Here is a 111,763-nt window from a genome sequence, read left to right on the forward strand (position 1 = left end):
CGGCGCCCCGATCGGTGAGCAGCCGGATCGTGTACTCCATCGAGCCGCCGGTGGCGAGCATCGGGTCGAGCACCATGACCGGCCGGTCGGCGAGCGACTCGGGCAGCGATTCGAGGTACGGCGTCGGCTTGAGGGTTTCCTCGTCGCGCGCGAGGCCGACGAAGCCCATCTGCGCGTCCGGGATCAGCTTGTGCGCCTGGTCGGCCATGCCGAGGCCGGCCCGCAGCACCGGGACGAGCAGTGGCGGCTTGGCCAGCTTGTAGCCCTCGGTGCGCGCGACCGGCGTGTGGATCCGCTCGGTCTTGACCGGCACGTCGCGCGTGGCTTCGTAGACCAGCATGACGGTCAGCTCGTGCAGCGCGGCCCGGAACGCGGCGCTGTCGGTGCGCGCGTCGCGCATCGTGGAGAGGCGGGCCTTCGCGAGGGGGTGATCGACGACGTGCACATCCATGCGGGTCAATCTAGTCGTTTCGCGAAGCTCTTCACCCAGCCGCGCTGCCAGGGCGTTTCGACGGCGCGTTCGTGGTAGTGCGTTCTGGTCCAGGCGACGGCTTCGCCGGCCGGGACGCCGGAGAGGATCGCGAGGCAGGCCATCACCGTGCCGGTCCGCCCGGCGCCGCCGTAGCAGGCGACTTCGGCGGTTTCGACCTTGGCTCGTTCGTGCAGGGCCTTGATCTTTTCGCGGGCGTCTTGGGGGTTCGTCGGCAGCAGGAAGTCGGGCCAGGTCACCCATTCGTGCGGCCAGGTGATGCCCCCGCCGTGCTTGCGCCGCAGTCGGCTGGTGCCCAGGTAGAGCCCGAAGTCCGGCTCGGGTTCGTCGGGTCGCGGGCGGGCGAGACCTCGCCCCCTGACGCGGGTGCCGTCCGGAAACTCGACCATAGGGGTCAGTGTCCTCCTGAAGGTGGACACGGTGGGTGGTTTTCGCCGCTAAGCTCCGCCGGGTGAGCGAACTGACGCCCGACCAGATGCGGGCTTCCGACGCGGACCGCGAACGCGTCGCCCAGGTGCTGCACAACGCCCTCTCGGAAGGGCGGATCACGGTCAACGAGCTGGAAGAACGCCTTTCGACGGTGTACGCGGCGAAGACGGTCGGCGAGCTCAAACCCGTGACAGAGGACCTGCCGTCGACGTCGGGGGCGATCGAGCCGGCGACCACGCGGGCCCTGGGCTTCCCGGACCAGCGCATCGGCGGCCACCCGGGCAGCCCGGTGTCGATCGGCGTGATGTCCGGCGCGGTCCGCAAGGGCAGCTGGGTCCTGCCCCCGCAGCACACGAGCTTCGCCTTCTGGGGCGGCGCGGAAATCGACCTCCGCCAGGCCCGTTTCGCGGACCGGCAGTGCACGATCACGGCGGTCGCGATCATGGGCGGCATCACGATCACGGTCCCGGACGACATCAACGTGGACGTGACGGGCATCGGCTTCATGGGCGGGTTCGTGCTGGAGGACAAGTCGGGAGCGCCACCCGCACCCCCGACGGCCCCGACGGTGAAGATCAACGGGCTGGGCTTCTGGGGCGGGGTCGTCGTCTACCGGAAGCCGGCGAAGCGGTCGGAACCGCCGCAGATCGAAGGGGCTTAGAGCAGCCCGGCGAGGTCGATGTTCACCGTGAAAGGGTCGGTCACGGTGAACGGCCCGTCCTCCACGGCGACTGAGGTGTAGACCTTGGTGACCGGGTCGAGCACATACCGGAAGACCCGGACCTTCTCCAGGTCGTCGGTGTTTTCGATCCGCCAGAAGTGCTGGATGCCGCCGGCCGCGTATTCGCCCGGCTTGTCGATCCGGTCGGCCGTCACCGAACCGGGTGACATGAGTTCCACCACGAGCACGCAGTGCTCAGCTCTCAACACGAATTCGTCGGGCAGCGACGAGTCGTAGACGACGATGTCCGGCCGCCGGTTCAGCAGGGGTACGTCTCGCAGCCGCAGGTCGACATCGGTGGAGACTTCGAGACCCGGACCGCACGCCGCCTCGAGCGTGTTCGCGAGCCGACGGGCGAAGATCTGGTGCGAACGGCGAGGAGCCGGGTTCACGACGATGGCTCCATCAACGATTTCGATGCGGCGGCAGACCTCTTCCGGCAACGCTTCGTAATCGTCTGCACTCAATCCGGATGCCGACAGTAACATCCAGTCGGGTAGAGCGGTCATGCTCCCACCCCCGATCATCACCGCCAGATCGCAATCAGTCCGCAACTAGCCTAACGGAGGCTAGCGCTAGTTCGCGCAACTAGACGGTAACCCGCCGCCTAGACTCAGGCGCATGACAGCCACGACCAGCACGTCAGCGGCGCCGGCCACCCCGGCACCGCTGGTGGACGCGGCTCGCGATGACGCGAGCCTGCGCCGCTTCCTGCTCGGGCTGCCCGGTGTCGACCAGGTCGGCGTCGAGCAGCGCGCGGCGGGCCTCGGCACGCGCAGCATCAAGAAGGACGCCAAGCGGTGGGCCATCGACACCGCCATCTCCATGGTCGACCTGACCACGCTGGAGGGCGCCGACACCCACGGCAAGGTCCGGGCGCTCGCCGCGAAGGCCGTCCGTCCCGATCCCGAACGCCAGGACACCCCGCGCGTCGCCGCCGTCTGCGTGTACCCGGACATGGTCGCCACCGCCGTCGAGGCGCTGAAGGGCAGCGGCGTCCACGTCGCGTCCGTCGCGACCGGCTTCCCCGCGGGCCGCACGAGCCGGGAGATCAAGCTGGCCGACACCAAGATCGCCGTCGACGCCGGCGCACACGAAGTCGACATGGTGATCGACCGCGGCGCCTTCCTCGAAGGCCGCTACATGGACGTCTTCGAAGAGATCCAGGCGATCAAGGCCGCCTGCGGCGACGCCCACCTCAAGGTCATCCTCGAGACCGGCGAGCTGGCGACCTACGACAACGTGCGGCGCGCGTCGTGGCTGGCGCTGCTGGCGGGCGGCGACTTCATCAAGACCTCCACCGGCAAGGTCTCCCCCGCCGCGACGCTGCCGGTCACCCACATCATGCTGCAGGCCGTCCACGACTGGCACGCGCAGACGGGCCAGCTGCGCGGCGTCAAGCCCGCCGGCGGCATCCGGACCACGAAGGACGCGATCAAGTACCTCGTCGCCGTGCACGAGGTCGCCGGCGAGCAGTGGCTGGTCCCGGACCTGTTCCGCTTCGGCGCGTCCAGCCTGCTCAACGACCTGCTGCTGCAGCGCCGCACCCAGGTGGACGGCCACTACAGCGGCCCCGACTACGTGACGGTGGACTGATGCCTGTTTTCGAGTACGCACCGGCGCCGGAGTCGCGCGCCATCGCGAACCTGAAGGACCGCTACAAGCCGTTCATCAACGGCGAGTTCGTCGACGGCTCGGGTGAGCCGCTCAAGACGATCAACCCGGCCACCGAAGAGGTGCTGGCCGAGGTCGGCACCGCGTCGAAGTCCGATGTGGACACCGCGGTCAAGGCGGCGCGCAAGGCTTTTTCGACCTGGTCCAGGATGCCGGGCACCGAGCGCGCCAAGTACCTGTTCCGCATCGCGCGGCTGATCCAGGAGCGCTCGCGCGAGCTGGCGGTGCTGGAGAGCCTCGACAACGGCAAGCCGATCAAGGAGTCGCGCGACTCCGACATCCCGACGGCCGCGGCGCACTTCTTCTACCACGCCGGCTGGGCCGACAAGCTGGACTACGCGGGCTACGGACCGAACCCGAAGCCGCTGGGCGTCGCGGGCCAGATCATCCCGTGGAACTTCCCGCTGCTGATGCTGGCCTGGAAGATCGCGCCGGCACTGGCCACCGGCAACACGGTGGTCCTCAAGCCGGCCGAGACGACGCCGTTGACCGCGCTGGTGTTCGCCGACATCTGCCGACAGGCGGAGCTGCCACCGGGCGTCGTCAACATCCTGCCGGGCGCGGGCGACATCGGTGCGTCCATCGTGGAGCACCCGGGCATCGACAAGATCGCCTTCACCGGTTCGACCGAGGTCGGCAAGGCGATCCAGCGCGAGGTCGCGGGCACGCCGAAGAAGCTGACGCTGGAGCTGGGCGGCAAGGCCGCGAACATCGTGTTCGAGGACGCGCCGCTCGACCAGGCCATCGAAGGCATCGTCAACGGCATCTTCTTCAACCAGGGCCACGTCTGCTGCGCGGGCTCGCGGCTGCTGGTGCAGGAATCCATCGCCGAAGAGGTGCTGGAGAAGCTGCGCTACCGCGTCTCGACGCTGCGCGTCGGCGACCCACTGGACAAGAACACCGACGTCGGCGCGATCAACTCGGCCGAGCAGCTGGCGAAGATCCGCGGGCTCGTCGAGTCCGGTGACGCCGAAGGCGCGCAGCGCTGGACCAGCCCGTGCCCGATGCCGGACCGCGGGTTCTTCTTCGCCCCCACGGTGTTCGCGAACGTCCACCAGTCGATGCGGATCGCGCGCGAGGAGATCTTCGGGCCGGTGCTGTCGGTGCTGACGTTCCGCACACCGGACGAGGCCGTCGCGAAGGCGAACAACACGCCGTACGGGCTTTCGGCCGGAATCTGGACCGAAAAGGGCTCCCGGATCCTGTGGATGGCGAACCAGCTGCGCGCGGGCGTGGTCTGGGCCAACACCTTCAACCGCTTCGACCCCACCGCCCCCTTCGGCGGCTACCAGGAATCCGGCTTCGGGCGCGAAGGCGGCCGCACCGGGCTGGAGGCGTACCTGAATGTCTGATCGGATTTCCGTCGCGAAGACGTACAAGCTTTACGTGGGCGGCAAGTTCCCGCGTTCGGAGTCCGGCCGGGTGTACCCGGTGACGGACGCGAAGGGCAAGTTCCTGGCGAACGCGGCGCACGCGTCCCGCAAGGACGTCCGCGACGCGGTGGTGGCGGCCCGCAAGGCGTTCGGAGGCTGGGCCGCGGCGACGGCGTACAACCGCGGCCAGGTGCTGTACCGGGTGGCCGAGGTGCTGGAGGGCCGCCGCGACCAGTTCATCGCGGAGGTTTCGGCCTCGGAGGGACTTGCGCCGAAGAAGGCCGAGTCCATTGTGGACGCGGCGATCGACCGCTGGGTCTGGTACGCGGGCTGGACGGACAAGATCGCGTCGGTCCTGGGCTCGGCCAACCCGGTGGCGGGGCCGTACTTCTCGTTCACGGTCCCGGAGCCGACGGGCGTGGTGGGCATCCTCGCGCCGCAGGGGTCGTCCCTGCTGGGCCTGGTCGAGGTCCTGGCCCCGGTCCTGGCGACGGGCTCGACGGCGGTGGTGGTGTCGAGCGCGGAGAGGCCGTTGCCGGCGATCACGCTGTCGGAGGTCCTGGCGACATCGGACGTACCGGGCGGAGTGGCGAACATCCTGACGGGGCGGGCATCGGAGCTGGGCCCGTGGCTGGCGTCGCACGGTGACGTGAACGCGCTGGACCCGACGGGAGCGTCTCCGGAGGATCGCGTGGGGTTGGCGCGCGAAGCGGCGAACACGGTGAAGCGGGTACTGACGGTGCCCTCGGCAGAGCCGGACTGGACGGAGGCACCGGACTTGACCCGCCTGCGGAGGTACCTGGAGGCGAAGACGGTCTGGCACCCGCTGGGCGTCTGAGTTCACGAGCGGAGGCCACTGCCCGGGTTCGGGTGGTGGCCTCCGTCGCGTTCTCGCTCACGCCGATCACTAGTACAGTCAGTGCCAGGTACGGAGCGTGACGCATCGGGGAGGATGCCAGTGCCGGACGAAGAAGAATGGGCGTTCGAGGCGGAAATCGACCTCTGGGACGACGGCGAAACCCTAGTAAAACCGCAGGAAGACGAACCGGAGCCGGGTGGGCCAACGGGCCGCGACCCGGATCGGGTCGTGACGGTCGTCGTCTCCGACGAGGCCGCGATCTTGCACGTCAAGCTCGCCGTGGACTGGAAGAGCAAGGTAGACCCCCGCGCACTGGACACGAGCGTGCTGACCGCCGCCAACGCGGCAACCATCGATGCCATGCTGCGGCAGACCCGGGACGTTCAGGAGAACCCGCCCTCACCACTCCGGTCGGCTGCGGACGAAGCTCCCCTCACTGCCCATGACGTTCTCCGGCTCGGCGATGCCGTCATGGCCGAAGTCGACGAGATCTCGGCTCGCCTGGCCGTCGCCGATCGCCCGGTCGCCGCGACGAGTTCCGGCGGACACGTCTCGGGGACCGCCCAAAGCGGACGCTACGTCAGCCTGGACATCGATCCGACCTGGGCCTCGATAGCGAGGAACGCCGAGATCGAGGCCGAGCTGACCGAGGTGCTGAAGTCGCTCCACCGCGATTCGGTGCCGGACGCCCCGGGCCGCCACGTCGGCAAGGCCACGGCCGAACTCCTGAGCCTGGTCCACGATCCCGACCGGTTGATCCGTCGCGTCCAGGTCCACGGTTCGCCGGCATCGAAGGAAGGAGCCGAAGACCGATGAGTGACATCGAAGTGGCTTTGGAGGCCTTGCAGTCGGACGCGGCTGCCTGGGACGAAGCGGCCGGCGGCCTGGGCGAGGCGGGGGCAGTGGTCGCGCCACTCGGCCTGACGCCGGCCGATGTCATGAGCTTCGCGGCAGGCCGGGGTTTCCACTACCAGTACGGGCAGACCCTCGCGAAGCTCGAGGACTCCCTTCGCCGGGGCGCTCTCAACTTCCACCGGATATCGGACAGCCTTCATCGCGGCGCCGCGATGTACCGGGTCTCCGAAGAGGAACACCAGCAGAAGCTGCGCCGGGCCGGCGGGCGCTGACGGCGCGAGGGGAACCAGAACGATGACCAACGACGTGATCGACCAAGCGCTCGCCGGGTACGACAAGTTCAGGCAGCTCGTGGAGGACCTGTTCCGGCGAGTCCGAGAGACGCTGGATTGGATCCCGGAGGCTCTGGCCGAGGTGGTCAAGCCGATCCGGGACGGTCTCGCCTTCATCGGGGACAAGGTCGCCGAATTCATGCGTGCCCACGAGAAGTTCGAGCGGGACAAAGGCGACCCCGACAAGCTGCGGGCCTACGCCGCCGAGTGGGGGGACAAGTTCACGCAGCGGCTCGACACGGCGGCCGGCGCGGTGGACCCGGCATCGTTGAAAACCACGGTGTACTGGAGTGGTCCCGCGGCCCAGACCTACCAGATCGCTCTTTCCGGACAGCTCAAGAAGATCGATGCCGCCAAGGAACTCGGCAGGCAGATGCGTGACTCGCTCACCAACCTCGCCAATGCCGTCGAGACGTTCTGGCTGACCTACAACTCGATCATCTGGGGTCTGGTCGGGGCGACCGCGGCTGCCATCGTCAGTGCGGCAACCGTCGTCGGGCTGCCTGCCGCGCTCGGCATCCTCAGTGCGGAGATCGCGGCCGGCATCCCCGCGATATTCGCGATCATCAATGTGATCGACACGACGGTGGACACCATCCAGAACGAGCTGGTGGCGATCCATGACAAAGCCGACGACCTCGGCGAAGGCTGGCAGCAGACCGACACGAGCACCATGTCGCACCCGGGCGATTGGCGGACGGCCGGATGATCGGGCCCGCGCAGGTGAACAGCCCGATCTGGGTCCCGCCGAAGCTGGCCCACCGGATCCGCCGCCTCGGCTCCGTGCTCGGGGCCGTCACCTTGGCCGCCGCGTTGCTGGTCGGTATCGGCATGCCGGTGATCGGTCCGGTGCTCCCCACCGCGACCGGACCGGTGACCATGCTCACCACCAGCGCCGGCGTTTTCCTCGGGCTGTTCCTGGCGGTCTCCGGGGTGACCATGACCATGGCCCGCGGCTGGGTCTCGCTCGGCCGCCACGCCGGCGGGACGGGCTTCCTGTTCGACGCCCGCCCGGCGGCGACCGGAGCGATCGTCCTGGTCGCCGGTGCCGTGGGCTCGATCCTCTCCGCGCTGTTCTTCTTGACGAGCTACACCGCGAACATCACCTGGACCGGCGGCCCGCACGCGACCAACGTGCACCCGGTGACGCCGCCGATCGCGCTGTTTCTCCTGCTGCCCGTGCTCGCCGTCGGCTTGACACTGGTCAACCTCGTGGTCGGCTGGCCGCTGTTCCGCCCGTCCCAGCGGACCATCCAGCGGTACGCGCGCTAGCTCATCGTCACCGAGAAGTCGGTCAGCGTGAACCTCGCCTTGCCTCCGCCCGTCGAGCAGAACTCGATCCCGTAGCCGATCTGGTTCACCGTCGGGTTGGGTGGGATCAGGCCCTTGCCGATCGCCCAGGCGATCATCGCCTTCAGGTCCAAGCTGCCCGAGTACTGCGTCGCCCGTGAAACGAACGCCACGTACCCGTCGTCGTCCGCCCAGACGTCGTACGTCGACCCTCCCGCCGTGTACGTCGCCAGCTTGTCGCCGGACGGCTGCTGCTTCAGGTTCTCCGTCCACACCATCAGCTCGCTGACGCCCTTGCCGTCGCCGACTCCGTTCAGCCACAGGTCGTACGCCACGTCGTAGATGCCCACGCCCGGGCCGCGGCCCGCGAACGTCGTCCTGATCACCGAATAGTCGTTGAACGGTTTCCCTTTTTGTTCGTTGATGTCCTTGTGCACATTCGGATAGGTTTTCACCGACGTCGAGTCGGGCTGACTGGAATCGACGTACCAGTTGTCGTACGCGCACGCGCGCAGCGTTTCCGGGCCCGCTTCGTCCTGATTCCACATGTTGTTGTGGACGTAGTAACCGCCGTCCGACCAGCCGCCGTCGGCGTCGGACGTCGTGAACTCGGGACTGCGGCAGCCGCGCACCGGTGTCGTCGACGGCGGTGTCGGAGTCGGTACCACCACAGGGGAAGACGGCGTCGGCGACACCGGGGTGGCCGACGTGGCCGGCACGCTGGGGGCCGTCGTCGAAGGCGGGACCACCACCGCGGGCGCCGCCGCGCCGCCGACCGGGCCGTCACCGCAGCCGGCGACCGCCAAGAAGGGAATCGTCAACACCACGGCCAGCATTGTTCGTCGCATTTTCCCGCCCGCAACCAGAATTCGGCAGAACGAGGCGGAACCTTAACACGGAAACCGAAGAATCAGCTGTGGTCGTCCGTGGGCTCCAGATCGGCCGAAGTGATCGGGCGGCCCGGCAGCTCGGTGCCCGGGAACGCGCTGAGCCCGTCGATCATGATCCCGACGCAGCGCCGCGCCGCCATCTCGGCGACCTCCGGCGCCTTCGCCCGCACCTGCCGCAGCAGCGTCGCGAAGAGGATGGCGATGTCCCCGGCACCGACGTCCGGGCGCAGCTTGCCCTCGGCCTGGGCGCCGCGGACGAAGTCGTCGACCACCTCGAGGATCTCGTCACGCAGGCGCCGGACCTCCGGGTCGCCCTTGAGGATCACCAGCGCCCGGTGCGACACCATCGCCAGCTGGATGCTCAGCTGCAGCTCCACCGACTGCCGCAGCAGCCGCTCGAGCGCACGCCACGGCGACGTCTCCTCCGCGGCGATCGTGCGCGCGTCGATCAGCACCCGCTCGAAGTTGTCCATCGCGACCGCGCGGACCAGCGCGTCCCGGTCCGGGAACCGGCGGTACAGCGTGCCGACGCCGACGCCGGCCGCGCGGGCGATCTCCTCCATCGGCACCTCGGGACCGGAAACGGCGAAGATGGTCTTCGCGGCGGCCAGGATCTGGTCACGGTTGCGCCGCGCGTCCGCCCGCAGGGTCGTCTCGGGGTCTGCCGTCATGCCGTTCGCCTCTCGCTGGATCGCGCGGGCTGATTCTCGCATGGTCAGGCGGCCACACACTCGAACTCGAGTGAGTCACCCGTTAGCTAGTGGACGACTTCCCTCCACTTGAGTACCTTGGGTTCTAGAACCGGAATGTAATCCTCCGCATACGTTACGTCCGTTTTAGGGGGTCCCATGACCGAAGTTGCCGAACCTGCCACGCGGGGCGAGGTGTTCCCGCTGGAGCGGAGCTGCCCGTTCGCGCCGCCGCCGGCCTACGAAAAGCTCCGCGAAGCGGGCCCGGTCCAGCGCGTCGGCCTGCCCGACGGCTCGGACGCCTGGGCCATCACCCGCCTGGAGGAAGTCCGGGAGATGCTGACCGATCCGCGGTTCAGCTCCAACCGGTTCAACCCGGGCTTCCCGATACTGACGAAGAGCGGGCGCCCGCAGCGCCGCCGGTTCACCGCATCGCTGATCAACATGGACCCGCCGGAGCACGGTGCCGCCCGCCGCGAGGTCGTCGGCGAGTTCACGGTCAAGCGCATGAAAGCCCTGCAGCCGCGGATCCAGCAGATCGTCGACGAGCACATCGACGCGATCCTGGCCGGCCCGAAGCCCGCCGACCTGGTCTCGGCGCTCTCGCTGCCGGTGCCGTCGCTGGTCATCTGCGAGCAGCTCGGCGTCCCGTACGCCGACCACGACTTCTTCCAGTCGCGCAGCTCCACCCTGCTGAACCGCGAGGTGACGCAGGAGGCGCGCATCCAGGCCGTCGAAGAGATGCAGGACTACCTCGACAAGCTGGTCGCCACCAAGGAGGCCGACCCGACCGACGACCTGCTCGGCCGCCAGATCCTCAAGCAGCGCGAGGAGCACGGCGACGTCGACCACGACTCGCTGGTCTCGCTGGCGTTCCTGCTGCTCCTCGCCGGGCACGAGACGACGGCGAACATGATCTCGCTCGGCACCGTCGCGCTGCTGGAGAACCCGGACCAGCTCGAGATCATCAAGAACGACCCGGGCAAGACGCTCGACGCCGTCGAGGAGCTGCTGCGGTACTTCACGATCGCGGAGTTCGCGACCTCGCGCGTCGCCACCGAGGACGTCGAGATCGGCGGTCAGCTGATCCGCGCGGGCGAGGGTGTCCTGGGCCTGAGCTACTCCGGCAACCGCGACGAGACCGCGTTCGAAGACGCCGACAAGCTCGATCTCGAACGTGGTGCGCGCCACCACGTCGCCTTCGGCTTCGGGCCGCACCAGTGTCTCGGCCAGAACCTGGCCCGGATGGAGCTGCAGATCGTCTTCGACACGCTCTTCCGCCGCATTCCGGAGCTGAAGCTGGCCGCGCCGGTCGACCAGCTGCCGTTCAAGCACGACGCGCAGATCTTCGGCCTCTACTGCCTGCCCGTGACCTGGTGAGGGGGACGCCATGACCACCGTCGAGAAGCACGAGTTCCCGATGACCCGCACGTGCCCGTTCGCGCCGCCGCCGGCGTACGAGGAGATCCGCGAAGAGGATCCGGTTTCGAAGGTGGGACTGCCCGACGGCGGCTGGGCCTGGGTCGTCACCCGGCACGAAGACGTCCGGACGGTCCTGAACGACCGCCGCTTCAGCGCCGACCGTCAGCACCCCGACTTCCCGCAGCTGGTCAAGGGCGGGTTCCGGCGGAAGGGCGACGAGCGCACCATGATCACCATGGACGCGCCGGAGCACGGGCCGGCCCGCAAGGCCGTGCTCGGCGAGTTCACCGTGCGCCGGATGGAGGCGCTGCGGCCGCGGATCCAGGAGATCGTGGACGGGCAGATCGACGCGCTGCTGGCCGGGCCGAAGCCGGGTGACCTGGTCGAGGCGCTGTCGCTGCCGGTGCCGTCGCTGGTGATCTGCGAGATGCTCGGCGTGCCCTACGCCGACCACGGCTTCTTCCAGGAGCACACCGCCAAGCTGATCAAGCGCGCGACGCCGCCGAAGGAGCGACGGGCGGCCTTCGACACCATCCGCGGCTACATGGAAGACCTCATCGCGAAGAAAGAGGAGAACCCGTCGGACGACCTGCTCGGGCGGCAGATCGTCAAGCTCCGCGAGGACGGTACCTACCGGCGGGCGTCGCTGGCCGCGACCGGGTTCCTGCTGCTGGTGGCCGGGCACGAGACGACGGCGAACATGATCTCGCTGTCCACCGTGGCGTTCCTGCAGAACCCGGAGCAGCTCGCGGCGATCAAGGCCGACCCGGGCAAGACGCTCGACGCGGTCGAGGAGATGCTGCGCTACTGGACGATCGTCGACGCGGCGACGGCGCGCCTGTGCGTCGAGGACGTCGAGGTCGGCGGACAGCTCATCAAGGCCGGGGAAGGCGTGCTGGCGCTGGGCTACGCGGCGAACCGCGACCCGCGGGCGTTCGAGAACGCCGACGAGCTCGACATCGAGCGCGGCGCGCGGCACCACGTCGCGTTCGGCTTCGGCCCGCACCAGTGCCTCGGCCAGAACCTGGCCCGGATGGAGCTGCAGATCGTCTTCGACACGCTCTTCCGGCGCATCCCGACGCTGGCGCTGGGCGCGGACGTCGACGACCTGCCGTTCAAGGACGACGCGAACATCTACGGCCTGTACCGGCTGCCGGTGACCTGGTAGAGATCGAAGAGCTGCGTATCCCACCACAGGCAGAGAGAAGAACCATGAAGATCATCGCGGACACCGGCAAGTGCGTCGGCGCCGGGCAGTGCGTGCTGACCGAGCCCGAGCTCTTCGACCAGAGTGAGGACGACGGCACGGTCATCGTCCTGAACGAGGCGCCCGAGGGCGAACTGGTCGAGAAGGCCCGCGAAGCGGTGCACGTCTGCCCCAGCCAGGCCCTCTCCCTGCAGGAGTGAGGGAACGGCCACCTCGCGGGCAAGGGGTTTCCCGCGAGGTGGCCGTGGCCTGTTCTTCAGGAGAGGCGGAGCGTCGTCTCCGGGTGGAAGGCGTGGGTCTCGCCTTCGCCGCGCAGGCCCACCCGGACGTTGTCGCCCATCCGGGGCGGCGTGCGGCCGTCGACCCGGACGACGAACCGGTCGTCGCCCACCTTGCCGTGCAGGTACGCGTCCGCGCCCAGTTCCTCGACCAGCTCCACCACCAGCTCGAAGCCGCCCTCCGACACCAGCTCCAGCGACTCCGGACGCACGCCGAAGACCACCTCGCGCAGGTCGCCCGCGGCCGCCAGCACCGACCGGGGCAGCGGCAGGGTGACGTCGCCCAGCTTGACGCCGCCTTCGGTCAGCGGCAGGGTCGCCAGGTTCATCGCCGGCGACCCGATGAAGCCCGCCACGAACGAGTTCTTCGGGTTCTCGTACAGCTCCCGCGGCGACGCGCACTGCTGCAGCACGCCGTCCTTGAGGACCGCCACCCGGTCGCCCATCGTCATCGCCTCGACCTGGTCGTGCGTGACGTAGATGGTCGTCGTGCCCAGGCGCTGCTGCAGCTTCGCGATGTTCGCGCGGGTCTCCACGCGCAGCTTCGCGTCCAAGTTGGACAGTGGCTCGTCCATCAGGAACACGCTGGGCTCGCGCACGATCGCCCGGCCCATCGCGACGCGCTGCCGCTGCCCGCCGGACAACGCCTTCGGCTTGCGGTCCAGGAACTTCGAAAGGTCGAGCATCTTCGCGGCCTCGGCCACCTTCGCGTCGATGTCCGCTTTGGACAGTCCACGCAGCTTCAGCGCGAAGCCCATGTTGTCGGCGACCGTCATGTGCGGGTACAGCGCGTAGGACTGGAACACCATCGCGATGTCCCGGTCCTTCGGCGGCAGGTGCGTGACGTCGCGGTCGCCGATGTGGATGGCGCCCTCGTCGATGTCCTCGAGCCCGGCGAGCATCCGCAACGCCGTCGACTTGCCCGAGCCCGACGGCCCGACCAGGACGAGGAACTCACCGTCCGGCACCGCGAGGTCGAGCTGGTCGACGGCCCGCACCGCGTGCGCGCCCGGGTAGATCCGCGACGCCGATTCGTAACTGACTCCGGCCATGGCTACTTCACCGCTCCCATCGACAGCCCGCGGACGAGGTGGTTCTGCGCGATCCAGCCGACGATCATCACCGGCAGCGAGGCCAGCAGCGCGGCGGCGGAAAGCTGGGCCCAGTACAGGCCCTCACTGGTGATGAACCCGACGAGGAACACCGGCACGGTGCCGGCCCGTGCCGCCGTCAGGTTGACCGCGTAGAAGAACTCGGTCCAGGAGAAGATGACGCAGATCAGCGCGGTCGCCGCGATCCCGGGCGCGACCACCGGCATGATGATCTTGCGCAGCAGCGTCGGCAGGTTGGCGCCGTCGATGCGGCCGGCCTCGATCATCTCGTGCGGCACCTCGAGGAAGAACGACCGCATCATCCAGATCGCCAGCGGCAGGTTCATCGACGTGTACAGGATGACCAGCGCCCACACCGTGTCCAGCAGCTCGGTGTTCTGGGAGATGATGTACAGCGGGATGATCGCCGCCACGATCGGCAGCATCTTCGTCGAGAGGAAGAAGCCGAGCGCGTTCGACGTCTTCTTCACCGGCGCCAGCGACAGCGCGTACGCGGCCGGGATGCCGAGCAGCAGCACCAGCAGCGTCGAAAGCACCGTCACGAACGCGGAGTTCGACAGGTAGGGCAGGAACCCGCCCTTCAGCACGTTCGCGATCTGGTCGAACGTCGGGCTGAAGAACAGCTTCGGCGGGTCGGTGTAGGCGTCGGCCTCCTGCTTGAACGCCGTGAGGATCATCCACAGCAACGGGAAGACGAACAGGATCGCGATGATCCAGGTGACGGCGGTGAGCACGCCGGGACCGGTCTTGCGCTTCGGCTTGCGCGCCGGAGGGGCGGTGGTGGCCGCTTCCGGGCGGGTGTCGAGGGTGGTCACTTGATGCCTCCGTCCACCGAGAAGGTCCGGAACATCAGGCGCAGCGCGAAGGTCGCGACGATCATCGTCAGGATCACGACGATCACGCCCATCGCCGACGACTGGCCGACGTCGAAGCCTTCGAACGCGCGCTGGTAGATGTAGTACGGCAGGTTGGTGCTGGCCGTGCCCGGCCCGCCCTGGGTCATCAGGAAGATCGCGTCGAAGCTGTTCACGATGTAGATCGCGCCCAGCAGCGTCGCCAGCTGCAGGAACCGGGACAGGTGCGGCAGCGTGATCGACGCGAACGTCCGCCACCGGCTGGCGCCGTCCACGGAGGCCGCTTCCAGGACCTCCTTGGACTGGCTCTGCAGGCCCGCGAGGATCAGCAGCATCATGAACGGCGTCCACTGCCACACGATCTGCGCCATCACCGAGGCCAGCGGGAACTCCGAAAGCCAGTCGACGTCGGTGCCGAAGACGAAGTGCAGCAGCCCGTAGGTCGGGTCGAACACCGTCGTCTTCCACAGCAGCGCACCGGCCGCCGGCAGGATCAGGAACGGCGTGATCAGCAGCGTCCGGACGACGCCGCGGCCGAAGAACTTCCGGTCGAGCAGGATCGCCAGGCCGAGGCCCAGCAGCAGCGCGACGAGCACGCACACCACGGTCAGCACCACCGTGTTGAGCAGCGCCACCAGGAACGTCGTGTCACTGAAGACGTCGATGTAGTTGTCGAGGCCGACGAAGTGCCGCGAACCCGGCCGGACCAGGTTCCACGACTGGAACGAGTAGAACACGGTGAGCAGGAACGGCAGCTGCGTCACCGCGATGACGAAGATCAGCGCGGGCAGCAGCGGCAGCCGCCGCTTCGCCGCGGTGCTCAGGCCTTTCTTCTCTTCGGCCTTCGCGTGCGTCTGGGACTGGGGGGTGTCTACGGAGAGCGTGGACATCACTGCACCGCCTTGTAGGAGTCGCCCACCGTCTGGGCGTAGTCCTGGGACTGCTTCAGGGCGTCGTCGACCGACTCGCGGCCGGCGATCGCCGCCGACAGCTGCTGGCTCACCCGGGTGCCCAGGTCCTGGAACTCGGGGATGCCGACGAACTGGATGCCGGGGTAGGGCACCGGGTTCGCCATGGCCTTCTGCTGGTTCGCGTCCGCGATGCCGTCGAGCGTCGGCTTCGCGTAGGCCTGCGCGGCCTTGGCGTAGTCGGGGATGTCGTACGTCGACTGACGCACGCCCGGCGGGACGCGGTTCCAGCCGTAGGTCGCCCCGACCTTCTGCACGTACGCCTTGTCGGTCATCCAGGCCATGAACTTCCAGGCCGCGTCCTTGTCCTTGGCGACCTTCGGGATGCCGAGCGCCCAGGTGTAGAGCCAGCCGCTGGCCTGCGTCTTGACGACCGGCGCCGGCGCGTACCCGGACTTGCCGACGATCTTGCTGCTCGACGGGTCCTCGTTGGTGCCCGCCATGACCGTCGCGTCGTACCACATCGCCGCGTTGCCCTGCGTGTAGCGCGTGCCGCACTCGGAGAACCCGGCGCTGGAGGCACCGACCTCGCCGTGGTCACGGATCAGGTTGACGTAGAAGTTCGCGGCTTCCTTGAACTCCGGCGACGTCAGCTTGGCGTTCCAGTCCTTGTCGAACCACTGGGCGCCGAAGGTGTTGGCCACGGTCGTGAACGGCGCGAGGCTCTCGCCCCAGCCGGGCTTGCCGCGCAGGCAGATGCCCGCGACGCCGTTGGCCTTGTCGTCGAGCTTCGCGGCGTAGTCGGCGATCTGCTGCCAGGTCGGCTTGGCCGGCATGGTGATCCCGGCCTTGTCGAAGAGGTCCTTGCGGTAGGCCAGGAACGACGACTCGCCGTAGAACGGCACCGCGTACATCTGGTTCTGGTACGACAGCGACTGCTTGATGCTGGGGATGAAGTCGCCTTCGTCGTAGCCCGGGGTGGCCGCCATGTGCGGTTCGAGGTTCTCGAGCCAGCCGTTGGCCGCCCACTGCGGGGCCTCGTAGTTGCTGATCATGACGACGTCGAACTCGCCGCCCTCGGTGGCGGTCGACGCGGTGATCTTGGCGCGGGCCTGGTTTTCCGGCAGCGAGACGAACTTGAGATTGATCCCCGTCGCCTTCTCGAACTCCGGGGCGAGGGAGATCGCGTCCTTCATCTGCGGGTTGGACACGATCGCGATGACGAGGGTCGAGCCGCCGGTGCCGACCGAGCCGGCGCCGGCACAGCCGGTGACCAGCAAGGACGTCGCGGCGAAGAGGGTGAGGAGCTTACGCACGGCCGCCTCCCGGGAGTACCTGGACCTTGAGGCCCGAGCCGCTGCGCATCTTGGCCAGCGCCTCGGGGTACTGCTCCAGCGGAAGCCGGTCCGTGAGCAGCGAGTCGGTGTCGATCGCACCGGACGCGACGAGGTCGAGCGCGGTGCCGAAGCTGTGCAGCACGGCCATCGAGCCGACGATGGTGATCTCGTCGTTGTAGATGCGGAACGGCGACAGCGCGACGCGGGCTTCCGCCGGTGCGACGCCGAAGACGAGCAGCCGGCCACCGCGCCGGATCGAGTCGAACGCGGCTTCGATGGCGGGCGCGGCCCCGGTGGCGTCCACGGCGACGTCGAACTTCTCGCCGTTGAGGTCGCTGACGTCCTTCGCGGTGGCGACGGCGCCGAGGCTCTTTGCCCGTGGCAAGCGGGCTTCGTTGCGGTCGACGACCGTGACCTGGGCGCCGGAGCGCTGCAGCAGCTGCTGCATGATCAGGCCCATGGTGCCGGCGCCGACCACGAGGAAGCGCTCTCCGGCTTCGACGCCGACGCGGCGCACGCCGTGCACCGCGCAGGAGACGGGCTCGACCAGCGCGCCCTGTTCCCAGGTCATCGAGTCGGGCATGCGGTAGCAGGTGGACGACGGGACGGCGACGTACTCCGCGAAGGCGCCGTTGACGGTGTCGCCGGTGGCGCCCCAGTTCGCGCAGAGGTTGCCGTGGCCGGCGCGGCACGGGCCGCAGTAGCCGCAGAACAGCGACGGATCGACGGCGACGCGGTCGCCGACCTTCCACTCGCCCGGCACGTCCGCGCCGAGCTCGACGATCTCCCCGGCGAACTCGTGCCCGGGGACGATGGGATACGGCGTGGGCGGGAAGTGCCCGTCGGCGATGTGCAGGTCAGTCCCGCAGATCCCGCACGCTCCGACCCTGACGACGACCTGACGTTCCCCGGGTTTCGGATCGGGCACCTCGCCGACCCTGATCTCACCGGGCCGGTCGACGATGGCGGCACGCATGCCTTGCCCCTTTCTCGCGCTCATATGAGCGGCGTTGACCTATGGCGTCGAGAACATGTGAAGGCATTACAGGACTGACCTCGGTGTTACGTCAACCTTTCGGGCAGATTTCGGGCTATAGTGCTCAGATGAGCGCTTCTCGCAAGGGCGCCTCGCTCTCGGAAGCGATGCTGCTCGCCACCGTCGCCCGGCGCTTCTACGTGCAGGGACGGTCCAAGCTGGAGATCGCCGACGAGTTCGGCGTCAGCCGGTTCAAGGTGGCGCGCATGCTCGACACGGCCAGGGACTCCGGGCTGGTCAGGGTGGAGTTCTCGCTGCCGGCGCCGGTGGACCTGGCGCTGTCGGACGAGGTGCGTTCGGCCTACGGCCTGCAGCAGGCACTCGTGCTCGAACGCTCAACCGAGCGCGAGCCGCGAGAGGTCGTCCGGGCCAAGATCGGGACACTGGCCGCGCGGCTGCTGGAGGAGATCGTCCGGCCCAGCGACGTCGTCGGGCTGTCGTGGGCGCGGTCGGTGAACGCGATGACCGAGGCGATCCGGGCGCTGCCGCGGTGCCCGATCGTCCAGCTGTGCGGGGTGCAGGCCGGGATGGACATGCGCGGCCGCTCGGTGGAGACGGTCAGCCGCGTGACGTCGGTGTCCGGCGGCGACGCGTACCCGATCTTCGGGCCGCTGGTGCTGCCGGACCGGCGGACCACCGAGACGTTGCGGCGCCAGCCGGGCATCGCGGAGACGTTCGGGCAGTTCCGGAACCTGACCAAGGCGGTGGTCAGCATCGGCGCGTGGCAGCCGGGCGAGTCGACGGTGTACGACGCGCTGGACGAAGCCGAGCGCGCGGCCATCGCGGCCCGAGGAGCAACGGCGGAGGTCGCGGCGCGCCTGTTCGACGCTTCCGGCAACGCGTTGTCGACGGGCCTGGCCCACCACGTGCTGGCGATCAGCCACGAAGAGCTGACGGCGGTGCCGGAGGTGATCGCGCTGGGCTACAGCCGGCCGAAAGCGGCGGCGGTGGACGCGGTCCTGCGGTCCGGCATGGTCACCACCCTGATCACGGACGCGGCGGCCGCAGTCCCCCTCCTCGCCCTGGCCGCCAAAAACCCACCCCGCAAGTGATCGAAGGGTCGACACGCGTGATCCAGAGGTCGACACGCGTGATCAGGGAGCCGACACGCCACCCGGCCCCCGCGCCGCCGTGTCGACCCTTCAATCACGCGTGATGCCCCTCTAATCACGTGTGATGCCCCTCCAGACACGCGTGATGCCCGTCCGATCACGCGAGTTCCGGGTTCCGGCCCTACTCCCGCGGGAGTACCGGCCCCGTGGCGGCGTACTCCGGTGGGTGCAGAGCGCGGGTCGCGGGCTCCGGGGCGAAACCCGGGTCGCGCCCGATGTGCCGCCGTCACCGCTCGGCGAGCCTGGACGACGTGAAGACTTCCCCTCGCTGGCGCCAAGCCGTCGTCTGGCTGCACGTCGTTTCGTCCGTCGCCTGGATGAGCCAGGCCCTCGCGCTCGTCGTGCTGATGGCGTCGGGCGCGCCCACGATGGCCGACCGGCTCGACTCCGTCCTGCTCGCGCCGATGGCGAACGTCTCCGCGTTCACCGGCTTGCTGCTCGCCGGCGCCACCGCGTGGGGCTACTTCCGGCATTGGTGGGTGCTGACGAAGTTCGCCCTGACGTTCATCCAGCTCTACGCCGGAATCTTCCTGCTCTCCCCCGCGCTGCGCGACTCCGCGCACACCGGCACCGTCGCCTGGCCGCAGATCGCCGGGGCTTCTCTGATGGCGAGCGCGCTGTCGTTCCAGGCCTGGCTGTCGATCGCGAAGCCGGGGAAGAAGACGCCGTGGTCCCCCAAGGAGAAGCCGCCGACCGCGCCGACCTGGGTGTTCGTCGCCGGGATCGTCGCGCCCGCGGTCGACGCCGTCGCCGGGATCCTGCTCGGCTACCCGCTGCCCGCGTTGTCGCTGGTCACGCTGGCCGTGCTGCTCGGTCTTGAGCGGCGACGACGTCGTCGCCGTGCTCCGCGGCCCAGCGTCCGAAGCCCTCGATCGGCTCGAGCAACGTCGAACCCAACGGCGTGAGCGCGTACGCACCGGAACGCCGCTCGACGAGACCGTCGGATTCCAGGCGCCGCACGGTTTCCGTGAGCACCTTCGCGCTGATCCCGCCGATCTTGCGCCGGAGGTCGACGTGCCGACGCGGGCCGTGGCGCAAGGCCCAGAGCACCACCGGGTTCCACGTGTTGGCGACCAGGTCGAACGCGAGCCGCGTCCGGCAGTCGGCGAGAAAGTCCATGGTTACCTTTCGGTTCCTGCCGGGGTTCCTACCGTCGTGCTGGTACCAGCCAAGCACAAGGAGGACGCATGCGGATCGGGATCTTCGGCACGGGCGGGATGGCGGACGCGCTCGGCACGCACTGGGCGCGCGCCGGCCATGAGCTGCTGGTGAGCGGCCGCAGCCCCGACGCGCTGGCGAAGCAGTTGGGCGCGCGAAGCGGAACCTGGCGCGAAGTGGCGTCGCAGGCCGAAGTGCTGCTGCTCGCCCTACCCGCCGACGCGGTCTTCGAGGTCCTCGCCGAGGCGGGCTCGTTGACCGGCAAGGTCCTGGTGGACTGCACCAACCAGCCCGGCACGCCCGACGACCTCCCGCCCGGCACGCCGGTGGCCTCGCGGATCGCGGCCGCCGCCCCGGAAGCGCACGTGGTCAAGGCGTTCAACCTCGCCCACGTCGACGTCTGGCGGAACCCGCCGAGGACCCTCACGGTCCCCCTCTGCGGCGACGACCCGGCGGCCCTCGACGCGGTCCGCACGCTGGTCCGCGACGTCGGCTGCGCGCCGGTCGACGGTGGCGGCCTGGACCGCGCCGCGCTGCTGGAAGCGACGGCGGCGTTCGTCATCGGCCTGTGGTTCGCCGGCGAAGACGCGCAGGCGATCCTCGCGCCCGCCGGCTGAACGTCAGAGGCCGTACTCGATGGCGGTGGCGTCGGTCGCGTACTCGATCGCCGTCGCCGCCGTCGCGGCGGGCGCGACCACCAGGGCCAGCACTCCCGCGGCGAAGATCCCGGCCAGCACGCGCTTCAGGTTCCGCATGGTCCCTCCCAGGTTCGGCGAGCCTCCACGGTAACGCCGGGACAGCGCTACCCGGCGACGATTGCGCCGTTGAGCTCACCCGCTGCGTCCACGTCGCCGGACGCCAGGTCCGCCACCCGGGCGCGCAGCGGCGCCCCGCCGCGGGGAACCACCGTCACCGTGCCGTCGGCCAGGTCCGTCACCACGGTGCTCAACGTCATCAGCGGGTCGCCGCCGGCGGCGTCGCGGCGGACGTCGGTGGTCAGCGTCGAGACCAGCCACTTCGCGTCCGGCGCGAGCGGGGCCAGGTGCGCGCACACCTCGGCCCTCGCCAGGCTCTCCTCCGGCGCGACGTCCCAATGCGGCGAGAGCCGGCGGAAGTGGTTGGTGTGCCAGGAAAGCCCACTGCCCACAGTGGTCACGGCGGTCTCGTCCCCAGCCTTCTCGACCACCGTCACGGCGGGCGAGCCGACCTGGCCCATCGTGTACGCGAACCCGCCCGCCGACGCGTGGGAACGCAGTATGGACACCGCTTCCGCCACCGAAGTGGCGCGCTGGGCGGTGCGCGCGACGAAGTGCCGTCCGGCGCACGGCGGAGGCGTCGCCACGCTCACGCTGTCGATCCCCCACACCAGGCCGTGCGTGGTGAGCGTGACCGTGTTGGCCGGCAGGAAGCCCGGGTACCACCAGACGCACACGCCGCGCTCGCCGTCGATCAGCAGCGTCAGCAGGCGCCCGATCCCGTCGAACACCGGGGCGCCGTCCTCGTTGTGGCCGAGCAGCGACGGCGTGCCGGCCCACGCGAGGTCCGTGCACCCCGTGCCGTCGCCCGCGCCGAGGTCGCCGCGCAGGTTGGCCAGCAGCAGGTCGTCGAACGGCACCCCGGCGCCCTCGGCCAGCGCCGTCAGCTCGGCGTAGGCGTCCGGGTGCTCGACCTGCGACGCCGATTCGACGGCCCGGAACAGCACCGGCGACCGTCGCGAACGCGCGGTGACCGGCCAGTCCGGCAGTCCGTCGAGGACGGTCCGGATGTCCGCGGCGGCGTAGGCGCCCAGCTCCCGGAAAGCGGCTTCCCGGGGCCCGCTGACGATCGTCCAGCGCACGTCGCCGATCCGGTGCTCCCGCACTGTCGCCACCATGTGATCACGATGACTGAGCAGTCAGTGAATCGCAACGGCTAGTGGGCGCCCACTTCGGTCACGTGGACCACCGCCGACCCGGCTTCGTCGGACGCGGCCAGGTCGACCTCCGCGCTGATGCCCCAGTCGTGGTCGCCCGCCGGGTCGTCGAAGATCTGGCGCACCTTCCAGACGTCCGGCTCCTGCTCGATGATGATCAGTGCCGGGCCGCGCGCGTCCGGGCCGGTGCCGAGCGTCTCGTACTCCTCGAAGTAGCCCTCGATCGCGTCCTGCCACGCCTCGGCGTCCCAGCCGGACGCCGCGTCCAGCTCGCCCAGGACGTTCCACGCCCGCCGTCCGAACAGCTCGACCCGGCGGAACAGCTCGTTGCGCACCAGCACCCGGAACGCGCGTTCGTTGCGCGTGACCCCCGCCGGAACGGCCGGCTGCCGCACCTCCACCTGACCCTCTTCGCCCGGGTGGCGTAGCGCTTCCCACTCGTCGAGGAGGCTGGAGTCGACCTGCCGGACGAGCTCGCCGAGCCACTCGATGAGGTCCTGCAGCGGCTCGGTCTTCGCCTCGTCCGGCACGGTGTGGCGCAGCGCGTCGTAGACGTCCGCGAGGTAGCGCAGCACCAGGCCTTCCGACCGGGCGAGCTGGTAGAAGCCGATGTACTCGACGAAGTTCATCGCGCGCTCGTACATGTCGCGCACCACGGACTTCGGCGAAAGCTCGTAGTCGTCGACCCACGGGTGGCCCTGCCGGTAGCTGTGGAACGCGCCCTGCAGCAGCTCCTCCAGCGGCTTCGGGTACGAGACGTTCTCGAGCAGCTCCATCCGCTCGTCGTACTCGATGCCCTCGGCCTTCATGGCGTTCACTGCCTCGCCGCGCGCCTTGAACTGCTGCTGCGACAGCACGGGCCGCGGATTGTCCACAGTGGCTTCCACAGTGGACACGACGTCGAGCGGGTAGCTCGGCGACTCCAGGTCGAACAGGTCGATCGCGGCCAGCGCGAACGGCGAAAGCGGCTGGTTGAGCGCGAAGTCGAACTGCAGGTCGACGGTGAGCCGGATGATCCGGCCCTGCTCGTCCGGTTCGGGCAGCCGCTCGACGACGCCGGCGGCGAGCAGCGCGCGGTAGATCGCGATGGCGCGCAGGATGAGCTTGCGCTGCGACGCCCGGTCCTCGTGGTTGTCCTCCAGGAGGTGGCGCATCGAGGCGAACGCGTTGCCCGGCCGCGAGATCACGTTGAGCAGCATCGAGTGCGTCACCTTGAAGCTGGACGTCAGCGGCTCGGGTTCGGCCGCGATGAGCCGGTCGAACGTGCTCTCGGTCCAGTTGACGAAGCCCTCCGGCGCCTTCTTCCGGACGATCTTCTTTTTCTTCTTCGGGTCGTCGCCCGCCTTCTCGAGGGCCTTCGCGTTCTCGACGACGTGGTCGGGCGCCTGCACGACGACGTAGCCGTCGGTGTCGTAGCCCGCGCGCCCGGCCCGGCCGGCGATCTGGTGGAACTCCCGTGCCTTGAGGTGACGCTGCCGGACGCCGTCGTACTTCGTCAGCGCGGAGAAGACCACTGTCCTGATCGGTACGTTGATGCCGACGCCGAGGGTGTCCGTCCCGCAGATCACCTTGAGCAGCCCGGACTGGGCCAAGGTCTCGACCAATCGCCGGTACTTCGGCAGCATGCCGGCGTGGTGGACGCCGATGCCGTGGCGGACCAGCCGCGAGAGCGTCTTGCCGAAGCCGGCGGCGAACCGGAAGTCGCCGATCAGCTCGGCGATGGCTTCCTTCTCGGCCTTGGTCGTGACGTTGATGCTCATCAGCGTCTGCGCCCGCTCGATGGCCGCGGCCTGCGAGAAGTGCACGACGTAGACCGGCGCCTGGCCGCCGTTGAGCAGCTCGGACATGGTCTCGTGCAGCGGCGTCAGCGCGTACCGGAAGGTCAGCGGCACCGGGCGCTGCACCGACGTGACGACGGCCGTCGGCCTGCCGGTGCGGCGGGTGAGGTCCTTTTCGAAGAAGGACACGTCGCCCAGGGTCGCCGACATCAGGACGAACTGCGCCTTCGGCAGCTCCAGGATCGGTACCTGCCACGCCCAGCCGCGGTCGGGCTCGGAGTAGAAGTGGAACTCGTCGGCGACGACCTGCCCGACGGGCGCGTCGGCCCCGAACCGCAACGCGATGTTCGCCAGGATTTCGGCCGTGCAGCAGATGATCGGCGCGTCCGGGTTGACGCTGGAGTCGCCCGTCATCATCCCGACGTTGTCCGCGCCGAAGATCTCGATGAGCTGGAAGAACTTCTCCGACACGAGGGCTTTGATGGGCGCGGTGTAGTAGCTGCGGCGGCCCTGGGCGAGCGCGGTGAAGTGCGCGCCGACGGCGACGAGGCTCTTCCCGGAGCCGGTCGGCGTCGAGAGGATGACGTTCGATCCGGAGACGACCTCCATCACCGCCTCCTCCTGCGCCGGGTACAGCTCGATGCCCCGTTCGGCCGTCCAGGTCGTGAACGCTTCGAAGAGGGCGTCGGGGTCGGGATCCGCAGGCAGGAGGTCTGTGAGAGTCATCAGGCGTCCATCGTGCCATCCGCTCGTCGCAAAGTCGGCAGGGGCGATCGCATCGCGCGTGGTAAACCCGTAGGCTTCGCGGTACCGCGCACCGACCGGGGGATACTTTCGGTCTCGCGCGCACACGGGCGGTACTCCGGAGGGCTTAGGAATGGCACAGGACATCATCCCGATCGAACTCGGGCTGCCGCAGGGCGACGTCGTCACCCTGTGGGCCCCGCGCTGGCGGGAGGACGGCGAGGAGTGGGAAGCGTTCCTCGGCGACGAGGACGACCTGTACGCCTTCCCGGACGCCGCGCACCTGGCCGCCTTCGTCCGCACGTCCGAGCGCCACGACCTGCTCGACCACCCGGCGTGGGACGCCGTGCCGTCGCTGAACGTGCCGGAGCTGATCCCGGACGAGGACCACACCTACGACCTCGTCGGCGTGCCGGAGCTCGTCGCCGAGGAGCCGGACGTCTGGCACATCGCGGAGCTGGCCGAGATCGTCGGCATCGTGCGGTCGCTGGCCGACGTCTGCGACCTCGAAGAGGTGCACGAGATCCTCGACTCGACCGAGGGCTTCTCGTTGCTCGACCAGGGCACCCTCCCGTTCACCGGGAGCGTCGGCGTCCAGGTCTGGAACGACCTGTCCGAGACGGTGTCGCAGAAGTGGGACACCGTGCTCGACGCGATCGACGGCCTGGTGACCGCGCCGGACGTCGACGAGAAGGTCCTGGAGCAGACGGCCGAGGAGCTGGCGGCGTTCCACGAGGAGTCCGCGGAGGCCGAGGCCGGCGCCGAGGGCGAAGAGGATCTCGAGGCGATTTCCTCGGACGACGAGGACGACGAAGACGAGGAAGAGGGCCCGGTCGGCTTCTGGGCCGAGGTCGGCATCGACCCGATCAAGATCATCACGTCCGGCGCGGAGTACTACACGCTGCGCTGCTACCTCGACGACGCGCCGGTGTTCCTCGGCAGCGAAGGCGAGATCGACGTGTTCACGTCCGAGAAGGCCCTGGCCCGTGCGCTGGCCGACGGCAAGGACCTGGCCGACACGGACCTCGCCGAAGTGTCCACGTGGGACGAGGTCCTGGCGAAGGCGACGGCGGGCGAGCTCGAGGTCGAGGTCGACACCGAGAACACGTACGTCCTGACGGGCCTGGACGCGGACATCGCGGAGGGCCCGGAGGCGATCGACCCGACGCAGCTGGAGCTGGCGGTCGAGCTGATCACGGACGCGGCGGACTGGGCGGGCGACGACTCGGCCGAGACGGCACTGGCGGGCAACGAAAGCCTGGGCTGGCTGGTGTCGTTCGTCCTGCGTCCCGACCCGACGCGCCTCGAGCCGTCGGCCCCGTTCGACGCCGAGCAGAGCGCTTGGCGAAAGCTCGTCGAGGGTTTCGAGAACCGCCTGACGGTGGCTTGATCTTTTGGCTCACGAAGGCCGCCTCCCGAGCTTGGGGAGGCGGCCTTCGTCGTGTCGACCTCCCAATCACGCGTGTCGTCCCTCCAAACACGCGTGTCGTCCGTCCAGGCACACGTGTCGTCCGTTCCGGCACGCGTGTCGTCCATCCAGGTCCGTGCCGGAGGGGTCGACTCGCGTGATCAGAAGGTCGACTCGCGTGATTGAAGGGACGACACGCGTACTCCGGCGGACGACACGCGTACTTGGGTGGACGACACGGTGTCAGTCCGGGGAGGTGTGCTCCGCTCGGGTCGGGACCACCAGCACCGCCAGTGCCGGGAAGACTGCCGCCACGCAGAATGCCAGTGCGTACCTGCTGTCGCCGATCACCAGGCCCAGCAGGGGCGGGGTCAGCGAGGCCGCGATGTTCTGGCCCGTGTTCTGCGTCCCCATCGCGCGGCCCGACCACGCCAGGCCTGCCAGCTCCGCCGAGGCCGTGAAGCCGAGGCCGTTGTCGGCCACCGTGATGATCCCCGCCAGTGCCAGCGCCAGCAGTACCAGCCAGGGCCACGAAACGTCCCCCAAAGCCACCAGCAGCATCACCAAGCAGCTCAGCACCGCCAGCTGACGCATCGGGCGCAGCCGGCTCCCCACCCGGTCCGACCACCAGCCCGACCCGAGCCTGCCCAACGCGCCCAGCACCTGGACCGCCGCGAGGAACCAGCCCGCGGACAGGGGGCTCCAGTGCTGCACCGCCACCAGGTACGCCGGCGCGAACGCCGACACCGCGAACTGCGGCACCACCAGCAGTGCGCTCGCGCCGTGGACCCGCCACAGCGTCGCGTGCCGGTACGGCGAGGGCGGCTTTTCGCCCGATGCCGGCCGCGGGGGCCGGGGCGGGTCCGTCACCAGCCACGCCACCAGCAGCGCGACCACGATCGCCAGCCCGGCCGGCAGCAGGACGGCGGCGCGGAACCCGAAGTGCTCCGCCAACGGCGGCAGCCCGAGCGCCGCGACGCCGACGCCGAGCGGCTGGGCCGTCTGGCGGATGCCCATCGCGACTCCGCGCTCGGACTTCGCGAACCAGCCCATGACCACGCGACCGCTCGCCGCGTTCACCGAAGCCGTACACGCTCCGGCGGCCAGGAACACACCAAAGAGAAGTCCGACCGGGTGAGTTCCCACCCCGGCGTACACCAGGAGTAACCCCGAGGCACCCAGTCCGAGCGCCATGATCAGACGCTCTCCGTAACGGTCCGCAGCCGCGCCCCACACGATCAGGGTGAACAGCAGACCGATGCTCGGCGCCGCGACGACCGTGCCGGCCTGGGCCAGCGTCAGCCCCTCGGCGTCCCGCATGACCGGGACCAGGAACGGGATGCCGTAGAGGAACGAACAGCTCGCGGTCTGCGCGGCGAGGCCGAGCGCGAGAACGAGCCACCGTCGCGAACTCGCCTGCAGCTGCTCGACCGAACCGTCCGCGACCTGCGCCATCTCGCTCACCGTCTCAAATTCTGAGAACTACTTCCTACATAGTGAACGATAGTTGTCGTACCTAAGGACCGCAACCGCCTTGCGGGCGGTCACGGTCCGGAGGCGGGGAGGTCAGCTCAGCGCGGCGTACCCGGGCTTGATGACGTCGTCGATCAGCGCGAGCCGGGCGTCGAAATCGATGAACGCGGATTTCATCGCGTTGATCGTGAACCACCGGAAGTCGTCGAGGTCATACCCGAAGGTCTCGTGCAGCGCGGCGAATTCGCTGGTCATCGTGCATCCGCTCATCAGCCGGTTGTCGGTGTTCACGGTCACCCGGAAGCGCAGCCGCTTGAGCAGGGCCAGCGGGTGCTCGGCGATCGAGCGCACGGTACCTGTTTGGACGTTCGACGTCGGGCAGATCTCCAGCGGGATCCTTCGGTCGCGGACATACGCGGCCAACCGTCCAAGGTGGACCGTCCCGTCCGCGTCGGTCTTGACGTCCTCGACGATCCGCACGCCGTGCCCGAGCCGCTCGGCCCCGCAGTGCTGAATCGCCTCCCAAATGGACGGAAGTCCGAACGCCTCGCCGGCGTGAATGGTGAAATGCGCATTGTTCTGGCGCAAATATTCGAAAGCGTCGAGATTGCGGGTCGGCGGGAATCCGTCTTCGGGTCCGGCGATGTCGAAGCCGACGACGCCGGCGTCGCGGTAGCGGACGGCCAGGTTCGCGATCTCGAGGGCCCGGGCGTGCTGGCGCATCGCGCAGAGCAACGTCCCGACGCGGATGCTGCCGCCGTTCGCGGCCACGCGCCGTGTGCCCTCCGTGAACCCCTCCTGGACCGCCTCGACCACCGCATCGAGTGACAGACCGCGTTCGACGAACAACTCCGGTGCGTAGCGCACCTCGGCGTAGACGACGCCGTCGGCGGCCAGGTCCTCCACCGCCTCCGCGGCGACCCTGACCAGGGATTCCTCCGTTTGCATCACTCCGCAGGTGTGCGCGAAGGTCTCGAGGTAGGACACGAGTGAGCCGGAATCGGCCGCACGGCGGAACCAGCTGCCCAGCTCGGCCGGATCGGTGGTGGGCAGACCGGCATAACCGGTGGCGTCGGCGAGCTCGGCGACGGTGGCCGGGCGGAGGCCGCCGTCGAGGTGGTCGTGCAGGAGGACCTTCGGCGCGCGGCGGAGTGTCTCGCTGGTCAGAACAGGGCTTTCGTCAGGCATCCCCCAACGGTAACCTCGTTGTCATTCCCCTACATGGCCGTAACTCTCAGGCTCGGGTCAACGCTCAGCGTTGACGATCATGCGACGAATCGGCCATCCGGGGGCAGCCTCCGTAATACGCGCTTCACGGGGGCCATACGCACAGCAATTTCGCAATCGTTAAGCTTCGTGGCACGTCCCTCCATTTCCCCGCCGACGAAGGACACACAGCAGTGACCACTGACAACCACATTGCCGCCCCGTCCTTCGACCGGATGCGCAACATGCTGGTGCGCGCGGCCGAAGTGCGTGAGAGCGAGCAGCAGCAGATCTTCGACGCGCTCGACGACATCTACGCCCGCCTCGCGCCGGTGGACTCGCTGGGCGCGGTCCGCAAGCGGCTGTCCGAGATGCCCGACCGCACCGAGGTCAGCGTCCTGGCCGAGCGCCTCGACGAGACGATGTCCCGGCTCGAGTCGCAGGACAACGCGATCGCCGCGCTGACCCGCGCCGTCGAGAGCATCGTCGACAAGCTGGCCAAGCCGTTCGCGCAGCTCGACGGCCGGCTCGACGGCATGGCGGCGCGCCTCGAGGGCGTCGGCGGCCGGATGGACGGACTCGAGGACAAGCTCCAGAACATCCACCGCCGGCTCGACGAGGTCGGTGGCCACCTCGACAAGCAGGACGCGAAGCTCGACTCGATCCCGCAGTCGGTGCACGGCCCGGTCCGGGAGCGGATCGAGCAGGCCGAGGCGTCGCTGCGCGACCGCGTCGACCACGCCGACCACGAGCTGCGGGGCAAGGTCGACGAGCTGAGCCGCACGACGCACGAGCGCATCGGCGAGCTGGACCGCGTCACCGGCGAGCGGATCGGCGCGAACACCGAGGCGCTCAAGGTCGCGCTGACCGAGACCGGCGAGATGATCGACGCGTCGGACCGCCTGGAGAAGCTCGGCAACCGGCTCGAGACGGTCACCACCCGCCTCGACGAGCTGGCCGGCCGCCTCGACAAGGTGGAGGACGGCTTCCTCTCCGGCATCGGCGACCTCGACGGCGCGCTCAAGGCCGGGCTGTCGAAGGTCGAGGGCACGCTGTCCAAGCAGCCGGACACCGACTCGGTCGACACGCTGGTCCGCAAGAGCAACGACGAGAGCGTCCGCCGCATCGGCGGCCAGCTCGACGAGGCGATGGCGACGTTCGCGGAGCTGATGCTCGGCGGCGGCCCCGCGGTGCAGCAGATCTCCCCGCCGCCCCCGGCGCCGCGCCAGCCGCGTCGCAGCTCGCGCAACGGCCGCGCGCCGAAGGCCGCGGACACGAAGACCAAGACGGGCGAAGGCGCGGAAGAAGCCGCGGAGTAACCCCAGCCCCATGAAGAGGCCCCCGCCGGGATCCGGCGGGGGCCTCTTCATGCTTCAGACGTCACTCAGTCGGGTGATCATCTTCGCGATGATCATCACACCGTGCCGCGGATCGTCTCCCGGACGATCGGGCCCGGCTCCGGCGCGGAGTCAGCGACTGTGAAGCCGCCTTCGAGCGCGGCCAAGGCCGCCGGGACCGCTTCCGGGGTGTCCGTGTGCAACTCCAGCAGCGGCTCACCCTCCGTGACGCGGGAGCCGGGCTTGGCCAGGCACAGGATGCCCGCCGCGGCCTGGACCGGATCTTCCTTGCGGGCCCGGCCCGCGCCCAGCCGCCATGCCGCGACGCCCACCGCGTAGGCGTCCAGCGAAGCCAGCACGCCCGACGCAGGCGCGGTGACCACGTGGACGTGCGACGGCGTCGGCAGCGGCGCCGAAGGGTCGCCGCCCTGGGCGGAGATCATCCGGCACCACGTCTCGTACGCCTCGCCGGAAGCCAGCACCGCGGCCGGATCCACGTCGAGACCGGCCAGCGCCAGCATCTCCCGCGCCAAGGCGAGCGTCAGCTCCACGACGTCCGCGGAGCCACCGCCCTGAAGCACGGAAACCGACTCCGCGACCTCCACCGCGTTCCCGACCGCCCGCCCCAGCGGGACGTTCATGTCGGTCAGCAGCGCCGTCGTCGGGACACCGTGGTCGACGCCGATCGAGGTCAACGTCGAAGCCAGCTCACGAGCCTGAGAAAGCGTCTTCATGAACGCGCCCGACCCGAACTTCACGTCCAGGACGAGCCCGGACGCGCCTTCGGCGATCTTCTTGCTCATGATCGAGCTGGCGATCAGCGGGATCGACTCCACTGTGGACGTAACGTCCCGCAGCGCGTAGAGCTTCTTGTCCGCCGGGGCCAGCCCTGACGTCGCCGCGCAGACCACCGCGCCGACGTCCTCCAGCTGCGCCTGAATTTCCGAAGTGGACAGTGACGCACGCCAGCCCGGGACGGACTCCAGCTTGTCGAGCGTCCCGCCGGTGTGCCCGAGCCCGCGCCCGGACAGCTGCGGCACCGCCGCACCGCACGCGGCCACCAACGGCGCCAGCGGCAACGTGATCTTGTCGCCGACGCCACCGGTCGAGTGCTTGTCGACCGTCGGCCGCGAGACGCTCAACGAGAGGCGCTCACCCGAGTTGATCATCGCGCCGGTCCAGCGAGAGATCTCGTCGGAATCCATGCCCCGCAAGAAGATCGCCATCGCGAGCGCCGACATCTGTTCCTCGGCGACGACACCGTGGGTGTACGCGTCGACGACCCAGTCGATCTGCTCGTCGGACAACCGGCCGCCGTCCCGCTTCGTGCGGATGACGTCGACCGCCGCGAACGCGCTCACGGCAGGTCGTCCGGGCCGAAGGCGTCCGGCAGCACGTCCGACATCGGCAGGATGCCGCTGGGGGTGTCGACCAGACACGAAGACCCGCCCAGCTCGAACAGGATCTGCCGGCAGCGCCCGCACGGCATCAGCAGGTCACCGGCACCGCTGCGGCACGCCACCGCGACGAGGCGACCGCCGCCGGACAGCCGCAGCTGCCCGGCCATCGTGCACTCCGCGCACAGCCCGAGGCCGTAGGACGCGTTCTCGACGTTGCACCCGGTGACCACGCGCCCGTCGTCGACGATCCCGGCGACGCCCACGTGCAGGCCCGAATAAGGCGCGTACGCGTGGGAAGCCGCTTCGATCGCCTGGGAACGCAGCGCATCCCAGTCCACAGTGGACGTCATCAGTCCTCACCTCGCCGGTACGGCTGCCCGTCGGCCTTCGGCGGCCGCAGCCGCTGCGAAGCCACCGCGAGCACGATCAGCGTCACGAAGTGCGCGGTGTACGGGATCAGGTCGGACGGCAGCGTGTCGTTGGACCAGTAGATCGCGTACAGCACGCCGGCGCCGACGACGCCGAGCCCCGCGGCGATCCACTGGCGGCGGAACAGCTGCACGACGACGATCACGGCGACCAGGATCACCGCGCCGTACAGCAGCGCGAGCACCGCTTCGCCGCCGCCGGCGAGCTGCAGGCCGTCCGCGTAGCCGAACAGCGCCGCGCCGCCGAGGAGGCCGCCCGGGCGCCAGTTGCCGAAGATCATCGCCGCGAGGCCGATGTACCCGCGGCCGTTGGTCTGGTTCTCCAGGTAGTCCGCGCCGCCGCGCAGCAGCACCAGCGAGGCGCCACCCATGCCGGCCAGCGCGCCGGAGATCAGCATCGCGATGTACTTGTGCCGGTAGACGTTGACGCCGAGGGACTCCGCGGCCACCGGGTTCTCGCCGCACGACCGCAGCCGCAGGCCGAACCGGGTCTTCCAGAGCACCCAGAAGCTCAGCGGCACCAGGAGGATCGCGATCATCGTCAGCGGCGCGACCTCGGTGACCAGGCCGCGCAGGATGCCGGCGACGTCGGAGATCCCGACGCGCTGCTCCTTTTCCAGGTCGCCGAGCCAGTCCGAGAGGCCGCTCGCCGAGTAGGTGTCGAACTTCGGCACCACCGGCGACTGCCGCGGGTTGCCGGAGATCGGCGCGAAGATCAGGTTCGCCAGGTACTTCGTGACACCCAGGCCGAGCAGGTTGATCGCGACGCCGGAGACGATGTGGTTGACGTTGAACGTCACCGTCGCGACCGCGTGCAGCAGGCCGCCGAGCGCGCCGAAGACGATCGCGGCCACCAGGCCGGCCCACACCCCGCCGTTGTACGAACCCCAAGCGGCGCCCCAGGTCCCGAGGATCATCATGCCCTCGAGACCGATGTTGACGACGCCCGCGCGTTCGGCCCAGAGGCCGCCCAGCGCGCAGAGCAGGATCGGCAGGGCGAGGCGCAGAGCCGTCGACGCCGTGTTCGACGACGTCAGGGCGGCGACGCCGGTCGAGTACGAAGCCGTCGAGACGACGGCGATGGCGATCACGGCCCAGATGACCCCGCGGAGCCAGCCGGGGATCCGGGACCGCTTGCGGTGCACGGGCATCGTGCCGGGGCTGCCCGCGTCGGGCCGGGAGACGTCGGTGACGGCCATCAGACCGCACCCCCTTCGGCGACCGAGGAACCCTTGCGGCCGTTGGCGGCGAGCGCCCGGCCGACTCTGCGTTGTTCGGCGGCCAGGTCGGCCCGGCGCACGACCTCGTACGCCACGACGACCGACAGCACGATGATGCCCTGCATGATCGTCGCGATCTCCTTGGACACGTTGATCTGCTCCAGCGACACCGCGGAGGTGTCGAGGAACGCCCACAGCAGCGCGCCGAGCGCGATGCCGCCGGGGTGGTTGCGGCCGAGCAGCGCGACGGCGATGCCGGTGAAGCCGTACATCTGGGTCGCGGTGATGCCGTAGCTGTAGTCGCGGCCGAGCAGCTCCGGCATCGCGACCAGGCCGGCGACGCCACCCGAGAGCAGCATCGCGATCAGCGTCATCTTCTTGGCGCTGACCCCGCCCGCGGCCGCGGCCGTGGTGGACTCGCCGGAGGCCTTGAGCTCGAAGCCGAACCGCGTGCGGTTGAGCATGAACCAGTAGGCCCCGCCGACGATCGCCGCGATGATCACGAACCCGAACAGCGTGCCGGAGCCGAGCGGGATGCCCGGGATCCGGCCGGGCGGCTCGATCACGCGGGTGCCGATGTTGTTGCCCCGCTGCACGCCGAACTGGTCGGCGTTGATGAGGAAGGCGATGATGCCGGCGACGATCGCGTTGAGCATGATCGTCGAGATGACCTCGCTGACCCCGCGGGTCACCTTGAGGATCGCCGGCACCGCCGCGTAGGCCATGCCCGCCACGACCGCGACCACCAGGATCGCGATGACGTGGATGACCGGCGGCAGCTTCATGGCGCCGCCGGCGATGGCGGCGACGACGGCGGCGAAGCGGTACTGGCCCTCGACACCGATGTTGAAGAGGTTCATCTGGAAGCCGATGGCCACCGCGAGCCCGGACAGGTAGTAGACGGTCGCCAGGTTCACCGTGTCGACCGCGGTGGAGCCCTTGAACATCTGGCCGATCATCGTGCCGTAGGCCTGCAGCGGGTCGGCCCCGGAGATGATCAGCGCGATCGCCGACAGCAGCACGGCGAAGACGATCGCCAGCAGCGGCGGTAGCAGTTTCGTGCGCCAGGAAGTCATTCTTCGTCACCCGCTGTGTCGTCTTCGGCGCCGGTCATCGCCGAACCCAGTTCCTGCGGCGTCACGGTGGCGGGGTCGGCCTCGCTCACGAGGCGCCCGCGCAGCATGACCCGGATCGTGTCGGACAGGCCGATCAGCTCGTCGAGGTCGGCGGAGATCAGCAGCACCGCGAGCCCGGCGGAGCGGGCCTGGCGGATGTTTTCCCAGATGAGCGCCTGCGCGCCGACGTCGACACCGCGAGTCGGGTGCGAGGCGATCAGCAGCACCGGGTTGCCGGAGAGCTCCCGCCCGACGATCAGCTTCTGCTGGTTGCCGCCCGAGAGCGCCGCGGCGGGGACGTCGATCCCCGGCGTGCGGACGTCGTACTCGCGCACGATCCGCTCGGTGTCGGCGCGGGCGCCGGCGATGTCGAGCAGCTGGCCCTTGGAGACCGGCTCGCGGGTCTGGTAACCGAGGATCCGGTTGACCCACAACGGTTGCGTGAGCAGCAGGCTGTGCCGGGTGCGGTCTTCGGCGATGTAGCCGATGCCGGCCTCGCGCCGGGTGAGCGTGCCCGCCCGGGTGAGGTCACGGGCCTTGCCGTCGGCGTCCACCAGCTCGATCTTCCCGCCGGACGGCTTGCGCATGCCCATGATGGTTTCGACGAGCTCGGTCTGGCCGTTGCCTTCGACGCCCGCGACGCCGAGCACCTCGCCCGCGCGCACGGTGAAGGTGACGTCGTCGAGCGCGTTGCGGTCGGAACCCTCGGCGCCCAGCGTCAGGCCGGTCAGCCGCAGGACCGCGCGGTCGGTGACGGTGGACTCGCGGGTCTCCGGGCTGGGCAGCTCCGAGCCGACCATCATCTCCGCGAGCTGGCGCGAGGTGATGGTCTTCGGGTCGGCCGTGCCGACGGTGGTGCCGCGCCGGATCACCGTGACGGTGTCGGCGATCGCGCGCACCTCGTCGAGCTTGTGCGAGATGAAGAGGAAGGTGTAGCCGTCGGCCTTCATCTCCCGGACGGTCGCGAACAGCGCGTCGACCTCCTGCGGCACGAGCACCGCGGTGGGCTCGTCCAGGATGATGATCTTCGCGCCGCGGTAGAGCACCTTGACGATCTCGACGCGCTGGCGGTCGGCGACGCCCAGCTCTTCGAGCAGCGTGTCCGGCTTGGCGTGCAGGCCGGTGCGCTCGGCGAGCTCGGCCAGCCGGGCGCGGGCGGCGCGGCCGATGCCGTGCAGGGCCTCGGCGCCGAGGAAGACGTTCTCGCCGACCGTGAGGTTGTCGGCCAGCATGAAGTGCTGGTGCACCATGCCGATGCCGGCGCGGATGGCGTCCTGCGGGTTGCGCAGCTTCACCTCGTCGCCGTTGATCGCGATCGTGCCCTCGTCCGGCGGCTGCATGCCGTAGAGGATTTTCATCAAGGTGGACTTGCCGGCGCCGTTCTCGCCACAGATGGCGTGCACCTCGCCCGTGACGACGGTGAGGTTGACGTCGGAGTTGGCCACCACACCCGGGAAGCGTTTGGTGATCCCGGTCAGCTGGACGGCGGGGGCGCCCCGGTCGGGGACGGCCTCGGCCGGGGCCTCGGCAGTGCTCATGGGCGGGAGAATTCCATATCTCTTAAACGCGTGAGGGGCCCGGAGGGATTTCCCTCCGAGCCCCGACGCGTAGTGAGCTACTTCTGCGGCTTGTCCGAAACGGTGATCGCGCCCGAGATGATCTGGGCCTTGTACCCGTCCAGGACGTCCTTGATGTCGTCGACCTTGCCACCGGAGGTGGCGTAGCCGACGCCGTCGACCTTGAGGTCGAACCGCTTCGGCAGGACGGTCAGGTCACCCTTGGCGACGGCCTGGATGTAGTCGAACACCGCGACGTCGACGCGCTTGAGCATGGACGTGATGATGACGTCCTTGTCAGCCGCGACGGTCTTCTGGTTGTACTGGTCGGAGTCGACCCCGATGGCCAGCGCGTTGCCCGCCTTGGCGGCGTCGAAGACGCCCTTACCGGAAGCACCGGCGGCGTGGTAGATGACGTCCGCGCCCTTGGCGATCTCGGCCGCGGCCTTGGCGTTGCCCTTCGGCGGGTCCTGGAACCCGGAGAAGTCACCGGCCGGCGTGAGGTACTCGTCCTCGATCTTGATCTTGGACGAAACCGTCTTCGCGCCCTGCAGGAAGCCGGCCTCGAACTTCTGGATCAGCGGGGTGTTGACACCGCCGACGAAGCCGATGTGGCAGCTCTTGCTCTTGTACGCGGCGGCGACGCCGGCCAGGAACGAGCCCTGCTCCTCGGCGAAGACCAGCGGCGTGACGTTCGGGAGCGTGATCGAGTCGTCGTCGACGATGGCGAACTTGGTGTTCGGGTACTTCGCGGCGACGGCCTTGACGGAGTCGGCGTAGGCGAAGCCGACCGCGACGATCGGGTTCAGGCCCTGCGAAGCCATCTGGTCGAGACGCTGCTGCTTGGCCGACTCGGCCTCGCTGGCGGACGCGGTGCTCTCGTTGACCGTCGTCACGCCGAGGTCGGACTTGGCCTTGTCGGTGCCCGCGGCGGCGGCGTCGTTGAACGACGCGTCACCCCGGCCGCCGACGTCGAAGGCCAGGCCGATCTTCAGCTGGCTGCCGTCGACCTTGCCGCCGGCGGCCGCGCTGCTCGAAGCGGCGGCGGGCGCGGCGGGCGGCTTCTGCGCGGTCACGCAGTCCGAACCGCCCGACGAAGGCGCGGCACTGTTGTTACTGCTGCCACCGCTCGAGTCCTTGGCGCACCCGGCCAGGGCGAGCACCCCGGCCATGGTCACTGCGGCCAGCGCGGTTCCACGCATGCGACGCAACGTGAGTCTCCCTCCCCGCTGATCCAGCGGATGGTCAAGAGCACGACCCGGCCCACTGCCGGGTCGACCGCCAGACCGTACCCAACGGACAGGAAAGCGCCATAGGAACGGCACGCTACGTAACACAAACGTTTACTCACGAGTCGCGCGCGCGACGACATGTATACCCAAAGTGATCATCGGGCGTACTGCGAGCCACTTTCGCCGGACTCGCGGGCGTCGGGACGGCCAAAATGCCGCCGGACGTCACCGATTGTGCCGGGTGCCGGTGATCCGCCGCCGGCACCGTCACTCTGTGAGATGACGGGGATTCAGGCGCAAGTGAGCCGAGCGGCGGCCCAATCGCTGCGGTCGTAGGAGTTGCCGTCGCCGCCGTCGGTGACCACCAGCCGCAGGTAGCGGGCGCCGTGGAGGTCCGCCGTCAGCGGGACCGCCGGGTCCTGCCACGTCCGGACGCCGGTCGCGGCGACCCGGGAGCCGTCCGCGTAGACCTCGAACGTCGCCGAGCCCTGCTTGTTCGTCGCCTCGCGTTCGTCGTCCACGCCGACGTCCGCGGTGAACGTCGTGCAGTGGCCGCCCAGGTAGAAGACGACCTCGCTGGGGGCGTGCGCGCCGAGGCCCTTCGGGTAGACGACGCCGTTGATCGTCAGGGGCTTGCCGTCACCGGCCGGGATGCTGCCGTTGGACATGTCCCGCTCGACCGGGCCGTAGCCGTTCTTCTCCGCCGCCCAGCGCAGGTCGCTCGCCCACGCCGGCCCGGTGGGTGGCGCCGCGGGCACCGTCAGCCGCTGGTCACCGGCCCAGCTCAGCGGGCCGAACCCGAGCGCGCGGTACGTGACGCCGCCGCCCAGCACCGCCGTGGTGCCTTCGGTTCCGGCCGGCGGGGTGACCCGCCAGCGTCCTGCGGCGGTGTCGCCGGTACCCAGCACGAACGCCCGTGGCCGGGCCACCTGCTCGACGCGCCAGCCGGCGGGCGCGGACAGCGTCACGCGCGGGTCGAACACCGGGACGCGGGCCTCGTCGGTCGCGGACACGGTGACTTCGAACGGCCGGCCTGCCGGAGTGATCTCCCCCGGCACGCCGGGCACCGGCGCGGCCAGCTCGACCCCGGTGCGCACGAGCGGCTCGTTCCGCAGCCAGGAGCCACCCGCGTGGACCCGGTAGACGACCGTCGCGTGCGGCGGGACGACCGCGGAGATCCGGCCCGCGGTCTGGAAGTCGCGGCGGGCCCAGAGGTCGCGGGCGGCGTACCCGGCGGCCTGGGGCAGCCCGGCGGCCGCGGCGGTGGTGCCGATCGTGGCGTTGGCGGAAGTCTCGTTGAAGAGCGCGACCGCGACGTCGCCGTTCGCGAGGGGCTTGGCGAAGACCCAGTGACCGTCCTGCTTGGACAGCAGGCGCGCCTGGACGCCGCGGCGGTCCTGGTCGAGGGCGATGACCTCGGCGTTGCGCAGCACGTCGAAGTTCTCCGGGGACACCTTGCGCAGGTCGGCGCCGATGAGCAGCGGAGCGGCCATCATGGCCCACAGCGAGAAGTGGGACCGGTACTCCTCGGTCGTCATGCCGCCGTTGCCGACCTCGAGCATGTCGGGATCGTTCCAGTGGCCCGGACCGGCGTAGGGCGCGAGCGGCGCGTTCGCCGCGAGGATCTGGACCATCTTGGCCCAGTTGTCCTTGATGTCGCCGGTGGTGCGCCACAGGTGCCCGACGCCCGCACCCCACTCCCACGGCTTGTTCTCGCCCCACTCGCAGAGCGAGTACACGATCGGGCGACCGGTCTTCGCCAGCGCGTCGCGCATCTTCGGGTACCGCTCGAGCGCGGGCCGTCCGGCGTTGTTGCAGTTGTCGTACTTGAGGTAGTCGACACCCCAGTCCGCGAACGTCTGCGCGTCGACGTCCTCGTGGTCGAGCGCGCCGGGCTGGGTCTTCGCGCAGGTCACCGTGCCCGCGCTGGTGTAGATGCCGAACTTGAGGCCCTTCGAGTGGACGTAGTCGGCCAGCGCTTTCATCCCGCTCGGGAAGCGCGCCTTGTTCGCCTGCATCCGGCCGTCGGCGTCGCGAACCGGCTCGGCCCAGCAGTCGTCGACGTTGACGTACTGGTAGCCGGCCGCCTTCAGGCCCTGGGCGACGAAGATGTCGGCGGTGTCGCGGATGATCCGCTCGTCGACGGCGCAGCCGGTGGTGTTCCAGTTGTTGAAGCCCATCGGCGGCGTCAGCGCCAGTCCGTCGGGCAGCGCCCGCGCGGGCGTGACCACCGCCACGGGAAGCAGAACCGCGACGGCGATCACCAAGCCGAGTCGTCGCACCAGAACGTCACCCCATCGTGAGAGATCCGATGTATCTGGCAGCGACAGTAGAAATGACCCGCCGGTTGGTCAACAACAAACCGGATGCACCAGCCTTTTGGTCTAGTGCATCAGATATCAGACTCCACAGACGTCAGATCTACAGTGACCAGAAGGCCGTGCACCTCTGCACGACCGAGTGCGCTGCGCCACACCGCCGGGTGGCGGCACGCGAGTACCGGTGTCTGGTCCATCACAGAGGGGAACCCGGAGGTGAGCCGGGTGCCGGGTGCGGGTCTAGCATCCGATTCATCCAGGCTCGATGACGTTGATCTCGGCACTGCCGCCGTCCCACGGCGACTGCGGACCTCACGACCACCGGGCACATAGTCAGACGTTGGAGGCCGTTCACCGATGTCCACCACGGCGAGCACTGCCACCTCGGCAGAGGCGAGCGATCGGGCGGGTGCCTCACGCCGGCAGGGGACCTTCTACCGGGGCGACCCCGGCATGTGGTCCTGGGTGCTGCACCGCATCACCGGCGTGCTCACATTCTTCTTCCTCTTCGTGCACGTGCTCGACACCGCGCTGGTGCGCGTGTCGCCGAACACCTACGACCAGGTCATCGAGACGTACAAGACCCCGATCGTCAACCTCCTCGAGGTCGGCCTGGTCGGCGCGGTCCTGTTCCACGCGCTCAACGGCATCCGCGTCATGCTGGTCGACTTCTGGTCGAAGGGCCCGAAGCTGCAGAAGGCCATGCTCTGGGTGATCGGCGTGGTCTGGGTCGTCGTGATGGTCCCCGGTGCGTTCTTCATGCTGAAGCGCACCGTCGAAACGCTCTTCGGGGGTAACTGACATGGCCGACCTCGCCCTCGCGAACCCCCGCGCGCCGAAGCGTCCCGCCGCCCGCCGGAGCAACTTCGAGCTCTACAGCTGGCTGTTCATGCGGATCTCCGGCCTCGCGCTGATCATCCTGGTGCTCGGCCACCTGCTGATCATGAACATCCTCGACGGCGGTGTGCACCGCATCAACTGGGGCTTCGTCGCCGGTCGCTGGGCCTCGCCGTTCTGGCAGTTCTGGGACCTGGCCATGCTCTGGCTGGCCGAGATCCACGGCGGCAACGGGCTGCGCACCATCATCGACGACTACGCGCGCAAGGACAGCACGCGGTTCTGGCTGAAGATCCTGCTCTACGTGTCCATGGCGCTGATCCTGGCCGTCGGCACGATGGTGATCTTCACCTTCGACCCGAACATGCCCGCGAACTGACTCCGGAGACTTCCTGCCATGCAGTTCCACAAGTACGACGTGGTGATCGTCGGCGCCGGCGGCGCCGGGATGCGCGCGGCCATCGAGTCCGGCCAGCGGGCCCGCACCGCGGTCCTCACCAAGCTCTACCCGACCCGGTCCCACACCGGCGCGGCCCAGGGCGGCATGTGCGCCGCGCTGGCGAACGTCGAAGAGGACAACTGGGAGTGGCACACCTTCGACACGATCAAGGGCGGCGACTACCTGGTCGACCAGGACGCCGCCGAGATCATGGCGAAGGAGGCCATCGACGCGGTCCTCGACCTCGAGAAGATGGGCCTGCCGTTCAACCGCACGCCCGAGGGCAAGATCGACCAGCGCCGCTTCGGCGGGCACACGCGTGACCACGGCAAGGCCGCGGTCCGCCGCGCCTGCTACGCCGCGGACCGCACCGGCCACATGATCCTCCAGACGCTGTACCAAAACTGCGTCAAGTACGGCACCGAGTTCTTCAACGAGTTCTACGTGCTCGACCTCGTCACCACCCCGGACGAGAACGGCAACCCGGTCGCCTCCGGCGTCGTCGCCTACGAGCTGGCCACCGGCGAGCTGCACGTCTTCCAGGCGAAGTCGATCGTGATGGCCACCGGCGGCGCGGGCAAGATCTTCAAGACGACGTCGAACGCGCACACCCTCACCGGTGACGGCCTCGGCATCATCTTCCGCAAGGGCCTGCCGCTGGAGGACATGGAGTTCTTCCAGTTCCACCCGACCGGCCTCGCGGGGCTGGGCATCCTGATCTCGGAAGCCGTCCGCGGCGAGGGCGGGATCCTGCGCAACGCGTCCGGCGAGCGGTTCATGGAGCGCTACGCCCCCACCATCAAGGACCTCGCCCCGCGCGACATCGTGGCGCGCTCGATGGTGCAGGAAGTGCTGCAGGGCCGGGGTTGCGGGCCGAACAAGGACTACGTCGTCCTGGACGTCACGCACATCCCCGAGGAGACGCTGAACGCGAAGCTCCCGGACATCATGGAGTTCTCCCGGACCTACCTGGGCGTCGACCCGGTCAAGGAGCCGGTGCCGGTGTTCCCGACCTGTCACTACGTGATGGGCGGCATCCCGACCAACATCCACGGCGAGGCGTTGCGGGACAACGAGAACGTCATCCCGGGTCTCTACGCGGCGGGCGAGGTCGCGTGCGTGTCCGTGCACGGCTCGAACCGCCTGGGCACGAACTCGCTGCTGGACATCAACGTGTTCGGCCGCCGCGCCGGCATCGCGGCCGCGGAGTACGCGCTGGCGCACGAGCACGTCGAGCTGCCGGCGGAGCCCACCAAGCTGGTGGAAGAGCAGCTGGCGGGCCTGCTGTCGGAGCACGGCGACGAGCGCGTCGCCGACATCCGCAAGGAAATGCAGCAGACGATGGACTCGCACGCGTCGGTGTACCGGACCGAGGACACGCTGAAGCAGGCGCTGACCGACGTCCAGGCGCTGAAGGCGCGTTACCAGCGGATCACCGTGGCGGACAAGGGCAAGCGGTACAACACCGACCTGCTCGAGGCCGTCGAGCTGGGCTTCCTGCTGGAGCTGGCCGAGGTGCTGGTCGTGGGCGCGATCGCCCGCAAGGAGTCCCGCGGCGGCCACGCGCGCGAGGACTACCCGACCCGCGACGACACGAACTTCATGCGCCACACCATGGCCTACAAGCAGGGCGCCGAGCTGACCTCGGACATCCGCCTGGACTACAAGCCCGTGACCTTCACCCGCTATGAGCCGATGGAGCGGAAGTACTGATGACTGCTATTGCTGAAGCTCCTTCGGCTTCTGCTTCCGATGAGCACACGCCGATCACGGTCACGCTGAAGATCCTCCGGTTCAACCCGGAGGTGGATTCGGAGCCGCACTGGGAGTCCTACGAGGTCCCGGCGCAGCGCACCGACCGCCTGCTCAACCTGCTGTTCTACGTCAAGGACTACATCGACGGCACGTTCTCGTTCCGCCGCTCGTGCGCCCACGGCGTGTGTGGTTCGGACGCGATGCAGATCAACGGCATCAACCGCCTGGCGTGCAAGGTCCTGATGAAGGACCTGCTGTCCCCGAACGGCAAGCCGACGACGATCACGATCGCCCCGATCAAGGGCCTGACGACGTTGAAGGACCTGTACGTCGACATGGACCCGTTCTTCGAGGCGTACCGGGCGATCAAGCCGTACCTGATCAACTACAGCCCCGAGCCCACCCGCGAGCGTCTCCAGTCCCAGGCGGACCGCGACCGGTTCGACGACACGACGAAGTGCATCCTGTGCGCCTGCTGCACGTCCTCGTGCCCGGTGTACTGGAACGACGGCTCGTACTTCGGCCCGGCGGCGATCGTGAACGCCCACCGGTTCATCTTCGACTCCCGTGACGAGGGAGCGGAGGAGCGCCTGGACATCCTCAACGATGGTGAGGGTGTGTGGCGTTGCCGGACGACGTTCAACTGCACGGACGCGTGTCCGCGCGGGATCCAGGTGACCAAGGCGATCCAGGAAGTGAAGCGCGCACTGTTGTTCAAGCGCGTCTGACGCTCTCCACAACATCGAAAGGCCCCCGCTCAAGCGAGCGGGGGCCTTTCGCAAACCGGCAGCCGGCAGCGAAGGCCGACCACGAGGTCACCAGACCTCCCCCGCCCCTCATCCCAGCCGCTCTTCAGCCGACGGTCGGGTTTGTCAAGGCACGCTTTCCCGCCTTGACAAACCCGAGCGGCGGCTGAGAATCCCACCGGAGGGGCGGGGGAGGTCGGACCCGCTTTGCCGCGGCAGGGTCAAGTCACGGCAGAGCTGAGCCTGGGTCAAAAGCAAAAGCATGTCCTCGCCGGACCGGCAGGCTCCGGGATGACCACCGTCTCGCTGCCATCTCACTTCTCTGAGGTGGGCCGCTGGGTGGTCATCCCGTCGCCTGATTGAGGCCTATCACTTTGAGCCGGGCCCGCAAGCTTGCGTTGCTGTCCTGCGTTGCGCTGTGGGTTGCGGGCCCGGCTCAAAGTGATTTCACGGCCTCAGGCGACGGGATGACCACGCAGCTCCTTTATCGGGTGTCGCTAGCGGACCGCGTCCAGGGCGTTGACCAGGCCGTGGCCGTAGTACGAGTTGTTCTTCGCCGGCCCTGTGCACTCCGTCTCCGCCGACGCGCACTTCACCGGGTCCGCCTCGCCCGTCAGGACCTTCGCCAGCAGCTGTGGCGGCAACCCTCGGAAACGAGACGCGATCAGCGCCGCAACCCCCGCCGCGTGTGGCGAGGCCATCGACGTGCCGCACTTCGAGCCGTACAGGCCGCCGAACACCGTTGTTGACAGCGGGCAGGACGGGCCCGCCTCCGGCGGGATCGGCGCGAAGTCCCCACCCGGAGCCGTGACATCGATCGACCCGTAGTTGCTGAACGACGACTTCGTCCCCGCATACCCCACCGAAGACACCGTCACCACGCCGTCGATCGCCTTCGGGAGGATTCCGCACGACGAGTCCACCGGGTGCGGGCGGTTCGGGTCCGTCGTCTGCGCCGTCGTGTCGAAGCCCGAGTTGCCCGCCGCCGACACGTTCAGGACTCCGTGGCGCGTCGAGTACTGGATCGCGCGCCGGACCGCCTCGTAGGCTGCCGCGTCGCCCGGCTCCTTCGAGCAGAAGAACATGCCCGGGTCGATGTAGTAGCTGTTGTTCGTCACCGGGAAGCCGTGCTCGGCCGCCCACACGAAACCGCACACCGCCGACTCCGGGAAGATGTAGCCGTCGTCGTTGACCACCTTCACCGAAGCCAGCTTTACCCCCGGTGCGATGCCCGTGAAGCCCGCTGCCGGGTCCTTGCCCGCGATCGTGCCCGCCACGTGCGTCCCGTGGTCGGACGTCGTCGGGGCCCAGGACGCCGGCGAAGTGTCCGCAGCCCCCGTGATGCAGCCCGCCGACTCCGAAGGCGAGACCGCTGCCTTGAGCGCGGGGTGCGTCGCGTCGATGCCCGAGTCCAGGACGCCGACCGTCACCGAACGGCTGCCCTGGTACTTCTTGTTCGCCTCGGGCGCGTGGATCGCCTTCATGTCCCACTGCTGCGCCGACAGGTCACCGGCCGCGGCAACAGAACGCGTGTCCTCCAGCGTCCGGACCGCGCCCAGCGAAGAGCGGGCCGCCCCAGCCGCAGAAGCCACGTCCTTCCCGCCCGAATACGCCCGGTAGACGCCGATCTTCTGCTGGAAGTCCGCGTTGCGCGAGCTGGCGATCGCGACGCCGATCTCGCCGTAGTACGCCACCTTCGTGCCGCACTTGGCCGCCAGCTCCTTGTCGACCGCCGAAGCGCGCGTGCCCGGCTGGTAGGTCACGACGTACGTGTACGGCGTGCTCGTCGTGTCGCAGGCGGCCGGCGCGGCCTCCGCGGCCGGGGCCGCCGCGAACAGGCCGCCCCCGACGGCCAGCACGAGCGGGGCCGCCATTCGGCGTAAACGGGACATTCCACCTCCAGAGTCAGTGGCGTCAACCTAAACCGGCCCCGGGGACCGCGCCACCGACCAAAGTCAGGAGGCGACCCGGGACGCGCGGAACGCGCGCCAGCCCAGCACGCCGATGATCGTCCCGAGCACGAACGACACGACCGTCAGCACCGCGTGCACCACGAAGTACGCGGTCGGCGAGCCGTCGGGGGTCCACGACTGGTCGCTGGCCCACAGGTTCTTGGCGAAGGTGATCCAGATGATCCACGACCACACGCCGAAGGCCAGCAGGAACAGCGAGGTGCCTCGGGAAATCCGCATGCCCCTGAGTATGCGACGCGCGCCTCGGCGCTAGATTGCGTGGGTGCACTCCGCTGTCTTCCGGTCGCTCAAGGTCTTCACGACGACGCTCGCCGCCGCCCTCCTGGCCCTGAGCACCCCGGTCCTCGCGGCCGCGGCGCCGCAGCAGGGCCAGTGCGCGAACCGCCAGGCTCCGCCGGCCCCCGTCGACACGTCGGAGCGGCCCGCCCCCGGCCAGCAGGTCCCGGCCGCGCTGGCCGTGCCCGCCGTCCCGGTCGGCGGCCCGCGGATGGCCGAGTGCGGCCTGGTCACCCCGGACGGCGCGCTCAACCCGCCGGACGGCAACACCGCGGCGTCGTGGGTGGTGCAGGACCTCGACACCGGCGCGATCGTCGCGGCGAAGGACCCGCACGCCCGGGAGCGGCCGGCGTCGCTGATCAAGACGCTGCTCGCGCTCGTCGTGGTCACCCAGCTGAACCCGCAGCAGGTGCTCGTCGCGACGAAGGAGGACGCCGAGCAGGAGTGCACCTGCGTCGGCCTCGTCGCCGGCGGCCAGTACACCGTCGACCAGCTGCTCCACGGCCTGCTGATGCACTCGGGCAACGACGTCGCGCACGCCTTCGCCACGGCGCTCGGCGGGGTCGACGCCGCGGTGACCAAGATGAACGCGCTGGCGGCCCGCATCGGCGCGCACGACACGCGCGCCGCGACGCCGTCGGGGCTCGACGGGCCGGGCATGTCGACCTCGGCCTACGACCTGAGCCTGATCTTCCACTACGCGATGAAGCAGCCGGAGTTCGCGAAGGTCGTCTCGACGAAGAACTTCGAGATCCCGGCGACCGGCGGCAAGCCGGCCATCCCGATCTACAACGACAACAAGCTGCTCGGCGTCTACCCCGGCTTCCTCGGCGGCAAGACCGGCTTCACCGACGACGCCCGCCACACCTACGTCGGCGCGGCGCAGCAGAAGGGCAAGCGGCTCGCGGTCGTCATGCTGCGCGCCGAGCAGAAGCCGACGAAGGTCGTCGACCAGGCGGCGAAGCTGCTCGACTACGGCTTCGCGCTGGAGGCCGACCGCGCGGTGCCGGTCGGCCGGATCGACTACCAGTCCCCGGTCGCCACGCCCGACGGCAGTGACCCGTCTTCGGTCGCCGACGGCGGCACCGGCAACAGCGGGACGTCTTCGGCCGCGTCCGCCGCCAAGGAGGACCCGTTCGGCGTCACCGGCTGGATCATCACGCTGGTGGTGTTCCTGATCATCGTCGGCGGGTTCGTCGTCGGGCGCCGGCGCAACAAGGCCGCCAACTAGCGGAACCCGGGGCCGGGTTCCGGGGTCACCTTGTCGGTGGTGACCGCGCCACCGCAGTGTCCACACGCGACATACGTCTCCGAAATCTCGCCGCAGTCCTTGTGCCGCAACAGGATCGGCGGGCCTTCCGGACCGGCCAGGTGCTTGTCGCCCCACTGCATCAGCGTGACGACGGCGCCGAAGAGGTCCCGCCCGGCCTGCGTGAGGTGGTATTCGGGACGATCCGGCACGTCTTCGACGCGCGTCAGCACGCCCGCCTCGACGAGCGTCTTGAGCCGGGCGGACAACGTCGGGCGCGGGATCGACAGGTTGCGCGCGAACTCGCCGTAGCGGCGCACGCCGAAGAACGCCTCGCGCAGGATGAGCAGGCTCCACCGCTCGCCGACCAGGTCGAGCGCCCGCCCGACCGAGTCCGCCGTGAAGCGGTGCGTCAGGTCGGTCACAGCGCCAGCACCAGCTTGCCGGTGTTCTCGCCGCGGAACAGCTTGAGCAGCGTCTCCGGGAACTTCGCGATCCCGCCTTCGACGACGTCTTCACGCGACTTCAGCTTGCCCTCGCCCAGCCAGCCGGCCAGCGCGGCGATCGCCTCCGGGTAGCGCTCGGCGTAGTCGGAGAAGACGAACCCGGTCATCGACGCGCGCCGCACCAGCAGCTGCATGTAGTTGGCCGGGCCGCGCGGGCCTTCGGTGCTGTTGTACTGGGAAACCGCGCCGCTGAGCACGATCCGGGCGCCGCGCGCGAGCCGGGCCAGCGCCGCCTCGAGGACGTCGCCGCCGACGTTGTCGAAGAAGACGTCGATGCCGTCGGGCGCGTGCTCCTTGAGGTCGGCGCGGACGTTCCCGGCGCGGTGGTCGACGGCGGCGTCGAAGCCGTACTCCTCGACCAGCATCCGGCACTTTCCGGGCCCGCCCGCGATGCCGACGACGCGGCAGCCGTGGATCTTGGCGAGCTGGCCCACCACGATCCCGACGGACCCGGCCGCGGCCGAGACGGCGACCGTCTGGCCCGGCTCGGGCCGGCCGACGTCGAACAGCCCGAAGTAAGCGGTGATCCCGCTGATCCCGAGCGCGCCGAGGAACGTCGGCGCCGGCGCGAGCGACGTGTCGACGATCGTGACGCCCTTGCCGTCCGAGACGGCGAAGTCCTGGACGCCGAAGGTCCCGAACACGCTCTGCCCGGCGCGGAAGCCCGGGTGGCGTGACTCGACGACCTCGGCGATCCCGGCCGCGCGCATGACTTCGCCGATGCCGACCGGCGGGACGTAGGACCGGCCGGCGTTCATCCACGTGCGCATCGCGGGGTCGAGCGACAGGTACCGGACCTTGACCAGGAACTCGCCGTCGCCGGGCGCCGGAACGGCTTCCTCGGTGTACTGCCAGTCGGTGTCCTTCGGCAGCCCGGCGGCCGGACGGGCGGCGAGGCGGTACTGGGCGTTGACGGGCACGGGACTCCTCAGAGCTGTTCGGTGCGGGCGGGGACGCCCAGCAGCAGCTTGCCGGACAGCTCGAAGCTGGCCGGGTTGACCTGGAAGTGGGCGGTCGCCGTGTGCGCGTCGCGGAAGCGGCGCTGCAACGGCGAAGTTTCGTAGATCGCCGCCCCGCCGCCCAGGTCGTACATGCTTTCGGCGACCTTCGCGGCGGTGCGCGTGACGTGGGTGGCGGCCAGGCGCAGGCCCAGCTTGAGCGCGTCCGGTACCGGTTCCGTGCCCTGCGCGGCCTGCCAGGCGTCGTCGATGCTGGTGTAGAAGAGCAGCCGCGCCGCACGCAGGGCGGCTTCGGCCTCCGCGACGGCGGCCTGGGTCTGCGACCGCTCGGCGAGCGACCGGCTGGAGCCGAGAGGTTTGCGCGTCGAGGCGAGGGCGACGAGGTCGTCGATCGCGCCGCGTGCGTTGCCCAGCGCGGCCGCCGCGACCGACAGCGCGAAGAAGCCGAAGAGCGGGAAGCGGTGCAGTGCAACGGCTTCCGCGGGTGGCCCGCCCATCACCGAGAAGACGCGGTGCTCGGGGACGAACAGCTCGTCGGCCACGCAGTCGTGGCTGCCGGTGCCGCGCAGGCCGTTCGTGTGCCAGGTGTCCAGCACTTCGATCTCGGCCTTGGGCAACGCGGCGACGTACAGCTCCTTTTCGTGCACGAACCCGGCGAACAACCAGTCGCAGTGCGGGATGCCGCTGCAGAACGGCCAGCGCCCGGAGACGGTGTAGCCACCGTCGGTCTTGCGGCCGGTGCCGCGCGGGGCCCAGACACCGGCGGCGACCGTCTTCGGGTCCCCGAAGACCTCTTCGGCACACTTCGCCGGGGCGTAGGCGGAGAGCAGGCTGCTCGTCACGGCGATCGAGACGCACCAGCCGGCCGAAGCGTCACCGCGCGCGACCGTCTCCGCGGTTTCGAGGCTGAGCGCGGGCGGCGCTTCCGGGCCGCCCAGGTAGCCGGGGACGCCGCTGCGCAGGAGCTGGGCGTCGGTCAGCTTGGCGACGAGCTCCGCGGGCAACGCGCGGCGCTGCTCGGTGACCGGCGCGAGCGTCTGGGCGAGGGCGGCACACTCGCGGGCGGCGTCCAGCATGAAACCTCCGGTTCAGATTTCTTACCGGTTCAGTTTCTTTACCGCGGGTCTCACTGTCAAGGCTTGCGGCGGCCACCCAGCCACGCGAGCAGGGCCCCGGCGCTGAACGCCCCCGCGACGGCGCCGAGCCCCGGCCCGCGCTGCACGGTGACGGCCTGTTCGAGCCGCACCGGCGGCGGGGGCTGGACGACCTCGCGCTGGTTCTCCTTCGCTGTCGCGGTCCACGCCGTGATAAGCAGGAGGAAGCGCGAGACGAGGTTCGCGAAGACGAGCAGCCCGATGACCGGCCCGAACAGCGCGGCCGACGGCGACTTCGTGACGCTGGCCAGGTAGATCGAGCCGACCTGCTGCAGGATGACGAACCCGACGGCGGCCACCACGGCACCCTTGACGGCACTGCGCAGCGCGACCTGTTCGCGCGGGAGCCGCGCGATCACCCAGAGGAAGACGAGGGTGTTGGCGATCAGCCCGAGCACGATCGTCGCCACGCGGAGCAGGTAGATCGCCCAGGTCTGGTCGGCGAGCCCGACGAGTTCGAGCAGGAACTGCCCGACCCCGCCTCCGACAGCGGTCAGCGCAAAGGAAACGATGAGCGCGACCCCGAGTCCGATCAGCGCGACGAGGTCCTTGAGCGTCTGCTTCACGACCGGCTGCGGCTGCTTTTCCTGGCCCCACTGCGCGGTGAGCGCGTCCCGGAGGTTCGACATCCAGCCGATGCCGGAGTAGAGGGCGATGAGCAGGCCGAAGATCCCGATCCCGCCCCCGGAGTCGAGCGCGCCCTTGACGATGCCGTTGACCAGCTCTTGGAGACCTTCCGGCACGGAGCCGTTGATGCCGTCGGTGATCTTCTTGATGATCGCCTGGTCGTGGTTGACGACCAGGCCGACCACGGCGAAGGCGACCATGAACAGCGGGAAGACGGACAGGACGCTGAAGTAGGTGATGGCGGCGGCGTAGTGGTTGCCGTACCGCTCGGTGAAGGCCTCGTTGGCCCGGATCAGGTGATCGAGCCACGGGTACTTCCGCCGCAGCCGCGGCAGGAGCTTTTCCTTCTCTTCGTTCGCCACTGTGAAACGCTAACCACGCCAGGTGACTCCCGCAACGCGAGCGGTCTCCGTGAGGGATGCGAGCGTTTCCGGGAGGGGCCTTCGCGGCCAGAGCTGACACCGTCCGGCTCGGCGACCGCGGCGCGGCCTCTGGTTGTCCACAGTCCTCGGCAGTTGTGGACAAGCCGCTGGTCCGGCACCGCGCAAGCCCGAATCGTCGGTGGGCGCCGATAGACTGGACGTGGGCACGCCCCCCAGGGAAGGGCGGGGGCCGCTTCAGGGTCGGCGGCGGCCCCAAGTCCACAAGAACCTGGGTCCCGCAACCTCGTGGCCCGCGGTCAGGGGTGGCCCGCGGTCAGGTGTAGCCCCCGGTCAGGTGTGACCCGCGGTCAGGTGCGTGCGCGCCGCCTGTTCTTCGCTTACGTGAGGGAGGCGAGCAGCGCCGGATAGGCGTCCTCTTCGCGCAGGACCACGGCCCGCGGGCGCGTCGCCGCGTACCGGGTCACTCGGTCGTACGCCGCCACCAGGTCTTTGTCCGTCAGTGGCTCCGCCGTCTCGATCTCCGGCGAACTGCGCCCGGCGAAGCGCCGCCGGGTCTCCGCGAGGCCGGGCAGAAGCACGATCTCGTGGAAGCTCGCGCCGGTCTCCGCGGCCAATTCTTCGAGCCGCTCGGCGAAGCCCGGCCGGGCCAGCAGCTGCGGCACCACGACGTCGTGACCCGCGGTCAGGTGCGTGCGCGCCGCCGCCAGCGCGATCTCCCGCGCCAGCAGGCCCGCCTCGCCCGGCGACGACCGCCACCCGCCGACCATCGCGCGGACGCGATCCACGTCCAGGGCGAGCGCCGGCGGGTGGGCGTCGGCGTAGTGCCGGGCGAGCGTCGATTTGCCGCTGCCCGGCGGGCCGTTCACCAGGATCAGCTTCACGCGTCAGCGGACGGGCGGCAGGAAACCGATCCGCTGGTACGTCTTGGCCAGCGTCTTCGACGCCACGTCGCGGGCGCGCTCCGCACCCGCCGCGAGGACCTTGTCCAGCTCCGCGACATCGTCCAAATAGGACTTGGCGCGCTCCTGGATCGGGGTCACCCACTCGACGAACACCTCGCCGACGTCCTTCTTCAGGTCGCCGTAGCCCTTGCCCTCGTACGCCGCTTCGAGGTCGGCGATCGACCGGTCGGTCAGGGCCGAGTAGATCGTCAGCAGGTTCGACACGCCCGCCTTGTTCTCGGTGTCGAACTTCACCTCGCGGCCCGTGTCGGTGACCGCCGAGCGGATCTTCTTGGCCGAGCGCTTCGGGTCCTCGAGCAGCTCCACGATCCCGTTGGCGCTGGAGGCCGACTTGCTCATCTTGGCCGTCGGGTCCTGGAGGTCGTAGATCTTCGCCGTGTCCTTGATGATGTACGGCTCGGGCACGACGAACGTCTTGCCCAGCCGGTTGTTGAAGCGCTGCGCGAGGTCGCGCGTCAGCTCCAGGTGCTGGCGCTGGTCCTCGCCGACCGGGACCGCGTCGGCCTGGTAGAGCAAGATGTCCGCGGCCTGCAGGATCGGGTACGTGAACAGGCCGACGCTGGAGCGGTCGGAGCCCTGCTTCGCGGACTTGTCCTTGAACTGCGTCATCCGGCCGGCCTCGCCGAACCCGGTCTGGCACTCCATGACCCAGCTCAGCTGGGCGTGCTCCGGGACGTGGCTCTGCACGAACAGGGCACTGCGCCGCGGGTCGATGCCGATCGCGAGCAGCTGGGCGGCCGAGACGCGGGTGCGCTGCCGCAGCACCTTCGGGTCCTGCTCGACGGTGATGGCGTGCAGGTCGACGACGCAGTAGAACGGCTCGTGGGTGTCCTGCAGCCGCACCCACTGGCGCAGCGCGCCGAGGTAGTTGCCGAGGTGGAACGAGTCGGCGGTGGGCTGGATCCCGGACAGGACCCGCGGGCGGCGGTCAGCTGCGACGGTCTGCTCTTCGGACACGTGAGGATTCTTCCAGGCCGGACCGCGCGGCGGGTGCCGAGGGGGCCCAAGCTGGGGATTCTTCCAACCTGCGACGCGCGCGAGGTATCGGCGGCAAGACGCGTGATCGGAGGGCCGACACGCGTGATCAGGCGGTCGACACGCGTGATTGGTGGGTCAACTCGCGTGATTGGGGAGTCGACACGCGTACCCGGGGGTCGACTCGCGTGCCCAAACGGACGACACGCGTACTTGAACGGACGACACGCGTACCTGGGCGGACGACACGGTGTGGCCCGCAGCTGGTCGGGCAGGTGCGCGCCGGTTTAGCCAGGCGGGTGGCTGGTTGGGGCAGGCACGGCGAGTTGGTCAGGCGGGCGCCGGGTCCGGGGGCAGGCGCGCCGGTTTGGCCAGGCGGGCGGCTGGTTGGGGCAGGCACGGCAAGTTGGTCAGGCGAGCGCCGGGTGGAGCAAGCGCGCCGGGGTTGGGCAGGCGCGGCGAGTTGGTCAGGCGGGCGCCGGGTGGAGCAAGCGCGCCGGGCTGGCCGGGCGCGGCGAGTTGGTCAGGCGGGCGCCGGGTGGAGCAAGCGCGGCGGGCTGGCCAGGCGCGGTGCGTGGGGTCAGGCGTGCGGGCGCTGGGTGAGGAACGGGCGGGTCGGCGTGGCGTCGGGCTCGCCGAGGACGGCTTCGGCCATCGCCGTGACCGGGCCGGGTGCTTCGGGGACGGCCGGAGCGGCCTCGGCGATGCGGGTCTTGCGGCGCTGGCGCAGCACACCCAGCGTCATGCCGACGATGCCGAGCGCGACCGCGACCAGCCCGACCGGGCCGAGCACGCCGAAGCTCTCCGCGTTGGTCTCCGCCTGCGCCGTCACGACGTCGGCGAACGCGTTCCCGCCGCCGGCCACGAGCAGCGCGACCGGGACGAGCGCGACCACGGCGACCGCGCGGGATCCGCGCAGGGTGGACCGCATCAGGCTTTGACCTGGGTTGCGCACCGGAGTGCCTCCCGCGAGTGACGAGCGAAACGCTCACCCATACGAGTGAGGCGCTGCATGCTGCTGGTCAAAAAACTACCGAGTGTGTCAAGACCCGGAGGCGCTGACCGGCTTGGCGGCCGAGACTAGCGCCCAACCGAAAACACGAGCCGGGCACCCCCAGGGTTCACGCCGCCACCCGAGTGGGCGTTGCGCAAGACGGAACGCTCCTACACAAAGTAGAGAATGACCGATCCTTGTCCGATCGCTCGTCACCCGTTCATCGCAATTCGGGCTCACCCTCTGCCGTTCGCCGCAGTCACACTGCTCCGATCGCGCACTCTTATTCGGAAAACTTTTAACACGATCGAGATTGGTCTATACCTCTTGGAGTAACCCATTCGGCTCGGTCGGACCGCGCACGACCGGCGTGATCAAGAGGAGTCCCGAATGTCGTTCACCCGGTTCCTGAAGCGCACCGGAGTGGCGGTGAGCGCGCTCGCCGCGGCGGCGACCGCCGTCGTACTCCCGGCCACCACCGCGTCCGCGGCCGCGGACGCCTCCTTTGTGGTCAGCGAGGCCCAGTTCGACCAGATCTTCCCGAGCCGCAACAGCTTCTACACCTACAGCGGCCTCACCGACGCGCTGTCGGCCTACCCCGGCTTCGCCAACACCGGCGACGACACGGTGAAGAAGCAGGAAGCCGCGGCGTTCCTCGCCAACGTCAACCACGAAACCGGCGGCCTCGTCTACGTCGTCGAGCAGAACACCGCGAACTACCCGCACTACTGCGACACCAGCCAGTCCTACGGCTGCCCCGCCGGCCAGGCCGCGTACTACGGCCGCGGCCCGATCCAGCTCAGCTGGAACTTCAACTACAAGGCCGCGGGCGACGCCCTGGGCATCGACCTGCTGAACAACCCTTACCAGGTCGAGCAGGACGCGGCCGTCGCGTGGAAGACCGGCCTCTGGTACTGGAACACGCAGACCGGCCCGGGCACGATGACGCCGCACGACGCGATGGTCAACCAGCGCGGCTTCGGTGAGACCATCCGCAGCATCAACGGCTCCATCGAGTGCAACGGCGGCAACCCCACCCAGGTGCAGAGCCGGATCGACAAGTACACCCAGATCACCGGGATCCTCGGGGTCCCGACGGGCGGCAACCTGTCCTGCTGATCCGGGCGCGGCGAGAAGGGCCTTCCCGGCAGTGCGCCGGGGAGGCCCTTTTTGCGGTCAGGCCTGGGGATCGAGGTGACCGAGGAGCTTGCGCAGGACGTCGTCGAGCAGGCTCAGGTCCTTTCCGGACAGTCCGGAAAGGAGCTCGGAGACGTTCGCGGTGTGCTCGGTCATCGCGGCGTCGACGGCGTCGAAACCCTGGTCCGTCAAGCGGATCCGGAAGCTGCGGCGGTCGTTCGGGTCCAGCGCGCGCTCGACGAACCCCGCCTTCTCCAGGCGATCGAGGCGGCTCGTCATGCCGGCGCGGGACATCATCAGCGTCGCGGACAGCTCGGACGGGATCAGCGTGTAGGGCGGCCCGGACCGGCGCAACGCGGCCAGGACATCGAACTCCCCGCGTTGCAGGCCGAACTTGCCGAACACGCGCTCCTGGGCCGGGCCCAGCACGAGCGCGAGCCTGCCCATCCGGCCGGCCACGCCGATGGCGGTCAGGTCCAGGTCGGGGCGCTCGCGGTGCCAGGCCGACACGACGGCGTCGACGGCGTCTTCGTCACTCACCCGGACCACTCTATTCGACGCCAGCACTATTCGTCGCCTGATAGTTTGACAGCGAACTATCAGGCGTGGAACCATCCTCGGCATGACGACATTGCTGGTACGCCACGACGAAGCCGAGCAGCTCGGCTCGACCCCCGACACGATGACCCTGCTCGCGGACGTCTCGCAGACCGGCGGGCACCTGAGCACGAACCGCGCGTCCCTGGGCCGCGGGCGCGACGGCGCGACGCCGCACTTCCACACCTCATCGGCCGAGATGTTCTTCATGCTGGACGGCGAGCTGGAGGTCCTGAACGGCGAAGACGTCGTGACGGTGCGGACCGGCGACATGCTGTTCGTGCCGCCGCACACGACGCACGCCTTCGGCGCGAGCGAGCGTTCGGGCGCGGACGTGCTGATCGTGTTCACGCCCGGCGTCGAGCGCTTCGAGTACTTCCGGATGATCGACCGGATCCGGCGCGGCGAGGCGTCGCCGGCGGAGATCCTGGCGTCGCAGGACCGGTTCGACAACCACTTCGTGGACAGCGCGACCTGGCGCGCGGCCCGCGCGGCCTAGATGTCGTAGGTGGCGGTGACCGGCGCGTGGTCGGACCAGCGCTGGTCGTAGGCGGCGGCGCGTTCGACGACGACGTCGACGACCTTCTCGGCGAGGCCCGGGGTCGCGAGCTGGCAGTCGATGCGCCAGCCGGAGTCGTTGTCGAAGGCCTGGCCGCGGTAGGACCACCAGGTGTAGGGGCCGGGGCCTTCGGGGTCGAGGCGGCGCTGGACGTCGGCGAAGCCGGCCTCGGAGTAGACGCGGCCGAGCCAGGCGCGTTCCTCGGGGAGGAAGCCGGAGTTCTTGCGGTTGCCGCGCCAGTTCTTGAGGTCGACGGTGTCGTAGGCGATGTTCCAGTCCCCCACGACGACGACCTCGCGCCCGGCCGCGGCGGCCTTGGCCCGGAGCTCGACGAGGTAGGGCAGGAACGCGGCCATGAAGCGTTCCTTTTCGTCCTGGCGCTCGGTGCCGACGTCCCCGCTGGGGAGGTAGAGGCTCGCGACGACGACGTTCGGCAGGTGGACTTCGAGGTAGCGGCCGCTGTCCTCGAACTCCGGTTCGCCGAAGCCGATGCGGACCTCTTCGGGCTCCACGCGGCTGTAGACGGCGACGCCGTTGCGCCCCTTGACGGCCGAGGGGGCGTGCACCGCGAACCAGCCTTCGGGGTCGACGACCTCGGCGGGAAGCTGCTCGGCCGTGGCGCGCACCTCCTGACAGCAGACGACGTCGGCCTTCGTGGCGGCGAGCCACTCGACGAAGCCCTTTTTGGCGGCGGCGCGGAGGCCGTTGACGTTCACGGTGGAGACGGTCAGCACGAACTGCACGCTACCGGCCGGGCCGCTCTGCCAGACTGCCGGGCATGGGTGAGCTGACGGTGCTCGGCAGCTGCGGCGCGTTTCCGGAGCCCGGGCGGGCGTGCGCGGGATTCCTGTTGTCGCACAACGGATTCCGCATCGTCCTCGACCTCGGGTACGGCGCGGCGTCGCGCCTGTTCGCGCACGGGCTGCCCGACGCCGTCGTGGTGACGCACGAGCACCCCGACCACTGCGCGGACGTGAGCGCGCTCGGGCGAGCCTGGTACTACACGGCGTCGGCGACCGGCCGGTTGCCGTTGCACTGCACACCCGGCACGATCCGGCGCTTGGCGGCGATGGAGCCGCGGCCGCACCCGACGGAGCTGTTCGAGGTGCACGACCTCGGCGCGCCGGCCGACATCGGGCCGTTCCGCCTGACGACGTATCCGCTGCCGCACCACGTGCCGAACTTCGGCGTGCGCTTGACGGCGCCCGGGTTGACGGTGGCGTACACCGGCGACACGGGACCATCGCCGACGTTGGCCGACCTCGGCCGCGACGCGGATCTGGTCATCTGCGACGCCACTCTCCGCACCCCACCGGCGGAGGGAGAGCCCCGGTTCTTGATGACCGCGACCGAGGCGGGCCAGTGGGCGGCCGCCGCCGGAGCGCGGCGGTTGATGCTGACCCACTTCTGGCCCGGAACTGATCGCGGGGCCGCTGCCGAGGAGGCGCGCGCGGAGTTCGGTGGCGAGGTGCTGGTCGCGGAAGAGGGCCTGACGGTCGCGCTCTGACGCCCGCCCGGCTCGCCCCGCCCTGCTCCGCCACTCGCCCCCCGGCTCCTCCGCTCAGCCCGCCCGGCTCAGCCCGCACGACTCGGCCCCGCCTCAGCTGACTCGGCCCGCTTCGCCCCCAGCTCGCCTCGACCCAGCCCTTACAGCTCCGCTCGGCTCGCCCCCACTCGGCTCGGCCCTTGCAGCTCCGCTTGGTTCGCCCTCCACCCAGCTCAACTCGCCCCCCTCGGGTCGGGTCGGGTCGGGTCCGGCTCGGCTCGGCTCGGCTCGGCTCGGCTCGGCTCGGCTCGGCTCGGCTCGGAAGAGTCTCACCCTCGCGCTCCGACCCCCGTCCGAGCGCGGTCCCCAGGCTCCACTCCCCCGGCCCCGCCAAGCCGCACCGACCGAGCACTGCCGAGCACCCAAGCCCGCGGAACTCCCCCTGGAGACCCCGCGGACAACCGCACTCAGCCCGTGCCGCATTCAGTTGTCGCCCGTCCTCGGGCGGTGTCGCACCTCCTCTCACCTGCGTATTCAGCCTGATCAAGTTCTACCAGCCACCACCGACAAAAAACGCGCCTTGACGCACCAAGCTATTAGCATTAGCTTTAAAGCTATGCCAAGTAGCCAAACCGATGTCCCCTAGAGCGGGCCTGACCACCGCGACCGTGGTCGACCTGGCCCTCAAGATCGTCGACGAATCCGGACCCGAGGCCCTCACCCTCGCCAAAGTCGCCGACCGCGCGAACGTCGCCGCGCCTTCTCTCTACAAGCACGTCAAAAACGTCGCCGACCTGCGACGGCTCATCGACCTCCGAGTCGTCCAGGAGATGGCCGAAGCGCTGAGGACCGCCGCCACCGGACGGGAAGGCGCAGCGGCCGTACGCGCCCTTGCCGACGCCTACCGCGCCTACCTGCGGCGCCACCCGCACCGCACCCACGCGCTCGCCACCGCTCCCGACGAAACCGATACCGAGCTCAGCCGGGCCACGCACGCCGTTGCCGAGGTCGTCTTCGCCGTGCTCCGGCCGTTCGGCTTCGGCCACGTCCAGGCCGTGCACGCCACCCGCTGCATCCGCGCCGCCGCGCACGGCTTTGCCGGGCTGGAAGCGTCCGGGGGCTTCGGGCGGCCCGAAGACGTCGACCAGAGCTTCGAAGTCCTCAAAACCATGCTCGTCCAAGGCCTCACGAACTACGCGGAGAAACCATGAGCTTCATCGTCGCTGTCCTCCTCTTCACCGTCGGGCTCGGCGTGCTCGACGCCCGCTTCCCCTGGACGGAGGCCCGCAGATGATCGCCGGGCACTTCGGGCTCGCGGCCGCCGTCAAGGCGGGCCGGCCGGCCATTCCCGTGTGGACGCTCATGCTCGCCACCGCCTGGCTCGACGTCGTCTTCGTGCCGCTCTACCTCAGCGGCATCGAGACGGTCGACGGCGCGGGCTACGGCGGCGGCCTCATCCACGCCGACTACACGCACTCGCTCGTCGGCGCCCTTGTGCTCGCCGCCCTCTTCGGCGCGGTCGCCGCACACTGGCTCGGCCGCGAAGCCGGGCTCATCCTCGGCGGCGTCGTCTTCTCGCACTGGCTGCTCGACCTCGTCGTGCACCGCCCCGACCTGCCGATCCTGCCCGGCAACGCCGGCGACCTGCCCACGTTCGGCTTCGGGCTCTGGCGGCTGCCCGCGGTCTCGGCCGTCGTCGAACTGCTGATGCTCGCGATCGGCATCGGCCTCTACTGGCGCGCCGCCGCCAAACGCGACCCGAAGCGCGCTCGCACGCTGGGCCTGTCCGCCGCGGCGTTCGGCGTCGCCACCTCGCGCTGGACCTGCTCGGCGTGTGACGGCTCAGCAGGCGGACCCGGCGACCGGCGCGGTGAACGCGGCGGCGACCCACTTGTCGTCGGCCACCTTCCGGAAGCCGTTCTGCACGCCGGGCAACGCGTCGAACGAGGCGTCACGCAGGTACTTGCCGACGATCTTGGCGTTGCCGTCGGCGGTCTCGCGGGCGTTGAGGACGTCCGCGGTCACCGTCACCTTGCAGCCGGTGGCCGAAGCTCCCGAGGCCTGCTTGTCCGTGTTCATCACGTAGACGACGATGACCAGGACGATGGCGCCCAAGATGATCAGAGTCTTCTTCGACATGCCTTCCTCCAACCGCGTGCCCCGTCCCCCGCCAAGGGTAGGCAATCCTTTACCCGGACCGACAGCGCCGGACGCAGCAACCACCCGGAGGCGCCAATCCGGATCACCCGCCGGTGACGCACCGTGCACGAAAAGAACCCCCGCCCCGGCAAACCGGGACGGGGGTTCTTCACGAGACGAACTCAGCCCTGGGCGATCTTCTTCGCCAGGTTGTCGTCCAGCGTCGCGAGGAACTCCTCGGTCGTCTGGAACGGCTGGTCCTTGCTGATGAGCAGCGCGAGGTCCTTCGTCATCTGGCCGGCCTCGACCGTCTCGACGACGACCTGCTCCAGCTTGTTGGCGAAGCCGATGAGCTCCTGGTTGCCGTCCAGCTTGCCGCGGTGCTCGAGACCCCGGGTCCACGCGTAGATCGACGCGATCGGGTTCGTCGAGGTCGGCTTGCCCTGCTGGTGCTGGCGGTAGTGCCGGGTGACCGTGCCGTGCGCGGCCTCGGCCTCGACGGTCCGGCCGTCCGGCGTGCGCAGCACCGACGTCATCAGGCCGAGCGAGCCGAAGCCCTGCGCGACCGTGTCGGCCGCAGCACCCGGCCGAGCTCCACCCCGGCCACCGCGACCGGCACCAGCCGGCGGCCCGCCACCTCGCGCACCACGTCCAGCTCGCTGATCACCGCCGGCCCGGCCCCCGCGATCACCGCGTTCCGCACCGCCGACGCCGATCCCAGCTCCAGCAACGGCGTCACCACTCCCGCGCCGGCGCGGCGCAACGCCGCCTCGACCGTCTCGCGGGTCCCCGACCCCGGCTCCCGCACCACCAGCGGCGTCGCCGCCAGCTCGAACGCCGTCAGCGGACGGCGACGGCGCGCCCACGGGTGCCCGGCCGGCACCACCACGACGAGCCGGTCCGTCGCGACCCGCCGCGTGGACAGCCCCGGCCACGGCCCCGGCGACTCGACGAACCCCAGGTCGACCCGGCCGGCCGTGACGAGGTCGGCGACGTGCTCGGAGTTCACCACCTCGAGCCCGACGTAGGTGTCCGGCTCGATCCGCTTCACCTCGCCGATCCACGCGGGCACGAAGTGCTCGGCCAGCGTCATGCTCGCCGCGACCCGCAGCTTCGCGCCGCGCTGGGTGCGCAGGGCCTCCGCCCCCGTGCGCAGTCCGTCCACTTCGGTCAGCACGCGGTGCGCCCAGCCCGCGATCACCCGGCCGTCCGGGGTCAGCGCCGAGCCACGCCGGGTTCGGTCCACCAGGGACAGTCCCACTTGTCTCTCCAAAGTGGACAACCGCTTGCTCGCCGACGGCTGGGCGATGCCGAGTGCCCCGGCGGCCTGCCCGATGCTGCCGAGATCGTCGACGAGCACCAGCAGGCGCAGCGAGTCCAGGTCCGGTCCGGTCATAGCTTCAGTCTATGACCTACGCGTGAACCAACGGCTACCCGAACTCCCGGAGGAAGGCGACGCTGGCACCATGACACTGACGGCGGCGAAGACGTCCGGCCTCGCGATCACCGGGCTCGGCGTCGCCGCGGCCTACGCGCTGAGCTCGGTCTGGCCGGTCGCGGGCGCGCTGACCGTCGCCGTCGTGCTGGGCATCGTCACCGGCAGCACCCCGGTCCTCACCGAGGAGCACCGCAAGTCCGTCGCCCGGATCACGAAACGCCTGCTGCGCGCCGGTGTCGTCCTGCTCGGCCTGCAGCTCGCGATCCCCACCGTGCTCGCACTCGGCCCCGACACGCTCGCCGCGGTCGTGCTTACGGTCACCGTCACCTTCCTCGGCACGCTCGCCCTCGGCCGCCTGGTCCGCGTGCCCCGGGGCCTCGCCGTGCTGGTCGCCACCGGCTTCTCCATCTGCGGTGCCTCGGCGATCGCGGCGATGGAGGGCGTGGTTGAACGCGACGACGAGGACGTCGCGACCGCCGTCGCGCTCGTCACCTGCTACGGCAGCATCGCCCTCGGCGTCGTCCCCCTGCTCGCCCACGTCCTCGGCCTGGACGCGACCAGGACCGGCACCTGGGCCGGGATCTCGGTGCACGAGGTCGCGCAGGTCGTCGCGGCGGCCGGGCCGGCGGGCGCCGCCGCGGTCGCCGTCGCCATCGTGGTCAAGCTGAGCCGGGTCGTCCTGCTGGCGCCGGTGGTCGCGATCGTCGGCGCCACCGAACGCACCCGCCGCGGCGGGCACGCGCCGCTCGTGCCGCTGTTCGTCCTCGGGTTCCTCGCGATGGTCGCCGTCCGCAGCACCGGGCTCGTCCCGGCGTTCGCGCTCGACGTCGCCAAGACCGCCTCGACACTCCTGCTCGCCGGTGCCCTGTTCGGCCTCGGCTGCGCCGTCCGGCTCGGTCCGCTGCTGCGCGGTGGCGGACGGGCCCTGCTCCTGGGCCTCCTGTCCACGCTTCTCGTGCTGGGGACGGGGTTCGGCGCCCTGGCCGCGTTCACCTGACGTTTCCCTCCCGGCAACGTGTAAGTCGTTATACGCCGGGTTGTACGGGTCTTGTACGGGCCGCGTCGACGCTGTCGCCGAGACGTAGGACGTAGAACGAATCCGTAGGGAGAAACCCGTGAAGATCACCCGGATCGCCAGAGGCCTGCTGGCCGGGCTGCTGGGGTGCGCCGCCGTCGCCGTCCCGGCGGCCGTCGGCACCGCGACCGCGCAAGCCGACGTCGCCAGCACCTTGGTGTTCACCAAGAACACCGAGGGCCACGACTGCTACCGCATCCCCACGATCGTCAAGGCGAACGACGGCGCGCTGCTCGCGTTCGCCGAGGGCCGCAACGGCGGCGCCAGCGCCTGCGACGACCTCGGCGCCATCGATCTCGTCATGAAGCGCTCCACCGACGGCGGCAAGACGTGGAGCGCGCTGCAGCCCGTCATCAAGGCCAACGGGGACACCAAGGGCAACCCGGCCCCGATCGTCATCCCGGGCAGCAACCGGGTCGTGCTGCTCTCGACCATGCAGTGCTACACGAACCCCGACTGCGGCCGCGTGCCGCGCGTGTCCCTCAGCGAGGACAACGGGAAGACGTGGGGCGCGCCGCGCGTGCTGACCACCGAGCTCGGCTTCGCCGCGGCGCCGGGCTGGCTGGCGACCGGGCCGTCGCACGGGATCGTGCTCACCCGCGGCGCGCACAAGGGACGGCTCGTCGCCGGCATGAGCTATTCGAACATCGGGGCGCTGGTCTACAGCGACGACAACGGCTCCACCTGGCACCTCGGGGCCACCGACAAGCCCACCGCGAGCACCATGAACCCGCAGGAGATCAGCGTCACCGAGCTGGCCGACGGCCGGGTCTACGCCGCCGCGCGCAACCAGGCGAACGACGGCGACAAGTGCCTGCTGGACGGCACGCACAACCGGGCGTACGCGATCAGCTCGGACGGCGGCGCGACCTTCAGCACCAAGTTCTCCTTCGCCACCGACCTCGTCGCCCCGACCGTGGAGGGGTCGACGGCCCGGATGAGCGCCACCGACACCGGCGGCAAGTACGACCGGATCGTCTTCGCCGCACCGTCCACTTGCGACCGTCGCAAGGAACTGCGGGTCCACTCCTCGTTCGACGAGGGCGCCAACTGGACCGGCACCGCCGGCAGCCTGCTCGTCTGGGGCCAGGACGCGGCCTACTCGGACATGGTGCAGCTGTCGCAGTCGTCGGTCGGCGTGCTGTTCGAAGCGGGCCCGGAGTCCCACGCCAACGACACGATCCGCTACGCCACGGTCACCGAAGCCGCCCTCGGCGCCCCGGCCTGCGGTGGCGGCTACAGCGTGATCGACCAGCAGCCGCTGGGCACGGCGGGCACGGCGTACCTGTCCTACAACGCCGCCAACGGCAAGAACTGCGTCAGCACGATGAAGAGCGCGTCGGCGGGCGCCGCCACGCAGACCTCCGCCTTCCTCGAGGTGCAAGGCTCCGCACGGGCCACGGACTCCGGCGCCTTCTCCTACTTCGCCGGTCCGGTCTCGGCCGCCGCGGCGGACAAGTGCGTCAAGTGGGGCGGTTCCGCCGGCGGGGTCGCCTACGAAAGCGGCTTCGAACACTGCAGCTGACCCGAGAGGGTGGGACCCGCCCCCTGGCCGGGTCCCACCCTCTCCCCCGTGCCGCCCGGCCCCCTCGACCGGGCGGCACGGAGGTTTCAGAAGCCGGTGCAGCTGGCGACCGCGGCAGGACCGGACGCGGTCGCCGTCTTCGTCTGCTTGCCGTCGACGACGACCTTGCACGTGATCGAGCCACCGTCGGGTCCGGTGGTCGCGGTGAACTGGGCGCCTTCGAGGAACCCCGTCGCCTCGACGGTCTTCGTCCACGGCACCGGCACCGACGGCTCGGTGTCGATCAGGATGGTGTGCTGGTCGAACGTGCTGTAGACGACGGTGGCCGACGGCGCGTCCCCGCTCACCTCGTAGACGACCGTGTGGTGCTGGGTGGCCTGGTCGTTCACGTCGCCGATGGCCTTGCCGATCACCACCACCCACAGGATGCTCACCACGAGCCCGAGGATCGAGACGATGACGCCGGCGATCGAGAGTCCCTTGTTGGTGGCCTTCCCGGCCCGCACCCGGGCGACGCCGACCGCCGACAGGATCAGGCCGAGCACCACGAGCGGCCAGGCGACGACCCCGACGAACGGGATCGGCGAGAACACCAGCCCGACGAGGCCGAGGACGAAACCCGCCGTGCCGACGCCGTTGCGCGGCGGAGCGGCCGGCGGGGCCGGGTACTGCTGGAGCGGGGTGTGGTCGGTCATCGGGGTTTCCTTTCGCCTGTGCTGACGGCGAGTGAGGTAACCAGCGTCGCGGCCGTCCGCGCGTCATCCGCGGGCCTCGATGCGCCTACGACGAAAGTCGTCATCGCGAACCCCGTGAACCGGCGGAACGGAGGAAGGGGACGCCCGTACTCTTCTGCCCATGGGACGGTCCGTGCTGGGGGTGGTGTGCACCGTGCTCGCGGTCGCCGCGAGCGTGGTGACCGGGATCGTGAACGTGTCGCTGGAGGTCAGCGTGGCCGGCAGCGACGACGTCCACCCGACGGTGGGTGCGCTCCTCGGCTGGTTCCTCGGGATCGGCGCGGCGATCATGCTCGTCTGGCGGCACCGCTGGCCGCTGGTCGTCACCGGGATCGCGATCGTGCCGCCGCTGCTGCTGCGCGCGGACTCGCTGGCCGCGCTGATCGCCCTCGCCGCGCTGGCGACGTACTTCACCGGCTGGTGGCGCTGGAGCGCGGCGACCCTCGTGTTCGCCGCGACCGGGCTCGCGGTGTGGCGCGACGTCGGCCGGGACGCGGAGCTGTCGCTGTCCGAGGCCTGGATCTCGACGGAGACGGCCGGCGCCATGCTGACCGGGATCATCCTCACCGCGGCCGTGTACACGGCGGTCCCGCTGACCCTCGGGATCGTCCGCCACAGCATGGCCGAGACGCGGCGGCGCGGCGCCGAGCAGGCGGCCCTGCGCGACCAGGTCGCGCGCCGCGAGGAGCAGGCGCGGATCGCCCGCGAGATGCACGACGTCCTGGGCCACCGGCTGTCGCTGCTCTCGCTGCAGGCGGGCGCGCTCGAGGTCACCAGCGGCACCGCCCCGGACACGGCGGAGGCGGCCAAGACCGTGCGGACCACCGCCCGGCAGTCGCTCGACGACCTGCGCCAGGTGATCGGCGTGCTGCGGGGTCCGGGCTTGGCCGACCGGCCCGCCGGCGGGCCCGCGGCGCCGCCCCAGCCGACCCTCGCCGACCTCCCGGACCTGGTCACCGGCGCCCGGCAGGCCGGGCTCGCCGTCAACCTCACCGTCCTGCTCGACCAGGCCGGCTCGGCGCCGGCCCCGCTCGGCACGGCCGCCTACCGGATCCTCCAGGAGGCGCTCACCAACGTCCTGCGGCACGCGCCGGGCGCGCCCGCGGAGGTGTCGGTGCGCGGCGCCCCGGGCGCCGGGCTGCTGATCGAGGTGGCCAACGCGCTGCCGCCGCAGCCGGTGCCCTCGCCCGGGTCCGGCACCGGGCTCACCGGCGTCAACGAGCGGATCTGGCTGCTCGGCGGCACCCTCGCCGCGGGTCCGGTGGACGAGCGGACGTTCGTGCTGCGGGCCTCGCTGCCGTGGGTGCCGACCGCGCCCTAGCATGGGCGGGTGAGCGTGCGCGTACTGCTCGTCGACGACGATCCGCTGGTCCGCACCGGACTGTCGATGATCCTCGGCAGCACCCCCGATCTGGAAGTCGTCGCGCAGGCGGGTGACGGCGACGAAGCCGTGCAGCAGGTCGCGCGGTACGCCCCGGACGTCGTGGTCATGGACATCCGGATGCGCCGGATGAACGGCCTCGCCGCGACGGCGGCGGTGCTCGCCCAACCGCGGGCGCCGAAGGTGCTGATCCTGACGACGTTCGACCTCGACGAGTACGTCTTCGAAGCGCTCGCGGCCGGTGCCAGCGGATTCCTGCTCAAGGAAGGCTCGCCGCAGGAGATCATCGAGGCCGTCCGGGTGGTCGCGAACGGCGACGCGATGCTGTCGCCACGCACGACGAAGCAGCTGATCGGCCAGTTCGTGGCCGCGCGCGCCAACCCGCGGCGGGCCCGCGCCCAGACGAAGCTGGACCTGCTCAGCAACCGCGAACGCGAGGTCGTGACGGCGGTCGCCCAGGGCAAGCCGAACGCCGACATCGCGGCGGAGCTGTTCTTGAGCGAAGCGACGGTCAAAACGCACATCACCCGGACGTTCGCCAAGCTCGACGTGAGCAACCGCGTGCAGTTGACGATCTTCGCCTACGAAGCGGGTCTCGTCACACCCTGACCGCGGCTGTTGCGCCCGGGGCCCCGCGAGCGATGTAACCGGTATGACCTGGCGCGAAGACGACGCACGGCACCGCGAGGTGCTGGCGGCGTTGCGCGCGTGGGCGCGGGAAATCGACGCTGTGCCCTACCCGCCCGGCCTGGACATCGACGCGCTGATGGCCCGCCATTTCGAGAGCCGGCGCGAAGAGCCGGTGATGGAGCTGGTGGTGACGACGACCGCCCCCGTCAGCGTCCTGGCCGTCGGCGGCGAGCTCGACCTGACCGGCAGCCGCCGGCTGCGCTCCCGGCTCACCGAGGAGATCGGCCTGGCGCCGCGGGCCCTCGTCCTCGACCTGACCGGCGCGGCCCACTGCTCCGCCCGAGGACTGGCGGTGCTGCTCGAAGCGACCGGGGACGCCCGCGCGGCCGGCGTCCCGTTCGCGATCGTCGGGTGCGTGCCGGTGGTGCGCCGGGCGATCGACGCGCTGGGACTGGGCGACGCGCTGCAGTTGCACGCCACGACGGCCGACGCGGTCGAGTGGCTCGATCTCCTGGACCGGCTCAAGACGCTCCGCTGACGACCTACTTCGAGCCCGCCGGTGCCGTCGCCACCGCCGACTCGCCGAACCGGATTCCCTTGGCCTCCTTGCCGATCGCGGTGAGGACGGCGACCGCGATCAGCCCGGGCACCACTGTCCACACGAGAGCGGAGCTGTACCCGTGCGACTCCGCGATCGCCTGCTGGATCGGCAGGTTCAGCGCCGCGAGCAGGTTGCCCAGCTGGTAGGTCACGCCCGGGTAGAAGCCGCGGATGGCGTCCGGCGACATCTCCGTCAGGTGCGCGGGGATGACGCCCCACGCGCCCTGCACCATGATCTGCATCAGGAACGAACCCAGCGCCAGCATCCCGGCGCCGTGGTCGAACGCGAAGATCGGGATCACCGGCAGGCCGAGCACCGCGGCCGTCACGATGGTCCGGCGGCGGCCCAGCCGTTCCGACAGGGTGCCGAACGTCAGGCCGCCGATGATCGCGCCGACGTTGTAGAGCACCGCGATCCACGTGCTCGTCGTCGCGCTGAGGCCGGCCCCGCCGTTGTCGTGGGCCTTGAGGAAGCTCGGGTAGACGTCCTGGGTGCCGTGGCTCATCCAGTTGAACGCCGTCATCAGCAGGATGAGGTAGCCGAACCGGCGGATCACCTTCGGGTTCAGCAGCACGTCCTTGACCGACGTCCGCGTCACCCGCAGCTTCTCCCGCGTGCTCTCCCAGACCTCCGACTCGCGGACCCGCGAGCGGATCAGCAGGGTGATCAGCGCCGGGAAGATGCTCAGCACGAAGATCCAGCGCCACTCGAGCTCGAGGGCCGAGTGGAACAGCAGGTAGGCGAGCGCGGCGAGCAGGTACCCGATCGAGTAGCCGACCTGCAGCAGGCCGGAGAAGAACCCGCGGCGCGCCACCGGGATCTTCTCCATCGCGAGCGCAGCGCCGAGACCCCACTCGCCGCCCATGCCGACGCCGTAGACGAACCGCAGGATCAGCAGGACGGTGAAGTTCGGGGCGAACGCGCACAGCAGGCCGGCCAGCGAATACAGGAGGACGTCGGCGATCAGCGGGATCCGCCGCCCGACCCGGTCGGCCCAGAGACCGAACAGCAGGGCCCCGACCGGGCGCATCACCAGGGTCGCCGTGGTGATGAACGCCAGCTGCGTCGCGGTCGCGCCGAACGACTTGTCCTTGGCGATGTCGGCGAGGACGAACACGACGAGGAAGTAGTCGAACGAGTCCATGCTCCAGCCGAGCAGCGCCGCGAGGAACGCGTTGCGCTGATCGGATGTAAGCGCTTTCTTCCCTGTCCCGGGTGCCGCCTGATCCGTCACGTTTGCCCCGTCCCGTCGGTTCTTCACCGGAAGAGCTCAGAGCTGGTCTAGCACCCACCGACGGGCGCGGGCAAGAGTCAGAGCGCGACGCGCGTGCGGACGCGGCGGCCGACGTCGCGGGCCCACGCCTTGATCCGGTCCCAGTCGCGGAAGTCGCCCGCGCGCTGCCCCGACGCCATCAGCCGCGGGATCAGGCCGCGCACGGTCGCCGGGTCGAGCCGGCCGCCGAAGGTGGCGGTGCGCTCCGCGTCGATGCTCGCGGCGAGCAGCGCCACGTTCGCCGGCAGGCTGACCTGCTGGCCGGCCGCGCCCGGGCCGCACGGTCCGCTGTGGAACAGCCACACCGGGCGCTCCGAGAGCGCCCGGGCGTTGCGTTCCAGCAACCGCACGGCTTCGGGCCGCCACCGGTGGTAGTACAGCGCACTGCCGACGACGACCGCGGCGTAGTGGCCGACGTGCGCGACGTCGGCGGCATCGCGCACGTCCACGCTCAGGCCGGCTTCGCCGAGCTCGGCGGCGATGACCTCGGCGATCTGCCGGGTTCCGCCGTGACGCCCGGCGTAGGCGACGAGGACTGCGGTCATGCGTCCCATTGTCGGCCTTGTCGCGCCGTGGTGCGGCACGGGCCGGGCACGATCCGCCATACGGGCGCTCTCACGTTGCTCTCCGTGGTCTCCGGCCCTCCCCGGGTGACTCAGTCCGGTGAGAGGAACGCCGGTCGCTCGTCGGGATCCGGCGGGTCGTAGTACCGGTGGAAGACCGGGGTCTGGCCGCCCGACAGCGGCGGGACGATCCAGCTCCAGTCGGCCGGGCACCGGCGGCCGGAACGTTCCTCGCGGTCGAGGTGGTTCAGGAACCGGCGCGACTCGGTGTGGTGGTCGGCCATCGTCACCTCGGCCGCGTCGAACGAGTGCTGCACGGCGAGCGTCAGCTCGACCAGTGCCCGGTCGCGCCACAGCGTCCGCTCGGACGCGGTGTCGAGGCCCATCAGCTCGGCGATGACCGGCAGCAGGTCGTAGCGCTGCTCGTCGGCCAGGTTCCGGGCGCCGATCTCGGAGCCGAGGTACCAGCCGTTGAACGGCGCGGCGGGATAGGTGACACCGCCGATCTCCAGGGGCATGTTGCTGATGGCCGGCACCGCGTGCCAGCGCAGCCCGAGCCCGGCGAACCAGCGGTGGTCGGGGTGGGTCAGCGGGACCTCCAGGACGGCGTCCGCGGGCAGCGTGAACAGCCGCGGGTCGCCGGGGGCCGCCTCGATCACCAGCGGGAGGACGTCGAACGAGCCTCTTCGCTCCGGTGGCCGCCACCCGAGTCCGCGCACCTGCTCGGTGAACTCCGCGTAGCGCGGGTCGCCGAGCACCGAACCGTCCTCGAGGCGGTACCCGGCGTACCGGATCAGCTGTTCGTTGTGGATGCGCGGCCCCGGCGCGGCGGGCGTGTCCGGGGCGAACACCGTGATGGTCGGCCGGATCCGCCCGCCGCGGGTGGCCTGGCGGAGGTGGGCGACGCATTCGCCGGCGATCGCGGCGGGGTCGGTCACCCGGCGCCGGTCGCGGATCCGCAGGCTGTGCCAGTACAACCGGCCGATGCAGCGGGCGGAGTTGCGCCACGCGACGCGCGCGCCGTAGGCCAGCTCGGCCGCGGTGTGCCGGTAGGTGCCCGTTTCGGCGATTTCCGCGCGGACCTCCGCCAACCGGGTCTCGAAGCGGTCGCCTTCTTCGGCGGCGCCTTCGGCGAACATCCGGTCCAGGAATTCCTCCGCTTCCGCAGAATTGACACTGCACCCATCGGAGATCTGCTCCTCCGAGACCCGCTGGTAGATCGGCAGCACCGGCGTCACCCGCTCGGGTGTAACCGTCACGCTGTCACCCCACTCTCCGAAATCGTGATCTGCATCCCGACGGAAAGGTTCACCGTTCCTCCGATGGTCGCCGGCAACGGGCCTGGCCGGAAGTCACTGCCACAGCAGCACCTCCGGCCAGGCCGGGGAGAGTACCCGACGTTCCCGCGAACGCAATCCACCGGACGTGAACGACGACCCGGCGCCTCCGCGATTTCCGCTCCCGCCAGCGGAAACGCCGCAAAAATAACTGTCACCAAGCGTTATCCGGACATGTCTCTGCGCATTCTTCGTCAATCGATCACAGTGGACGGTAAGCCTTTAGTGATCCTTTCTCGACGATTCCTGTTCGTCTTTTCGAGGGTATTCGGCGAACGGCCTACTCGGGCGGTGCTCCCCCGTGTATCGACGCGCCCGCGCGCGACGTAGAGTCGATTCGTGCGCAAGATCCCCGTGGTCCTCGTCGCCGGGTTCCTCGGCGCGGGCAAGACGACGTTGCTCAACCACCTGCTCGCCAACCGCGAGGGCGCCCGGGTCGGCGTCGTCGTCAACGACTTCGGCAGCGTGAACGTCGACGCGCTGGCCGTCGCCGGCCAGGTCGACACGATGGTCTCGCTCGGCAACGGCTGCCTGTGCTGCGCGGTCGACGCCGCCGGGCTCGACGCCATGCTGGGGCGGCTTTCCTCGGCCGAGGCGGGGATCGACGTCATCGTCGTCGAGGCCAGTGGCATCGCCGAGCCGCGCGACCTGATCCGGCTGATGATCGCCAGCGAGAACCCGGACATCCGCTACGGCGGGCTCGCGGAGGTCGTGGACGCCGCCGAGTTCGAGGCCGCGCGCGAGCGGCACCCCGAACTGGCCGACCACCTGCGGCTGGCCGACCTGGTGGTGCTGAACAAGGCCGACCGGGTGTCCGCCGGGGCGCTGGCCAAGGTCACCGCGACGGTCGAGGAGCTGGCGCCGGGCCGCCCGCTGCTGGTCACCTCGCACGGGCGCGTCGACCCGAAGCTGTTCTTCGACCCCGAGCCCCGTGGCGAGCGCCTCGGCCAGCTGTCGTTCGACGACCTGCGCGAGGACGACCACTCGGAACACCTGCACGCGCGCTACGAAACGGTGACGTTCACGGCCGGGACGCCGCTCGCGCCGAAGGCGTTCGTCGAGTTCCTCGAGCGACGGCCGGCCGGGCTCTACCGGATGAAGGGCCAGGCGGACTTCGCCGCCGGCGAACGCTTCCGGTTGCACACCGTGGGCGGCTTCGTGCAGCTCGAGCGGTCGGCGTGGCCGGACGGCGCGCCGCGGCGCACGGAGCTGGTGCTGATCGGCGCGGGTCTCGACACCGACGCGGTGCTGGCCGACCTGGACCGGTGCGTCGCCCCGGACCCGTCGGCGCTCGACGAGCGCGGGCTGATGTACATCACCCGGTACCTGCCGGACTGACCGCCCGCCACGCCGAGGATCGGCAAATGCGGGAGGGTTCCGCCGGGCGCGACGGAGACTGGCGGCCATGACGACCACCGCGGTGAGCGCACCACGCTGGTACCTGGTCGGCGTGCTGCCCGAAGAGGTGCCGCTGGCCCACGTGATGACCCGCTCCGGCGACCTCCGCTACCGCCGTTCGGCGTGCGGCGAGAAGGAGTCCCGCAGCTGGAAGCCGGTGGACCTGACGACGTCGGAGATCGCGCCCTGCCCGGCGTGCGTGCGGACGCTTCCGGCGCCGCCGGCGGGTGTCCGGCTCGCGCCGGCCGGCGACGATCTCGGTCAGCTGTCCCTGGACCTCGACGTCTGACCGCCTGCCTCGCGACGTTCTTCCGGGCGCAGCACCTTCTCGTAGCAAACCGACTCGGGATCGGCTTCGTGCGGCGGGAAGTTCGGCACCCGCCGGTACCCGGCCCGTTCGTACAGCCGCATCGCCGCCGGCTGCCGCACGCCCGTCTCCAGCCGCAGCCGCACTCCCCCGCCACTGCGGGCCAGCCGTTCGGACTCCGCGATCAGCGCGCTCGACACCCCGGTCCCCCGCGCGTCCGGGGCGACGAACATCCGTTTCAGCTCGTACAAGCCCGGCGAGATCGGCTCCACCGCGCAGCACCCGATCGCCCGTGCGCCGTCGCGGGCCAGCAGGTAGCGGCTCGCCGGGTCCAGCGGCCGCGGGCGCGCGTCCGGGGGCAGGTCGTAGACCACGACCAGCTCGGCCGTCATCGCCGTCATCAGCGCCAGCAGGAACCCGTCGTCGGCCGGGCATTCGGCGACGGTCGCCACCTCACGCCTTCTTCGCCCGGCTGGGCGCGACCCGGGGCGGCTCGTTCGGCATCTTCGGGTACACCGGCGGCCACGGCGCGTCCATCAGCCCGTTCTTCATGTCCGCTTCGGACATTTCCAGCAGCGGCGCGATCGACTGCGGCCGCTCCCCCGCCCCGGCCCACGGATCGCCGCGCTCGGCGACGCGCGCCGGCACCGTGGTCAACGTGAACGCGTCGGGCTCGACGCCGTCCAGCTCGTCCCACCCGATCGGCGTGGACACCTGGCCGCCGACCCGCGGCCGCACGCACCAGGTGCCGAACACGGTCTTGTGCGGCGCGTTCTGGTTGAAGTCGACGAACACGCGCGAGCCGCGTTCTTCCTTCCACCACTGCGCGGTGATCTTCTCCGGGTGCCGCCGCTCCAGGGCCCGCGCCAGCGCGACCGCCGCGGCTCGCACCTGGAAGCTGTCCCAGCGCGGCTCGAGCATCACGTACAGGTGCAACCCTCGCGAACCCGACGTCTTCAGGTGGCCTTCGATGCCGTGCTCGGCCAGGAAGTCCCTGGTCAGGAGGGCGGCCTCGCGCAGGTCGTCGAAGCCGATGCCGGGCGACGGGTCGAGGTCGACGCGCAGCTCGTCGGTGACCTCGGGCGTGTCGGCGAGGTACGGCCAGACGTGGAAGCCGAGGCAGCCCAGGTTCACCGCCCACAGGATGTGGGCCAGGTCCTTGGCGACCAGCGCGTCGCTCGTCGTGCCGTTCGGCGTCGAGACGACGGTGGTGGTCAGCCACGGCGGTGCGCCCTTCGGGACGCGCTTCTGGAACCAGTTCTTGCTGCCCGCACCGTCCGGGTAGCGCTCCAGCAGCAGCGGGCGGCCGCCGAGCCGGGCCAGCAGCGGCCCGGAGACCGCCCGGTAGTACTCGACGAGGTCCCGCTTCGTCTGGCCCCGCTCCGGGAAGTAGACCTTGTCCGGGCTGCTGATCTTGACCTCGACGCCGTCGACGTCGAGCAGCATCGCCTCGCTCATCTCGCCTCCCCGAACAGCTTCGCGAGCTCGGCGGGCGGCGCCTCGTCGAGCTGGGCGTACGTGCACGACTCCGGGGTGCGGTCGGGCCGGAACCGGACCAGCCGCCCGCCGTGGCGGAACCGGCCGCCCTGCAGGTGCTCGTAGCGGACCTCGGCCACCCACTCGGGGCGCAGCGCCTCCCAGGAGAGGTCCTTCTGCGGCGCCCAGCGGCTGTTCGCGCCCGGTTGCCTGCCGGGTTCGGGCTCGTATTCGGCCCACTTCCGCCACGGGTGGTTCTCCAGGGCGTTCTCGCGCAGCGGCGCCAGCTCCTCGACCAGCTCGGCCCGCCGCGCCTTGGTGAAGCTGCTGGCCACGCCGACGTGGTGCAGCACGCCTTCGTCGTCGAACAGGCCGAGCAGCAGCGAGCCGACGCCGGCGCCGTCCTTGTGCCAGCGGAACCCGGTGACGACGCAGTCGGCCGTGCGCTCGTGCTTGACCTTGAGCATCACGCGCTTGTCCTGCTCGTACGGCAGGTCGGCGGGCTTGGCCATGACGCCGTCGAAGCCCGCGCCCTCGAACCGGGTGAACCAGTCTTCGGCCTGCGCGGGGTCGTCGCTGAGCGGGGTCAGGTGGACGCGCTGCAGGCCTTCGACGTTACTGGCGAGGACGTTCTCCAGCTGCTTGCGCCGCTCGCGGAACGGCTCCCCGGTGAGGTCGGTGTCGCCCAGGGCGAGCAGGTCGAACGCGATGAAGCTGGCCGGGGTCTCCTCGGCCAGCTTGCGCACGCGCGAGGCCGCCGGGTGCAGCCGCAGCTGCAGCACCTCGAAGTCGAGCCCCTGGGGCGTGACCAGCACGATCTCGCCGTCCACCACGCAGCGGGGCGGCAGCGCGGCGGCCAGCAGCTCCACCAGCTCCGGGAAGTAGCGGGTCAGCGGGCGGTCGTTGCGGGAGCCGAGCTCGATCTCGTCGCCGTCGCGGAAGACGACGCAGCGGAAGCCGTCCCACTTGGGCTCGTAGAGCAGCCCCGGGTCACGAGGCACCTCGTGCACGGCTTTCGCGAGCATCGGCCGCACGGGCGGCATGACGGGCAAGTCCACCGCGTGAGCTTAAAACACCGGTACGACATTTCCAGGCGTGATACACACTGTCGGTGACCACCGAACGCCCTGAACCGCCCCTGGTCGGGGGCGAGCGCGAAATGCTGCGCACGTTCCTCGACTTCCACCGCGCCACCCTCGCCATGAAGTGCGACGGACTGTCCGACGAGGACCTCCGCCGGGCGTCGAGCCCGCCGTCCACGCTGACCTTGCTCGGCCTGGTCAAGCACATGGCCGAGGTCGAGCGCACCTGGTTCCGGCGGGTGATCAACGCCGAGGACATCCCGCTGCGGTGGTCGGCCGAGGGCGACTTCCAGGCCGCCTACGACGCGAGCACCTCGACGCGCGCGGAGGCGTTCGAAGCGTGGCAGGCCGAAGTGGAGCAATCCCGCAAGATCGAAGAGGCCGCCGAGTCCCTGGACGTCACGGGACACCAGGCGCGCTGGGGCGAGGACGTCTCGCTGCGGCTGGTGATGCTGCACATGATCCACGAGTACGCGCGGCACAACGGCCACGCCGACTTCCTGCGCGAAGCCATCGACGGCGTCACGGGGGCCTGATGGACGTGCTCGCCTGGCTGCGCGACTCCGACCCGGCCCTGCGCTGGCAGGTGGAGCGGGACCTGGCGGGCGAGCCGCCGTCCGTCTGGGAGGCGACGCGGGCCCGGGTCGCCACGGAGGGGTTCGGCGCGCGGTTGCTGGCACTGCAGGACCCCGACGGCCAGTGGGCGGGCGGCGCGTTCTTCCCGGCCGGCTTCCAGGGCGGCGAGGCCCAGCCCTGGACGGCGACGACGTGGACGTTGAACTCGTTGCGCGAGTGGGGACTGGACGCGTCGGCGCTGCGGGGAACGGCGGCAAAGCTGGCCGAGAACAGCCGGTGGGAGTACGAAGACCTGCCTTATTGGGACGGCGAGGTCGACTGCTGCATCAACGCCTGGACGCTGGCGAACGGCGTCTGGCTCGGCGCGGACGTCTCGGGAATCGCCGACTGGTTCGTCGCGCACCGGCTGCCGGACGGCGGCTGGAACTGCGAGTGGGTCGAGGGGTCGACGCGCTCGTCGGTCCACTCGACACTCAACACGCTGAAGGGCCTGCTCGCGTTCGAAACCGCAACGGGAGGCACAGCTGACACCCGCGCGGCGCGGCTGTCGGGCGAGGAGTACCTGCTGGAGCGCAGGCTGTTCCGGCGGCTTTCGACGGGCGAGCCGATCGCGCCGTGGGTGAGCGAGTTCTCGTACCCGATCCGGTGGTACTACGACGTGCTCAACGCGGCTTCGTACTTCCGCGACGCGAACCGGCCCGACCCGCGGCTGGCGGAGGCGATGGAGCTGATCCACGCGGCGCGGACACCGGACGGGACGTGGCTGCAGACCGAGCGCCACACCGGCCGGGTGTGGTTCGAGGTGGACGTCCCGCCGGGCGAGCCGTCGAAGTGGCTGACGCTGCTGGCGACCCGGGTCCTGAACTGGTGGGACGCGCGCTAGAGCTCCGCCAGCACCAGCCCGCTGCGCGGCTTCGGCGTGAAGTACGTCGCCTTCCGCGGCATCCGCCGCCCGGCCGCGTGCACCGCGAGCACATCCGCGTACCGCACCGGCGCGAGCAGGACCACCGCGTCCGCGTCCGCCGGCACCGGACGGCCCGCGGGCAACGGCAGCACGCACGGCCCGTCCGGATCCACCCCGAGCGCCTCGGCGAACAACACCCGTTCGACGATCTCGTGGTCGATCACCGGCTCCGGCCCGGCCCCCTTCGGGAGCGGGATCCGCAGCACCGCCGGGCCGGCGCGGACCACCACTTCGCCCGTGACCGGCACCGCGTGCTCCTCGTACCGGACGTCGAGGCCGGCCGCGCACCAGCGGGACACCAGGTCCTTCGGCCCGAGCCCGGTGCCCGTCAGGACCCGGTTGATCGCGCCGATCCGCAGCTGCGGGCCCGCCGTGACCAGGGCCAGCAGCGCACCGTGGCCGGCCGCCGACGCCGCGGCCACCCGGTGGTTGCCGTCGGCGACCAGCAGCTCGGCGGCGGCCACCGCGGCCAGCAGCCGGTTCTGCAGCGGGCCCGCCGGCACCACCCACAGCTCGTGCCGCCGCCCGGCCGCATCCGTTGTGGACAGATCGGGCAGGCCGAGGCCGGCGCAGGCCCGTTCGACCTGCTCGGTCAGCAGGTCGCCGCCGGACGCCGGGACGAGCATCGCCGCGCTGGTCGCGCAGCCCAGCCCGGCCAGCACGGCCGCGCGCTCGGCCACGACGTCGGCGTAGACGTCCTCGGTGTGCCGGACGCGCGCGGCGCCGTCGTCGGTCACCGCCGCCGGGTCGACCAGGCACAGCAGGCCCAGCGCCACGCCGTCCGGCCCCTCGATCCGGTAGGGCGCGACGATCTCGCGCACCGGCCGGTAGAACCGCTTGCGGAGCCGTTCGAGCACGGCCCGCGCGACCGGGACGGCGGCGGTCAGGTCGAGCCCGCGCGCGAGCGCCGCGGGCGTACGGGCCGGGTGCTGCACGGCCAGCAGGCTGTCCGCGGCGCCGGGCGCGGCCAGTGCCGCGACCACGCGGTCGGGTTCGGCGAACTCGTCGACGTCGGGGCCGGGCACCGCGTCGCGGACCACCCACCCCTGGCCGATCGGCCGGATCCAGTCGCTCATCCGACCCATCTTCCGGGATGCGCACTGTGACGGAAATTCGCTGGGGTGCGGCGTCCCCGGATGGAATGCTTAGGAGTGCAAAGTAGTTGACCCCGATCATGACCTCCCCGAGGAGCAGCCCGCCGATGACGAGCACCCCCGCCACCAGCGTGAAGGGGGTCGGTTTCCGGTCGGAGCGCGGCCCGGTGCTGATCGCGGTCATGTTGAGCACCGCCCTGGTCGCCCTGGACAGCACGATCATCGCGACCGCCGTGCCGTCCGTGGTGCGCGACCTCGGCGGGTTTTCGCAGTTCCCGTGGCTGTTCTCGGTCTACCTGCTCACCCAGGCGGTCACCGTCCCGCTCTACGGCAAGTTCGCCGACGTCCTCGGCCGCCGCCCGGTGATGTTCTTCGGCATCGCGGCGTTCCTGGTCGGCTCGGTCCTGTGCGGAGCCGCGTGGAGCATGCCGGTGCTGATCGCGGCGCGCGCGGTGCAGGGCATCGGCGCGGGCGCGATCCAGCCGATGTCGATGACGGTGATCGGCGACCTCTACACGGTGGAGGAACGCGCGCGGGTGCAGGGCTACGTCGCGAGCGTCTGGGGCATCGCGTCGGTGGTCGGCCCGACACTCGGCGGCGTGTTCGCGGAGTACCTGGACTGGCGGTGGATCTTCTTCATCAACCTGCCGCTGGGCGCGATCGCGGCGCTGATGCTGTGGCGCAACTTCGCCGAGCGGGTGGAGCGCAAGCCGCACAAGGTCGACTACACGGGCGCGGCGCTGCTGACGGTCAGCTGCTCGCTGGTGATCCTGGGCCTGCTCGAAGGCGGCGTCGCGTGGGCGTGGGGCTCGGTGCCGAGCGTGGCGATCTTCGTCACGGGCGCGGTGCTGCTCGTGGCGTTCGTGCTGGTGGAGAAGCGCGCGGCCGAGCCGGTGCTGCCGCTGTGGGTGTTCACCCGCCGGATCCTGGTGGGCGGCAACCTGCTGGCGGTGGTGGTCGGCGCGGTCCTGATGGGGCTGACGTCGTACCTGCCGACGTACGCCCAGGGCGTCCTCGGCGCGGGCGCGCTGGTCGCCGGGTTCGCGGTGGCCGCGTTGACGGTCGGCTGGCCGATCTCGGCGTCCCTGGCGGGCAAGATCTACCTGAAGATCGGCTTCCGCGACACCGCGCTGATCGGCACGGTCTTCGTGGTCGGCGGCGCGGTGCTGGTGGCGACGCTGGACGCGTCGTCGTCGATCTGGTCGGCGGCGCTGGCGGCATTCGTCCTGGGGCTGGGTCTCGGCCTGACGTCGAGCCCGACGCTGGTGGCGGTCCAGTCGGTGGTGGGCTGGGACCGCCGGGGCGTGGTGACGGCGACGAACCTGTTCAGCAGGTCGCTGGGCAGCGCGGTGGGAGCGGCGGTCTTCGGCGCGATCGCGAACGCGACGCTGGCTTCGCGGTTCGCCTCACCACCGGCGGAGGTGGCGGGCAAGCTCCCGCCTTCGGTGGACGCGACGAGCTTGGTCCTGGGCGGACATGCGGACTCCCCGGTAGCGACGTTCGTCCGGGGGGCTTTGGCGGAGGCCACGCACTACGTGTTCGTCGGGTTGCTGGTGGTGGCGGGGGTTTCCGTCGTGGCGCTGCTGCTCATGCCGCGGAAGGCGGAGCAGCTGGAGTTCTAGTTCTGCAGCGGCACCAGCTCGGCCTGGAACTTCTCGAGGAACCCGTCGAAATCCCCGTGCCCGGGCCGGATCACGAACTTCGACAGCCCCGCCTCGATGTACTGCTCCACCAGCCGCCGGGCCTCGGGCCAGCTCGTCGCCACGAGGTCCGTCAGCGGAACGCCGGGACTGCGCCGGGCCGCCATCTCGGCCAGACCCGAAGGCACGCCGCGATCCGCCACCACCAGGCTCAACCCGAAGTGGTCCTCCTCGATCTCCCGCCCCGCTTCGGCCGCGGCGGCCTGGATCGCGACCACGGCCTCACGAGCCTGCGACGGCGTGTGGAAACTCCCCAGCCACCCGTCGGCCAGCCGTCCCGTCCGACGCAAGGCCGCCGGGGCCGAGCCGCCGAGCCACACGTCCAGCCGCTTCGCCGGGCGCGGCCCCAGTGACACATCGGAAACCTCGAAGAACTCACCGGAGAACGACACTAAGTCCTCCTCCAGCAGCCGCCGCAGCAACACGAGCGACTCGTCGAACACCGCCGCCCGGCGACCGGCCGGCACCGGGAACAGGTCGTGCTCCGCGGCGCGCGCCGGGCGTAGGCCGAACACCGGCAGCACCCGCTTGGGCGCCAACCCGGCCAGCGTCAGCAGCTGCTTCGCCACCAGCACCGGGTGCCGCCCCGGGAGGATCGCGACGCCGGTGCCGACCTTGAGCTTCGACGTCCGGGCCAGCGCGTGCGTCATGCCGATCATCGGGTCGACCTCGGGCGAGTACACCAGCTCGGACAGCCACAGCGAGTCGACGCCGGCGCTCTCGAGCCGTTCCGCGAGCCCGGCGAACTCCGCCGGCCCGGTCCCCGCCGCCGGTGCGACACCCAGCCTGATCTTCAGCACGCTCTGCTCAACCCTGCTCGACGGCGGGACATTCCTCAGGCGGTCGCGGCGATGACCCTGGACAGCACGCCGTGGAGCGCCTCCAGCTCGGAGACCTCCATCCCCAGCGTCTCCACCACCTGGTACGGGATCTTCTCGGCCTCGGCCCGCAGCGCCCGCCCGGACTCCGTCAGCTCGACGATCAGCTGGCGCTCGTCGGACCGGCTCCGGGTGCGCGTGACGTAGCCGAGCGCCTCCAGCCGCTTGAGCAGCGGGGACAGCGTCGCCGGCTCGTGCCTCAGCGACGCGCCCAGGTCCTTCACCGACCGCGGCGACCGCTCCCACAGCGCCAGCATCACCAGGTACTGCGGGTGGGTCAGGCCGTACGGCTCCAGCAGCGGCCGGTAGATCGCGATCACGCTGCGCGAAGCCACCGACAGCGCGAAGCACACCTGCCGGTCGAGCTTCAGGGGGTCCTCACCCAGGTCGATCATGACGCAATCCTAACGTGGTCCACGAGACAGTTAGTACACTAACTATTAGTGTACACTGGACCTCATGGAACGACCTGGTGCACTCCGCTGGCTCGGTTACGCCGTCGGCGTCAAGCTGCCGGACCGCTACAAGGACTGGGCCCTGTACGACGCGACGTCGAAGCACTGGCGAGCCCGGTACGTGCTGCAGCGGTCGGTCGGCATCGTGCCGCTGTGCGCGGTGTGGCTGCTGCTGCCCGGCTCGATCTGGCTGCGCCTCTCCCTGGTGCTGATGGCGGCGCTCGTCGCGTACTTCTACTCCTGCGCGTACATGGAGGAGAGCATCGAGCACCGGCTCGGCCGGCAGGGCTTCCCGCACCACACGGGCCGCCACGTCCGCGCCGAAGCGGCCGAGGCGAAGAACGCCGAGGCGACGGCCCGCTACATCGCGCGCTACCGGACGTCGTCGGAGGGTTAGCTACAGTCGGGGGACGATGAGACGCAAGCTCAGGCCCCCGATCCCGCCCCGCCACGGGCTGGATCCCGCCCGGCTGAAACTGCCCGACGGCGAGTGGCCGACCCTGCTGGCGCACCTCGTCGAGCGCCTCCCGCGGGTGACGCCGGACCGGATCGAGCAGATGCTCCGCGAGGAGCGCATCCACGGCACCGACGGCCCGCTCGCCGTCGACGAGCCGTACGCGCCCGGCTCGTTCATCTGGTTCCACCGCGACCTGCCGGACGAGGTGCCGGTGCCGTTCGACATCCGCGTCGTGCACCGCGACGAGCACCTGCTGGTCGTCGACAAGCCGCACTTCCTGGCGACCATCCCGCGCGGGCAGCACATCCTCGAGACGGCGCTCGTGCGCCTGCGCCGCGACCTCGACCTGCCGCACCTGTCCCCGGCGCACCGCCTCGACCGGGTCACCGCCGGGCTGGTGATGTTCGTGATCACGCCGGAGCTGCGCGGCAAGTACCAGACGCTCTTCCGCGACCGTAAGGTCCACAAGGAGTACGAGGCGATCGCGCCGTACGACCCGGCGCTGGACCTGCCGCGGACCGTGCGCAGCCGGATCATCAAGGAGCGCGGGGTGCTGGCCGCGCAGGAGGTGCCGGGCGAGCCGAACGCGGAGACGTACGTCGAGCTGGCCGGCCACCACGACGGCCTGGGCCACTACCGGCTGGTGCCCTCCACCGGCCGGACGCACCAGCTGCGCGTGCACCTGAGCGGGCTCGGCATCCCGATCCTCGGCGACGACTTCTACCCCGAACTGCGCGAGAAACCCCTCGGCGACTTCACGAAACCCCTCCAGCTGCTGGCCCGCGTCCTCGCGTTCGACGACCCGCTCACCGGAACGCCCCGCCGGTTCACCAGCGGACTCCGGCTGGCGGCCCGCGACGGCCTCGACGCGTGGGCGGCGCCCCCGGCGTGACACTGACTCACCGGATGCGGCCGCGTCACCGGGATTGCGCGGAGAGCGCGCTGATGCCAGTCTGACCAGCACACTCTACGCATCGGACACGACATGGAATTGACACCCTGGGACGGCTCGAGAACCGGGTTGGATCAGGAGGAGATGCGTCGGCACAATCGCGGTACTTTTCTTCGCCTCGTGCACTTGAACGGCGGAATCTCGCGAGCTGAGCTCGCGAGACGGATGAACCTCAACCGAAGCACGATCAAGACGTTGACGGCGGAACTGAGCGCGGCGGGCCTGGTCCGGGAAGTGGCGCAGACGGACAATCGCCACCAGGGCCGCCCGTCGCCCATTGTGCGGCCGGAAACCCAGCGTTTCCACGTGGTGGCGTTCGACGTCGCCGTGGACCGGGTGGTCGCCGCCCGGATCGGCCTCGGCGGTGTCGTCCTGGACCGCAAGGTCGCGGCCCGGCGCCGGTCCGGAGTCGATCTCGACTACGTGGTCACGACGCTCGCGGAGCTCGGCCGCGAGTTGATCGACGCGGCGCCGTCGACGTCGACGTGCGTGGGGCTGGGGGCCTCGTACTGCGGAATGATCCGTCCCGGCGACGGGACCGTCCGTTTCGGCCCCGACCTCGGCTGGGTCGACCAGGCGTTCGGCGCTGAACTGGCACACCGGCTGGGGCTGGGACTGCGCGTGCCGGTGGGAAACGAGGCGCATCTCGGAGCGCTCGCGGAGCACCTTCGCGGAGCCGGGATGGGCGTGCAGAACCTGGTCTACCTGCACGGCGACGTCGGCGTCGGTGGCGGGATCATCGTCGGCGGCACGGTGCTGGACGGTGACGCGGGGTACGGCTGCGAGCTGGGCCACATGGTCGTCAACCCGCATGACGGGCGACTTTGTGGCTGCGGCTCCAGCGGGTGCCTGGAGGCGGAAGCCGGTGAACGGGCCTTGCTGGACGCCGCACGCCGACCGCCGGAGGTCTTCGGTCGTGACGCCGTGCGGGCGGTGGCCGCCGACGCCGCCGCGGGCGATGCCGACGCTCGCGACGCGCTCGATTACGTCGGGGATTGGCTGGGCATCGGCGTCGCCAATCTCATCAATCTCTTCAATCCGGCGGTGGTCGTCTTCGGTGGAATGTTGCGGGATGTGTACGCCGGTGTACTGCCGCGAGTGCGTAGCCGCGTCGCCCGCAATGTGCTGCCGGTGGCGAAGGAAAAAGTCCGCTTGAGCGTGTCGGCTCTCGGCGACGACGCCACCCTGATCGGCGCCGGCGAGCTCGGATTCGAGCGGCTGCTGCACGATCCCTTGAGCGAAATGCCGCGGGTTTCGCCGGCTGCTCGGTGATCCGCACGCGGCGCCATCCGGCGACTGGCGTTCCCGGACCCCGTGGCGGACACTTCGACGGTGGACAAGAAAGCCGTTCACGAGGAGATGGAGCGCACGCGCAAGAGCTTCCACGAGCTGCTCGACGCAGCGAGCAGGAGCGACCTGCGGCGCACCAGCGCGGGTACGCGGTGGAACAACCGCCAGCTGCTGTTCCACATGTTGCTCGGCTACCTGATCATTCGCGCGTTACTACGGCTGGTGCGAATTTTCGGCCGTTTACCCGAAGGAGCGAGCCGCGAGTACGCACGATTGCTCAACGCGGGCACCAGACCCTTCGACGTGGTCAACTTCGCCGGCTCGTGGCTCGGCGGGACGCTCATGCCGCGTTCCTGGATGGTGACGCTGTTCGACCGGACGATCGCGGCACTGCACCGTCGGCTGGACGGCGAGAGCGACATCGACCTCGCCCGTGGCATGCACTACCCGACCCGGTGGGACCCGTTCTTCCAGGACTACATGACCTTGGCCGACGTGTACCGGTTCCCGGCCCGGCACTTCGACTTCCACCACCGCCAGCTGACCATCCCCCTCGATTAGGCAGGACCGCCAGGCAACGACACACGCCCTCGAAAGTGCCGCATCCGCACAGCGGCAGACGCCATCCCACCGCATTCGCGGAGACACGCCGGCGAGCATCGATCAGCACCGATCGATTGCGACATTCGTTGCTATGCAACGCTTCCCTCACTCTCTAGTGTGGATCGACACGTGTCGATGGAGTCGCGCGCCGTGTCCGTTTCGTCTTCTGGGGGTAGGTCCTTATGGACGATTTCACCGGTCTGTCACGCAGAGGTTTCGTCCAAGGTGCCGTGATCAGTGGCGCCTCCCTGTTCGTCAACCCGTCGATCGCCGGTGCGGATCCCGCCACGGCCGAGATTCCCACCGCCGGCGGCCGCACGGGTGGGGAGCTCAGCTTCACCACCGACTCGGCCGCGCTGCAGCCGGACACTGTCGTCGCGACGGCCTGCCAATTCTGCAACTCGAACTGCCGCCTCCAGGTCGGCGTCCGGGCGGGGCGGGTCATCAGCGTCTCCGGCGACCCGGACGATCCGGTCCAGGCGGGCAACTTCTGCGTCAAGGCGTCGATGATGCCGGAAATCGCCTACAGCCCGCTGCGGCTGACCACTCCCCTGCGCCGCGTCTCCGGCGCCAAAGGCTCGAAGGACTCGAAGTTCGAGCCGGTCTCCTGGGACGACGCCCTTGACCTCATCGCCGACCGGCTGCTGCGGCTGCGTGACAGCGGGCAGGTGAAGTCGATCGCCAACCGCACCACCGGACGGCTCCCCCGCGGCACCGGCTCGCTGGTCGCGCGCCTGTTCGCGTTGCTGGGGAGCCCGAACAACACCGATGTCGGCCCCGTCTGCAACGACGCCGGCGGCAACGCCCTCGCCACGACGTTCGGGCTCGGCACCTTCACCAACGGCTACGGCGTCGACGGCGCCACCGGCCGGGAGGACCTCGGCTCCGCGAAGTACTTCCTGTTCTTGGGCACCAACCAGGCCGAGACCCACCCGGTCACCTTCGACTACCTGCTGAGAAGCAGAGCGAAAACAAGAGCGAAGCTCGTCGTCGTCGACCCGCGCCGGACACCGACCGGCGCGGCCGCCGACACCTGGGTCGCGCCGAAGCCGCACACCGACTTCGCGCTCGTGCTCGGCATGCTCCAGCACATCATCGCCAACGACCTCCACGACAAGGCTTTCGTGCGGCGCTGGGTGCTCGGATTCGCCGAACTCCGCGACCACGCCAAGGACTACACCCCGGACTGGGCCGCCCGCGTCACCGGCGTGCCGGCCGCGACGATCAGGCAGCTCGCCGAGGACTACGCCAAGGCCGAGCCCGCCGCGATCTTCTGCAACGCCGGCATCTCCCACCAGCTCGGCGCCTTCGACACCTACCGCGTCCTGACCTTCCTCGCCGCGGTCACCGGCAACATCGGCGTCCCGGGCGGCGGCTGCAACTTCATGCACAACACCTGGCCCGGCGACCTGCGACTGCCGGAGCTGACGGTCAGCACGCCGCCGCTGGACCAGGCCCTGCCGGTCGGGCCGGACTACTTCGCCGAGTCCATCCTCACCGGCCGCCCCTACCCGCTGAAAGCCGTCATCACCGAAGGCAACCCGCTCATCTCGTCAGCGAACACCAACAAGGTCCGTGAGGCGTTCAAGAAGCTGGACTTCTACGTCTACACCGGCCTGTTCATGGAGGAAGCCGCCTACTACGCCGACGTCATCCTGCCGGTCACCAGCGGCCTGGAACTGGACGGCGTCTACATGCGACGCGACGACCGCGCGATCCGCTGGCAGCACGCCGCGGTGCCGCGGGTCGGGCAGTCCAAGCCGGACTGGGAGATCTGGATCGACCTCGCTCACGCCTTCGCCCGTCGCGACCGCAGGAAGCCCGCGAGCTACTGGGCCGACGCCTTTCCCCAGAGCTGGAAGGACTACTCGAAGCTGTGGGCGGAGTTCGTGAAGCACACCCCGGCGATGGGCGGGATGACACAACAGCGGATGGACGCCCGCGCCGAGCCGCTGCGCTGGCCGTGCCCGACGACGTCGCACCCCGGCGTCAGCACGCTCTACCTCGTCCACCCGTCCTGGTACGAGGCGGCGGCCGCGCTCGGCGCGCCGGGCAAGCGGTTCCTCACCCCGAGCGGGAACGTCGAGATCTTCACCCCGGAGCTGGACCGGAAGCTCGCCGCGGCCGGCCACCGGGCGCTGCCGGTCTTCTACACCCACCCCGAAGTCACCGGCGCCAACCCGACGATCGCCTACGAGCCCGGCTTCGTCACCAACCCGATCAACCCACAGGCGGTGACGCACAAGGTGCGCCTCGGCGTCCCCGGCTCGGACGCGGTACACCGGGACTTCCCGCTGATGGGCATGACCGGCCGGCCGAGCGTCGTCCACTTCGCGAGCGTGACGCACTGGACGCCGACCGGCGAGCGGCTCAACGGAATCCGCCTGGTCCAGGTGCACCCCGACACCGCACGGCGATTCGGGATCGGCGACCGCGACACCGTGGTCGTGGAAAGCCCGCGGGGGAAGGTGACCGGCACGGCGCTCTTCTGGCCGGCGATCCGGCCGGACACGATCTTCGTCCCCAACACCTTCGGCCCCGCCCAGCGGGTCGGCGACCAGTTCGGCGACCCGCGCTACGAGGCCGCCAACGGGCTGGTCGACGACGCGTTCTACGACAACCTGTCCGGCCAGCAGGCTTACAAGTGCTTCGCCTGCCGGATCGGCAAAGCCTGAACACTCAGAGCTGCGAGGCGCGGCGCCGTTCGAGCAGGACGGTGTCGCGCCACCGGCCGTCGAGCTCACCGATGCGCTCCCGGATGCCGACAGTGCGGAACCCGGCGCCGTGGTGCAGGGCCACGCTGTTGCGGTTCTCCGGGAAGATCGACGTCTGCAGCGTCCACAGCTCGCCCTCATCGGCGGCGGTGACCAGCTGGTGCATGAGGGCCTTGCCGACGCCGCGGCCGCGGAACTTCTCCCCCACGTACACCGAGGTCTCGGCGACCCCGGCGTAGCAGTCGCGGCTGGACACCGCCGCCGCGGCGGCCCAGCCGGCGACCTGGCCGTCGACCTCGGCGACCCAGCGGTGGCCGCGCAGCCACTTGGCCTCGAGCTCGGCGCGCGGCGGGACCTCGGTTTCGAAGGTCGCGTCGCCGGTGGCGATGCCCTCGGCGTAGATGCGGCGCACGGCCGGCCAGTCCTTGACGCGCAGCGGCCGGACGGTGACGTCCCGGGCGAGGTCGCCGGGTTCGGTGGGCTTGGGGGCGAGCAGGCCCATGACGACGTCGGCCGCGTGCGGGAGACTCACCGCGCAGGAGGCGTTGACCGACACGAGCGTGGCGGTGCCGACCTTGCGCAGCCGCACGAAGCCGACGTCGGCGAGCTTGCGGACGTGGTGGGAGCAGTTGGACTGGCTGATCGCCATCTGCTCGGTGATCTCGCCGATGGTGACGGCCTTTCCGGCGGCCGCGACCGCGTGCAAGATCCGCACCCGCGTCGTGTCGGCGAGGCAGGCGAACCACTCGGCGTAGGTCGCGGCGTCCTCGACGGGTAGCAAGGCGGCGTCGGGCGCAGTCGTCGTCATGCCCCGATTGTGCCTCACCCGGGTGAGGGATCGACGGCCGTCGATGGTTCAGCTGCTGCGCAGTTCGACGAGCTCTTCGGCGACGGACAGGTCGGCGGCCACCTGGGCGTGGTCGTCGCCGACGGCGATGACGTGCCCGTAGCGGGCGAGATAAGCCCGCGGCGGGAGCGCGAGCCGGGTGCCGGGGCCGGCGGTGCCGAGGGCCTCGTGGACGGTGGGCCCGAACCGCTCGGGGTGCACCGCGGTGGCGGTGACCTCGCAGTCGTGGGCCGGGTAGAGGAAGCGGATCGCGGCGGTCCGGCGCAGCGGGCGTCGAGGGGCCGGTGCGCGGCCCACGGCGACGTGGCCGGCGGCGACGACCGGGTCGGCGCCGCCGGCGAGGATGCCGAGCCGCGGGATGAAGTCGCCGCCGAGGCGCGCGTTGATCTCGACCAGGCGCGGGCCGCGCGGGGTCAGCTTGAACTCGGTGTGGGTGGCGCCGTGGGTGAAGCCGATGCCCTTGTGGACCTGGTCGAGCTGGTCGAGCAGCGCGGCGTCGTCGAACAGCGGGTCGTCCGCGTCGACGACGTGGCCGGTCTCCTCGAAGAACGGCTCGAAGCCGGTCTGCTTGCAGGCGATCACCAGGGGATGGCAGACGCCCCGGTCGACGACGGCGTCGACGCTGATCTCCGGCCCGGTGAGCAGCTCCTCGACCAGCACGTCCGCCTCGTAGCGGGGCACGCCGGGCCAGGACGCTCCGGCGGCCGCGGTGAACGCCTCGGCGACCTGCTCGGCGGTGCCGGCGCGCAGGACGCCGAGGCTGCCGGCCAGACCACGGGCCTTGACCACCACCGGGTAGCCGATGTCCTCGGCCGCGGCGACGGCGTCCTCGGCGGAGGCGACCGGCCGCGACGCGGGCTGCGGCACCCCGGCCTCGGCCAGGACGGCGCGGGTCGCGGCCTTGTCCCGGCAGGCTTGAACGGCTTCGGGCGGGCTTCCCGGGAATCCGGCGTCCCGCGCGAACCGAGCGACGGCGGTGACCAGGGATTCGTCGTAGGTCAGCACGCCGTCCGGCCGGAAGCCGAGCCTGCTCGCGGCCTCGACGAGAGCGGCGGGATCGCGGGTGTCGACGACCGTGACGCCGTCGACGTGCTCGGTCTGCCAGGTCGGTTCGACCGAGTCGAGCAGCCACAGCCGGAAATGCGGCCGCAGCGCGGCCAGGATGTACTCGCGGTAGCGGCGATCTCCGCTGCCGACCAGCAACAGCGCCGGGTGCTCCGTCACGAGGTCCTTTCCAGCGGAACCGGATCGTTCCCGTCGCGGGTGGCCAGCAGGCCGAGAACGACGTTGGCGGCGGTGGGCAAGCCGACTTCGCAGCTGTGGTTGATCGCGTAGAGGATGCTGGTCCCGGCTCGGCGGCGGGTGACGAACCGGACCTGGGACAGGATCTTCAGGTGGTGCGAGACCGTGGGCTGCGAGATGCCGAGGTGGTCCACGATCGCGCCGACGGGAACCGGGTCTCTTTGCTGGGCCAGGAAGTGCACGATCATGACCCGGTTCGCGTCCGACAGCGCGTGGAACCAGCGGGCGTAGGACTCGGCGGTCTCCCGCTCCAGCTTGGGCTCGCTCACCCGCCCAGGCTAGCGAGCCAAGATGAACACCAGCGCCGCGACGACCCCCGCGACGGGCGGGGTGACCAGCCAGGCGATCAGGAAGTTCCGAACCGTCCCGCCGGAGATCCGGCTGAGGTTCGGGCCCGCGGACCCGGCGATCGCACCGGTCGACACGTGCGTGGTCGACATCGGCAGCCCGGCCCCGGCACCGACTCCGACGAGGGCGGCGGTGGTGAGGTTGGCCAGGAAGCCTTCGCGGTGGTTCATCTTGACCACGCCTTCGCCGAGCTTCTCCGCGACCCGCATGCCGCCCAGCAGCGATCCGGCGGCCATGGCGGCGGTCACCAGGATCATGATGTGCCACGGCTGCATGCCGGCCGGGACCAGGGCGAACGCGCCGATGGCGACGATCTTCGGGGTGTCGTTGAGGCCGCGGGCGAAGCCGGTGGCGCCGCTGGTGAACCAGTGCGCCGCGGTCATGATCCGAGCGGAGGTCTTTTCCGGCGTCACCACGGGCGCCGTCTGCACGGCGACGTCCCCGCTGCCGGAGGACGGGACCGGCGGGGTGACCGCGGACCGGCGCTTGGTCGCGGCGCCGGTCACGACGGCGAGGATCAGCGTGATGGCGTAGGCGACGACGATGCTGACCAGCAGCGGCGTGACGAGCTTGCTGCCGACGGCACTCCACGACACGCCACCGGTGCTCATCAGCAAGCCGGCGCCGACCATGCCGCCGATGAGGGCGTGGGTCGTCGAAACGGGCAGCCGCAGGATGGTGGCCAGGCCGACCCAGAACGCGGCTCCGGCGAGCACGGCGACGGCGAACGCGTCGGTCGTGGCGCCGGTGATGATGCCCTTGGAGAACAGGGCGGTCATCTTCGAGGCGAGGCCGAGCGAGAAGACGCACCCGATCAGCGTGGTGATCGTGCCCCAGATGATGGCCGTCTTGTACTTGGTCACTCCGGCCCCGGCCAGGGTCGCGACGCCCTTGGGGACGTCGTTGCTGCCGTTGACCGCCGCCAGCGCGACGACCAGGACGAACACGACTATCGCGGTGAAAGACATGCAGGTACTCCCCTCAGTGGTCGAAAACCTCGGTGTTCAGCAGCAGCCGCTGCCGGGCCCGCAGTCGTCGGCGCCCGGCTTGCGGGCGCGGATGATCGCGGAGTGCATGCCGTCGGCGGCGTCCTGGGTGAACACGACCTCGGCGCCGGTCAGCCCGGCCTCGGCGAGCAACGAGAGGTACTCGGCCTGGGACAGTGCGCCCGCGATGCACTGGCTGACGCCGCCGCGCTCGGCGCGGTCCGCGGGCGTGAGGTGGTCCTCGGCGACGACGTCGGTGATCCCGAGCCGGCCGCCGGGGGCGAGCACGCGCGCCATCTCGGCGAACACCGCGGGCTTGTCCAGGGACAGGTTGATCACGCAGTTGGAGATGATGACGTCGACGGTGGCGGCGGGGAGCGGGATCTGCTCGATGGTGCCCTTGAGCAGGATGACGTTGTCGACCTCGGCGTCTTCGATGTTCTGCCGGGCGACGGCGAGCATCTCCTCGAGGAAGTCCAGGCCGAAGACCTGCCCGTCCGGGCCGACGCGGCGGGCGGACAGGATGAGGTCCAGCCCGGCGCCGGAGCCGAGGTCCAGCACGGTCTCGCCGTCGCGCAGCTCGGCGACGGCGGTCGGGTTTCCGCAGCCGAGGCTGGCCAGCAGCGCGGCGTCGGAGGCTTCGTCGGCGCCGATGTCGCCGTAGGCGCCGGGCCCGAACCGCGTCGGGTCCGGCGCGCAGCAGCTCTTCGCTTCCGCGGCCTCGGCGGCCTTCCCGCGGTAGTAGTCCTGGATTTCGGCGGTGGTGGTGTCGGTCATGGTCGTCTCCCGGAGTCAGGCGCCCGTGGCGGCGAGCCGGTGGACCGGGGTGGGGTAGCCCGGCTTGAACGACACCGGCGCGGTGGCCGCGGAACGGGCACCGGTGGCGGCATTCGCCGTGGCCACGGCGTCGCGGACGGCGTCGTCGAGTTCGGCGGGCTCGCAGGCGACGCGGGCGTTGACGATCACCCGAGCCGTCGTGGCCGTCTTCTCGGCGGCCCGGTCGACCGTCGGCTCCGCGCCGGCGGCGGTCAGGCTGAGCTTGGCGAAGTCGCCGTCGGCGGCCTCGACGGTGAGCTTGGCGTGCCCGACGACGGCGCCGGCGCAGTGCGCCCAGCTGCCGAGGGCGGCGAGCATCTGCCGGCCCCAGGCGGTGAGGTCGAGCGGCGCTTCCGAGGTGAGCCGCACGTCCTGGTTCATCCAGGCCAGCTGGGCTTCGGCCGCGGCGTAGCGGTCGTAGTCGACCCGCAGGTCGACGGCGTGGTTGCCGGGCGGACCGTCCCACGCCTTCACCAAGTCGTCGACGCGGTCGCCCGATTTGGCGCTGTAGCCGACGACCGCCGCGTTCGGGTAGTCGGCGGCCAGCCGCGCCATCAGCTCGGTGGCGCGGTCCGGAGCGATGGTGTCGAGCTTGTTCACGGCGATGACGTCGGCCTCGGTCAGCTGCTGCCGGAACAGGTACGACAGGTCCGACTCCGGTTCACCGCGTTGCGCGGCGCGATCGAAAGCCAGGTACCGCAACGGGTCGATGACTGTCGTGAGTGGACTGACGACCATGCTGTCGCCGTAGTGGGCGCGCAGCGGACGGACGACGGTGGCCTGCAGGTCGGTGCACGAGCCGACGGCCTCCGCGATCACCGTGTCCACCGGCGTGTCGCCGGCGCCGTCGACGAGAGCGCGGATGGCGTCGACGAGGTCCTCGAAGCGGCAACAGAAGCAGCCGCCGGTGACTTCGGCGACGGAGTCGAGCTTGCTGCGCACCAAAGCGGTGTCGACGAGCTCGACGCCCTGGTCGTTGGTGATCACCGCGACGCGGCGGCCCTGCTCCTGCAGCGCCTGCGCGGTGGCGATCATCGTGGTGGTCTTGCCGGCCCCGAGGAACCCGGTCAGCGGCACGAAGGTGATCACGAGCTTGTCCTCCCAGTGGTGTCTCAGCCGTCCGAGCAGCAGGCGCCGGAGCCGCCGGAGACGACCGGCAGCGGAGTGCGGGTGGCGGCGGGCGCGTCCCCGAACGCGACCCGGCGGCTGGCACCGAAGGCGTCCAGCCACTTCGCGACCTGCGGGCGCAGCTCCGGATCGGACACGACCATGGCGGTGGTGACCGGCCGCGGTTCGCAGCCGCGCAGCGCTTTCGCCTGGTGCGCGCCCGCGCCGAACTCGACGGTGCGCAGTCCTTCGGCGTAGGCGTCGCGGACCGGGGCGTCGAGAACGAGGGCGAAGTAGATGCCGCTGCGTTCGCCGATGGCGGCGTAGTCGAAGCCCGCCCACTTCGGGAACAGCCGGTGGTGCTTGCGGATCACCACGCAGGTGGCGACCACAGCACCGTCCTTCGTGCCGAGGTAGGCCCGCACGTCCGCGCGGGCGTCCAGCAGGGCGGTCAGGACGTCGACGATGTGTGCGGGTTCCTCGCCGGCACCGTTCTTCTCCCGGTTGAGGCAGGTCAGCTCGGCGATGCGGGTGACGTAGGGGCGGATGGCCTCGCCGTCGACGCGGTCGACGTGCACCCCGGCCGCCTCGGCGCGGCGGACGTCGCTCTTGATCCGCTGGCGCTTCTTCAGCGGCAGCGCGGCCAGGTGGCCGTCCCAGGAGTCGGCGTCGAGACGCAGGTAGTCCTCGTAACCCCAGAAGGTGCTGTGCCCGCCGACCTGCTGCAGCGCGGCGACGAGCGCGTCGTTGCCGCTGCGGCCGGAGATCCACGGCGCGACGACGCACTTGATTCCCTGCTCGAACGCGGCGGGCACCAGCTCGGACACCAGCTGCGCCATCAGGCCGGGCGTCCAGAAGTTGTAAGCCACTTCGGTGCGGTAGCCCAGCGGGGAGCCGAGCAGCAGAGCGGGGAAGAACGGCTCGGTACCCAGCGCGTCGACCTCGTCGCTGATGCACGCGTCGGTCTGCGCGCCGCAGCAGACCTCCTCGCCCGTCGGCGCCTGCCACCCGAGGTAGGTGCGCGGCTCGTGGTCGACGACCGGCGGGACCGTCATCACGTACCCGGGCAGCAGCGCCAGCTCGCCCCGGGCCCGGGTCGCGATCGTGTGCCACGGCTGCAGGTCGGTCAGCGCCTTCTCACTCGCCCCGAGCCAGGTCGGGCCGAGGTAGGGGAAGACGTCGGTGAGGTCGGCCAGCTCACCTTCCCAGTCCAGGTCCGGCAGTCCCCGACCCGTGCTCACCACGATGCGCGGCGCTCCACCCATGGCTTCCTGCCCTCCCTATCGGTCTTCAGCACTTCACGCAGCAGCGGACCTTGCCGACGTCTTCGGCGTCGGCGCGGCGCTCGATCCACAGGTCCTCGACACGACGGTCCGGATGGGTCCACTCGACCCACAGGCCGCGGTCGACGGTGGCGATGTCCTCCATCCACGGCGAGGACAGCAGCGGCGAGCCCTTGAACAGCAGCAGGCGGGTCTGCAGGGCGGTGGGGTCGGTGACCTTCGCCAGCCCGGTGTCGACGAGGAAGTCCTCGAAGGTGAGCAGCTCGTCGTACTCCACCCACGGCGTGAACGGGATGAACGTCGGGTACAGCACGAACCCGATCCGCTCGGCCTCGGCGATCGCGGCGCGCATGTGGTCGACGTCGATGTGCTTGTCGAAGATCCGCAGGATCCGGTTCGACGGGAACTCCAGCGCCGAGGTGACCTTCACCAGCCCGAGCGACACGAGCTCGGCGAGTTCCTTCTGGTAGCTGAGGATGTGGTCGACGCGGGTGGTGAACTCGAAGGTGATCGGGCCGATCTCGTCGACGAGCTTGCGCACGACGCCGGGACCGATGGTCCGGGAGTTGAAGAACTCGGCGTCGATGAAGCAGAAGTGCCGGACGCCTTCTTCGGCCAGCTGCCGGCAGTCGGCCAAGACGGTGTCGGCGTTGTAGGCGGCGACTCCGCCGTCGTAGGCGCCGTAGACCGAGCAGTACGTGCACTTGTGGTGGCAGCCGCGCGTCGTTTCGACGTTGCCCATCAGCCCGTACGGTGAATGGTGCGCCGGGTAGTGCACCAGAGAGGGAAACAAATCACGAGCCGGGGCGGACACGGTGATGCGCCGGTGCGGCGGTTTCGGCCGCATCCCTTGTGTGGTCATCGATGCCGGCACGGTGGCGACCTCGCGCTCGCCTCGCGCCACCTCGGCGAGTTCGGTCGCCACGAGCTCCGGTTCTTCCATCACGATCGCGTCGACCGTTTCGAGGAACCGGCGGTGGTTCATCTGGGCGTACTGCCCGAACGCGACCAGCTTGGCTCCACCGAGGGATTCCCGCAGCCGGGCGGCGAGGTTCAGACCACGCTCGACGCCCTCGAACTGCTGCACCGACAGCAGGACCAGGTCGAACTCGCCGTCCGGCACGGCGTCCGGGTTCTTGTGGGCGTCCCACCCCACGACGTCGGCGTCCTGCGCCCGCATCGCGGCGCCCGCGCACGCGGAGGTCAGCGGCTGCAGCTCGGCTTCGAAGGCGGACGCGACCAGTACACGCGCAGCGGGCATGCTTCCCCCACAACTGAATCGGACAAAAAGGATTGGTTCCCCCAGCGGAACCGGCCCGGCGACGGGCCTCTCCTCGTATGCGGCATCACGATTGCATGCTTCAGCGATACATGTCAATGGATCGATAAACGCAGGTAGATCACGGTTTTCCGACTGATTATTCATCCTTTCGGACGTTGTGATCACGCTTCGGCAGCCTCCGCGGAGCGTGGTTCGCGGCAGCGGGCGAGGTATGGACCGCCGCTCCTTAATCGACTAGCATCGATGAAGGCTGGGGGAAGCTGCGCGTCCTCGGCACCGCGAAACCGGTCCCCGATGTCAAGGATGGTGGCATGGACAAGATCCTCGAGGTCCTGCGCTTGGCCTGGGAGAATTTGGTCGACCTGAGCATCTTCTTCTTCATCGCCCTGGCGATCGCCGCGACCGTCGACCTGCTCTACCTCGACATCGTCGCGCGCCGCTCGTTCCGCAAGCACGGCTTGCTGGGCGTCCTGTTCACCACGTGCCTGGGCGCGTTCAGCCCGTTCTGCTCCTTCACCGTCATCCCGCTGATCCGCAAGCTGTTGCGAGGTGGCGTGCCACTGTCGGCGGTGATGTCGTTCTGGATCGCCTCCCCCGCCATGGACCCGCCGATCTTCGCCTTGACCGCGAAGGAGATCGGCCTTCCGCTGGCGACCGCCCGCCTCCTCGGCGCCCTGGTGCTGGCGATCGGGGCCGGGGTCATCATCCTGCTGGTCGAGAAGCGCGGCGGGTTCAAGGACGTCCTGCGCCCGGAGAAGAAACCGGCGGTCGACGAACGCGAGCGGCACGCGGCGCCCGCTCAGGTGGCGGTGGCCGCCGGCGGCGGCTCGGCTGTTCTCACCGAGGAACCCACGCCGACCGGCGGCCCCGTCCCCGAAGACGACGATGACGACGGCGCCCCGTGGTGGCCGCAGGCCAAGGCGAGCCTCAAGTCGAAGCGGAACTGGCGCATCACCGGCCGGAACTTCCTGCGCGACACCGTGTCCCTCGGCAAGTGGCTGGTCTTCGCGTGCGTCTTCGAAGGCGTCATCCGCGTCTACGTCCCGAACGGGATCATCACCAGCATCCTCGGCGGCGACAAGGGCTGGCTGGCCATCCCGCTCGCCGCGGTCATCAGCATCCCGCTCTACCTCAACGGCGTCGGCGCGATCCCGATCGTCGGCGGCCTGCTCGCCAAGGGCATGGCCGAGGGCGCGGCGGTGACGTTCCTGCTCGCCGGGTCCGTGACCACCATCCCGGCGATGGTCGCGGTCCGCAGCGTGGTCAACAACAAGGTGTTCGCGCTCTACATCGCCTTCGGCATGCTCGGCAGCATCCTGCTCGGGTTCCTCGCGCAGCTGCTGTTGTGAACTCGTGCCGGGCGGGCGGCACCTCCCCCACCTGCCCGCCCGGTACGTCCACATCGGATCTCGTCGACGGGAAAGGACTCCTCGTGTCCGTGCCCGAGGTTCTGTTCGTCTGCGTGCACAACGCCGGTCGCTCGCAGATGGCCGCGGCCTTCCTGCGCCACCACGGCGGCGGGCGCCCAGCCGGGGAGATCCGGCCCGTCCGGGACGAGATCGAGCGGCGGGTTCAGGACTTGCTGTCCGAGCTGGCCGGCATCTCCGCGACGGCGGGCCGGGCCGCGAGCGACACCGGGACGGCGGCGACGGTGAGCGCTCCGAGCACGAGGAACGCGGTCGAGTAGCTGCCGGTGAGCGCGGCCAGCGCCGCACCGGCGTAGGGCGCGACCGCCGACATGGTCACCAGCGGCGCGGACAGCAGGCCGCTGAGCCGTCCGTACCCGGCGGTGCCCCACCGGTCGGCGACGGCGGTCGCCTGCAGCAGCGTGTACACCCCACGGGCCATTCCGGCGAGGACCGAGGCGCAGACCAGCGCCACCGTCGATGTCAGCGCGCCCAGCAAAGTGGTCGTCGCGGCGAGCACGACGATGACGACGGCGGTGCGGGCGCGGACCCCGGTGCGGTTCACCAGCGTCGCGAATCCCAGCCGGCCGGCCACCTGACCGGCGCCGCCCAGCCCGAGAGCGATCGCCGCCGTCCCCGTCGAGAGCCCTCGCTCGGCGAGCAGGGCGACGAGGTTGACGACGACGGCGTAGGTGCCGAGCGCGGTGAGGCTGAACGCGGCGACCAGCGCGACGAACGCCGCACTCCGCGCTTCGCTGCGCGGCTTCGACGGCTGCCCGGCGTCGGCGACGACCGGCGGCCACGAGCGGCGGAGCCCGAACCAGTGCCCCGGCACGGTCAAGACGGCGAGCACGACCGCGAGGACGAGGTAGGTGGTCCGCCAGCTCAGGTTCTCGGCCAGCAGCGCGGTCAGCGGGGCGAACACGGTGCTGGCGAACCCGGCGACCAGCGTCAGCGTCGTCAGGGCCCGGACGCGGCGAGGGCCGTACCAGCGGGTGAGTGCGGCGAACGCCGGCGGGTAGAACGTCGCGGCCATCGCCAGCCCGGCGCAGATCCAGCCGACGAAGAACCACGGCACCGTGCGCGCGGTGGCGATCACCACCACCGCTGCCACGCCGACGACGGACCCGGCGGTCATCAGCAGCCGCGGCCCTCGCCGATCGAGCACGCGTCCGACCGCGATGCCCGTCAGCGCGGACACGAGCAGGGCGACCGACAGCGCCGCGGTGAGCGCGGCCGGCGACCAGCCGGTGTCGCGGGCGATGGCGGGGACCAGCACGGGGAAGGCGTAGAAGAGCACGCCCCAGCTGGTGATCTCGGTGAGACACAGGACGGCCAGCACCGTCCCCGGCTTGCGCTCGGTCAACGGAGTTCGGCGAGCAGCTCCCGCACCCGCCGATCGATCTCGTCCCGGATGGGCCGGACGTCCTCGACGCCCTTGCCCGCGGGGTCGTCCAGCTGCCAGTCCAGGTACCGCTTGCCGGGGAAGACCGGGCAGGCGTCGCCGCAGCCCATCGTGATCACGACGTCGGCGGCCTCGACCGCGTCGGTCGTCAGCTTCTTCGGGACCTCGCGGGAGAGGTCGAGCCCGATCTCGGCCATCGCTTCGCGGACGGCGGGGTTGATGCTGTCGGCGGGCGCGGAGCCGGCCGAACGGACGTCGACCGCACCGTCGGTGTGGTGGGCGAGCAGCGCGGCGGCCATCTGGGAGCGGCCGGCGTTGTGCACGCAGACGAAGAGGACTTCCGGCTTGCGGGTCATCGAGGGCTCCTGACGTAGCGGCGCCGCAGCGCGAGGGAGACGTACACGAGGGCGACGAGCACCGGGACTTCGATCAGCGGGCCGACGACCCCGGCGAGTGCCTGCCCGCTCGCGGCCCCGAAGGTCGCGATGGCCACGGCGATGGCGAGTTCGAAGTTGTTGCCCGCGGCGGTGAACGCGAGCGTGGTGGTTCGCTCGTAGTTCAGTCCCACGGCTTTGCCGAGCGCGTAGGAACCGGCCCACATCAGTCCGAAGTAGACCAGCAGCGGAACCGCGATGCGCGCGACGTCCAGCGGACGGCTGGTGATCTGCTCGCCCTGCAAGGCGAAGAGGATCACGATGGTGAACAGCAGCCCGTACAGCGCGACGGGCCCGACCTTCGGCAGGAAGTTCTTCTCGTACCAATCGCGGCCCTTGGTGCGTTCGCCGACGCGGCGGCTCAGGTAGCCGGTGGCCAGCGGGATGCCGAGGAAGATCAGCACGCTTTTGGCGATTTGCCACCCGGAGACGGCGAGATCGGCCTGCGGGAGGCCGAGCCAGCCGGGCAGGACCGAGAGGTAGAACCAGCCCAGCAGCCCGAACGCGATGACTTGGAACACCGAGTTCAGCGCGACGAGCACGGCGGCGGCTTCGCGGTCGCCGCAGGCGAGGTCGTTCCAGATGATAACCATGGCGATGCAGCGGGCGAGGCCGACGATGATCAGGCCGGTCCGGTATTCGGGCAGATCCGGCAGCAGCAGCCAGGCCAGCGCGAACATCAGCGCCGGGCCGACGAGCCAGTTCAGCACCAGGGAGGGCCACAGCAGCCGCCGGTCGCGGGTGACCGTGCCGAGCCGGTCGTAGCGGACCTTCGCCAGGACGGGGTACATCATCACCAGCAGCCCGAGGGCGATCGGCAGCGAGATGCCGTCGACCTGCACCGCGGACAGCGCAGTGTTCAGGCCAGGCACCCAGCGCCCGGCCAGCAGCCCGGCGACCATCGCGGCCGCGATCCAGACCGGCAGCAATTTGTCCAAAGTGGACAAACGTGGCGGCGCCTCCGCGATCGCAGTCACGCGGTGACCGTTTCGCCCGTGGCGGTGAGCACGGCCGACAGCCGCGCGAGCACCTCGGGGTGCACGCGGTAGTAGATCCAGGTGCCACGGCGGTCGCCGGTGATCAGCCCGGACTCGCGCAGCACCTTGAGGTGGTGGGAGATGGTCGGGCCGGTGAGGTCGAAGGCGTCCGTCAGGTCGCAGACGCACGCCTCGCCACCGGCGTGGGACGCGATCAGCGAGAGCAACCGCAGCCGGACGGGGTCGGCCATCGCCTTGAACAGGTGCGACAGCTCGACCGCCTGGTCCTGCGTCAGCGGTTCCCGGGCCAGGGGCGCGCAGCAGGCGTCCATCGCGACGAGCGGCAGTTGCTTCGACATGCCTCTATATTGACAGATTCACATATAGACGGCAATCTAAGTTCGTCTACTTAGACAGATGTCTATCCAAGGAGGAGCGGAGATGTCACGGGTACAGCTGGCCCTGCGGGTCGGGGACTTGGCGGGATCGATCGACTTCTACTCGAAGCTGTTCGGGACGGAGCCGGCGAAGCTCCGGCCGGGCTACGCGAACTTCGCGATCGAGGAGCCCGCGCTGAAGCTGGTGCTCCTGGAGGGCGAGCCGGGCCAGGAGACGGCGATGGACCACCTCGGCGTCGAGGTCGAGTCGGCCGACCAGGTCAACGCGGCAACCCAGCGGCTGACCGGCGAAGGGCTCGAGACGCTGACCGAGGACGACACCACGTGCTGCTACGCGGTGCAGGACAAGGTGTGGGTCCACGGCCCGGGCAAGGAGCCGTGGGAGGTCTACACGGTGAAGGCCGACTCGACGACGTTCGGCACCGACAGCGCAGCGCTGGCCACCCCGGCGACATGCTGCACACCGGACGCCGAAACCGCCACCCCCGAGGGCTGCTGCAGCTGAAGCCCCGGAGCCGGTGCGCAATCGAGGGGCGCACCGGCTCCACGAGGACCAACCGCGCCTCGCTCACCGCACTGCACCAGTGTCCGGAGCGTCCACTGCCCCGCGTTCCAGGCCCATGGATTCCGCCGGTGGCACCAAGGGCCGGTCGCTGCCTGCCGCACGATCCACACGGCCCGGTCTGACCGTCGACCACGCCGACCGGCCCACCACGACCCACTCCCCGATCTCGATCGCTATGGGCCTCACCAGCAGTATGGCCGTCATCCACTCGACTATCCCCATCGCCGCCTCCTCAAGTTGTCGTTCGATCCTCCGTGGCCTCGCGGCCGGGTTGACGCTCGTGAACGAACGTTGACTGGCGTCGACTGGTTCGTACGCTGAGACCCGTGGGAGTACTGAGACGAGCGGTGACCCCGGCCGGTCCGATCACCGTCTTGTTCGACCGCCTGCACGAACTCCACCTCCGGGCCGGGGAACCCGGGCTGCGCCAGATCGCCCGCGACATCGGCATCGGTGTCCTCAGCCACGCCACCGTGCACAACGCCTTCACCGGCCCGCGCGTACCCAAATGGGGATATCTGGAGCTCATCGTCGAGACCCTGGGCGGGGACACCGCCCTGTTCCACACGCTATGGCTCGCAGCGCGGCAGGCCGAAAGAACCGGCCAGGCAGCCCCGGCGACCGGCCCGGCCATCTTCTCGCCGATACCGGATGGGGCTGCTTGGGCCTGCACGAACATCCTGACCGGGCACGACGGCGAGGTGACCGGGGTGGCGTTCAGCCCGAACGGCCGGCTGCTGGCAACGGTGAGTGCGGACATGTCCGTCCGGCTGTGGAGCACCCACGACGGAACGCCGCACGGCGAGCCGATGAACGGTCACCGCGGCCCGGTCTGGGGCGTCGCCTTCAGCCCGACCGGCCGGTGCCTAGCCACCGCCAGCGTGGACACCACCGTCCGCTTGTGGGACCCACACACGGCCACCGCCCTGGCGGTTCCGCCCCTCGAACACGACGGCTACGTGGTCGCCGTCGCGTTCAGCCTCCACGGCCGCGCGCTCGTCACCGGCGGCGGAGACACCCTCGTGCGGGTGTGGGACCTCATCGACGGGTTCTCCCTCCGTTCGGTCCTGACCGGTCACACCGACGCGATCAACGACCTGGCGGTCAGCCCCCGCGGCTGGATCGCCTCGTCGGACGCCAACGGCGAGGTGCGCCTGTGGCACGTGGGCGACCGAGAACCCGTCGACGTACACCTCGGCAGGCACCCCTCGTCGATGGCATGCGTAGCGTTCAGCCCCGACGGGCGCACACTGGCCGCCGGAGCCGACGACGGCACCGTCCACGTCTGGACCACCGCGACCAGGACACGCGTGCGGCAACCGTGGACGGCACACGACAGCCCCGTCTGGGGCCTCGCTTTCCTCGATCCGGACACCCTGATCACAGCCGGCCGCGACCACACCGCCCAGGTGTGGAACTGGGCGACCGGCGTCCCCGCGGGCGCACCGCTGCTGGGCCATGAGGACGCTTTGACCCAGGTAGCGGTAGACCAGGCGGGCACGGTGCTGGCGACAGCGAGCGACGACTGCACGGCCCGCCTCTGGCGACCCGACCCGACCCGCCGATGACCAGTTCCCCTCTCGCCGGTTCACGACTTCCCGCCCCGGTACGACCACTCACCCCGCATCGCAGCTCACTCCCCCGGTCGCCGACCGCGAGGCCAGCACGGAAGGACCGCGCCACCGAGCCGTTCGCCACCGCCGCCAATGGTCAGTTCCCCGGTTCCGCGCTGAACCGGTTGACGAGCTGAATCCGGGACTTGACCTCGAGCTTCCGGAAGACCCGGCTCAAGTGCGCCTCGACCGTCTTCTCCGTGACGTACAGCCGCTCCGCTATCTGGCGGTTGGTCAGCGCGTCGGCGGCCAACCGGGCCACCCGGCGCTCCGACGGCGTCAACGCGGGAAGGCCGGTGACGCGCAGACGCGGCGGCCGGCCGCCCTTCGTCGTGAGCCCGGCCGTCAACCGGGCCGCCAAGGCCTCCGCGCGGCACTCCAGAGCCAGCTCGGCCGCACGCCGGATCGTCGCGCGGGCGGTGCTCCGGTCGCCGTCGCGCAGGTGGAGTTCGCCGAGGTCGGCCAGCGCGTGGGCGAGCTCCAACCGTCCTTGCCCCGCCTCCAGCAGCTCGACCGCCTCCTCCAGGTGCCGCCGCGCCTCCGCGGCTTCGGCGAGCCCGGCCGCCGCGCGCAGGGCGACCGCGATGTGGCGGGGAACGGCGAACTCTCGCGCGAGGCGCAGCTGCTCGCCGATCAACGCCGACGCATCGGCGGGCCGGGCGGCCGCCGAATGGGCTTGGGCCGCCGACAGCCGCCACGGCACGTCCCACAGCTCGCCGGTCCCCCACCGCTCATAGGACTGCCGGCAGAGCTCGGCGTCGGCCAGCGCGCGGACGTGCTCCCCTTGGGCCAGCCGGAGCCGGATCCGCGCACCCAGCAGCCACAGGTGCGCCGACGAGTGCGGGGGCCGGTCGTCGCCGAGCACGCCGGTCCGGAGCACGGCCGCGGCGGCCGGCGCCTCCCCGTGCTCGAGGTGCAGGTCGACGGCAGTCGCCGCCAGCAACGGCAGGCCGATGTTCGGCGGCGGGGCTGCCGCCGTACCGAGTTCGACGTGTTCGGCCGCCTGCGCCAGATCGCCGCGGAGGAACGCGATCCGGGCCAGGTAGCCGCGGACGATGCCCATCGGCAGCAGCAGCCCGCGGTCCACCGCGGTGTCCAGCGCGCGCTGCATCCGCCGGTCGGCCTCGTCGAGCTGGTCGGTCACCAGCAGCGTGTGCACCGCCGCCCAAAGCCCGCACCGCTCGGGCGTCAGCACGTCGCCCGCCAGGGCGGACCGGGCCAAGGAGATCGCCTCGGCGGCCGGGCGACCGGCGAGCACGGCTTCCAGCGCCGCCTGGGAGTCGAGGACCGCCTGCGGCCGGCCCGGCCGACTGCCGAAGGAGTCCAGCCGGCGCACCAGCTCGGCCCGCCCGGCCAGGTCGGCGCGGGCCATCCCGATGAGCTCCGCCTCGACCTCCAGCACCAGCGCGGGATCGTCGGTGCCGGCCAGGTCGTCCAACGCCCGCACGAGCAGCGGAACCGCCTCCCTCGGCTCACCGCAGGCGTTGCGGAACCGGGCGAGGCTGTACGCGCACAAGGCTCGTTGCCTGCCGCTGTCCGCGAGCGCCAGCGCTTCCCGGAGGTGGACGTCGGCGTCGGCGAGCGCCAGGTGGTGCGCCCGGCAGTTGCCCAGCTGCCGGCTCACCTCCGCGCGCTGCGCCGGGGGCGGCGGCTCGGCGCGTGCCCGGTCGAGGAACACCGCCGCGTTCTCGGGCGCCCCGTGCCGGAAGGCCTGCTCGGCGGCGGCGGCCAGCAGCCCGACGCGCTCGGCCACGCCGGCCGGGGTGGTCCGCAGCAGGTGGGCGGCGACCCGGGTGACCGGCTTGCCCGCCCGGAGCAGTACTCGCGCCGCCCGTTCGTGCTCGAGCCCCAGCTCCTGGACGGGGATCAGCATGAGCGCGACGTCGCGCACGACCGCGTGGACGAAGGCCGGCGGGTCGGCCCGCTCGAAGATCCCTTCGAGGGTCAGCCGGTGCGCGGCGGCGGCCGCTTCCGGCACCGGCACCTCCGCCTGCCCGGCCACGTCGGCGAGAGCCACGTCGTCGCCCAGTATCGCTACCGCCTGGGCCACCGCGCGCACTTCCGGTCGTTGCCGGCGCAACCGGGCCGTCACGTACCACCGGATCGCGTCGGGGCCGGCCGCGGCGACGGCGGCGGCCCCCTCGGCGGTGGGCCGGACACCGTCGGTCGCCAGGACGCGCAGGAGCTCCCGGACGAACAGCGGGTTCCCGCCGGTGAGCTCGTGGCAGGCGGCGCAGAACCGCTCGTGCGCGTCCGGACCGAGCGCGCGACGGACCAGCTCCGCGACCGCACGAGCGCTCAGGTTCCCGGGCCGCAGCAGGGTGGGATCGTCCGTGGCCAGGAGGTCGTCGAGTGCCCCGTCCTCGCCGCGGTCGGCGGACCTCGCCGTGACCACGACCAGCGCGGCGCAGGAGTCGAGCCGCCGGGCCAGGAAACCCAAGAACCGCAAGGACGGCACGTCGGCCCAGTGCACGTCGTCCACCAGCAGGACCGGTGCGGCCCGCTCGGCCAGGCTCACCAGCAGCCAGTACAACCCGTTCAGCACTGCGTACAACGAGCCCGGCGCGTCCATCCGGGCTGCGGCGCCGAACAGGCCCTCGGCGCTCCCGGCCGCGCCGCCGAACAGCCGGGAGCGTTCGAGCCCACCGGCGGGGAGCACGGGTTCGAAGAGCTGGCGCACCACCCCGAACGCGAACTCCCGTTCGAGCTCCGCGGCGCGCGCGGACAGCACCGCACACCCCCGGTTCACCGCCAGCCGGCGAACGTGCTTCAGCAGCGCTGTTTTCCCCGTACCCGCGCCGCCCTCGAGGACGACCACGCCGCCCTGGGCGGCGCCGAGGCGGGCGAGTGCCCTCTCCAGGGCGCGCACTTCGGCGTCCCGCTCGACGAGCTCCGGCACCGGAGACCCACTCCGATCTGCGAGCGCCTGAAACCACGCGATTCGTGGCCAGGAAGGGTTTTCACCCTAGCAGCAGGGAGCGCTCGTCCGGACCGTCCAATCATCGACGCGGCCGCACCCGCCTGGCCAGTAGGTCGCCGAGCTGCCGCCCCGCCGCCACCGCCCTGTCCCACGCCACGGACGTGCCGGGGCGGTCCACCGGTCCGGCGCCGGGCCGCCCGAGGGCGACCCGGCCGATCACCGTCCCGTCGTCGCCGAACACGAAGTGCTCGCCGTACCCCGATCCGGACACCGGCAGCCCGAAGCGCCCGAGCGGCTTTCCTTCGGTGTACAGGAAACCGAGCAGGAACGCCGACGACGGCGGGGGTCCGAAATCGACGTCGGTGTCCGGTGTGAAGGACCAGCCCGGCCGCTTCCGCACGGCCGGCACCGTCACCCACCGGACCACGTCCTCGACGTCTCCGGCGTCCCCGCGGACGCGCAGCTCGACCTCGAGCACGGCCACCCGCGGGAGGTCACCGACCAGCTCGACGTCGTGCAGGCACACGGTGAACGGGCCGCCGGGATCCGCGTCCGCGCGCCGGCCCGTCGCGCAGTGCCGCCGCAACGTCCGGCCGTGCACGCGAATCAGGTCCGTCTCGAGCGCGGACGCGTGCGGATCCCACTCGCCGTCGCGCAGGTAGTAACCGGGCCCGGGGATCTCCGGGCGTCCGGTGCCGCCGGCCGCCTCGCCGATCCCGGACAGGTCGAGGTCCCCCAGGATGTCGAGCAGGTCCGCGTGCGGGTCGTCGACGTGCTCGCGGACGCTCTCGAGCGCGACGTCCATCGCGGCGACCACGGCGAGCGTGGATGCCGTGTCGTGGAAGGGATCCGCCGACTCCGCGTCGACGGCGACGAATGTCGTGGGCCCGCCGGCGTAGTAGCCGCCGTGACCGCGGTCGCCGGTGGCGACCACGAGGTCGTACACCACCTCGCCGTACTCGGCCGGGTCCGGCTCGTGCGCGGTCACCGTCCGCACGGTCACCGGTCCCGGCCCGTCCGGTCCGTACCCGTCGAGCCGGGCGCCCACGCCGAGGGAGCCGATGCCGTCGGCGATCATCGTCGGCACGGCGTCCGCGAGGTTCCACGGATCGACCGCACGCCGCAGCGGCCCCTCGGCCGAGCGAAAGGGGTGCCCCGCCGTCGCGAACACGGCCAGGCCGTTCACCGAGTACAACGGCCGGCCGAGCCGGCCGGGTCGTTCGGCGAGCACGACCGTGCCGGTACCGCCGCCGGACCGCACCTCGTCCCCGATCCGGACGTCCTCGATCGGCTTCACCGAGCCGTCGGCCATGAGCACGCCGGTGCCCGCGCCGAGGCAGCTGCTCGGCTGTGGCCGGTACCGGTTGAGCGGGCCCCACAGGCACAGGCTGCGCGAATAGCCGTTCGTCACCCCTTCGTGCTCGCGCACGGGAGGCATCGGCGGCTTGGACGCGTACGACGACGTCACCAGTTCGGGCAAGCCCGCGGTCAGGGTGCCCGCCGTCGCCGGAACGACGGCCGAGCCGGAAAGCGGCGCGTACCACGTGGTGTACCCGCCGTTCCACCAGCTCTGCTCGGCCACCTGGCCGGGCACGGTGAGCCCGGCGGTCCGCAGCGCCCGGATCTCGGCGTCGACGTCCGGGGAGCCCAGCGCCTTGAACAGGACCCACAGGTTGTAGAGGAACCACACGGCCGCGTTCGTGCTGTCGCCGCCGACGCCGAGGGCGCCGTTGAGGTTCGCGATGAGCGTGTCGCCGGCCAGTACGCCGCCGAGCTGCGCGCGGGCCTCGACGAGCTGCCCGGCGGCCGCCAGGGCCCGCAGCGCGGCCGCGGTCGGCTCGTACGCGGTCTGCAGAGCCGCCAGGTAGCTCGCGGTCAGCGCGGGGAGGAACTGGGTGTGCAGGGCCGCCAGGTCGGCGGTCAGCTTGCCCGTGTGCAGCGGGATCCCCGCGGCCTGCCGCGCCGCGTCGGTGAGCACGGCCAGTGCGTAGGTCTGCCACCAGCCCTGGTCCAGCACGGGCTTCTGCCGCCGCACCGCGGCGGTGACCGCCGTCGACGCGGGTGTCACCGCCCTCTTCGGGAAGAACGCGTCCGCGTAGCCGGAGAACGGGCCCTCGTAGGAGTACGTGATGTAGTAGCCCGAACCGCTGTCGGGCGGCTGCGCCGCGATCGGCGGGTTGGCCATGGCGGCCTGGAGCACGGCGCTCAGCGCGCCGCGGTGGGCCGACTCGACCCCCGGGTGGCCGTAGCAGGGCAGCGACTCGAGCAGCAGCCGCAGGCCCGGCAGCACTCCGGGGGCCGGCTGCGGTGCGGAACCGGTGACCAACCCGGCGAACCGGGCCTGCAGCTGCTGGAACGTCATCATCGCCTCCGCGGGTCAGCCGGCCGGGGTGAGCGCGGGGGCCGGCGGCGCGACGACGACGTCGAAGGACGCCGACGAGCCCCCGCAGGGATTGCTCGCCGTGATGCTGCTGCGGGTCCGCGACTTCTCGGCCGCCTCCTTGCCGTTGGGGGTGACGGCCCCGGTCTTGTCGTCGAACCGGAGGAACGCCGGCAGGGCGTCACCGCCGTGCCGGAACTTCACCGGCGTACTCGGCAGGACGGCGAACCCCGGGCTGAAGGTCTGCAGCGTGGATGGCGTGCTGCCCAGCGGGAAGCTCAGGTCGGCCATGGTCATGAAGTTCGGAGCCATCCCCGCCATGGAGAGGGTGAAAACGACTCCCGGCGTCGGGAGGGGGCCGAACGGCGGCGTGGTCAGCTCGATCACCACGAGCCGGTCGTCCCGGCGCGCCAGACACCGCAGTGCCTTCTCGGCCGAGGGGTCGAAGTGCCCGTCGCTGTCGAGCGGAGCGGGGCCCAGCATCAGCAGGAGCGAGGCGAGGAATTTCCCGTCCCCGGTCAGGCGGGAGTCCCACGGCCCGCTGGCCCAGGTCTGGCACACCACGACCGGCGACGACGAGTCCTGGACCGTTCCCCGGCCGGGCATCTTCGGCTGGAACGAGACCGTCCCGTCGTCCATGAGGCTGAGGTACCGCAGGACCGGTGGCTTCGCGGGATCGGGCCGCAGCACGGTGAAGAAGGTGCTCACCCCGAACGCGTCGGTGGTCACCTGCCACACGCAGTCGGGCAGCGACGTGCCGGCGCCGAACCGGATCGAGCCGTCCGGGTTCGCCTGCAGCACGTCGCCGTCCACGGCCAGCGTGCTCCCGACCATCAGCAGCGAGTTCCGGTCCGGGTTCCGGTACGGGACGGCGTAGTCGAGGCTGCGGTTCTTGCCGTCGACCCGGAAGCCCGCTGCCTTCGCGTAGTCGTTGACGAAGTCCTCGATCACGTCGGGTTGCTTCTTGAACAGCTCGTAGAGCATCAGGCCGACCCCGGCCAGCGCGGCGAGGACGGCCAGCGGGCCGGCGAAAGCGATCATCGTCGCCAGGACGCCCCCAGCGGCGATCGCCCCTTCGGCGACCAGCCAGCCGCCGACGATCGCGAACAGCATCAGCGACCCGCTGACGATGTTCAGGACGTCCGAAACGAGGGCGAGGCCGGTTTCCCCTTCGGCCAGGTGCACGATGCTCACGACGATCCCGGCCAGGATGAGCACGGGCCCGACCCGGGTCGCGACGAACTCGTCGAGGTTCGCGCCGAACACCCTCGACACGAGTGAGGCTTCCTCGGCCGTGGCGGTCGATTCGGTGACGAGAGCGGTGGTGAGTTCGCTGTCGCCGGCGACAGCCAGCTTGCCGACCGTGCCCTCGACGTCGCCGATCCAGCGCGCCGTCGAGTTCCCGATCTTGAGCAGGCCTTCCTCCAGCTGCTTGGTTTCCCCCGTCAGGACGATGTCCTTCAGCGCCGCGTACCGCTGGAGCTTCGTCATCCCGTTGACGTTGAAGATCGCATAGATGCGGACGCCCCGCTTGAGCACCGCCGAGACGATCTGCAGGCCCAGCTGGACGGTGTTGATGACGAGGGTGGCCCGCTGGACGCCGCTCAGCTTGTCCCAGCTCTTGAACGCGCTCAACAGGTTGAAGACGGCCAGGCCGGTGATCCCGCCGATCAGGACCGACCCGAAGACCTGTCCCACCGACGCCAGTTTCGGGAACCGGCCGGTGAACCACGAGAGCCACTCGTTGGCGATGTAGGGCAGCGCCAGTGCGTACTGCGCCGTGCTGGCGATCGCCAGGAGCGCGTCGATCGAATCGTGCAGCAGCCGTTCGGCGTCCTCCTGCTGCAGGATGGCGCCGATCGCCCTGGCGGCATCGGCGATCTGCGCGTCCTCGTGGCGCACGTTGCGGTCGACGAAGGCCTGCAGGTACTCCTTCACGAGGTCGAAACTCACGGCGTCGCCGAGGAACCCGAACATGCTCGGCAGGATGTTCGTGGCCAGGAAGGTGTTGATCGTGGACACGTAGCGCTGGGCGAAGAAGCCCGAAGGGTCCAGCGCGGTCAGCACCGCCACGTTCTGCTGGAAGAGCCGGGGCAGGCCGGTGCTGTCGCCGGATCCGGTGTTGACCGACATCTGCATCGAGATGTTGGCGAGGATGGCCGGTGCCGTGTTGTAGGTGTAGTAGGCGAAGGCCCAGTAGAGGTTGTTGGTCTTCGCGTACTGCCCGGCACCGCGGACGTCGGCGATGAGCTCGGCCCGGACGTCCCGGGTGTCGCCGGGGTCGGTCACGACGTTCGCCGTGATGTCGGCGATGTCGGCCGTCACCGACGCGTCGATCGTGGCCTGGTGGGCCCGGGCGTTCGTGATCTGGTCGGCCAGGTAGTCGGCGGTCATCGGGCAGTGCTCTTGCCACCGGGACTCGAACAGCTGCTGCCCGTGGGCGTGGTAGACGGGCGATGTCGCGATCTGGGTCTTCAGCCAGGTCATCGCCCGCGGGCCGTTCAAGTACTGGCAGTGCTCTTCCGACCCCGCCGACAAGCCGTAGGACAGCACGGCCGTCGAAAGCGACCGGTACCACCCGGCCGGGTCGCGCACCCCGGTGACCGCGGTCCCGGCGACCTTCGCGAGGTCGCCGGTGAGAGCCGGTTGCGGGACACCGGGGAACAGCCGGCCCCACAGGTCGTCCGGGACGAAGCTGTTCATGATGGTGCCGAGGTCTTCGGTCACCCCGGCCTGCACCACGTCGCCCCAGGCACCGTTCTCGTCCTTGCCGAACGGCGTCATCGCGAGCAGGCCGTAGATGTCGACCGTCTTCCCGGCCGTGGCGGTGGCCACCTCGACGGACCGCCGGTGCAGCTCGGGGTGCGCGTCGCGGAGCCGGGAAAACGCCGCCAGCGTGTCGTCGGTGCTCAGCCGGGTCGCGTCATCGGCGTTCAGGCTGCCGTCGGCGGGCAGGCCGGTGCGCAGCTGGTGGGCCGGGTCGAGGTCGTGCCAGACCAGCCGGTCGCCGACGACCGCGGCGCCGGGCACCTCCTCGCCGGCGATCACCAGGCGTCCGTCGAAGACGCCGAACGGTGTCGCCTCGGGTGTCGCCTGGTAGTACCCGGTGAGCGCCGGGGCGGTCCGCACCCCGCGGAAACCCACGAGCGTGCCTTTCGGCGCGACACCGTCGATTTCGAGCACACCGGTGATGCCGAGCGCCGCCGAGTCTTCGGCCGCTTCCAGCCACCAGGGGTACACGGTGTCCGGCCCGGTGGGCCTCTTCGACCCCTTGTCCGGGATCGGGGCGACCGAAGACTTGAAGCTCAGCAGCCACGCCGTCTTGCCATCACGCTCTCCTAATTGGACACTGGCCGTGAAGGCATCCGGTTCCCAGGCGACGGCGCCGGTTTCCTTGTCCTCGAACTCAAACGTGAACGAGGGCGGCTGGAGCGGACCGCCCGGCGTGACGGTGTAGGTCAGCAGCAGCCGGTTGCCGACCCAGCGGGCGCCTTCCCAGGCCGGCGACTTCGGGTCCCAGAGCAGCCCGACGACGGCACCGCCCGAGGTTTCGTAGGTGGCCCCGCAGCCGAGCGCGACGTCGCAGGCGAACTGCGCCCGGGCACCGGCGGTCACCGAGCAGAGGTCGTCTTCGGGACCGACGGTGCCGTGCGCACCGGAGCCGTCGTGGCTCAGCCGGAGGTGTCCGCCGCCGAAGGCACCCCGCCAGGTCAGCACGCGATCGTGCGCGTCGTAGTCCCAGGCGTCGCGCGGAATGGGCAGGCGGTCCAGGAAGAGCTGATCTTCACCCCCGGCCTCGACCATGGTGACCCGGCCGGGAACGGGCCGAGTCGAGTTCCCGAAGGTCTCCATGCGTTCGACGACGTAATCGTGGTGCGGCCGGCTTCGGACCGTGCTCGACGTCATTGCCCACTCCCCTTTTTGTACCGGATCGGCCGCAGGCGACTGTCCGCGTCCGAATGAAAGGCCGACCACCGGCGGCATCTCCTCACCGGCATCGACGACCGGCCCGACGTTATGGACGGGCAACTGGGGGCGCGTCAGGGAAACCCCTACAGAAACCCCCTCGTCTTCGAGGACGGCCGAGGTCGGTCGCGCGCGGACCGGTGTGATGATCGACGCGCCCGGCCGCGCGTTCTCGAGCCGCTGCGTTGAACCGCGCCGGTCAGTGCCCCGGCACGACGGTGGCGCGGCTTTTGTGCGCCTGCCTCACTTGGTCTGGGGCCAGTCCGCGAACGCCGCTCAGGTCAGCCGCGCTGCGCTCGACCCCAGAGCCGTCCTACACTCCGTCGCGTGAGGACCGAGAGCTCGACCCTAGGCGAAGGGCGAGCGTAAGGGTCAAGCCGAAGGCGGGGCGGCTGACCAAGGACCAGATCCGCGGACTAGTCGAGCGGCTCGGTGATGTCCGGGAGGTGCTGCCCGATACCGACCCCATTCGCAAAAGAGAGGTTTACCGCCAGCTCCAGCCGCAGGCTATCTACTACCCCGGTAAACGACCAGTCCGGATCGAGGCAAATCTCGGTTCGCATGTATGTGAGGTTGTGGCAGATGTCGGAGGGCGGACACCTCGCCGACGTCGAGGGACGAACAGAGGATTCGCCGGCGAGCCCTTCACATCGAGCTTGTACGACCGCAACCCGGGTAGAACGGTGTGATGGGTGAACTGTCGCTGGATTACCGGGCATTGAACCGATCGCTGAAGGTGCCGCCCGACCCCGCAGAAGTCGGCCGGGCGTTGCTGGAAGCCGCAGCGGCGCACTACGAAGACCGGTGGCCGGGCTGCGGGCTCGTCCAGTTCGAGCAGTCCGGAGCCACTTATCTGTTCGATCTCGCCGGTGCCGCACGAGAGGAGCGGACCGTGGCCGCGTGGGCTCTGACGCCGGCCACGATTGCCAAGCGCGATGTCTCGTACCAGCGCGGGTATCCGCTTCCGGCGGCGCCGGACGGGGCGCTGGTGGATCGCGGGCATCTCATCCCGCACCTGTCCGGCGGCGAGTTCGGCCCCAACATCTTCCGGCAGCATCGCGCCTTGAACCGCGGGTGGTCGGCCGAGGGCAAACGATTCCGGGCGCTGGAGCGGGAGGCGGCAAAACCCGGCACCTTCTACTGCGCTCACTTGCTTTACGACGACGACACCGCCTACCCGGTCGCCATCGAAAGCGGATTACTCCGCGGTCTCGCGCTGCACATGGAACGATTCCGCAATCGCTTCCCGCCGAGCTAGCGAACCAAGCGACTGCGTCTTCGCGTTGCCGAGCGCATTCCATTGTCAAACCGCTGGTCAGCCGATTCCGTAACGCCGTAGCTTGCGGTAGAGGGTCGCGCGGCCGATGCCGAGCAGCGCCGCCGTCTGGACGCGGTTGGCGTTCGCCGCGCGCAGTGCCTCCGAGATGGCCTGCCGCTCCGCCTTTTCCAGCTCCGTCAAGCGCGGGTGCGCCGGTGATGACCGCAACCGGCTCGGGAGGTGCCGTGCGCTGATGGTCGGTCCCGCGGCCTCCGCTCGCGCCGACGCGATCACCGCCTTCAACTCGGTGACGTTGCCCGGCCAGTCGTGTCGCTGCAACGCCGTTCGCGCGTCCTGTGTGAGGTGCGCGCCACCGCCGAACCGCCGGGCGAGCTCGGGAATGTCGGCTGTCCGCTCGCGCAGGGCGGGTACCCGGATCTCGACCGGTGACCATCCGGTGCGCAACACTTCCGCGCATCCCGGGCGGGTACCGGTGGTCAACGTCGCGATCACCCGCCCCGGATGCTCCACGGCGAGGAGGGAAGCGAGGCTGGGGCGCAGGCGTTCGACGTGACGCAGCAGCACCGCACCGACAGGTTGTGCGAGGGCCTCCCGCCAGCCGTCGTCGTCCGCCGCGTCGAAGACGACCGGGTCGCCGAGTACGGCGCGGGCCACTTCGGTCTTGCCCACGCCTGGTTCGCCGAGCAGCACCATCGGCCGGGTGCCGGCCCGTGCCACGGACCGCTCCAACGACCGCCAGGCCGGCGAACTACCGGACAGCCCCGCGTCCGCGAAGAGCGAAAGCCTGGTGCGCCGGCGCGCCGGACGCGGCCGGGGTGGTTCGACGACGACCAGGAGGCCCTCGCCGTCACCCGGCAACGCGGGGTGGAGGTGGACCTTCACCCCGTCGTCCAAGATCAGTTCGGTCGTCGGCAATGCGCCGTCCCGGGCCGCCTCGATCGCGTACGACTCCAACGTCTCGATGTCGCGGGGCCGCAGCAAGCCGGCGGCGGCGTCGCTGACGAGCCGGGTCCGGCCGTCCAGCACGGCGATTGGGTGCC

Annotated in this window: 108 protein-coding genes and 2 pseudogenes (1 of these 110 cut by a window edge); 45 read left to right on the forward strand and 65 right to left on the reverse strand. The window is 70.4% G+C overall.

Translation table 11 applies throughout. The features are described from left to right. Positions 1–451: uracil phosphoribosyltransferase (gene upp / locus ABZ342_RS21025; protein WP_360475441.1), on the reverse strand; the 451-nt coding region annotated here is incomplete at its 3' end. 5 nt (positions 452–456) lie between these two features. Next, the gene (locus tag ABZ342_RS21030) at positions 457–879 is read right to left on the reverse strand and encodes a protein-tyrosine phosphatase family protein (RefSeq protein ID WP_360475444.1); all 423 of its coding nucleotides are present in this window, start codon (positions 877–879) and stop codon (positions 457–459) included. An 86-nt stretch (positions 880–965) separates the two neighbouring features. Between ABZ342_RS21030 and ABZ342_RS21035 the strand changes: the two genes are divergently transcribed. After that, positions 966–1,580 (forward strand): DUF1707 domain-containing protein, encoded by a 615-nt coding sequence (locus ABZ342_RS21035; protein ID WP_360475757.1) that lies wholly within the window; start codon positions 966–968, stop codon positions 1,578–1,580. Here ABZ342_RS21035 and ABZ342_RS21040 read toward each other — a convergent pair. Beyond that, positions 1,577–2,149 (reverse strand): Uma2 family endonuclease, encoded by a 573-nt coding sequence (locus ABZ342_RS21040; RefSeq protein ID WP_360475447.1) that lies wholly within the window; start codon positions 2,147–2,149, stop codon positions 1,577–1,579. The two genes, ABZ342_RS21035 and ABZ342_RS21040, sit on opposite strands and share 4 nt — an antisense overlap. Before the next feature lie 112 nt (positions 2,150–2,261). On the opposite strand from ABZ342_RS21040, the gene deoC reads away from it, so the two are divergent. From deoC to ABZ342_RS21075, 7 genes are all read left to right on the forward strand, one after another. Next, complete coding sequence (gene deoC, locus ABZ342_RS21045; RefSeq protein WP_360475450.1) at positions 2,262–3,236, forward strand: deoxyribose-phosphate aldolase; 975 nt, start codon at positions 2,262–2,264, stop codon at positions 3,234–3,236. Further along, positions 3,236–4,666 carry an aldehyde dehydrogenase family protein gene (locus ABZ342_RS21050; RefSeq protein WP_360475453.1) on the forward strand — a complete coding sequence of 477 codons (1,431 nt, stop codon included), beginning with the start codon at positions 3,236–3,238 and terminating at the stop codon, positions 4,664–4,666. The genes deoC and ABZ342_RS21050 overlap by 1 nt, the downstream gene beginning before the upstream one ends. Next, entirely contained in the window at positions 4,659–5,525 is an 867-nt protein-coding gene (locus ABZ342_RS21055) for an aldehyde dehydrogenase family protein (protein WP_155549033.1), read from the forward strand. The genes ABZ342_RS21050 and ABZ342_RS21055 overlap by 8 nt, the downstream gene beginning before the upstream one ends. A 120-nt stretch (positions 5,526–5,645) precedes the next feature. Next, the gene (locus ABZ342_RS21060) at positions 5,646–6,362 is read left to right on the forward strand and encodes a hypothetical protein (protein WP_360475456.1); all 717 of its coding nucleotides are present in this window, start codon (positions 5,646–5,648) and stop codon (positions 6,360–6,362) included. After that, entirely contained in the window at positions 6,359–6,673 is a 315-nt protein-coding gene (locus tag ABZ342_RS21065; RefSeq protein WP_360475459.1) for a hypothetical protein, read from the forward strand. The genes ABZ342_RS21060 and ABZ342_RS21065 overlap by 4 nt, the downstream gene beginning before the upstream one ends. Positions 6,674–6,695: 22 nt before the next feature. Continuing rightward, positions 6,696–7,442: a hypothetical protein gene (locus ABZ342_RS21070; protein WP_360475462.1), complete on the forward strand. Its 747-nt coding sequence runs from the start codon at positions 6,696–6,698 to the stop codon at positions 7,440–7,442. Continuing rightward, positions 7,439–8,005 carry a hypothetical protein gene (locus ABZ342_RS21075; RefSeq protein WP_360475465.1) on the forward strand — a complete coding sequence of 189 codons (567 nt, stop codon included), beginning with the start codon at positions 7,439–7,441 and terminating at the stop codon, positions 8,003–8,005. Before ABZ342_RS21070 ends, ABZ342_RS21075 begins: the two co-directional genes overlap by 4 nt. Here the strand turns inward: ABZ342_RS21075 and ABZ342_RS21080 are convergent. Further along, the gene (locus ABZ342_RS21080; protein ID WP_360475468.1) at positions 8,002–8,847 is read right to left on the reverse strand and encodes a hypothetical protein; all 846 of its coding nucleotides are present in this window, start codon (positions 8,845–8,847) and stop codon (positions 8,002–8,004) included. The two genes, ABZ342_RS21075 and ABZ342_RS21080, sit on opposite strands and share 4 nt — an antisense overlap. Before the next feature lie 86 nt (positions 8,848–8,933). Beyond that, entirely contained in the window at positions 8,934–9,584 is a 651-nt protein-coding gene (locus ABZ342_RS21085; protein WP_360475471.1) for a helix-turn-helix domain-containing protein, read from the reverse strand. A 177-nt stretch (positions 9,585–9,761) separates the two neighbouring features. On the opposite strand from ABZ342_RS21085, the gene ABZ342_RS21090 reads away from it, so the two are divergent. The 3 genes from ABZ342_RS21090 to ABZ342_RS21100 are packed head-to-tail and all read left to right on the forward strand — an operon-like array spanning position 9,762 to position 12,431. Next, positions 9,762–10,982, forward strand: a complete 1,221-nt coding sequence (locus ABZ342_RS21090) for a cytochrome P450 (RefSeq protein WP_360475474.1) — start codon at positions 9,762–9,764, stop codon at positions 10,980–10,982. A gap of 10 nt (positions 10,983–10,992) precedes the next feature. After that, on the forward strand, positions 10,993–12,192 hold the full coding sequence (locus ABZ342_RS21095; RefSeq protein WP_360475477.1) for a cytochrome P450: 1,200 nt from the start codon (positions 10,993–10,995) through the stop codon (positions 12,190–12,192). A 44-nt stretch (positions 12,193–12,236) separates the two neighbouring features. After that, entirely contained in the window at positions 12,237–12,431 is a 195-nt protein-coding gene (locus tag ABZ342_RS21100) for a ferredoxin (protein ID WP_360475480.1), read from the forward strand. A 56-nt stretch (positions 12,432–12,487) separates the two neighbouring features. On the opposite strand, the gene ugpC is transcribed toward ABZ342_RS21100, so the two are convergent. The 5 genes from ugpC to ABZ342_RS21125 form a co-directional block, all read right to left on the reverse strand. Then, complete coding sequence (gene ugpC / locus ABZ342_RS21105) at positions 12,488–13,561, reverse strand: sn-glycerol-3-phosphate ABC transporter ATP-binding protein UgpC (RefSeq protein WP_360475483.1); 1,074 nt, start codon at positions 13,559–13,561, stop codon at positions 12,488–12,490. A gap of 2 nt (positions 13,562–13,563) precedes the next feature. Further along, positions 13,564–14,355, reverse strand: coding sequence for a carbohydrate ABC transporter permease (locus ABZ342_RS21110; RefSeq protein ID WP_155549486.1), 792 nt, complete (start codon positions 14,353–14,355; stop codon positions 13,564–13,566). Positions 14,356–14,432: 77 nt separating this feature from the next. Beyond that, positions 14,433–15,365 (reverse strand): sugar ABC transporter permease, encoded by a 933-nt coding sequence (locus tag ABZ342_RS21115; protein ID WP_155549025.1) that lies wholly within the window; start codon positions 15,363–15,365, stop codon positions 14,433–14,435. After that, the gene (locus ABZ342_RS21120) at positions 15,365–16,699 is read right to left on the reverse strand and encodes a sugar ABC transporter substrate-binding protein (protein ID WP_360475486.1); all 1,335 of its coding nucleotides are present in this window, start codon (positions 16,697–16,699) and stop codon (positions 15,365–15,367) included. The genes ABZ342_RS21115 and ABZ342_RS21120 overlap by 1 nt, the downstream gene beginning before the upstream one ends. Next, positions 16,692–17,696, reverse strand: a complete 1,005-nt coding sequence (locus tag ABZ342_RS21125; RefSeq protein ID WP_360475489.1) for a zinc-dependent alcohol dehydrogenase family protein — start codon at positions 17,694–17,696, stop codon at positions 16,692–16,694. Before ABZ342_RS21125 ends, ABZ342_RS21120 begins: the two co-directional genes overlap by 8 nt. Positions 17,697–17,824: 128 nt before the next feature. On the opposite strand from ABZ342_RS21125, the gene ABZ342_RS21130 reads away from it, so the two are divergent. Together ABZ342_RS21130 and ABZ342_RS21135 are read left to right on the forward strand one after the other, a co-directional pair. Further along, a complete protein-coding gene (locus ABZ342_RS21130) occupies positions 17,825–18,808 on the forward strand; it encodes a sugar-binding domain-containing protein (RefSeq protein ID WP_360475492.1) in 984 nt (327 codons plus the stop codon). A gap of 311 nt (positions 18,809–19,119) precedes the next feature. After that, positions 19,120–19,773 carry a hypothetical protein gene (locus ABZ342_RS21135; RefSeq protein ID WP_360475495.1) on the forward strand — a complete coding sequence of 218 codons (654 nt, stop codon included), beginning with the start codon at positions 19,120–19,122 and terminating at the stop codon, positions 19,771–19,773. Here ABZ342_RS21135 and ABZ342_RS21140 read toward each other — a convergent pair. Then, positions 19,661–19,987 carry a helix-turn-helix domain-containing protein gene (locus ABZ342_RS21140; protein WP_360475498.1) on the reverse strand — a complete coding sequence of 109 codons (327 nt, stop codon included), beginning with the start codon at positions 19,985–19,987 and terminating at the stop codon, positions 19,661–19,663. The genes ABZ342_RS21135 and ABZ342_RS21140 overlap by 113 nt on opposite strands. A 68-nt stretch (positions 19,988–20,055) precedes the next feature. Between ABZ342_RS21140 and ABZ342_RS21145 the strand changes: the two genes are divergently transcribed. Continuing rightward, positions 20,056–20,643, forward strand: a complete 588-nt coding sequence (locus ABZ342_RS21145; protein WP_360475500.1) for an NAD(P)-binding domain-containing protein — start codon at positions 20,056–20,058, stop codon at positions 20,641–20,643. Between the two features lie 3 nt (positions 20,644–20,646). Here ABZ342_RS21145 and ABZ342_RS21150 read toward each other — a convergent pair whose 3' ends face one another. From ABZ342_RS21150 to ABZ342_RS21160, 3 genes are read right to left on the reverse strand one after another with little or no spacing between them, the layout of a single operon-like run. Then, entirely contained in the window at positions 20,647–20,781 is a 135-nt protein-coding gene (locus tag ABZ342_RS21150; protein ID WP_360475503.1) for a hypothetical protein, read from the reverse strand. 47 nt (positions 20,782–20,828) lie between these two features. Continuing rightward, positions 20,829–21,899: a C45 family peptidase gene (locus ABZ342_RS21155; RefSeq protein ID WP_360475505.1), complete on the reverse strand. Its 1,071-nt coding sequence runs from the start codon at positions 21,897–21,899 to the stop codon at positions 20,829–20,831. Between the two features lie 38 nt (positions 21,900–21,937). Beyond that, complete coding sequence (locus ABZ342_RS21160) at positions 21,938–24,442, reverse strand: DEAD/DEAH box helicase (protein WP_155549018.1); 2,505 nt, start codon at positions 24,440–24,442, stop codon at positions 21,938–21,940. A 151-nt stretch (positions 24,443–24,593) separates the two neighbouring features. Here ABZ342_RS21160 and ABZ342_RS21165 point away from each other — a divergent pair, with 151 nt between their 5' ends. Beyond that, on the forward strand, positions 24,594–25,850 hold the full coding sequence (locus tag ABZ342_RS21165; protein ID WP_155549017.1) for a primosomal protein: 1,257 nt from the start codon (positions 24,594–24,596) through the stop codon (positions 25,848–25,850). A 261-nt stretch (positions 25,851–26,111) separates the two neighbouring features. On the opposite strand, the gene ABZ342_RS21170 is transcribed toward ABZ342_RS21165, so the two are convergent. Both ABZ342_RS21170 and ABZ342_RS21175 read right to left on the reverse strand, forming a co-directional pair. Further along, the gene (locus ABZ342_RS21170; RefSeq protein ID WP_360475761.1) at positions 26,112–27,323 is read right to left on the reverse strand and encodes an MFS transporter; all 1,212 of its coding nucleotides are present in this window, start codon (positions 27,321–27,323) and stop codon (positions 26,112–26,114) included. A 111-nt stretch (positions 27,324–27,434) separates the two neighbouring features. Further along, positions 27,435–28,529, reverse strand: coding sequence for an adenosine deaminase (locus ABZ342_RS21175; RefSeq protein ID WP_155549016.1), 1,095 nt, complete (start codon positions 28,527–28,529; stop codon positions 27,435–27,437). 212 nt (positions 28,530–28,741) lie between these two features. Between ABZ342_RS21175 and ABZ342_RS21180 the strand changes: the two genes are divergently transcribed. Continuing rightward, on the forward strand, positions 28,742–29,866 hold the full coding sequence (locus tag ABZ342_RS21180; RefSeq protein ID WP_155549015.1) for a PA containing protein: 1,125 nt from the start codon (positions 28,742–28,744) through the stop codon (positions 29,864–29,866). A gap of 95 nt (positions 29,867–29,961) precedes the next feature. On the opposite strand, the gene ABZ342_RS21185 is transcribed toward ABZ342_RS21180, so the two are convergent. From ABZ342_RS21185 to ABZ342_RS21215, 7 genes are all read right to left on the reverse strand, one after another. Further along, entirely contained in the window at positions 29,962–31,245 is a 1,284-nt protein-coding gene (locus ABZ342_RS21185) for a thymidine phosphorylase (RefSeq protein ID WP_360475510.1), read from the reverse strand. Further along, on the reverse strand, positions 31,242–31,634 hold the full coding sequence (locus ABZ342_RS21190) for a cytidine deaminase (RefSeq protein WP_091304561.1): 393 nt from the start codon (positions 31,632–31,634) through the stop codon (positions 31,242–31,244). The genes ABZ342_RS21185 and ABZ342_RS21190 overlap by 4 nt, the downstream gene beginning before the upstream one ends. Further along, positions 31,634–32,911, reverse strand: a complete 1,278-nt coding sequence (locus tag ABZ342_RS21195; RefSeq protein WP_155549013.1) for an ABC transporter permease — start codon at positions 32,909–32,911, stop codon at positions 31,634–31,636. Before ABZ342_RS21195 ends, ABZ342_RS21190 begins: the two co-directional genes overlap by 1 nt. Beyond that, positions 32,911–34,008 (reverse strand): ABC transporter permease, encoded by a 1,098-nt coding sequence (locus ABZ342_RS21200; RefSeq protein ID WP_360475514.1) that lies wholly within the window; start codon positions 34,006–34,008, stop codon positions 32,911–32,913. Before ABZ342_RS21200 ends, ABZ342_RS21195 begins: the two co-directional genes overlap by 1 nt. Further along, the gene (locus ABZ342_RS21205; protein WP_155549011.1) at positions 34,005–35,585 is read right to left on the reverse strand and encodes an ABC transporter ATP-binding protein; all 1,581 of its coding nucleotides are present in this window, start codon (positions 35,583–35,585) and stop codon (positions 34,005–34,007) included. The genes ABZ342_RS21200 and ABZ342_RS21205 overlap by 4 nt, the downstream gene beginning before the upstream one ends. Positions 35,586–35,662: 77 nt before the next feature. After that, positions 35,663–36,805, reverse strand: coding sequence for a BMP family ABC transporter substrate-binding protein (locus ABZ342_RS21210; RefSeq protein ID WP_360475517.1), 1,143 nt, complete (start codon positions 36,803–36,805; stop codon positions 35,663–35,665). 320 nt (positions 36,806–37,125) lie between these two features. Beyond that, positions 37,126–39,117, reverse strand: a complete 1,992-nt coding sequence (locus ABZ342_RS21215) for an NPCBM/NEW2 domain-containing protein (protein WP_360475520.1) — start codon at positions 39,115–39,117, stop codon at positions 37,126–37,128. 393 nt (positions 39,118–39,510) lie between these two features. On the opposite strand from ABZ342_RS21215, the gene sdhC reads away from it, so the two are divergent. Genes sdhC through ABZ342_RS21235 form a run of 4 tightly spaced genes read left to right on the forward strand, consistent with a single transcriptional unit; the run spans position 39,511 to position 42,912 of the window. Beyond that, entirely contained in the window at positions 39,511–39,954 is a 444-nt protein-coding gene (sdhC, locus tag ABZ342_RS21220; RefSeq protein ID WP_155549008.1) for a succinate dehydrogenase, cytochrome b556 subunit, read from the forward strand. Position 39,955: 1 nt separating this feature from the next. Beyond that, positions 39,956–40,369 (forward strand): succinate dehydrogenase hydrophobic membrane anchor subunit, encoded by a 414-nt coding sequence (locus ABZ342_RS21225; protein WP_155549007.1) that lies wholly within the window; start codon positions 39,956–39,958, stop codon positions 40,367–40,369. 18 nt (positions 40,370–40,387) lie between these two features. Beyond that, positions 40,388–42,142, forward strand: coding sequence for a succinate dehydrogenase flavoprotein subunit (sdhA, locus tag ABZ342_RS21230; RefSeq protein ID WP_360475524.1), 1,755 nt, complete (start codon positions 40,388–40,390; stop codon positions 42,140–42,142). Further along, entirely contained in the window at positions 42,142–42,912 is a 771-nt protein-coding gene (locus tag ABZ342_RS21235) for a succinate dehydrogenase iron-sulfur subunit (RefSeq protein ID WP_360475527.1), read from the forward strand. Before sdhA ends, ABZ342_RS21235 begins: the two co-directional genes overlap by 1 nt. Before the next feature lie 515 nt (positions 42,913–43,427). Here the strand turns inward: ABZ342_RS21235 and ABZ342_RS21240 are convergent. After that, complete coding sequence (locus ABZ342_RS21240; RefSeq protein WP_360475530.1) at positions 43,428–44,822, reverse strand: S8 family serine peptidase; 1,395 nt, start codon at positions 44,820–44,822, stop codon at positions 43,428–43,430. Between the two features lie 63 nt (positions 44,823–44,885). Further along, positions 44,886–45,122 carry an SCO4848 family membrane protein gene (locus ABZ342_RS21245; protein ID WP_155549003.1) on the reverse strand — a complete coding sequence of 79 codons (237 nt, stop codon included), beginning with the start codon at positions 45,120–45,122 and terminating at the stop codon, positions 44,886–44,888. A 43-nt stretch (positions 45,123–45,165) separates the two neighbouring features. On the opposite strand from ABZ342_RS21245, the gene ABZ342_RS21250 reads away from it, so the two are divergent. Beyond that, a complete protein-coding gene (locus tag ABZ342_RS21250; RefSeq protein WP_360475533.1) occupies positions 45,166–46,410 on the forward strand; it encodes a D-alanyl-D-alanine carboxypeptidase family protein in 1,245 nt (414 codons plus the stop codon). On the opposite strand, the gene ABZ342_RS21255 is transcribed toward ABZ342_RS21250, so the two are convergent. From ABZ342_RS21255 to ABZ342_RS21285, 7 genes are all read right to left on the reverse strand, one after another. Beyond that, positions 46,407–46,853, reverse strand: a complete 447-nt coding sequence (locus ABZ342_RS21255) for a helix-turn-helix domain-containing protein (RefSeq protein ID WP_155549001.1) — start codon at positions 46,851–46,853, stop codon at positions 46,407–46,409. The two genes, ABZ342_RS21250 and ABZ342_RS21255, sit on opposite strands and share 4 nt — an antisense overlap. After that, positions 46,850–47,854: an NADP-dependent oxidoreductase gene (locus ABZ342_RS21260; protein WP_155549000.1), complete on the reverse strand. Its 1,005-nt coding sequence runs from the start codon at positions 47,852–47,854 to the stop codon at positions 46,850–46,852. The genes ABZ342_RS21255 and ABZ342_RS21260 overlap by 4 nt, the downstream gene beginning before the upstream one ends. 8 nt (positions 47,855–47,862) lie before the next feature. Further along, positions 47,863–48,969: an acyl-CoA dehydrogenase family protein gene (locus ABZ342_RS21265; RefSeq protein WP_360475537.1), complete on the reverse strand. Its 1,107-nt coding sequence runs from the start codon at positions 48,967–48,969 to the stop codon at positions 47,863–47,865. 56 nt (positions 48,970–49,025) lie between these two features. After that, complete coding sequence (yhjD, locus tag ABZ342_RS21270; RefSeq protein ID WP_360475540.1) at positions 49,026–50,036, reverse strand: inner membrane protein YhjD; 1,011 nt, start codon at positions 50,034–50,036, stop codon at positions 49,026–49,028. Between the two features lie 398 nt (positions 50,037–50,434). Next, positions 50,435–50,938 (reverse strand): AAA family ATPase, encoded by a 504-nt coding sequence (locus ABZ342_RS21275; protein WP_360475543.1) that lies wholly within the window; start codon positions 50,936–50,938, stop codon positions 50,435–50,437. A 3-nt stretch (positions 50,939–50,941) separates the two neighbouring features. Beyond that, a complete protein-coding gene (trpS, locus tag ABZ342_RS21280; protein WP_360475546.1) occupies positions 50,942–51,976 on the reverse strand; it encodes a tryptophan--tRNA ligase in 1,035 nt (344 codons plus the stop codon). 598 nt (positions 51,977–52,574) lie between these two features. Further along, entirely contained in the window at positions 52,575–52,925 is a 351-nt protein-coding gene (locus tag ABZ342_RS21285) for a hypothetical protein (RefSeq protein WP_360475549.1), read from the reverse strand. A gap of 453 nt (positions 52,926–53,378) precedes the next feature. On the opposite strand from ABZ342_RS21285, the gene ABZ342_RS21290 reads away from it, so the two are divergent. After that, positions 53,379–54,107 carry a chitinase gene (locus ABZ342_RS21290; protein WP_360475552.1) on the forward strand — a complete coding sequence of 243 codons (729 nt, stop codon included), beginning with the start codon at positions 53,379–53,381 and terminating at the stop codon, positions 54,105–54,107. Positions 54,108–54,164: 57 nt separating this feature from the next. Here the strand turns inward: ABZ342_RS21290 and ABZ342_RS21295 are convergent, their stop codons facing one another. After that, positions 54,165–54,665 carry a MarR family transcriptional regulator gene (locus ABZ342_RS21295; protein ID WP_360475555.1) on the reverse strand — a complete coding sequence of 167 codons (501 nt, stop codon included), beginning with the start codon at positions 54,663–54,665 and terminating at the stop codon, positions 54,165–54,167. 82 nt (positions 54,666–54,747) lie between these two features. Here ABZ342_RS21295 and ABZ342_RS21300 point away from each other — a divergent pair, with 82 nt between their 5' ends. Further along, the gene (locus ABZ342_RS21300; protein ID WP_155548992.1) at positions 54,748–55,221 is read left to right on the forward strand and encodes a cupin domain-containing protein; all 474 of its coding nucleotides are present in this window, start codon (positions 54,748–54,750) and stop codon (positions 55,219–55,221) included. Here the strand turns inward: ABZ342_RS21300 and ABZ342_RS21305 are convergent. Continuing rightward, entirely contained in the window at positions 55,218–56,024 is an 807-nt protein-coding gene (locus ABZ342_RS21305; protein WP_360475560.1) for an exodeoxyribonuclease III, read from the reverse strand. The two genes, ABZ342_RS21300 and ABZ342_RS21305, sit on opposite strands and share 4 nt — an antisense overlap. 35 nt (positions 56,025–56,059) lie before the next feature. Here ABZ342_RS21305 and ABZ342_RS21310 point away from each other — a divergent pair, with 35 nt between their 5' ends. Next, positions 56,060–56,788, forward strand: a complete 729-nt coding sequence (locus ABZ342_RS21310) for an MBL fold metallo-hydrolase (protein ID WP_360475563.1) — start codon at positions 56,060–56,062, stop codon at positions 56,786–56,788. A gap of 614 nt (positions 56,789–57,402) precedes the next feature. Continuing rightward, on the forward strand, positions 57,403–57,978 hold the full coding sequence (locus ABZ342_RS21315) for a TetR/AcrR family transcriptional regulator (protein ID WP_360475566.1): 576 nt from the start codon (positions 57,403–57,405) through the stop codon (positions 57,976–57,978). Here the strand turns inward: ABZ342_RS21315 and ABZ342_RS21320 are convergent. The 4 genes and pseudogenes from ABZ342_RS21320 to ABZ342_RS21335 form a co-directional block, all read right to left on the reverse strand. Continuing rightward, positions 57,953–58,372 (reverse strand): hypothetical protein, encoded by a 420-nt coding sequence (locus tag ABZ342_RS21320; RefSeq protein ID WP_360475569.1) that lies wholly within the window; start codon positions 58,370–58,372, stop codon positions 57,953–57,955. The genes ABZ342_RS21315 and ABZ342_RS21320 overlap by 26 nt on opposite strands. Before the next feature lie 237 nt (positions 58,373–58,609). Beyond that, positions 58,610–58,906 carry an SH3 domain-containing protein gene (locus ABZ342_RS21325; protein ID WP_155548987.1) on the reverse strand — a complete coding sequence of 99 codons (297 nt, stop codon included), beginning with the start codon at positions 58,904–58,906 and terminating at the stop codon, positions 58,610–58,612. A 182-nt stretch (positions 58,907–59,088) separates the two neighbouring features. Then, positions 59,089–59,481, reverse strand: a pseudogene (locus tag ABZ342_RS21330) (isocitrate/isopropylmalate family dehydrogenase); the annotation flags it as partial. After that, positions 59,442–60,302 carry a LysR family transcriptional regulator gene (locus ABZ342_RS21335; protein ID WP_360475572.1) on the reverse strand — a complete coding sequence of 287 codons (861 nt, stop codon included), beginning with the start codon at positions 60,300–60,302 and terminating at the stop codon, positions 59,442–59,444. The pseudogene ABZ342_RS21330 and the gene ABZ342_RS21335, both read right to left, overlap by 40 nt. Before the next feature lie 70 nt (positions 60,303–60,372). Here ABZ342_RS21335 and ABZ342_RS21340 point away from each other — a divergent pair, with 70 nt between their 5' ends. Beyond that, positions 60,373–61,341: a putative sulfate exporter family transporter gene (locus tag ABZ342_RS21340; protein ID WP_360475575.1), complete on the forward strand. Its 969-nt coding sequence runs from the start codon at positions 60,373–60,375 to the stop codon at positions 61,339–61,341. Between the two features lie 118 nt (positions 61,342–61,459). Then, positions 61,460–62,944: a sialidase family protein gene (locus tag ABZ342_RS21345; RefSeq protein ID WP_360475578.1), complete on the forward strand. Its 1,485-nt coding sequence runs from the start codon at positions 61,460–61,462 to the stop codon at positions 62,942–62,944. A gap of 86 nt (positions 62,945–63,030) precedes the next feature. Here ABZ342_RS21345 and ABZ342_RS21350 read toward each other — a convergent pair whose 3' ends face one another. Continuing rightward, positions 63,031–63,639: an MmpS family transport accessory protein gene (locus ABZ342_RS21350; protein ID WP_360475581.1), complete on the reverse strand. Its 609-nt coding sequence runs from the start codon at positions 63,637–63,639 to the stop codon at positions 63,031–63,033. Between the two features lie 160 nt (positions 63,640–63,799). On the opposite strand from ABZ342_RS21350, the gene ABZ342_RS21355 reads away from it, so the two are divergent. From ABZ342_RS21355 to ABZ342_RS21365, 3 genes are read left to right on the forward strand one after another with little or no spacing between them, the layout of a single operon-like run. Beyond that, positions 63,800–64,999, forward strand: a complete 1,200-nt coding sequence (locus tag ABZ342_RS21355) for a histidine kinase (RefSeq protein WP_360475584.1) — start codon at positions 63,800–63,802, stop codon at positions 64,997–64,999. 9 nt (positions 65,000–65,008) lie between these two features. Beyond that, entirely contained in the window at positions 65,009–65,668 is a 660-nt protein-coding gene (locus ABZ342_RS21360) for a response regulator transcription factor (protein WP_360475587.1), read from the forward strand. 43 nt (positions 65,669–65,711) lie between these two features. Next, a complete protein-coding gene (locus ABZ342_RS21365) occupies positions 65,712–66,227 on the forward strand; it encodes an STAS domain-containing protein (RefSeq protein WP_360475590.1) in 516 nt (171 codons plus the stop codon). 4 nt (positions 66,228–66,231) lie between these two features. Here ABZ342_RS21365 and ABZ342_RS21370 read toward each other — a convergent pair whose 3' ends face one another. From ABZ342_RS21370 to ABZ342_RS21380, 3 genes are all read right to left on the reverse strand, one after another. Then, positions 66,232–67,524, reverse strand: a complete 1,293-nt coding sequence (locus ABZ342_RS21370) for an MFS transporter (RefSeq protein WP_360475593.1) — start codon at positions 67,522–67,524, stop codon at positions 66,232–66,234. A 77-nt stretch (positions 67,525–67,601) separates the two neighbouring features. Further along, positions 67,602–68,108 carry a flavodoxin domain-containing protein gene (locus ABZ342_RS21375; RefSeq protein ID WP_155543498.1) on the reverse strand — a complete coding sequence of 169 codons (507 nt, stop codon included), beginning with the start codon at positions 68,106–68,108 and terminating at the stop codon, positions 67,602–67,604. Between the two features lie 110 nt (positions 68,109–68,218). Beyond that, positions 68,219–69,364: a nitric oxide synthase oxygenase gene (locus ABZ342_RS21380; protein ID WP_360475764.1), complete on the reverse strand. Its 1,146-nt coding sequence runs from the start codon at positions 69,362–69,364 to the stop codon at positions 68,219–68,221. A 438-nt stretch (positions 69,365–69,802) separates the two neighbouring features. On the opposite strand from ABZ342_RS21380, the gene ABZ342_RS21385 reads away from it, so the two are divergent. Both ABZ342_RS21385 and ABZ342_RS21390 read left to right on the forward strand, forming a co-directional pair. Next, complete coding sequence (locus ABZ342_RS21385) at positions 69,803–70,801, forward strand: GTP-binding protein (RefSeq protein ID WP_360475596.1); 999 nt, start codon at positions 69,803–69,805, stop codon at positions 70,799–70,801. A gap of 67 nt (positions 70,802–70,868) precedes the next feature. Next, on the forward strand, positions 70,869–71,150 hold the full coding sequence (locus ABZ342_RS21390; protein ID WP_155543496.1) for a hypothetical protein: 282 nt from the start codon (positions 70,869–70,871) through the stop codon (positions 71,148–71,150). Here ABZ342_RS21390 and ABZ342_RS21395 read toward each other — a convergent pair. Genes ABZ342_RS21395 through ABZ342_RS21405 form a run of 3 tightly spaced genes read right to left on the reverse strand, consistent with a single transcriptional unit; the run spans position 71,123 to position 73,702 of the window. Continuing rightward, complete coding sequence (locus ABZ342_RS21395; protein WP_230862546.1) at positions 71,123–71,620, reverse strand: GNAT family N-acetyltransferase; 498 nt, start codon at positions 71,618–71,620, stop codon at positions 71,123–71,125. The two genes, ABZ342_RS21390 and ABZ342_RS21395, sit on opposite strands and share 28 nt — an antisense overlap. A 1-nt stretch (position 71,621) precedes the next feature. Continuing rightward, positions 71,622–72,626: a non-homologous end-joining DNA ligase gene (ligD, locus tag ABZ342_RS21400; protein ID WP_360475600.1), complete on the reverse strand. Its 1,005-nt coding sequence runs from the start codon at positions 72,624–72,626 to the stop codon at positions 71,622–71,624. Further along, positions 72,623–73,702: an ATP-dependent DNA ligase gene (locus tag ABZ342_RS21405; protein ID WP_360475603.1), complete on the reverse strand. Its 1,080-nt coding sequence runs from the start codon at positions 73,700–73,702 to the stop codon at positions 72,623–72,625. The genes ligD and ABZ342_RS21405 overlap by 4 nt, the downstream gene beginning before the upstream one ends. Positions 73,703–73,755: 53 nt before the next feature. Here ABZ342_RS21405 and ABZ342_RS21410 point away from each other — a divergent pair, with 53 nt between their 5' ends. Next, on the forward strand, positions 73,756–74,262 hold the full coding sequence (locus ABZ342_RS21410; RefSeq protein ID WP_360475606.1) for a DinB family protein: 507 nt from the start codon (positions 73,756–73,758) through the stop codon (positions 74,260–74,262). Continuing rightward, positions 74,262–75,185: a squalene cyclase gene (locus ABZ342_RS21415; protein ID WP_360475609.1), complete on the forward strand. Its 924-nt coding sequence runs from the start codon at positions 74,262–74,264 to the stop codon at positions 75,183–75,185. Before ABZ342_RS21410 ends, ABZ342_RS21415 begins: the two co-directional genes overlap by 1 nt. Here the strand turns inward: ABZ342_RS21415 and ABZ342_RS21420 are convergent. After that, on the reverse strand, positions 75,182–76,342 hold the full coding sequence (locus ABZ342_RS21420; RefSeq protein ID WP_360475611.1) for a DUF1015 family protein: 1,161 nt from the start codon (positions 76,340–76,342) through the stop codon (positions 75,182–75,184). The genes ABZ342_RS21415 and ABZ342_RS21420 overlap by 4 nt on opposite strands. 125 nt (positions 76,343–76,467) lie before the next feature. On the opposite strand from ABZ342_RS21420, the gene ABZ342_RS21425 reads away from it, so the two are divergent. Beyond that, on the forward strand, positions 76,468–77,982 hold the full coding sequence (locus ABZ342_RS21425) for an MDR family MFS transporter (RefSeq protein ID WP_360475614.1): 1,515 nt from the start codon (positions 76,468–76,470) through the stop codon (positions 77,980–77,982). Here ABZ342_RS21425 and ABZ342_RS21430 read toward each other — a convergent pair. Both ABZ342_RS21430 and ABZ342_RS21435 read right to left on the reverse strand, forming a co-directional pair. Further along, positions 77,979–78,860 (reverse strand): TIGR03854 family LLM class F420-dependent oxidoreductase, encoded by an 882-nt coding sequence (locus ABZ342_RS21430; protein WP_360475617.1) that lies wholly within the window; start codon positions 78,858–78,860, stop codon positions 77,979–77,981. The genes ABZ342_RS21425 and ABZ342_RS21430 overlap by 4 nt on opposite strands. A 35-nt stretch (positions 78,861–78,895) precedes the next feature. Continuing rightward, positions 78,896–79,333, reverse strand: a complete 438-nt coding sequence (locus tag ABZ342_RS21435) for a MarR family transcriptional regulator (protein ID WP_155543489.1) — start codon at positions 79,331–79,333, stop codon at positions 78,896–78,898. A 64-nt stretch (positions 79,334–79,397) separates the two neighbouring features. Between ABZ342_RS21435 and ABZ342_RS21440 the strand changes: the two genes are divergently transcribed. The 5 genes from ABZ342_RS21440 (at position 79,398) to ABZ342_RS21460 (ending at position 85,370) form a co-directional block, all read left to right on the forward strand. After that, the gene (locus tag ABZ342_RS21440; RefSeq protein ID WP_155543488.1) at positions 79,398–79,790 is read left to right on the forward strand and encodes a DUF5313 domain-containing protein; all 393 of its coding nucleotides are present in this window, start codon (positions 79,398–79,400) and stop codon (positions 79,788–79,790) included. 16 nt (positions 79,791–79,806) lie between these two features. Next, positions 79,807–80,742, forward strand: coding sequence for an RluA family pseudouridine synthase (locus ABZ342_RS21445; protein ID WP_360475621.1), 936 nt, complete (start codon positions 79,807–79,809; stop codon positions 80,740–80,742). A 93-nt stretch (positions 80,743–80,835) separates the two neighbouring features. After that, positions 80,836–82,074, forward strand: a complete 1,239-nt coding sequence (locus ABZ342_RS21450) for an ROK family transcriptional regulator (RefSeq protein WP_360475624.1) — start codon at positions 80,836–80,838, stop codon at positions 82,072–82,074. Between the two features lie 60 nt (positions 82,075–82,134). Further along, positions 82,135–82,653, forward strand: a complete 519-nt coding sequence (locus tag ABZ342_RS21455; protein WP_360475627.1) for a DinB family protein — start codon at positions 82,135–82,137, stop codon at positions 82,651–82,653. 272 nt (positions 82,654–82,925) lie between these two features. After that, positions 82,926–85,370, forward strand: coding sequence for a molybdopterin-dependent oxidoreductase (locus tag ABZ342_RS21460; RefSeq protein WP_360475630.1), 2,445 nt, complete (start codon positions 82,926–82,928; stop codon positions 85,368–85,370). A gap of 4 nt (positions 85,371–85,374) precedes the next feature. On the opposite strand, the gene ABZ342_RS21465 is transcribed toward ABZ342_RS21460, so the two are convergent. From ABZ342_RS21465 to ABZ342_RS21500, 8 genes are read right to left on the reverse strand one after another with little or no spacing between them, the layout of a single operon-like run. Next, positions 85,375–86,217 carry a metalloregulator ArsR/SmtB family transcription factor gene (locus ABZ342_RS21465; protein ID WP_360475633.1) on the reverse strand — a complete coding sequence of 281 codons (843 nt, stop codon included), beginning with the start codon at positions 86,215–86,217 and terminating at the stop codon, positions 85,375–85,377. A gap of 48 nt (positions 86,218–86,265) precedes the next feature. Continuing rightward, positions 86,266–87,480 (reverse strand): ATP-grasp domain-containing protein, encoded by a 1,215-nt coding sequence (locus ABZ342_RS21470; protein ID WP_360475636.1) that lies wholly within the window; start codon positions 87,478–87,480, stop codon positions 86,266–86,268. Beyond that, positions 87,477–87,827: a metalloregulator ArsR/SmtB family transcription factor gene (locus tag ABZ342_RS21475; protein WP_360475639.1), complete on the reverse strand. Its 351-nt coding sequence runs from the start codon at positions 87,825–87,827 to the stop codon at positions 87,477–87,479. Before ABZ342_RS21475 ends, ABZ342_RS21470 begins: the two co-directional genes overlap by 4 nt. Positions 87,828–87,836: 9 nt before the next feature. After that, positions 87,837–88,874: an inorganic phosphate transporter gene (locus ABZ342_RS21480; protein ID WP_360475642.1), complete on the reverse strand. Its 1,038-nt coding sequence runs from the start codon at positions 88,872–88,874 to the stop codon at positions 87,837–87,839. Positions 88,875–88,910: 36 nt separating this feature from the next. Then, the gene (locus ABZ342_RS21485; protein WP_360475645.1) at positions 88,911–89,669 is read right to left on the reverse strand and encodes a methyltransferase domain-containing protein; all 759 of its coding nucleotides are present in this window, start codon (positions 89,667–89,669) and stop codon (positions 88,911–88,913) included. Between the two features lie 15 nt (positions 89,670–89,684). Further along, complete coding sequence (locus ABZ342_RS21490) at positions 89,685–90,797, reverse strand: GTP-binding protein (protein ID WP_360475648.1); 1,113 nt, start codon at positions 90,795–90,797, stop codon at positions 89,685–89,687. Between the two features lie 23 nt (positions 90,798–90,820). Further along, positions 90,821–92,080 carry a GNAT family N-acetyltransferase gene (locus ABZ342_RS21495; protein ID WP_360475651.1) on the reverse strand — a complete coding sequence of 420 codons (1,260 nt, stop codon included), beginning with the start codon at positions 92,078–92,080 and terminating at the stop codon, positions 90,821–90,823. A 25-nt stretch (positions 92,081–92,105) separates the two neighbouring features. Beyond that, positions 92,106–93,359 (reverse strand): RCCLKC-tail radical SAM protein, encoded by a 1,254-nt coding sequence (locus ABZ342_RS21500; RefSeq protein ID WP_360475654.1) that lies wholly within the window; start codon positions 93,357–93,359, stop codon positions 92,106–92,108. 332 nt (positions 93,360–93,691) lie between these two features. Here ABZ342_RS21500 and ABZ342_RS21505 point away from each other — a divergent pair, with 332 nt between their 5' ends. Both ABZ342_RS21505 and ABZ342_RS21510 read left to right on the forward strand, forming a co-directional pair. Continuing rightward, positions 93,692–94,729, forward strand: coding sequence for a permease (locus ABZ342_RS21505; RefSeq protein ID WP_360475657.1), 1,038 nt, complete (start codon positions 93,692–93,694; stop codon positions 94,727–94,729). 83 nt (positions 94,730–94,812) lie between these two features. Then, positions 94,813–94,905, forward strand: a pseudogene (locus ABZ342_RS21510) (arsenate reductase ArsC); the annotation flags it as partial. Positions 94,906–94,952: 47 nt separating this feature from the next. Here ABZ342_RS21510 and ABZ342_RS21515 read toward each other — a convergent pair. From ABZ342_RS21515 to ABZ342_RS21530, 4 genes are read right to left on the reverse strand one after another with little or no spacing between them, the layout of a single operon-like run. Then, positions 94,953–96,152 (reverse strand): MFS transporter, encoded by a 1,200-nt coding sequence (locus ABZ342_RS21515; protein WP_360475660.1) that lies wholly within the window; start codon positions 96,150–96,152, stop codon positions 94,953–94,955. Then, a complete protein-coding gene (locus ABZ342_RS21520; RefSeq protein WP_360475663.1) occupies positions 96,149–96,547 on the reverse strand; it encodes an arsenate reductase ArsC in 399 nt (132 codons plus the stop codon). Before ABZ342_RS21520 ends, ABZ342_RS21515 begins: the two co-directional genes overlap by 4 nt. Beyond that, positions 96,544–97,602 carry an ACR3 family arsenite efflux transporter gene (gene arsB / locus ABZ342_RS21525; RefSeq protein ID WP_360475666.1) on the reverse strand — a complete coding sequence of 353 codons (1,059 nt, stop codon included), beginning with the start codon at positions 97,600–97,602 and terminating at the stop codon, positions 96,544–96,546. Before arsB ends, ABZ342_RS21520 begins: the two co-directional genes overlap by 4 nt. Further along, entirely contained in the window at positions 97,599–97,961 is a 363-nt protein-coding gene (locus tag ABZ342_RS21530; protein WP_155543473.1) for a metalloregulator ArsR/SmtB family transcription factor, read from the reverse strand. The genes arsB and ABZ342_RS21530 overlap by 4 nt, the downstream gene beginning before the upstream one ends. An 82-nt stretch (positions 97,962–98,043) precedes the next feature. On the opposite strand from ABZ342_RS21530, the gene ABZ342_RS21535 reads away from it, so the two are divergent. Together ABZ342_RS21535 and ABZ342_RS21540 are read left to right on the forward strand one after the other, a co-directional pair. Further along, the gene (locus ABZ342_RS21535) at positions 98,044–98,505 is read left to right on the forward strand and encodes an ArsI/CadI family heavy metal resistance metalloenzyme (RefSeq protein WP_360475670.1); all 462 of its coding nucleotides are present in this window, start codon (positions 98,044–98,046) and stop codon (positions 98,503–98,505) included. A 386-nt stretch (positions 98,506–98,891) separates the two neighbouring features. Further along, positions 98,892–100,133, forward strand: coding sequence for a WD40 repeat domain-containing protein (locus tag ABZ342_RS21540; protein WP_360475673.1), 1,242 nt, complete (start codon positions 98,892–98,894; stop codon positions 100,131–100,133). A 142-nt stretch (positions 100,134–100,275) separates the two neighbouring features. On the opposite strand, the gene ABZ342_RS21545 is transcribed toward ABZ342_RS21540, so the two are convergent. The 4 genes from ABZ342_RS21545 to ABZ342_RS21560 form a co-directional block, all read right to left on the reverse strand. Continuing rightward, entirely contained in the window at positions 100,276–103,077 is a 2,802-nt protein-coding gene (locus ABZ342_RS21545) for an AAA family ATPase (RefSeq protein ID WP_360475676.1), read from the reverse strand. A 100-nt stretch (positions 103,078–103,177) separates the two neighbouring features. After that, positions 103,178–105,460: a hypothetical protein gene (locus ABZ342_RS21550; RefSeq protein WP_360475679.1), complete on the reverse strand. Its 2,283-nt coding sequence runs from the start codon at positions 105,458–105,460 to the stop codon at positions 103,178–103,180. Between the two features lie 15 nt (positions 105,461–105,475). Beyond that, positions 105,476–109,384, reverse strand: coding sequence for a hypothetical protein (locus ABZ342_RS21555; RefSeq protein ID WP_360475682.1), 3,909 nt, complete (start codon positions 109,382–109,384; stop codon positions 105,476–105,478). A gap of 476 nt (positions 109,385–109,860) precedes the next feature. Further along, positions 109,861–110,007 (reverse strand): hypothetical protein, encoded by a 147-nt coding sequence (locus tag ABZ342_RS21560; protein WP_360475685.1) that lies wholly within the window; start codon positions 110,005–110,007, stop codon positions 109,861–109,863. A gap of 125 nt (positions 110,008–110,132) precedes the next feature. Here ABZ342_RS21560 and ABZ342_RS21565 point away from each other — a divergent pair, with 125 nt between their 5' ends. Further along, positions 110,133–110,702, forward strand: coding sequence for a hypothetical protein (locus tag ABZ342_RS21565; protein WP_360475688.1), 570 nt, complete (start codon positions 110,133–110,135; stop codon positions 110,700–110,702). Between the two features lie 57 nt (positions 110,703–110,759). Here ABZ342_RS21565 and ABZ342_RS21570 read toward each other — a convergent pair whose 3' ends face one another. Then, positions 110,760–111,763, reverse strand: the 3' portion of a protein-coding gene (locus ABZ342_RS21570) for a helix-turn-helix domain-containing protein (RefSeq protein ID WP_360475691.1). It continues 673 nt past the right edge of the window; the window shows 1,004 of its 1,677 coding nt (coding positions 674–1,677); its start codon lies beyond the right edge, outside the window — the gene reads right to left on this strand; it ends in the stop codon at positions 110,760–110,762.

Source organism: Amycolatopsis sp. NPDC005961 (assembly GCF_040629235.1).
Lineage (GTDB): Bacteria > Actinomycetota > Actinomycetes > Mycobacteriales > Pseudonocardiaceae > Amycolatopsis > Amycolatopsis camponoti.

Excerpts from the sequence above, each read along its gene's own strand:
- ABZ342_RS21175 (WP_155549016.1), bottom strand. The coding sequence starts at position 28,529 with ATGCCTGACGAAAGCCCTGTTCTGACCAGCGAGACACTCCGCCGCGCG.
- ABZ342_RS21195 (WP_155549013.1), bottom strand. The coding sequence starts at position 32,911 with ATGGCCGTCACCGACGTCTCCCGGCCCGACGCGGGCAGCCCCGGCACG.
- ABZ342_RS21145 (WP_360475500.1), top strand. The coding sequence starts at position 20,056 with ATGCGGATCGGGATCTTCGGCACGGGCGGGATGGCGGACGCGCTCGGC.
- ABZ342_RS21210 (WP_360475517.1), bottom strand. The coding sequence starts at position 36,805 with ATGCGTGGAACCGCGCTGGCCGCAGTGACCATGGCCGGGGTGCTCGCC.
- ABZ342_RS21065 (WP_360475459.1), top strand. The coding sequence starts at position 6,359 with ATGAGTGACATCGAAGTGGCTTTGGAGGCCTTGCAGTCGGACGCGGCT.
- ABZ342_RS21100 (WP_360475480.1), top strand. The coding sequence starts at position 12,237 with ATGAAGATCATCGCGGACACCGGCAAGTGCGTCGGCGCCGGGCAGTGC.
- ABZ342_RS21290 (WP_360475552.1), top strand. The coding sequence starts at position 53,379 with ATGTCGTTCACCCGGTTCCTGAAGCGCACCGGAGTGGCGGTGAGCGCG.
- ABZ342_RS21390 (WP_155543496.1), top strand. The coding sequence starts at position 70,869 with ATGACGACCACCGCGGTGAGCGCACCACGCTGGTACCTGGTCGGCGTG.
- ABZ342_RS21365 (WP_360475590.1), top strand. The coding sequence starts at position 65,712 with ATGACCTGGCGCGAAGACGACGCACGGCACCGCGAGGTGCTGGCGGCG.
- ABZ342_RS21055 (WP_155549033.1), top strand. The coding sequence starts at position 4,659 with ATGTCTGATCGGATTTCCGTCGCGAAGACGTACAAGCTTTACGTGGGC.
- sdhC (WP_155549008.1), top strand. The coding sequence starts at position 39,511 with ATGTCCACCACGGCGAGCACTGCCACCTCGGCAGAGGCGAGCGATCGG.
- ABZ342_RS21125 (WP_360475489.1), bottom strand. The coding sequence starts at position 17,696 with ATGCGTGCCGCCATCGTCGACCGGCCCGGTGAGATCAGGGTCGGCGAG.
- ABZ342_RS21115 (WP_155549025.1), bottom strand. The coding sequence starts at position 15,365 with ATGTCCACGCTCTCCGTAGACACCCCCCAGTCCCAGACGCACGCGAAG.
- ABZ342_RS21500 (WP_360475654.1), bottom strand. The coding sequence starts at position 93,359 with ATGCCCGCTGCGCGTGTACTGGTCGCGTCCGCCTTCGAAGCCGAGCTG.
- ABZ342_RS21505 (WP_360475657.1), top strand. The coding sequence starts at position 93,692 with ATGGACAAGATCCTCGAGGTCCTGCGCTTGGCCTGGGAGAATTTGGTC.
- ABZ342_RS21190 (WP_091304561.1), bottom strand. The coding sequence starts at position 31,634 with ATGACGTCCACTGTGGACTGGGATGCGCTGCGTTCCCAGGCGATCGAA.
- ABZ342_RS21170 (WP_360475761.1), bottom strand. The coding sequence starts at position 27,323 with ATGGCGCAGGTCGCGGACGGTTCGGTCGAGCAGCTGCAGGCGAGTTCG.
- ABZ342_RS21090 (WP_360475474.1), top strand. The coding sequence starts at position 9,762 with ATGACCGAAGTTGCCGAACCTGCCACGCGGGGCGAGGTGTTCCCGCTG.
- ABZ342_RS21415 (WP_360475609.1), top strand. The coding sequence starts at position 74,262 with ATGGACGTGCTCGCCTGGCTGCGCGACTCCGACCCGGCCCTGCGCTGG.
- ABZ342_RS21450 (WP_360475624.1), top strand. The coding sequence starts at position 80,836 with ATGGAATTGACACCCTGGGACGGCTCGAGAACCGGGTTGGATCAGGAG.
- ABZ342_RS21420 (WP_360475611.1), bottom strand. The coding sequence starts at position 76,342 with ATGAGCGACTGGATCCGGCCGATCGGCCAGGGGTGGGTGGTCCGCGAC.
- ABZ342_RS21485 (WP_360475645.1), bottom strand. The coding sequence starts at position 89,669 with ATGACCGACACCACCACCGCCGAAATCCAGGACTACTACCGCGGGAAG.
- ABZ342_RS21310 (WP_360475563.1), top strand. The coding sequence starts at position 56,060 with ATGGGTGAGCTGACGGTGCTCGGCAGCTGCGGCGCGTTTCCGGAGCCC.
- ABZ342_RS21140 (WP_360475498.1), bottom strand. The coding sequence starts at position 19,987 with ATGGACTTTCTCGCCGACTGCCGGACGCGGCTCGCGTTCGACCTGGTC.
- ABZ342_RS21340 (WP_360475575.1), top strand. The coding sequence starts at position 60,373 with ATGACACTGACGGCGGCGAAGACGTCCGGCCTCGCGATCACCGGGCTC.
- ABZ342_RS21535 (WP_360475670.1), top strand. The coding sequence starts at position 98,044 with ATGTCACGGGTACAGCTGGCCCTGCGGGTCGGGGACTTGGCGGGATCG.
- ABZ342_RS21240 (WP_360475530.1), bottom strand. The coding sequence starts at position 44,822 with ATGTCCCGTTTACGCCGAATGGCGGCCCCGCTCGTGCTGGCCGTCGGG.
- ABZ342_RS21165 (WP_155549017.1), top strand. The coding sequence starts at position 24,594 with ATGGCACAGGACATCATCCCGATCGAACTCGGGCTGCCGCAGGGCGAC.
- ABZ342_RS21150 (WP_360475503.1), bottom strand. The coding sequence starts at position 20,781 with ATGCGGAACCTGAAGCGCGTGCTGGCCGGGATCTTCGCCGCGGGAGTG.
- ABZ342_RS21425 (WP_360475614.1), top strand. The coding sequence starts at position 76,468 with ATGACGAGCACCCCCGCCACCAGCGTGAAGGGGGTCGGTTTCCGGTCG.
- ligD (WP_360475600.1), bottom strand. The coding sequence starts at position 72,626 with ATGAGCGAGGCGATGCTGCTCGACGTCGACGGCGTCGAGGTCAAGATC.
- ABZ342_RS21130 (WP_360475492.1), top strand. The coding sequence starts at position 17,825 with ATGAGCGCTTCTCGCAAGGGCGCCTCGCTCTCGGAAGCGATGCTGCTC.
- deoC (WP_360475450.1), top strand. The coding sequence starts at position 2,262 with ATGACAGCCACGACCAGCACGTCAGCGGCGCCGGCCACCCCGGCACCG.
- ABZ342_RS21335 (WP_360475572.1), bottom strand. The coding sequence starts at position 60,302 with ATGACCGGACCGGACCTGGACTCGCTGCGCCTGCTGGTGCTCGTCGAC.
- ABZ342_RS21530 (WP_155543473.1), bottom strand. The coding sequence starts at position 97,961 with ATGTCGAAGCAACTGCCGCTCGTCGCGATGGACGCCTGCTGCGCGCCC.
- ABZ342_RS21465 (WP_360475633.1), bottom strand. The coding sequence starts at position 86,217 with ATGACGACGACTGCGCCCGACGCCGCCTTGCTACCCGTCGAGGACGCC.
- ABZ342_RS21040 (WP_360475447.1), bottom strand. The coding sequence starts at position 2,149 with ATGACCGCTCTACCCGACTGGATGTTACTGTCGGCATCCGGATTGAGT.
- ABZ342_RS21235 (WP_360475527.1), top strand. The coding sequence starts at position 42,142 with ATGACTGCTATTGCTGAAGCTCCTTCGGCTTCTGCTTCCGATGAGCAC.
- ABZ342_RS21440 (WP_155543488.1), top strand. The coding sequence starts at position 79,398 with ATGGAACGACCTGGTGCACTCCGCTGGCTCGGTTACGCCGTCGGCGTC.
- ABZ342_RS21565 (WP_360475688.1), top strand. The coding sequence starts at position 110,133 with ATGGGTGAACTGTCGCTGGATTACCGGGCATTGAACCGATCGCTGAAG.
- ABZ342_RS21085 (WP_360475471.1), bottom strand. The coding sequence starts at position 9,584 with ATGACGGCAGACCCCGAGACGACCCTGCGGGCGGACGCGCGGCGCAAC.
- ABZ342_RS21520 (WP_360475663.1), bottom strand. The coding sequence starts at position 96,547 with ATGACCCGCAAGCCGGAAGTCCTCTTCGTCTGCGTGCACAACGCCGGC.
- ABZ342_RS21550 (WP_360475679.1), bottom strand. The coding sequence starts at position 105,460 with ATGACGTTCCAGCAGCTGCAGGCCCGGTTCGCCGGGTTGGTCACCGGT.
- ABZ342_RS21205 (WP_155549011.1), bottom strand. The coding sequence starts at position 35,585 with ATGAGCACTGCCGAGGCCCCGGCCGAGGCCGTCCCCGACCGGGGCGCC.
- ABZ342_RS21300 (WP_155548992.1), top strand. The coding sequence starts at position 54,748 with ATGACGACATTGCTGGTACGCCACGACGAAGCCGAGCAGCTCGGCTCG.
- ABZ342_RS21155 (WP_360475505.1), bottom strand. The coding sequence starts at position 21,899 with ATGGTGGCGACAGTGCGGGAGCACCGGATCGGCGACGTGCGCTGGACG.
- ABZ342_RS21200 (WP_360475514.1), bottom strand. The coding sequence starts at position 34,008 with ATGACTTCCTGGCGCACGAAACTGCTACCGCCGCTGCTGGCGATCGTC.
- ABZ342_RS21265 (WP_360475537.1), bottom strand. The coding sequence starts at position 48,969 with ATGCTGGACGCCGCCCGCGAGTGTGCCGCCCTCGCCCAGACGCTCGCG.
- ABZ342_RS21035 (WP_360475757.1), top strand. The coding sequence starts at position 966 with ATGCGGGCTTCCGACGCGGACCGCGAACGCGTCGCCCAGGTGCTGCAC.
- ABZ342_RS21355 (WP_360475584.1), top strand. The coding sequence starts at position 63,800 with ATGGGACGGTCCGTGCTGGGGGTGGTGTGCACCGTGCTCGCGGTCGCC.
- ugpC (WP_360475483.1), bottom strand. The coding sequence starts at position 13,561 with ATGGCCGGAGTCAGTTACGAATCGGCGTCGCGGATCTACCCGGGCGCG.
- ABZ342_RS21285 (WP_360475549.1), bottom strand. The coding sequence starts at position 52,925 with ATGCGGTCCACCCTGCGCGGATCCCGCGCGGTCGCCGTGGTCGCGCTC.
- sdhA (WP_360475524.1), top strand. The coding sequence starts at position 40,388 with ATGCAGTTCCACAAGTACGACGTGGTGATCGTCGGCGCCGGCGGCGCC.
- ABZ342_RS21050 (WP_360475453.1), top strand. The coding sequence starts at position 3,236 with ATGCCTGTTTTCGAGTACGCACCGGCGCCGGAGTCGCGCGCCATCGCG.
- ABZ342_RS21350 (WP_360475581.1), bottom strand. The coding sequence starts at position 63,639 with ATGACCGACCACACCCCGCTCCAGCAGTACCCGGCCCCGCCGGCCGCT.
- ABZ342_RS21245 (WP_155549003.1), bottom strand. The coding sequence starts at position 45,122 with ATGCGGATTTCCCGAGGCACCTCGCTGTTCCTGCTGGCCTTCGGCGTG.
- ABZ342_RS21560 (WP_360475685.1), bottom strand. The coding sequence starts at position 110,007 with ATGCGAACCGAGATTTGCCTCGATCCGGACTGGTCGTTTACCGGGGTA.
- ABZ342_RS21075 (WP_360475465.1), top strand. The coding sequence starts at position 7,439 with ATGATCGGGCCCGCGCAGGTGAACAGCCCGATCTGGGTCCCGCCGAAG.
- ABZ342_RS21095 (WP_360475477.1), top strand. The coding sequence starts at position 10,993 with ATGACCACCGTCGAGAAGCACGAGTTCCCGATGACCCGCACGTGCCCG.
- ABZ342_RS21445 (WP_360475621.1), top strand. The coding sequence starts at position 79,807 with ATGAGACGCAAGCTCAGGCCCCCGATCCCGCCCCGCCACGGGCTGGAT.
- ABZ342_RS21315 (WP_360475566.1), top strand. The coding sequence starts at position 57,403 with ATGTCCCCTAGAGCGGGCCTGACCACCGCGACCGTGGTCGACCTGGCC.
- ABZ342_RS21555 (WP_360475682.1), bottom strand. The coding sequence starts at position 109,384 with ATGACGTCGAGCACGGTCCGAAGCCGGCCGCACCACGATTACGTCGTC.
- ABZ342_RS21030 (WP_360475444.1), bottom strand. The coding sequence starts at position 879 with ATGGTCGAGTTTCCGGACGGCACCCGCGTCAGGGGGCGAGGTCTCGCC.
- ABZ342_RS21225 (WP_155549007.1), top strand. The coding sequence starts at position 39,956 with ATGGCCGACCTCGCCCTCGCGAACCCCCGCGCGCCGAAGCGTCCCGCC.
- ABZ342_RS21325 (WP_155548987.1), bottom strand. The coding sequence starts at position 58,906 with ATGTCGAAGAAGACTCTGATCATCTTGGGCGCCATCGTCCTGGTCATC.
- ABZ342_RS21160 (WP_155549018.1), bottom strand. The coding sequence starts at position 24,442 with ATGACTCTCACAGACCTCCTGCCTGCGGATCCCGACCCCGACGCCCTC.
- ABZ342_RS21480 (WP_360475642.1), bottom strand. The coding sequence starts at position 88,874 with ATGTCTTTCACCGCGATAGTCGTGTTCGTCCTGGTCGTCGCGCTGGCG.
- ABZ342_RS21495 (WP_360475651.1), bottom strand. The coding sequence starts at position 92,080 with ATGGGTGGAGCGCCGCGCATCGTGGTGAGCACGGGTCGGGGACTGCCG.
- ABZ342_RS21070 (WP_360475462.1), top strand. The coding sequence starts at position 6,696 with ATGACCAACGACGTGATCGACCAAGCGCTCGCCGGGTACGACAAGTTC.
- ABZ342_RS21375 (WP_155543498.1), bottom strand. The coding sequence starts at position 68,108 with ATGACCGCAGTCCTCGTCGCCTACGCCGGGCGTCACGGCGGAACCCGG.
- ABZ342_RS21435 (WP_155543489.1), bottom strand. The coding sequence starts at position 79,333 with ATGATCGACCTGGGTGAGGACCCCCTGAAGCTCGACCGGCAGGTGTGC.